Raw genomic sequence first — 112,527 nt, forward strand, 5'->3', positions numbered from 1 at the left:
ACGGAGTCGTCTGGCGGTACCCCTGTCTGTTCCACGAAACCTGGTTAAATTTCTTCGTGGCCGGGCACCTGCGGTACATGGGTGTCGCTGCCGCGGTGGACATGGCCACACGCGGCATCGCGACTCTCGAAGAATACTTCGGGCTTGAGGCAGCGCCTGACTACCTCTAGTTCTACCTAGACGGCCATCTCGCTGGAAGCGCCCAAGCGCTCCTTGACCACGGCTGCGAGTTCCGTGCAGATGCGCTCGGCGGTTTCCATGTCTGCGGCTTCCACCATCACGCGGACCAGTGCTTCCGTGCCCGAGGGGCGGAGCAGCACCCTGCCGGTCTCGCCGAGTTCCAGCTCAGCCGCGGCAACAGCGGCCGCCACGCCCTCGTCAGTTGCGGCGCGGGCCTTGTCGACACCCTTGACGTTGATCATGAGCTGCGGGAGCTTGGTCATCACGCCGGCAAGGTCCTGAAGGGAGCGCCCGGTAAGTGCCACCTGCGCTGCAAGCTGCAGGCCGGTCAGGACTCCGTCGCCCGTGGTGGCGTAATCGGAGAAGATCACGTGACCGGACTGTTCGCCGCCCAGGTTGTAACCGCCGTCGCGCATTTCCTCCAGTACGTAACGGTCACCAACACCGGTTTCACGGATGGTGATGCCTGCGTCGCGGAGGGCGATCTTGAGGCCGAGGTTGCTCATGACCGTGGCAACCAGGATGTCGTCCTTGAGTTTGCCGGCATTCTTGAGGGCCAGCGCCAGGATCGCCATGATCTGGTCGCCGTCCACTTCGTTGCCTTCATGGTCGACAGCCAGGCAGCGGTCAGCATCGCCGTCGTGTGCTACGCCAAGGTCCGCGCCGTGCTTGACGACGGCTTCCTTCAGCGGACCAAGGTGGGTTGAACCCACGCCCTCGTTGATGTTCAGGCCGTCAGGCTCGGCACCGATCACCACAACGTCCGCGCCGGCGTCCTTGAACACCTGGGGCGAGCAACCACTTGCGGCGCCGTGCGCGCAGTCCAGCACCACTTTGAGGCCGTCCAGGCGCTTCGGGAGTGTGCGGAGCAGGTGCACGATGTAGCGGTCCTCGGCGTCCGAGAAGCGTTGGATGCGTCCGACGTCGGCGCCAACGGGCCGCTGCGGCTCTTTGCCCAGCTGCGCCTCGATAGCGTCCTCGACGTCGTCGGGCAGCTTCTGGCCGCCCCGTGCGAAGAACTTGATTCCGTTGTCCGGCGCAGGATTGTGGGAGGCGGACAGCATGACGCCGAAGTCGGCGTCGAGGTCTGCCACCAGGTACGCCGCGGCCGGGGTGGGAAGGACACCGGCGTCGTAGACGTCGATACCGGAGCTGGAAAGCCCGGCCTCCACGGCGGCGGCGAGGAATTCACCACTGGCCCTGGGGTCCCTGGCGACTACCGCCCGGGGCCGTTTTCCATCCGTCGCACGGTCATGGCCGAGTACGACGGCGGCCGCCTGCGCGAGCTGCATAGCCAGTTCGGCGGTGAGTAATCCGTTCGCGAGACCGCGCACGCCATCTGTTCCAAATAATCTAGACATCGGGTCAAGTTTAGACGACGCCACGGCACCAGCTGTTCATGGGGTCGTTGACGCGCCCGTCCTGGCTCACCGCCAAGGGTTGGTTAAACGACGGAAGCCCGCTCCACCAAAACGGTGGAACGGGCTTCCGATACCCCACAAATGATGGGGCGAAGCGAATTAACGCTTGGAGTACTGCTGAGCCTTGCGTGCCTTCTTGAGACCGGCCTTCTTACGCTCGATGACGCGGGCGTCACGAGTCAGGAAGCCAGCCTTCTTGAGGGTGGCGCGGTTGTTCTCGACGTCGATCTCGTTCAGCGAACGGGCGATGCCGAGGCGCAGTGCACCAGCCTGGCCGGAGGGGCCACCGCCGTGGATGCGGGCGATGACGTCGTAAGCACCTTCGAGGTCAAGAACGCGGAACGGTTCGTTGACATCCTGCTGGTGCAGCTTGTTCGGGAAGTAGTTGGCCAGCTCGCGGCCGTTGATGATCCACTTGCCGGAACCCGGAACAACGCGAACGCGTGCGACGGCTTCCTTGCGGCGGCCAACAGCTGCACCGGCAACGGTCAGTGCCGGGCGCTCCTTCTTGGGAGCATCTTCAGCAGCGGCGCTGCTTTCAGAGGTGTAGCTGGTGAGGTTTTCCTCAGCCTCGACGGCTTCGGCGGTCAGTTCTTCGTTCTGAGCCACGGTTCTCCTTGTAATGAAAAGTTGGTTGGTGGCCAGGACTACTGGGCGACCTGGGTGATTTCGAAAGTCTTCGGCTGCTGTGCAGCGTGGGGGTGCTCGGAGCCTGCGTAGACCTTGAGCTTGCCCAGCTGCTGAGCTGCCAGGGAGTTCTTGGGGAGCATGCCCTTGATGGCCTTCTCAACAGCGCGAACCGGGTTGGATTCCAGCAGCTCGGCGTAGTTGACGGAGGTCAGGCCGCCCGGGTAACCGGAGTGGCGGTAAGCGCGCTTCTGCTCCAGCTTGGCGCCGGTGAGGGCAACCTTTTCAGCGTTGATGATGATGACGAAGTCGCCCATGTCCATGTGGGACGCATAGGTCGGCTTGTGCTTTCCGCGCAGCAGTGTTGCGGTCTGGCTGGCAAGACGACCAAGGACAACGTCGGTGGCGTCAATGACGTGCCACTGGCGGTTGATATCGCCGGGCTTCGGGGTGTACGTACGCACGGTTTTGCCTCGTTCTTGTTCTGGCGTTCATGTTTTAGGCGACACGCAGTGAGTCGTGTACCTACTATGTATGCGCTACCGGAGCAGAGGTGAGGGCTCTATGTACCAGTTGTCCCAAGATCTCGAAATGCCTCCGGAGTTAGCGATCCTGCAACTGGATCCCCCTGAAGGCATGTGTCATCGAGATAGGACACGCACAACGACTCTAAACAATACCGGTAACGGGCCTCCCGGGTCAAAATGGGGTTACCGCACCTGGGGGTACCTGTGTTAATGAGGGAGAGCACGTGACTGACGGACTTGCCATGCCGCTCCTGCTGGCGCTTGCCGGCTTGCTGCTCAGCCCCTTGTGCGAGTTGCTCATCGCCCGCTCGCTGCCGCGGCTCGGCGGCCTCCCTCCCCTTAAGGTACGGATTACGACGGCGGCGCTCACCGCATTGCTCTTCGCTTTGCTTGGGTGGCGGTTTGGAATGGCGGCGGAATTGCCGGCCTTTCTTTTATTGGCACTTTTAGGCGTTCAACTTTCCCGCATTGATTTCACGCTTCATTTGCTCCCAAACCCCCTTGTCCTGGTCCTTCTTGCCGGCGCCTTGGGACTCCTGGCGCTGTCTTCCGTGCTCGATCCGGGCTGGGTTGACCTGCTCCGGGCACTCGCCGGAGGCTTCATACTCTTCGTTGGCTACCTGATTTTGGGACTTATTTCGCCGGGAGCCCTCGGAATGGGCGATGTGAAGCTCGCCGCACCACTTGGAATGTACTTGGGCTACTTGGGATGGCAGCAAGTACTCTTCGGAGGATTGCTGGGATTCGTGGTGGGCGGGGTGCTGACGGTGCTGATGTTACGGCTGGGATCCGCGGAAAAGCGCGTCGAAACCGCCCACGGCCCCGCAATGGTCCTCGCGGCCTTTGGCGTAATTCTCGCCCTGCACTGAGCCCGGCCAAGTACGTGCTTTGCTCCCTTCAAGGGCGCCTTCAGAATAGTAAGCCTCCTGCTGAAACCAGGTAGTTCCCCCTTGTTCAGCCACCAAAACTGAGTACTTCACTCCCCCGCGCTTGCGGGGCAAGTAATGCGTGCCCGAATAAATCGAGTACGGCTACGCATTGTGGCTTTTGACGTGGCTGCGCAATTCTTATGTCATCGAATTCCGAACGGGCAAGCGATAACAGCCCTTCGAGCTCCGATAAATCTACACTCTCGCAATAACCATTCATTACCCTCAAACAAATTCATTATCTGGGAAGGATTTTCCAATGTCTGCTTTCATGATCAACACCATCGCTTTCATCGCCGGCGTCAAGGACCGCTTCACCAAGGAAGAGAAGGGCGCGACGATGGTTGAATACGGCCTGATCGTCGCCGCCATTGCAGTGGTCGTAGGTGTCGCAGCCGTAGCACTCGGCGGCAGGGTCAGCCTTCTGTTCGGCGGCATCCTCCCGTAGTTCCGGCCTGCGACGTGGTTGGTCGCGGCTGCCGCTTGGCAACCACGACCAACCCGTTGCTTTAAAGACACACTCTGTTGGGATCTGGGACCGGGAGATGGACGTGAAATCCACAACGAATGAGCGTGGCGCTGCGGCCGTGGAATTGGCCCTCATACTGCCACTCTTGCTGCTAATCCTGTTCGGAATCATGGAATTTGGACGTGCCTTCAACGTCCAGGTTTCCCTTACGCAGGCTGCCCGCGAGGGTGCCCGCTATGCCGCGGTGCACTATCAGGACGGTGGACTAAACGTCTCCGGAGCGGCGTTGAATGCAGCGCCGGCCTTGGATGGACTCGGGGTCACCGTCACTGACAACGCTTCGAGTTGCGCTCCAGGATCCAACGTGAACGTAACAACCAGCGTGTCGCTGCCGTCGATGACCGGCTTCCTTGATGGCATCGGCATCTTTCCCCTCAACCTTTCCGGAGTGGCGGTGATGAGATGCGGCGGCTGACCAGGGTCTTTAAGCGGGCCTGCGGGTCCTCTGACGAACGCGGCGCATCCACTGTCATCGTTGCCGTGCTCATGGTGGCGCTTCTCGGATTTGCCGCCTTGGCTGTAGACGTGGGAGCTGTTTATGCCGAAAAAGCGCAACTCCAGAATGGCGCGGACGCCGCCGCGCTGGCCATCGCAACCGACTGTGCCAAGGGCAGCTGCGGAAGCACGACGTCCACGGGCAATCAGTTTGCCAACAGCAACGCAAATGACAACAGCAGCGGCGCTTCAGTCTCGTTTCCCGCTGCAACTACCGTCCGGGTGGTAACCAACGCGCGGGACACGAGTGGGCAGAACAGTTTGTCACTGTACTTCGCCCAGGTCCTCGGATTTGAAACAGCTTCAGTGGGCGCCTCTGCGGAAGCTTCCTGGGGAGCTCCGTCCAGTGCCACCACCCTGCCGTGGACTGTCAGCGAATGTGTTTTCAAGAAATATCTATCTCCGGCCCAGCTGGCCTCGCTGAACTCCACAGGTAACTTTTCCGGAGATCCCATCCCAACCCACGTGACGCTTCGCTATGACACGAATGCTCCCACAGTAGGTGGATGCGCCGCACAGAACGGCTACCAACCCGGTGGCTTCGGCTGGCTGCAAACCACGTCTGCGTGTTCAACAGATATCAACGTCGGCGCGGTAGTCCAGGGACAACCCGGCAACCATTTTCCCAATGGCCCCACCTGCAATACGGTGCTGGCCCACATCATGGACGAACCCGCATTGATTCCGCTTTTCAAGACAGCGGCTCAAAACGGAAACAAAACAAAGTACACGCTCGTCGGATTCGCAGCATTCCAGGTGACCGGGTACAAGTTCGACGGGGGCCAGAAGCTGGACCCCGCAGCGCCCAACTGCACCGGTAATTGCAGGGCACTACAGGGGTATTTCTCCCGTTTCGTGTCGCTCGAAGAGGGTTCCCAAGTTTCGGGTGGCATTCCCAACTATGGAGCGTCGGTGGTAACGCTCACCGAATAGGCGCTCCCTGAGCGCCTGCCACCAATCTCACGAGAACTCGAAGGGAGTTACCAAGTGAAAACACGCCTACTGGGAGGCATTGCCGCACTGCTGTTGGCAGTCATAGGCACCGTATTGCTGGTCACCTATGTACAGGGAGCAGACAAGCGGGCGCAGCAAGGGCTTGATCCCGTAAACGTACTTATCGTCAAAGAACATATTGCAGCCGGCACCAAGGCCGAGGACTTAGGGTCCAAGGTCAAGATTGAGACGTTGCCGCAATCCGCTGTCGCACCCGGAACCGTGAGCGCCTTGGCCGATCAAAAGGGCAAGGTCACATCCGCGGATCTTCAGCCAGGCGAACAACTGTTGGAACTGAAAATGGTGAGCCCAAAGGATCTGGTTCCAGGAACCGTCCCAGTCCCGGAGGGTCTGCAGGAAACAACCTTCGTACTGGCCCCGGAACGCATGCTCGGCGGCAGAATAGAGGCCGGCGACACGGTGACGGTTTTTGCTTCGTTCAAGCTGGACGATCCCGTACCTGCAGGCGCGAATCTTCCCGCGAACCTGACAGGTTGGAAGAACTTCACAGAATTGCTGTACCACGATGTCTTGGTGACGGCCGTTCAGCAGGCCGCTCCAGACACCGAAAAATCAGGTGGAACGGACAAAGCAGTTGCCCTTCCCAATGGCTCAGCCTATGTAACTGTGGCACTAAGCGACGCCAATGCAACGAAGATGGTCTTCGGCTCGGAATTCGGCACTTTGTGGCTCTCCAAGCAGACGGACAAGACGGCGAAGAGCGACCCGCCGACGACAACTTTCGGAGGGCTGGTCCAATGAGCCGCTTCGTAGCCATCACTGCTGTTCGCGAATTTGAAGGCCGCGTCCGCCAAGCAATCACAGGGGCCCTGCACGGTGACCTGCAGACCTTGTCTCCATCAGCCCTCCAATCAGGCACTGATGAAATCTTCAGTCAGCTGACGGGGGCGCCGCCCGAGGTGATGATCCTGGGTCCCGGAGTCAATCCTGACGATGCCTTCAAGCTGGCAACGGTGATGGACCTTCAATACCCGGAAATAAGTCTCTTGATGGTTGCCGATCCCACTGCTGAGGTTGTGCTGAAAGCCATGCACGCAGGGGTCAGGGATGTCGTGGCACCTGAAGCGGAGGTGAATGAGCTTCGGGTACTTCTGGAGCGCGCGTGCTTGGCTGCGGCCAGCCGGCGACGTGGCATGCAGCCCGCCGCTGATTCCGGGCAGGAGCGGGGTCGGGTCATTGCCGTCATGTCGCCCAAGGGCGGCGTGGGGAAAACCACCGTAGCCACGAATCTCGCCATTGGGCTGGGAACCCTCGCACCGATGAGCGTGGTAATAGTCGATCTCGACCTGCAGTTCGGTGACGTCGCTTCCGGTCTGATGCTGGAACCGGAACACTCCATCACTGAGGCTGTGCATGGAGCTGCGGCCCAAGACTCCATGGTCCTCAAGGCGTTTCTGACCGTCCACCCGGCCGGAATCTATGCCCTGTGCGCACCCCGGAAGCCATCCGACTCGGATTACATCACTGCAGATCACGTCACCCGGCTCCTCACCCAACTGGCCACGGAATTCAAGTACGTGGTGGTGGACACCGCACCTGGACTTGGCGAGCACTGCCTTGCCACCCTGGAATTGGCCACCGACGGCGTGTGGGTTTGTGGGATGGACGTACCAAGCATCAGGGGTCTCCGAAAGAGTTTCAGCGTCCTGAAAGAGCTCCAACTTCTGCCACAGGGCCGACATACTGTGTTGAATTTTGCGGATCGAAAGAGCGGTCTGTCTGTGCAGGACGTCGAGGCAACAATCGGAGTGCCCGTCGATACTGTGATACCGCGTTCAAGGACGCTCCCCTACTCCACCAACCGCGGCATTCCCGTGTTGCAAGGCACAGCCAGGGATACAGCTATTAAGGGCTTACGGAAGCTGGTTCAGCGCTTCGACCCAAGGCTGGAGTCGGCGCCGCACAACAAGTTGCACCGAAGGGTGGTCGTCTCATGAAACTGTCCGAAAGGCTTTCGAAGAACAATCCGCTTTCCCTCGCTTCCGCCGAAGAATCACCTTCTCCAAGGGTACTCACCGAAGGCGAATGGGCCACTCCGCCTTCGCCAACGACTCCCATGCTGGGTGGTGCGCCGACAGCTCCCGCTGTGGATGCACTGGCAGGGCTTAAGAAGCGGGCTGCGGACTCCCTCTTTGAGCGCATTGGAAGCAGAATCGCAGATGCCTCGTCGTCTGAAGAGGACCTCCGCTCCTTCGCCGTGGAAGAGCTTTCGGCGGTGATCGACGATGAGCAGGTTCCTCTTTCTCCGGAGGAACGACGCCGGCTCATCCGTGAGATCTCCGACGAAGTGATGGGCTACGGTCCTTTGCAAAGGTTGCTGGAGGATCCCTCCGTCACGGAAGTCATGGTGAACCGCTTCGACCAGATCTACGTGGAGCGTCACGGTCAGTTGGCCCTGACGGAACTCCAATTCAGCTCGGATGACCACCTGCGGAAGGTGATCGAACGAATCGTTTCCAAGGTCGGACGCCGCATCGACGAATCTTCTCCGTTGGTGGATGCCCGCTTGGAAGACGGTTCCCGTGTCAACGCGATCATTCCTCCCCTGGCAGTCAACGGCCCCTCGCTCACCATCAGGAAATTCAGCCATGTTCCTTTGACTGTTCGAAACCTGATCGAATGGGGCTCGATGAGCCAGGAGATGGCGGAGCTGCTGAGTGCGTGCGTTCGGGCCCGTCTCAATGTCATCGTCTCCGGCGGCACAGGCACGGGCAAGACGACGTTGCTGAATGTCCTGTCATCATTCATTCCGGAATCAGACCGCATCGTAACCATCGAAGATGCCGTGGAGCTCCAGTTGCAACAACGCCACGTCGTCCGGCTGGAGAGCCGCCCACCCAACATCGAAGGCAAGGGCGCCATCAGCATTCGCGATCTGGTCCGCAACTCGCTGCGTATGCGTCCCGATCGGATCATCGTCGGCGAGGTGCGCGGCGGCGAGTCCCTGGACATGCTTCAAGCCATGAACACCGGCCACGATGGATCGCTGTCCACCGTGCACGCAAACTCTCCCCGGGATGCGATTGCCCGCTTGGAAACGCTTGTGCTCATGGCCGGGATGGACCTTCCGCTCCGGGCGATCCGTGAACAAGTGTCTTCGGCAGTCGATCTGATTGTTCAGGTCACCCGCTTACGTGACGGAAGCCGACGCATAACCCACGTTACTGAGGTCCAAGGGATGGAAGGGGACGTAGTAACACTGCAGGACGCGTTCCTCTTCGACTATTCGGCGGGGCTGGATGCCCAAGGAAGGTTTTTGGGCCGGGCTGTTCCCACCGGGATGCGTCCTCGTTTCCTGGACCGGTTCGCCGAGCTGGGCATTCAGGTTTCGCCTGCGGCCTTCGGTGTCGCCACAGTGCCCGTGGGGAGGCGATAACCGTGGATTCTCCAAGCGCGTTTATCCTGGCCATCGCCCTCTGCATAGGTGCTCTCGTCATCCTGGTTGTGGTTGTCCTTAAACCGCAACGCAGCAGTATTCCCATCGAACGGCGCCGGCTTGAAGCCCCCACTGATACCTCAGCCGTGGGCATGGTCTCCGAGACAGCCGTCAGGTTCATGGACACCGCGCTCGGACGCTCAGGGGGACCATTCAACCGGGAGGTTCTCTATCAAGCCGGTGTCAAACAAGCACCGGCCGATTTCATGGTGCTTGTGGCCGCCAGCGCACTCGTCACAGCAGTAGTCAGTTCCCTGGTTTTCGGTGTCTTTGCCGGCATCTTTTTGGCCGTGCTGGTCCCTCTCCTGGCCAAACTGGTCCTGGTCCTCAAGACACAGAAACGTCGTGCAAAATTCGAGCTGCAGCTGACGGACACTATCCAAATGCTGATAGGTGGCCTCCGTGTGGGGCATGGAATCATGAGGTCTTTGCAGGCTGCGGCACAAGAGTCGCAAGCCCCGACGTCCGAAGAGTTGAGCCGCATCGTCAACGAGGTAAGAGTCGGCAAAGACCCACGCCAGGCAATCGAGGACTGCGCAACACGAATGGACAGCGAAGATTTCCAGTGGATAGGCCAAGCTATCCAAATCAACCGCGAAGTAGGCGGCGACCTGGCCGAGGTTCTGGAGCAGGTCGAGGGAACCATCCGGGAGCGGAGCGAAATCAAGGGCCATGTACGTGCCCTCAGCGCTGAAGGCAAGATGTCTGCGGTGGTTCTCATGGTTCTCCCCCTGGCTGCAGGGATGTTCATGTCGGTGCTGAACCCTGGCTACTTGAAACTGTTTACGGGCCATCCTTTGGGGATCGCCATGATCGTCATCAGCGTGATCCTGTTCGCCGTCGGCGGCTTCTGGATGAGCCGCACCGTGAAGATCAAGTTCTAGGAAGAGGCAACACTCATGACTCCCATTGCATGGCTCATCGTCGCCATTATCGTGCTGCCGCTGGCGTATTTTGCCTGGTCCCTGATCAGCATCGACCGTAAGGGCATCGTTGCCATCCAGACCAATCTCGGTTCCGGCTTCACGCAAGGTGGTGGAGTGAATCTCCAACGCCCACCGCTCCTGCTGGGCGTCGCCCGGAAGCTGACCCCTGGAAGCTACGAAGCCAAGCTCGACCACTGGCTTGCCCTCGCTGGGCGTCCGATGTCGATGCCACTCCCCAGACTCTTGTCCCTGAAACCGGCACTGGCGCTGACTGGGGCAGCCAGCGGTGCCCTCCTGTTTGTACTTAGCCCGGGGGCGGGAATATTGGGACTGGCCTTGATTCTGACAGTCTTCCTTTATTTCCTTCCTGATCTCCTGATCTACAACACAGGCATCAAACGGCAGGAAGCCATAAAGCTGGAGTTTCCGAATACCTTGGATCAAATGCTGATCTCGGTGGAGGCTGGACTGGGATTCGAAGCCGCGATGGAACGAACCGCAGCACAGGGGTCCGGGCCGCTGCCCCAGGAGCTCATACGCACGCTGCAGGACATCCAAGTGGGTCGTCCCCGGCAAGAGTCTTATGAAGCCCTTGCCGAGCGCTGCGCTGTACCGGACATCCGCAGCTTCGTCCTGGCAGTCATCCAGGCCGATAAATACGGGATCGGTATCGCCAACGTGCTTCGGGCCCAGGCCAAGAAGGCACGCGTCAGGCGGCGGCAGAGCGCGGAAGAAAGGGCGATGAAGCTGCCGGTCAAGGTGCTCTTCCCGTTGCTGTTCTGCATCTTCCCGGTGCTCTTCATAGTCCTTCTGGGTCCCGCGGCCATCAGGATCATTCAGGCCTTCGCCTGATCCTGTCTACGGGATATAAGACCGGCACTTCGCGGATCCCAGACCACGGAGTGCCACAACGGCCCCCTTCCGGTACCCAGAGCCGGGAGGGGGTCCTCCCACAACCCACAGGAAGGAACCGACGCGTTCGAGGACAGCAATTCACTCAGTAGCCGGCCCCGAGGAAGGCAAGTACCGGCCGCTATACCCGAGTAGCGACCCCTGGGAGAAGTCGAGTACGCAGTACTGATGCCCGGGACAAACAGCTTCACTTACACTCCACGTACAACGTGGGAATCTCCCCAATCCTGCGAACGAAACATGTGAGGGAACCACCATGAAGACGTCCATGATCATCCGGAAACCCGAGCACGGAGGTACAGCACCCTTTGCTGTTGCCGCACTGCTCTCGGCTCCCTTCCTCGCCGCGGCACCGACTGCTGTCGAGATCGATTCGAACGCTATTGATAAGTCGATCGTCTGGGTTGACACCACTTGGTCGGCAACAGTGCAGGTTCCCTTTAAGGACGGAACCACCGAAACCTTCAGAACGACATTGGTGGGCTACTGCACTGGTTGGTTCGTCAGCGATACAGGCCACGTAGCCACCGCGGGCCACTGCGTTGATGCCGACGATGCCCTCTACACCAACATCTACGCAAAGATCATCGACGAACAGGACCTCACCGGCGTCAAGGCCGCCGACGTCAACTGGCCCATGACTCTGGGCGATCCCGTGATCAAGATCGACCAACCATCGGGGATCGACGGCGGAGTCCTCAGCGGCAAGACTGCAATCACCGCCCAACTCATCGCCAAGCAGGGCTTCGAAAAGGGCGACAACGCCCTGCTACGGATCGCGGACATGAAGGACACCCCCGCTCTGGCCATCGGTGCCCAGGCGCCGAAGGTCCGCGAAAAGGTAACCTCGATTGGCTTTCCTGACCTGGTGGGTTCAACATCGGATGTTGAACGCCAGAAACCTTCGTACCGGTCCGGCGCGGTCAGTTCGCGGAGCTATTCAACCCAGGGAGTTCCCCGAACTGAGATTGACACCGACATCACGCCTGGCATGTCCGGTGGGCCTTCCATCAACGAGGCCGGTCAAGTCATCGGCATCAACTCGGCCTACGTCTACCAAGGCGCGGGCCAGGCAAACTACATCACCGACACCCAGACATTGCGTGACTTCCTGACCTCCAACGGCGTCAAGCTGTCAGCCGCGCCATCCAGCGCCACCCCTGCGGCTGCTGCCGACGTTCCAAGCGGTCCCACGCAGACGGCGTTTGAAGTTCCAGCGTGGCTGATCGGCATCATCGCCGTCTTGGTACTGGGGTTGGCGGCCATGGGAGTCCTTCTGGCCAGGAGTATGCGGAAGCAGCCCAAGCCCCTGCCCTACGCCCCCGCGCCTTCCGGTGGACCTGTACCTCCGACCGGGCCCGTTCCCCAAAGCGGCCCCGTCCCTCCGGGCGGAGCGACGCCATGGACACATGATCCAGATGGACACAACAACCCCTACCGGGCTCCTTAGGGCCTAAAAAACCACCTGGGACGCCGAGGAAGTTGCGCGGGTGCCGAGGAACTCCACACCAGTTGAAAACCAGGACCGTGGTTCGCTTCGGGCCCGACATGGCACCGCGGACGGACGCCGGCCTGCTCGGGCACGCCGCGCGTCGCCTGGCTTACTCGCGCCGGGCCCGCGTCAACTCAGCCCGCGCCAGCAGCTCACTATCGGACGGGTAGGCCACTTCTTCCAGGACCAGCGGATGAGGCGCGGCCAGCGCGGACTTCGCATCCCTCTTACGCTCGAGCAGACGCTCGTGAAGCCACACTGGAGGCTCCAGCCCCTCCCCCACTCGCAGGGTTGAGCCAACCAACGAACGCACCATGTTGTGGCAGAACGCGTCAGCCTGCACCGTGGCCACAATGACGCCATCGCTCCCCCGTGCAAACGAGAACTTCTGCAGCTCACGGATGGTGGTGGCACCCTCCCGGGGCTTGCAGTACGAGCGGAAATCCTGGAGCCCCAGCAAGGACTGTGCGCCCTCATTCATCAAGGAAACGTCCAGGGACGCCTTATGCCAGAGTGTGATGCTGCGGAGCAACGGATCCCAATGCCCTGGACCATCGGCAACCCGGTAGCTGTACCTGCGCCACAACGCCGAAAAACGCGCGTCGAAACCCTCCGGTGCCAGACCGGCGTCGTGCACTTCCACTGCCCCGGTAAGGTCCCCAAGGATGCGGCTCAAAGCGCCGCGGAGGCGCCGCAAAAGTGCGACGGCGGGATCAAGTTCGTGTCCTCGCGGCAGTGACAGCCACTCAGCTTCGGTGACATCGAAGTGCACCACTTGGCCGCGGGCGTGGACACCGGCGTCGGTCCGGCCAGCGACGGTTACACGAACGCTGCGCTGCAGGAGCAACGCCAAGGCTTCTTCAAGGGAGCCTTGCACGGTCCGCAGGCCCGGCTGCAATGCCCACCCGCTGAAAGGGCCGCCGTCGTAGGAAAGATCAAGCCGGATACGCAAAAACCCGCCGCCCCCCAAAACGGGGGCAGCGGGTTTTTGTTCGTTCATAGACTCAAGTCTACTGTGAAGAATTCAGTGAATTACTTCTTGTCCTCAGCGGCCGGAGCCTCTTCGGTCTCAGCAACTTCAGCGTCAGCAGCTTCGGCTTCAGCGGCCGGAGCCCCTTCGGTTTCAGCGGCTTCGGTCTCTACGGCTTCGGTCTCAACGACCTCTTCCTCGGCAGCCGGAGCAGCCTTGGCAGCGGCAGCGGTTGCTTCAGCAACAACGGCCTGCTTCGGGGAAACCGGCTCGAGGACGAGCTCGATGACAGCCATGGGAGCGTTGTCGCCCTTGCGGTTGCCGATCTTGGTGATGCGGGTGTAGCCACCATCGCGGTTGGCAACGGCGCCGGCGATGTCGGTGAACAGCTCGTGGACAACGCCCTTGTCGCTGATCAGGCCGAGAACGCGGCGGCGGGAAGCGAGGTCGCCACGCTTGGCGAAGGTGACCAGACGCTCTGCGTACGGCTTGAGGCGCTTGGCCTTGGTGACCGTGGTGGTGATGCGCTTGTGCTCAAAAAGAGCAGCTGCCAGGTTCGCGAGCATCAGGCGCTCGTGAGCCGGGCCGCCTCCGAGGCGCGGACCCTTAGTGGGGGTAGGCATAGTTATTTCTCCTGTTATGTGAGCCGGTCAGGTCCATTGCTGGACCCGGCGGCCAAGATCTGCTGTTTAGAGCTCGTCGTCGCTGAACGCGGCGTCGTCCTCTTCGATGGCTGCGGCGCGGGCTGCGAGATCGAAACCGGGAGGGGAGTCCTTGAGGGACAGACCCAGTTCGACGAGCTTTGCCTTGACCTCGTCGATGGACTTCGCACCGAAGTTACGGATGTCCATCAGGTCAGCCTCGGAGCGGGCAACGAGTTCACCCACGGTGTGGATGCCCTCACGCTTGAGGCAGTTGTAGGAACGGACCGTGAGGTCCAGATCCTCGATCGGCAGAGCCATGTCCGCTGCCAGGGCAGCGTCCGTCGGCGACGGGCCAATCTCGATACCTTCAGCTGCGGTGTTCAGCTCACGGGCCAGACCGAACAGTTCCACCAGGGTGGTGCCTGCGGAAGCAACAGCATCGCGCGGAGCGATTGCCTGCTTGGTCTCGACGTCGACAATGAGCTTGTCGAAGTCGGTGCGCTGCTCAACACGGGTAGCTTCCACGCGGAAAGTTACCTTCATGACCGGCGAGTAGATCGAGTCGACCGGGATACGGCCGATCTCGGAGTCGCCGGACTTGTTCTGAGCTGCCGAAACGTAGCCACGGCCGCGCTCGATGGTCAGTTCGAGTTCGAACTTGCCCTTCGAGTTCAGAGTGGCAATGTGCAGATCCGGGTTGTGGAATTCGACGCCGGCCGGCGGAGCGATGTCCGCGGCGGTGACGACTCCGGGGCCCTGCTTGCGCAGGTAAGCAACAACCGGCTCATCGTGCTCGGAGGAAACCGAAAGGTTCTTGATGTTCAGGATGATCTCGGTGACATCTTCCTTGACACCCGGAACCGTGGTGAACTCGTGCAGCACGCCATCGATCCGGATGCTGGTTACAGCAGCACCGGGGATGGAGGAGAGCAGGGTACGGCGGAGGGAGTTTCCGAGGGTGTAACCGAAGCCCGGCTCCAGCGGTTCAATGATGAAACGGGAGCGGTTCTCGGATACAACTTCTTCAGACAGGGTGGGGCGCTGTGCAATGAGCACTTAGGTTTCCTTTCGGCGAGCATCCGCTATATGACGCAACACAGGTGGTGGAAATCGGCTTCGGTTTCCAGCCTGACCAGCCGGGCCATGCTTGTGGACGGTCAAACCATTCACAGCAGGCCCGGCCAGTCAGGCAGGTTGAACCTAATTAGACGCGGCGGCGCTTCGGCGGGCGGCAACCGTTGTGGGCGCTGGGGGTGACGTCCTGGATGGAGCCAACCTCGAGGCCAGCAGCCTGAAGCGAACGGATTGCGGTTTCGCGTCCCGAACCCGGTCCCTTGACGAAAACGTCAACCTTGCGCAGACCGTGCTCCTGAGCGCGCTTTGCAGCAGCTTCGGCAGCCATCTGGGCAGCGAACGGGGTGGACTTACGGGAGCCCTTGAAGCCAACCTCACCGGCGGAAGCCCAGGAGATCACAGCGCCAGTCGGGTCCGTGATGGACACGATGGTGTTGTTAAAGGTGCTCTTGATGTGCGCCTGTCCAAGCGCAATATTCTTCTTATCCTTGCGACGCGGCTTACGAACCGCTCCACGAGTCTTCGGGGGCATTGTTTCTCCTACAGAAAGTTATCGGGGGAAAACCAGGTCAATCCCGAGGGATTAACGTCCGGCCTTCTTCTTGCCGGCGACGGTGCGCTTCGGGCCCTTGCGGGTACGAGCGTTGGTCTTCGTACGCTGTCCGCGTACGGGCAGGCCCTTGCGGTGGCGCAGGCCTTCGTAGCTGCCGATCTCAACCTTGCGGCGGATGTCAGCGGCTACCTCGCGGCGAAGGTCACCCTCAACCTTGTAGTTGCCTTCAATGTAGTCACGCAGCTGAACCAGCTCGGCGTCAGTCAGGTCCTTGACGCGAACGTCAGCGCTGATGCCGGTGGCAGCCAGGGTTTCGTGTGCACGGGTCTTGCCCACGCCGTAGATGTAAGTAAGCGCAATTTCCAACCGCTTTTCGCGGGGAATGTCTACGCCAGCGAGACGAGCCATAGTGGCGGTACTCCTTGAATAAACCGGAGGTCGTAGGCAGTACACCCGCACTTTCAGTGCGGCCCCAGCCTCCGACCGGGGGTTCGCTGACCAGGCTCTGTAAAGCAGTCCTGGCACAGCTTGTGCTGCCTTTATTTACTTGCGTGGGCTAGCAACCCAGGTTTGCCCTTGCGGGCGCTGATTCCCGGAAGGGGAATTAGCCCTGGCGCTGCTTGTGGCGCGGGTTCTCGCAGATCACCATGACCCGGCCGTTACGGCGGATCACTTTGCACTTGTCGCAGATCTGCTTGACGCTCGGCTTGACCTTCATGGCGTTCCTTTGCGTGTTTTGCAGTTGATCTGCTGGAGCGGCTTGGCACTATTGCCTGCCGCCCAGCAATTTACTTGTAGCGGTAGACGATACGACCACGTGTGAGGTCGTATGGGCTCAGCTCCACCACTACCCGGTCCTCTGGGAGAATCCTGATGTAGTGCTGACGCATCTTCCCAGAGATGTGTGCGAGAACGACGTGCTTGTTGGTGAGCTCAACGCGAAACATCGCATTGGGCAGCGCCTCAGTCACAACGCCCTCGATCTCAATGACCCCGTCCTTCTTGGCCATATCCTCCGCTAACTGTTGTTTGCCGCCGTCCTTCGATGAGGCACCGAAGATCCAACGGACGTTTTTTGTTTGCTTGACCGTCCTGGAACCACGACACCAAAAAGGGCGCGGCTGCACAGACAACCAACAAATAACTCTACGCCACTCAGGCTGGAAAGTTAAATCCGACCATGGTAGCGCACGTATCCCCGGTCGTCACTCCCCCGCAGCTCGATAGGCAGGGAAGCTGCCCGCCGCCGTCGTAATGCTTTTGGCCGACTCAACGCCGTCCAGGATGGCCAAGCGGACCGCTTCGGCAGCCGCGCTTTGCAGGGTAATCAGGGATACCTGCCGCGCTTGTTCGCTGCTTCGGTCAATGGCGACGGCGCCAGTCGCCAGGGCGAAAACGGTGTCGCCGTCCGCCAAAGTGTGGGACGGATCAAGCGCCCGCGCCAGTCCCGCATGTCCGGATGACGCGGTCCTCTTGCACTCAGCCACATCCAAAACCGCATTCGTCGCGATCACGACGAGCGTCGTGTTCAGGCCCTGCGGTTTCGGCCGTGGGTCTGCGACCCTCTGCGCGCTCGGTCGTTCCTCCCCCACGGCCCCCTCGCCTCGCAAGCTCGGCCAGGGAACCCCGCCGTCGTGGCCCCACCTTAGACGCGCGCTGCCGGGTCCCAGCCCCACCGGCGAACCCAGAGCATTGACTATGGCGATGGCTCCAACAATAACGCCGCTTCCAAGCTCGATCGAGGACGTTCCCACACCACCCTTGTGCTGCCCGCGCGCAATGACGGCACCGGTTCCGGCACCAACGTTTCCGCGTTCGACGGCGGCACGGTCACCTGAGGCGAAGGCCGCGGCGGCTGCCTGGTAGCCCATCTCCTGGTCGGGTCGGGCGTGTACGTCGCCACCGCGTCCGAGGTCGAAGATGGCAGCGGCCGGAACAATCGGAACCACGGCTCCGGGGACAGAGAATCCCCGCCCTTGTTCTTCGCACCACCGCTGGGCGCCGTGGGCCGACACCAAGCCGAACGCGCTCCCGCCGGTCAACACCACAGCGTCCACCGTGGAAACCAAGGTGGTGGGGTCGAGGGCGTCGGTCTCATGTGTTCCCGGGCCTCCACCGCGCACGTCAACGGATCCAACCGTTCCGGGCGGCGGAAGGACCACGGTCACACCACTGAGCCACCCGTCGTCGTTCTTCTGCACGTGCCCAATCCGGATGCCGTCAACGTCGGTGATCGAATTCATGGCTCCATTCTCCACCCCGGCACCATCGCCCGCCCGTTACAAAACGGGAGTCGAGCCTCGAATACGAATGCGCGGGTAACGCCCGGTAAACGATCCCGGAAGTGTAAGACAACTCTCGCTACGGAGGCGGCTTTTGGCCGTGGACGGCACCGCCAATGTGGTGAGCTAGGCCTGTCTTCGCCGCCCCTGGGAGGGAGCAGGCGCCCCACATTCGCCGAAACCGTGAGTACTACATGACTGCCCCTTTGATAAACAACCGCAGTGCCGAGCCCATCAAGGCACGGCCGCGCTGGTCCGGCCGGAGCCGCAAGGATTTTGTGGTGTTCCTGGCCATGGCCCTGCCGAACCTGGTATTGATCGGAACCTTCACGTATTGGCCCCTGATCAACAACATCTACTACTCCACGCTGGACTGGACCCTTGGCTCGGCAAAGGCCACTGTGGTGGGGCTGCAGAACTACGTCACGTTCTTCACCAGCGAGGATGCTCCCAAGGTCCTGGGAACCACGGCAACCTTCACCGTGCTGACCGTAGGGGGCTCCATGGTTCTGGGTTTGCTGGTGGCCCTGGCCTTGAACTCGAAAGTCCGGGGCACCACGTTCGCCCGCTCTGCGGTGTTCGCGCCCTATGTCCTCTCCGGAGTCGGCGTCGGCTTGGTGTGGTTGTTCATCTTCGATCCCGGGTACGGAGTCCTCGCCTGGATTCTCCGGGGCCTGGGCCAACAGAGCCCGCAGTGGATCAACGATCCCCAGCTTTCCCTGGTGATGGTCATCATCGTGTACGTGTGGAAGAACCTGGGCTACTGCGCCGTGGTATTCCTGGCCGGGCTGCAGTCCCTTCCCCGCGACGTGATGGAGGCTGCCGCGCTGGACGGGGCCAACAGTGTCCGGCGGTTCTTCAACATCTCACTGCCGCTGCTTTCCCCCACCACGTTCTTCCTTCTGATCACCACCATGCTCAGCTCCCTGCAGGCCTTCGACCTCATCCGGATCATGACACCGCTGGGCAACGGCACCAGCACCCTGATTTACGAGGCCTACCTGCAGGCCTTCGGCGCGTACAACAGGGCCGGCTACTCGGCCGCGATTTCGGTGATCCTCTTCGCCATCCTGCTGATCATCACCGTCCTCCAACTGCGGTTCGTAGAGCGAAAGGTCCACTACTCATGAGCGCCCCGGCACCCGTTCTGGTTCGTGAAGAAACCGAACAAGCCGCTCCTCCCGAACGTCCCCTGTCCAGGTCCAATCTCCTCCAGACAGTGGCAACGGGGTATGTCCCGCTGATCATCGCCACCCTGGTGGTGTTCCTGCCCTTGTTGTGGATGCTCCTGAGCTCCTTCAAGCAGCCCGGCGAGATCGTCACCATGGATCTCAAGATCCTTCCGGAGACGCTGAACCTGCAGAACTACGTCACGGCCATGACCACTGTCCCGTTCGCACAGTTCTTCGCCAACAGCCTGATCGTCACCGCGGTGGAATCGTCCATCAAGGTGGTCCTGGCAATCCTCACCGCCTACGCCCTGGTATTCGTGCGTTTTCCGTTCAAGAACGTCATCTTCGTGTTGATCTTGGTCGCTCTCATGGTCCCGGCCCAGGTCTCGATCCTGCCCAACTACATCCTGATCGCCGGTATGGGCGGCAAGAACACCCTCTGGGGCATCATCCTGCCGGGGCTTGGCACAGCGTTCGGGACCTTCCTCCTGCGCCAACACTTCCTGACCTTGCCGCCGTCGATCCTTGAGGCCGCGGAAATTGATGGAGCAGGCCACTGGCGCAGGCTGTGGCAGATCATCGTCCCTGTGTCCGTACCGTCCATCGCCACCGTGGCCCTGGTGACCGTGGTCAGTGAATGGAACGACTACATCTGGCCCCTGATCATCACCGACAGGCCCGAAACCATGACCTTGCCCGTTGGCCTGACTTTGCTCCAGAACTCTGAAGGCAACGGGGCAGGCTGGGGAATCCTCATGGCCGGAGCGGTACTGGTGATCGTCCCCATCCTGCTGGTGTTCGCCGCACTCCAGCGCTACATCGTTGCCGGCCTGACCCAAGGCAGTGTCACCGGTTGATTCTCCACCGCACTATTCGCATCAACGTCAGTTATTGAGAGGAAGCACCATGAGCACCACCCTTGACCGCCGCCATTTCCTGGGTCTGGCGGGCCTCGGAGCCGGAGCTGCGGCCCTCGCCGCTTGCGGCGGACCGTCGACGGCGGGTACGGCAGACGCCGTCGACACCGGAACCATCGACTTCAGCGGCGTAAAGCCCGCGGCCTCCATCGACTTCTGGACCAACCACCCCGGCAAGTCGCAGGACGTGGAAAAGGCCATTATCGATAAGTTCCACGCCAAGTACCCGGACATCAAGGTCAACCTGGTCACAGCAGGCGCCAACTACGAGGAAATCGCCCAGAAGTTCCAGACTTCCCAAGCGGCCAAGACCGGATTGCCGGCCCTGGTGGTCCTTTCCGACGTCTGGTGGTTCCGCTACTTCTCCAACGGCAGCATCATCCCCCTTGATGGCCTGGTCAAGCAGCTGGACATCAAGATCGACGACTTCCAGAAATCACTGGTGGACGACTACAAGTACGACGACAAGCAGTGGGCACTGCCGTACGGCCGTTCCACCCCGTTGTTCTACTACAACAAGGATCACTTCAAGGCAGCGGGCCTCCCCGACCGCGCACCGGCAACGTGGCAGGAATTCGCGGAGTGGGCCCCCAAGCTCAAGGCCACCTCAGGGGCCCAGTACGCCTACATCTACCCCGCCCTCGCTGGCTACGCCGGGTGGACGCTTCAAAACAACCTGTGGGGTTGGGGCGGCGGCTGGTCCAAGGGCTGGGACATTACCTGCGACTCCAAGGAATCCGTGGCAGCGCTTCAATGGGCCCAGGACTCCATCTACAAGGATGGCTGGGCAGGTGTTTCCTCCAAGGAAGCAGCTGACGACTTCGCCGCCGGCATCACGTCCTCCACCATTTCCTCGACCGGCTCACTTCTGGGCGTCCTGAAGGCAGCGAAGTTCAATGTCGGCGTCGGATTCCTGCCCGGCGGTCCCGAGGCCCCCAGCGGTGTCTGCCCCACCGGCGGTGCCGGTTTGGGCATTCCCAGCGGCATCACCAAGGAAGAGCAGCTGGCCGCTGCGACGTTCCTCAAGTTCATGACCGAGCCGGAGAACACCGCTGCCTTCTCCGCCGCCACCGGTTACATGCCCACCCGGCTCTCGGCTGACATGTCCTCCGTCCTCGCGGCCACCCCGCAGATCAAAACCGCCATGGACCAGCTCGCGGCCACCAAGGTCCAGGACAACGCACGCGTGTTCCTGCCGGGCGCGGACCAGGAAATGGCCAAGTCGGCAGCCAAGATCCTCACCCAGCAGGGCGACGTGCAGGCCACCATGACCGAACTGAAGAAGACGCTTGAAGGCATCTACACCAAGGACGTCAAGCCGAAGCTGAAGTCCTGACTTTTCGCGGCAAAAGAAGAGCGCGGCTACTTCGGTAGCCGCGCTCTTCTTGTGCAGGTGTTACGGGATGCCTGTGCAGGTCTTACGGAATCGGGACAGGAACGACGCCGAGGGGAGCCAATTGTGCGGCGCCTCCATCGGGGGCGGACAGTACCCAGATGCCCTTTTCGTGGACAGCTACCGAATGCTCCCACTGGCAGGAACGCTTGCCGTCAGTGGTGACGACTGTCCAGTCGTCGTCCAGAGTGGCGGTTTCGATGTCACCGCGAACCAGCATTGGCTCAATGGCAAGGCAAAGCCCGGGACGGATCTTGGGACCGCGGTGGCTGGTCCTGTAGTTCAGGACATCCGGGGCCATGTGCATCTCGGAACCGATGCCATGGCCAACGTAGTCCTCCAGGATGCCGAGGGGCCTGCCGGGGACAGAGGAGACGTAGTCATCGATCGCGTTCCCGATGTCGCCTACGAACTTACCCTTGGCCAGCGCCGCGATACCACGCCACATGGCTGCTTCGGTGACGTCCGAGAGGCGCTGGTCTTCAGGGTCCGCGGTGCCCACGATGACCGTCCGTGCCGAGTCGGAGTGCCAGCCATCAACGATGCAGCCACCGTCGATGGAGATGATGTCGCCGTCCTGGAGAACGCGTCCACCGGGGATGCCGTGGACCACTTCCTCGTTCACGGAGGTGCAGATCGTGGCCGGGAAGCCGTGGTAGCCGAGGAAGTTGGACTTGGCACCGGCGTCGTTGAGCACGGCGGCAAAGACGTCATCCAGGTCCTTGGTGGTGACACCGGGCTTGGCAGCGGCAACGGCAGCATCCAGTGCCCTGCTCAGGACAAGCCCGGCCTGGTGCATGGTGCGCATCTGCTCGTTGCTCTTGTATTCAATGCGGGGCTGACCGAACGCCATGTTCTCCTCTGGAAGGTTTGCGGTTGGGACCGATCAGGCCCCGTGCTCCAACCATTTTCCCGCATCGGAGACTGACGTCGAAATTGGCTCGATTCCCAGCTCGTGGCGCAGCCGGTCCAGACGATAGGTTCGCTGCTTCCCCACCTGGCTGACAGCGTAGCGGGTGACCTTCGGAGCGCGGCCGCTGACCCGGGAAACTGCCTCCGAAACCGCTGCGAGCGCCATCGCCGCAGGCTCGGGTAGGTAGGTGACGGGGACACCGGAATGGCCTGAGACGTCCAGGACCTGCCGCAGGACGTTCCCCAGTTCCACGGGTTCGGCATCTCCGACATTAACGGCGCCCTGGACAGTGGACTGGCAAGCGGCGAGAACAGCACGGACGAGGTTGTCCACATGCGTCAGCTGGTGTTTCACCAGCGGGCTTCCCACGCTGATCAGCCGTCCTGCGGTGATGTTGCCAACCAGGCGCGGAAGGAGCGTTCGATCCCCCGGACCGTACACACCATGCGGGCGAAGGGCCACTGCGTTGCCGTGTTTCCTCGCTTCCACATCGGCGAGCGCCTTGCTGCGGCCGTAAGCATTCAGGTGCCGGGAAGCCACCTCGTCCTCGGCACGGTCCACGCATGGTTGCCACCAGGGATAGACGCTGGAACTTGAGATGTGGACCAGTCGCGTGTCGGCGAAGGCCTCCGCAACTGCCTTGGTTCCCAACACGTTTGTCCGGTGAAAGAGTGCCGCATCTCCCCAATCAGCTACGTGGGCGCCGGCGTGGACCACCGCATCCACGGCCGGAACCCGGGCAGGCGGCAGCCCGGCCAAATCCCAATAGCGCAATCCCTCCCCCGGTCGGCGGGCATAGCGCACCACCTCCCATCCACGGGCTTCGGCAGCACTGGCCACCGCTCCACCGATGAACCCCGTTGCACCGGTGACTGCGATTCTCACGCCTCCGCCCTTGGGACGTGGCGGGCAGCGAACATCTCCCGCAACGCCACCCGGTCAGGTTTGCGGTGCCTTCCCGATACAGGAAGAGCTTCAAGGACTTCGATGTGGTCCGGCAGCGCGGACTCGTCGATGATCTTGGGAAGTTCTCTGGCCAAGCGGGTCTTGAGGGCATCACCGGGCTCATCAGGACCGCCGACGACGGCCAGCCAAACGGCCTCGTCGCCGATGTTGTCCGGAACACCCACCATCACGGCCTGCCGCACACCGCGTAGCGCCGCGATCAATGGCTCGTACAACGCCGGATAAATGTTGGTCTTGCCCCTGATGATCATGTCCTTCTTGCGTCCGATCATGACCAAGCGAGGCGCCCCCGTTCCGCCATGGTCCAGCCGCACGAGGTCGCCGGTGGCGTGTTCCACCATTCGGTCCTGGCCGAGGTAGCCGTGGCACATGTTCGGACCGCTGGCGAACAGCTCATGGTCTGCGGCTACCCGGATTCCGACGGCGGGCAGCGGCTCGCCCAGGAAGTCCCCTTCTCCACTGCCGTCGGGAGCCCTGAACTCGGCCTCGGTCCCGGAGGCGAAGGCCAACTTCTCCCGGCCGTCTGCGATGGCGATGGGTAACACCTCTGTCATTCCGTAGATCAGTTTGAACTCCACATCCGGCAGGAGCTTGACCGCCCTTTCCAGGAATGGTGCAAGAATTGGCGCGGCCCCGAGCATTATTGTCCGCAGTGTTCCGGGAAGCTGCACGGAACCCTCTTCGACGGCGTCCAGGATGGGCGCCAGCTGTGAGGGAACCAGGAAGAGGTGCGTGGCGGCGTCGTAAGTTGTGCCGTGACCGGACGCCGGACCCAACTCTGCTGCCAGCCTCAGCGGATCGATATGCGCCGAGAAGCCATAACCGGGCATGGTCCAGTGTGCCCCGGCGATCAAGGCCGGCAAGCCCATCATGAGCTGCTCGGAGTGGATGCGGTCGCCCTCCCCGAAGGTGCACCGGGTGGACAACTGCTCGAAACCCGCCGCGAGCGAACCCCGGGTGTGGACCACGCCTTTCGGTGAGCCGGTGGTGCCCGAGGTGAAGATGATGACCGCCTCCTGTTCGGTCACCGGCCCTTCGGCGGCGTCGTTCCTGACGTCCCGATGGGCCGGGGCCGCAAGCGCCCTGACCGGCGAAGCACCGCGGGGCACGCCCGGCAGCCACGGTCCGGAGTAGTAGTGCCGGACGTCCATCGCTCCGTAGTCGGGGAGGAGGAGCCCCCGTCTGCGTGCGATCGGGCGGAGGGGGCCCTTGGCACTGAGGGCATACAGGAGGGACTCGGAGGCAGCCCAGCGCGGCGCGGTAAGCTCCGCCCGGTCCCGGAAGAGCGCGGGGCCAATTCCGGGGTCGATAAAGACCACGGAACCACCGGCCCGTACTGCCCCAAGGGCCAGAATGAAGGCTTCCGGGCTGGGTCGGACGGAAAAGAGCATCCGCTCCCCTGTGCCGAATCCATCGTCCTGCAGTCGTCGTGCGGTGGCCTCAATGCCATCCACCAACCCGCGGTATGTAATGGTGCTGCCGGGCCGTACGTCGTCGTTTCTTCCTCTGGCCCACCGCGGCCGTCTCTTTCCGGGCGCCGTGATCGCGGGGTGCTCGGGAACGCGGTCGGCCGCGGCGTAGACGGCGCTGATCAGATCCGGGGTGACGATCGATGGGGCCAGCATTTCCTCAGGCATGGGCCAGCTCCAAGCTCCGGTATCCGGGTATCAGCACTCCCCTGCTCACATGGCGGGCAGCAATGGTCCACGGCCGCTCCGCGTACATGTCCAGCAGCAGCTCCAGGGTTGTATTGATTTCGGCCATCGCGAGCGGCATGCCGATGCAAAAGTGCGGACCGGCACCAAACCACAGTTGGCGTGCCTGCTGGGGAGTTGGCCGGGAGGGATCGAAGTCCCCAATGCTTTTGGCGGCATGGATCGTGGAGAGCAGGATCCTGTCTCCAGCGGCCACCTTCGTGTCTCCAATGGTCCCGTCTCTCGCAGCATCCCGCAGCATCATGGGCGAGGGAACCGTGAAGCGCAACGCCTCATTCACTGCTGCGGGAACGGCGGAGCGGTCCTGGGACAGTTCGCCGAGCTGTCCGCTGTCGGCTATCAGCGCCACCAATCTCGGCACGAACGACACCAACGTCTCCGTACCCACCATCACGAACGCGCTGATGATGCCCATGGCCTCGTCCTCCGACATGCCAAGTTCACGGAGTCTGCCGGGGAAGGTCTCCGGGTCGCTCTCCCTGTAGGCCACCCGGACCGGTCCGGCCAAGACCTCGACGGCGGCCCGTCCCTTGGCCACCTGGCCAGCTGTAAGCGTCGGGCGGCCAAGGCGAACAAGCGACGAGATGGAGGAACCGAGGTCGAAGAGTTCCCTGTCCGCCAGTCGGCCCGGAGCATCCGCGGGGATACCCAGCAGCCGGGAGATGACACCACCGGCCAATTCCTTCACGCAGTCCACCAGATCCACCCGGCATTGTGTGTCCAATCCGCCGCGGACGCGTGCCTCCAACGCAAGGGCCGCCGGTTCCACGATGCCCGCAACGGAACGGGGAGTGAAAAGATCCGCCAGACGCCGGCGCAGGAGCCTGTGCTCCTCGCCGTCCATGTTCACAAGGGCCTTTGGCCCCACCACGGGAGTCCACAACGCCCCGGAGCCTGACGGGCCGTTCTTCACAAAGAGTTCTTGGTTCATCAATACTTCGCGGACCAGGCCGGCTTCGCTGACCAGCACTCCCAGGCCCGGAAGCCTCAGCACGGGACGCAATCCGCCAAGCCCACGGATCACCGGATACAACACCGGGTGCGCTCCAAGGTGGATACGGCGCTCCCATTGTTCAGCCGTGATCTGCCGGATGCCCTGCTGGCCCTCCACCCGGGATCCGCCAATCACCGGATGTCCACGTGTTCGGGGCGGTACCGGTGGTCCGCATACCAAGCCAGCGTATTCTTCAGCCCCCACGCCTTCACTCGACGCGAGGACCCGTAGACCACCACGTCACGCCGCAAGGCATAGTTCCGTGTCAGCTTCCGTACCCGGTTGGACAACGCCCTGTCCTCGTGAAGATCTTCGATCCTGGTCCTGGGAAAACCACCCGAACGGTGGTACATGTCCGCCGTGATGGCCATATTGCATCCGGGAAGCATCTGGTACGGACCCAGGTATCCCTCCCCCTTGTTGCCGGGACGGATCTTTCCGAAAAAGGAAGCCACCTCAACGGCGAACAACATCATGAACCTTTCCCGCCGCGTAATACCCTCGTCTTCCCGGGGAACCAATTGGCCGGCCACCAGCTCCAGCCCGTCATTGAAAGCGGCCATGATCCGCGCCGTCCAGTCCGGCGCGGCCAGGCAATCGGCATCTGTCCGCGCCAACCACCGCGCCCCGTGCTCGACGCCAAAACGCATGCCGGTGTCAGCTGCGGCACCCGTGCCCTTTTCGGCGTCGTGCACCAACCTGATGTCCATGTCCGGGTGCTCCGCGGCAAACTCCGCCACAATGGCACAGCTGCGGTCAGTTGAACCGTTATCCGCTATCACCAGAGTGAAGTCCCGGAATGTCTGTGCGGCCAGGGATTCCAGCGCTGGCCGCACAAGCTTCTCCTCATTGAGCATCGGCATGGCAATGCACAGGGGCCGCGTAGGTCCTGTGCTCGTCAGCCCCGAAACCGGCTCCAACGGGTTCACAGCCTCACCACAGCCATCCCCAAGCTAACGCCGCCACCCAGGCCAACCAGCGCGACGAGATCGCCGGGTCCGGCCCGGCCACTGTCTACGGCAAGCTTCAGCTGCAAGGGAAGGCTCACAGAGGCGAGGTTGCCAAAGTCCTCAACGGAATGGACCAGCAGTTCCGGTGGCACACCGGCGCCTTCAGCAAAGATCTGCCGGTACGGAGCACTGACTTGATGCACGCACACCACGGCGAAATCCGTCCAGCTAAGGCCCAATCCCTCGAGGGTCTCATCAAGCATCCCGGAGCCCAGGTCCAGGAAGGCGTCCTTGAGCTTTTCACCGTCCATGGCGAAATAGCTTGCCTCCGGGTCACGGGGAAAGGCCGACCCACCCGCCGCCAAGGTCCCCACGGACCAGTGGCTGCTTCTGGCAGTGAAAGCCATAGCGAGAATCCCTGCTGCACCGTCGGCAGCCTCCCCTGGCTCTTCCGCGGCCTCCAGCAACACCGCAGCGCCGCCGTCGCTCATGGTGTAGCCGGGAAAGCTCGAAGCGAACGTCGGAAAATCCGGGACTGTCCACCGCACAGCCCTGGAGGGCGACTCCCCCGTGGCAACCAGGACCCGGGCGTAACCTCCGCTGGCGATCAGGGCATCTGCAACTTCCACGCCGTTCAGGAAGCTGTTGCAGGCGTTCTTGACGTCCATCACAGGGCAGGACAGCCCCAACTTGGCGGCCACCATATGGCCCGTCGCGGGCTCGACCATGTCCTGGCTGGCGGAGGCGAATATGAGCAGGTCAACGTCCGGCGCCTGGAGCCCGCATTCTGCGAGAACCTTGGCGGCGGCGTTGGCGGCCAGGTCCGAGGCCTGCTCCGTGTCAGCCATGACGCTCCTGGACCGGATACCGGTGACCCTGCTGATGAGGCCTTTCGGGACCCGGAACCCGGGACTGGACCCGGCAATGCGGCGTTCGACGGCGGCCGTATCCAGGCGCGTCGGTGGCAGGTAGACCTCAAGCCCCGAAATCCGGCTGCGTCCCACCAGAGCTGTCTGCATGCGCTTCCCCCAAGAATGTGCCGCGTCATAAGAAAAGGGTGTGTCCCGCACCTATGGTACGGGACACACCCCTTACACAAACTCCGGTCGCCCGGCTATGTGGACAACCTCAGACGGCCTTGGCCGCCTCGATGGCCGTGAGCACGCGGTCGGTAACTTCATCGATACCGCCGATGCCATCCACCTGTGTGAGGATGCCGCGTTCGGCATACTTCGCCACCACGGCTTCGGTCTGCTCGTGGTAGAGGTCAAGACGGTGACGGATCACGGTCTCGTTGTCGTCCGAGCGGCCGGTTTCCTTGGCGCGGCCAAGCAGCCGTGCAACCAGTTCTTCGTCATCAGCGGTCAGCTGGAGCACGACGTCGAGCTCCTGCTCACCCTCAGCGAGGATCTGGTCGAGGTAGTCAACCTGCGCGGTGGTGCGCGGGTAACCATCCAGGAGGAAGCCGTTCTCGACGTCGCTCTGGCTCAGGCGGTCGCGAACCATGTTGTTCGTGACGCTGTCCGGAACGAAGTCGCCGGCATCCATGTACTTCTTTGCTTCAATGCCCAAAGGGGTTTCGCCCTTTACGTTGGCACGGAAGATGTCGCCCGTGGAGATGGCGACTACGCCGAGGCGCTCGGAAATCCGCTCAGCCTGTGTACCCTTGCCCGAACCGGGAGGTCCAATGATCAGCATTCTCGTCATCGCAAAAGCCCTTCGTAGTGACGTTGTTGTAGCTGCGCATCAATCTGCTTGACGGTCTCCAGGCCAACACCCACCATGATCAGGATTGACGTGCCACCGAACGGGAAGTTCTGGTTGGCATTGATCAGGACGAGTGCCACCAGCGGAATCAACGCCACGAAGCCCAGGTATAGGGCTCCAGGCAAAGTAATCCTGGAGAGCACGTACTGCAGGTAGTCCGCGGTCGGTTTACCCGCCCGGATGCCCGGAATGAACCCGCCGTACTTCTTCATGTTGTCCGACACTTCTTCAGGGTTGAAGGTGATGGCTACGTAGAAGTAGGTGAAGAACACAATCATGGCGAAGTAAAGCGCCATGTAGATGGGATGGTCGCCACGGGTGAGGTTGTTGTTGATCCACTCAACCCACGGCGCCATTTGCTCACCCGGCGCCGGCTGGTTGAACTGCGCAATCAGGCCGGGCAGGTAGAGCATGGAGGAAGCGAAGATGACAGGCACAACGCCGGCCATGTTCACCTTGATGGGGATATAGGTACTGGTACCGCCCACAGTGCGGCGCCCGATCATGCGCTTGGCATACTGCACCGGAACGCGACGCTGCGACTGCTCGACGAAGACCACCAAGGCCACTGTGAGCAGGCCGACGGCCAGAACGGTGAAGAAGGTTCCGGGACCCTTTGACTCCCAGATGGATCCGAGGGAACCGGGGAAGCTCGCTGCGATTGAGGTGAAGATGAGCAGCGACATGCCATTGCCCACACCCTTTTCGGTGACCAGCTCGCCCATCCACATGATCAGGCCGGTACCTGCCGTCAGCGTAATGATGATCAGGAGGGTGGCGATGATGCTCTCATCCGGAATGATCGGCAGGTTACAGCCGGGAAGCAGCTGTCCGGACCGGGCCAGGGACACCAAGGTGGTGGCGTTCAGCAGACCCAGGGCGATGGTGAGGTACCGGGTGTACTGCGTCAGCTTGGACTGTCCCGAGGAACCCTCTTCGTAGAGCTGCTGGAACCGGGGAATAACCACCCGGAGCAACTGCACGATGATGCTCGCCGTAATGTAGGGCATGATGCCCAGGGCAAAGATCGAGACCTGCAGCAACGCGCCGCCGCTGAACAAGTTCACCAACTGGTAAATGCCCTGCGAGGTGTCACCGTTGTTCAAGCATTGCTGGACATTCTGGTAGTTCACACCAGGCGAGGGGATGAAAGCTCCCAAGCGGAAGATTGTGATGATTCCCAGCGTGAACAACAACTTGCGTCGCAAATCAGGCGTCCGAAACGCCCGGCCGAATGCGCTTAGCAAGCGTCCTCCTGAGTAGAAAGTACAAGGATGTGGTCGGGCTCAATGAAACCCAACAACCGAGTCTAACTGCTTGTGACGCCGTCGTAATAATCGGGAGTCCACAACCACGAAAAAAATCCCGGTATCCGGGGCCGAAGCCCCGCATACCGGGATTCTTTATGACAGCGGGCTGATGCCCCACAAACCCTTAGAGGGCGGTGGTGGATCCGCCTGCTGCAGCGATCTTTTCCGAAGCGCTGGAAGAGAAGGCGTGGGCGGTGACGTCGACCTTGACGGTGATGTCGCCGGTGCCGAGCACCTTCACGGGCTGGTTCTTGCGAACGGCGCCCTTTTCAACCAGGGATTCAACGGTGACGGTGCCACCTTCCGGGAAGAGCTCGTTGAGCTTCTCCAGGTTAACAACCTGGAACTCAACCCGGAACGGGTTCTTGAAGCCGCGCAGCTTCGGCAGGCGCATGTGCAGCGGCAGCTGGCCGCCGGCAAAGCCAGCCTTTACCTGGTAACGGGCCTTCGTACCCTTGGTACCGCGACCAGCGGTCTTACCCTTGGAGCCTTCACCACGACCAACACGGGTCTTGGCGGTCTTGGCACCCGGGGCGGGACGCAGGTGGTGGACCTTCAGAGCGTTCTGCTTCTCAGCAGCCTCTGCGGCGGTCTGGTTCTCTGCCATTACTTCGCCTCCTCTACATTCACGAGGTGCGGAACCGTGTTCAGGTAACCGACGGTTACAGCGTCAGCGGTACGGACAACGGTGTGTCCGATGCGCTTGAGGCCGAGGGACCGAAGGGTAGCGATCTGGTTCTGCTTGGCGCCGATGACGCCCTTGATCTGGGTGATCTCCAACTTGGCGTCGGAGGGAGTCAGGTTCTTAGCCATGACTAAACACCTGCCTTCTGGTTCTGGAGCGCGCGCACCAGAGCAGCAGGAGCAACCTCGTCCAGCGGCAGGCCACGGCGGGCAGCCACGGAAGCGGGCTCTTCGAGCTGCTTCAGAGCGTCAACGGTCGCGTGAACGATGTTGATCGCGTTGGAAGAACCGAGCGACTTGGAGAGGATGTCGTGGATACCCACGCACTCCAATACCGCGCGGACCGGACCACCGGCGATAACACCGGTACCGGCGGAAGCCGGACGCAGCAGGACAACGCCTGCAGCAGCCTCACCCTGCACGCGGTGCGGGATGGTGTTGCCAACGCGGGGAACGCGGAAGAAGGACTTCTTGGCCTCTTCTACGCCCTTTGCGATAGCAGCGGGAACTTCCTTGGCCTTGCCGTAGCCAACGCCGACCAGACCGTTGCCGTCACCGACGACGACCAGAGCGGTGAAGCTGAAGCGACGACCACCCTTGACCACCTTGGCAACGCGGTTGATGGTGACAACGCGCTCTACGAACTGGCTCTTCTCGGCTTCACGACCGCCGTCGCGGCCTCCACGGCCACCACGGTCGCCGCGGCCCTGGCCACGGTCGCCACGCTCGCCACGACGTCCGCCGCGGCGGTCATCGGTAGCGGGTGCGGTCTCAGTTGCTTCAGCAGCTACAGCTTCAGTCACCTGAATGTCCTTTTCGTTATTTTCAACGGTCACAGTGCCAGCCCACCTTCGCGAGCACCGTCAGCGACGGCGGCGATGCGGCCGTGGTACTTGTTACCGCCACGGTCGAAGACAACAGCCTCGATGCCTGCAGCCTTTGCGCGCTCTGCAACGAGCTCGCCAACGCGCTTGGCCTTGGCAGTCTTGTCTCCGTCAAGTGCGCGAAGGTCAGCTTCCAAAGTGGAAGCGTAAGCCACGGTTACACCCTTGCTGTCATCGACAACCTGGACGAAGATGTGGCGTGCCGAACGGTTGACGACCAGACGAGGACGTACAGCCGTGCCGCTGATGCGCTTGCGGATACGAAGCTGGCGACGGTTGCGTGCAGCCGACTTGCTCTTGTTCGTACGCTTCTTGTTAATTGCGATGGCCATGGTTTACTTACCAGCCTTTCCGACCTTGCGGCGGATGACTTCGCCGGCGTAACGGACACCCTTGCCCTTGTAGGGGTCGGGCTTGCGCAGCTTGCGAATGTTGGCAGCAACCTCGCCGACCTGCTGCTTGTTGATACCCGCAACAGAGAGCTTGGTCGGACCCTCTACTACGAAGGTGATGCCTTCGGGTGCAGAGACGTTGACCGGGTGGCTGAAGCCCAGAGCGAACTCCAGGTCAGAACCCTTGGCCTGAACGCGGTAACCGGTACCAACGATTTCAAGCTTCTTCTCGTAGCCCTCGGTAACGCCCTGGATCATGTTGGCGATCAGGGTCCGGGTCAGGCCGTGCAGCGAACGCGAGTTGCGCTCGTCGTTCGGGCGGGTGACCGTGAGAGTGTTCTCTTCCAGGGAGACCTCGATCGGGCTGGCAACAGTGTGGCTCAGCTCGCCCTTGGAACCCTTGACGCTGATGACGGAGCCATCGAGCTTGACCTCAACTCCGGCAGGAACGGTGATGGGGAGACGTCCAATACGTGACATTATTCTCTTCCTTTCCCGTTACCAGACGTACGCGAGGACTTCGCCGCCCACGCCCTTCTTACCGGCCTGCTTGTCAGTCAGGAGGCCGGAAGAGGTGGACAGGATTGCGATACCCAGGCCACCCAGCACGTGAGGCAGGTTGGTGGACTTCGCGTAAACGCGGAGACCCGGCTTGGAGATGCGGCGGACGCCAGCGATGGAACGCTCGCGGTTCGGACCGAACTTCAGGTCGATGGTCAGCTTCTTGCCAACCTCAGCGTCCTCTTCCTTCCAGCCGGCAATGAAGCCTTCAGCCTTGAGGATGTCGGCAACGCGTGCCTTCAGTTTGCTGTACGGCATGGACACGGAGTCGTGGTATGCCGAGTTTGCATTGCGCAGACGCGTGAGCATGTCTGCGACAGGATCTGTCATAGTCATTTGGGCTATAGCCCTTCCTCGTACCGGTTTCCGCTGCGCGTGTTCTTACGAACCTGCGCGGACGGACCTGTCACGTAGTTAGTTTTCGGTCTTGAACGGGAAACCAAGCGCCTTGAGCAGCGCGCGGCCTTCGTCGTCGGTCTTGGCGGTAGTTACAACCGTGATGTCCATACCGCGAACGCGGTCGATGGAGTCCTGGTCGATTTCGTGGAACATAACCTGCTCGGTCAGACCGAAGGTGTAGTTGCCGTTACCGTCGAACTGCTTGCCATTGAGGCCGCGGAAGTCACGGATACGCGGCAGGGCCAGCGAAACCAGACGATCCACGAATTCCCACATGCGGTCGCCACGCAGAGTTGCGTGTGCACCGATCGGCATGCCTTCGCGCAGCTTGAACTGTGCGATCGACTTGCGGGCCTTGGTTACCTGCGGCTTCTGGCCGGTGATCAGGGTGAGGTCGCGGACAGCGCCGTCGATCAGCTTGGAGTCCTTGGCGGCATCTCCAACACCCATGTTCACAACAACCTTCACCAGGCGGGGAACCTGGTTCACGTTCGCGTAGTTGAATTCGTCCTGCAGTGACTTCTTGATGGTCTCTGCGTACTTCGTCTTCAGACGCGGAACGATCTTCACTGGAGTCTCGAGAGTCTCAGTCATTAGATGTCCTTCCCGGTGGCCTTGGACACGCGGATGCGAACGGTCTTGGTACGGCCGTCCTTCTCAACGGTGTCGAGACGGAAACCAACGCGGGTCGGCTTCTTGGTCGACGGGTCTACCAGAGCAACGTTGGAGACGTGGATCGGGGCTTCAACAACCTCGATGCCGCCGGTCTTGGTGCCGCGCTGCGACTGTCCAACCTTGGTGTGCTTGGTGACGCGGTTGATTCCCTCTACCAGCACGCGGTTGGTGTCAGGGAATACGCGCAGGACCTTGCCCTGCTTGCCGCGGTCGCCGCCGCGTTCCTGCTTGGCGCCGGTGATGACCTGAACGAGGTCACCCTTCTTGATCTTAGCCATGGACTAGAGCACCTCCGGGGCCAGCGAAACGATCTTCATGAACTTCTTGTCGCGAAGTTCACGACCAACCGGGCCGAAGATACGGGTACCGCGGGGGTCACCGTCGTTCTTCAGGATCACAGCTGCGTTCTCGTCAAACTTGATGTAGGAACCATCCGCACGGCGGCGTTCCTTCTTGGTACGAACGATGACGGCCTTGACGACGTCACCCTTCTTTACGTTTCCGCCAGGGATAGCGTCCTTGACGGTGGCGACGATTACGTCACCGATGCCTGCGTAGCGACGGCCGGATCCACCGAGAACGCGAATGGTAAGGATTTCCTTAGCACCCGTGTTGTCGGCGACCTTCAGTCGCGACTCCTGCTGAATCAATTTCTACTCCTTGCGTCGCGCCGGTTCTCAGACCGAAATCATGCATACGGAATGAGCCTTGCGGAACGGTTGATCGGGGTGTCTCTTGACCTGCCTGGATTTTGCCAGAACAGGCCTAAACGCCCGTGCCACGAGCATCAGCTTCCCTTGCAGAAAACTCTGCGCGGGGCAGTATGCAGCGGCACGATTGTTTACGAGGTAGTGGACGACGCACAAGTGGCGCCATACAAACTCAATATCCTAGCACGTTTCCAGCCTTCGACCGAAACGGGCAGGAAAGCGGAAAGGTCCGCATTCCGTTGGGAATGCGGACCTTTCCAGTGAATCCATGCCGGGCGGGCCCGGCGTCGGATTTACTTGGCCTTTTCGAGGATCTCCACCAGGCGGAACCGCTTGGTAGCGGACAGCGGGCGGGTCTCGGCGATCAGAACGAGGTCGCCGATGCCGGCGGTGTTCTGCTCGTCGTGAGCCTTGATCTTCGAGGTGCGGCGAATAACCTTGCCGTACAGAGCGTGCTTCACGCGGTCTTCAACCTCGACAACGATGGTCTTTTCCATCTTGTCGGAGACAACGTAGCCGCGACGCGTCTTACGGTAACCGCGCTGTTCAGCGCTGGCTGCTGCTTCCGTCACGTTTTCCTTCTCGCTCACTTGGCGTCCTCTCCAGCTTCAACCTCGGCCTTTTCAGCCTTGGCAGCCTTCTTGGACTTCTCTTCTTCCTTGGCTTCCACAACCGGTGCGGCAACCTCGGCACGAATGCCCAGCTCGCGCTCACGGAGAACGGTGTAGATGCGTGCGATGTCCTTCTTTACCGCGCGCAGGCGACCGTGGTTCTCCAGCTGTCCGGTGGCGGACTGGAAACGCAGGTTGAACAGCTCTTCCTTGGACTTGCGGAGTTCTTCAACGAGACGCTCGTTGTCGAAACCGTCCAGCTGTGCGGGTGCGAGATCCTTCGACCCTACTGCCATTTCTATTCACCACCTTCGCGACGCACAATGCGTGCCTTCAACGGCAGCTTGTGGATTGCCAGGCGCAGGGCCTCGCGAGCTACCTCTTCATTGACACCGGAGAGTTCGAAGAGAACCCGGCCCGGCTTGACGTTTGCGACCCACCATTCCGGAGAACCCTTACCGGAACCCATGCGGGTTTCAGCAGGCTTCTTCGTCAGCGGACGGTCCGGGTAGATGTTGATCCAGACCTTACCGCCACGCTTGATGTGGCGGGTCATCGCGATACGAGCGGACTCGATCTGACGGTTCGTAACGTATGCCGGGCTCAGGGCCTGGATACCGTACTCACCGAAGCTGACCTTGGTGCCGCCCGTAGCAGCGCCGGAACGACCCGGGTGGTGCTGCTTACGGTGCTTGACTCGACGTGGGATAAGCATTTAAGCCTGTCCTCCTTCTGCTGCAGGAGCAGCAGCTTCAGCGGCCGGTGCTTCAACGGCAGCAGGTGCTGCCTCAGCTGCCGGACGGTCGTTACGACGACGGCGGTCGCCACCCGGGCGGCCCGGACGGTCTCCTGCACGGCCACGGGACGGAGCAGCAGCTGCCTGCTGGGCCAGTTCCTTGGCGGTTACGTCACCCTTGTAGATCCAAACCTTCACACCGATGCGGCCGAAGGTGGTCTTGGCTTCGTAGAAGCCGTAGTCGATGTTCGCACGGAGGGTGTGCAGGGGCACACGGCCTTCGCGGTAGAACTCCGAGCGGGACATTTCTGCGCCACCCAGACGGCCCGAGCAAGCAACACGGATGCCCTTGGCACCTGCACGCTGTGCGGACTGCATTGCCTTCTTCATCGCACGGCGGAAAGCCACGCGGGAAGTCAGCTGCTCAGCGATGCCCTGGGCAACAAGCTGTGCTTCCATCTCGGGGTTCTTGACCTCGAGGATGTTCAGCTGGACCTGCTTGCCGGTGAGCTTTTCGAGCTCGCCGCGGATGCGGTCTGCTTCGGCGCCGCGGCGGCCGATAACGATACCCGGGCGTGCCGTGTGGATATCCACGCGGACACGGTCACGGGTGCGCTCGATCTCGACCTTGGCGATGCCGGCGCGCTCCATGCCGGTGGACATGAGCTGACGGATCTTGATGTCCTCGCGGACGAAGTCCTTGTAGCGCTGTCCGGGCTTGGTGCTGTCAGCGAACCAGTGCGAAACGTGGTCGGTGGTGATGCCGAGTCGGAACCCGTGCGGGTTTACTTTCTGTCCCACTTAGCGAGCCTCCTCTTTCTCCGGGGTTGCCACGACCAAAGTGATGTGGCTGGTCCGCTTCCTGATGCGGTAGGCGCGGCCCTGGGCACGCGGCTGGAACCGCTTCATGGTCGGGCCTTCGTCAACGAATGCTTCGCTGATGAACAGGTCGCTGTCGTCGAATGCAACGCCGTCACGGTCCGCGAGGACGCGTGCGTTGGCCATTGCCGACTGAAGTACCTTGAATACCGGCTCCGAAGCTGCCTGCGGGGCAAACTTCAGAATTGCCAGAGCCTCATTCGCTTGCTTACCACGAACAAGGTTGACGACGCGCCGGGCCTTCATAGGCGTTACGCGGATGTGACGCGCAATAGCCTTGGCTTCCATTGCTTTCCTTCTCTCGTCTAAGACGTAAAGTCAGGCGCCTTAGCGGCGCTTGCCCTTACGGTCGTCCTTAACATGGCCGCGGAATGTCCGCGTGGGAGCGAATTCGCCGAGCTTGTGCCCGACCATCGACTCAGTGACAAACACCGGGATGTGCTTGCGTCCGTCGTGTACGGCGATCGTGTGCCCGAGCATGTCGGGGATGATCATCGAACGACGGGACCAGGTCTTGATGACGTTCTTGGTGCCCTTATCGTTTTCCCGTGCGACCTTCACAAAGAGGTGCTGGTCAACGAAAGGACCTTTTTTCAGGCTGCGTGGCATGTGTCCAGGCTCCTATCGCTTGTTCTTGCCAGTACGGCGGCGACGAACAATAAGCTTGTCGCTCTCTTTGTTCGGACGGCGGGTACGGCCCTCAGGCTTGCCGTTCGGGTTAACCGGGTGACGTCCACCGGAAGTCTTACCTTCACCACCACCGTGCGGGTGGTCAACCGGGTTCATGGCTACACCACGGACGGTCGGGCGAACGCCCTTCCAGCGCATACGGCCGGCCTTGCCCCAGTTGATGTTCGACTGCTCGGCGTTGCCGACCTCGCCGACGGTTGCGCGGCAGCGCACGTCAACGTTGCGGATTTCACCGGAGGGCAGACGCAGCTGGGCGAAACGGCCTTCCTTTGCGACGAGCTGTACCGAAGCACCTGCGGAACGGGCCATCTTGGCGCCGCCACCCGGACGCAGTTCAACTGCGTGGATTACGGTACCAACCGGGATGTTGCGCAGCGGCAGGTTGTTGCCCGGCTTGATGTCAGCGTCGGGACCAGCCTCGACGAAGTCACCCTGGGACAGCTTGTTGGGGGCGATGATGTAACGCTTGGTGCCATCAACGTAGTGCAGGAGAGCGATACGTGCCGTACGGTTCGGATCGTACTCAATTTCGGCTACGCGGGCGTTGATGCCGTCCTTGTCGTGACGACGGAAGTCGATCAGACGGTACTGGCGCTTGTGCCCACCACCCTTGTGACGGGTGGTGATCTTACCGGTGTTGTTACGGCCGCCGGTCTTGTGCAGCGGACGCAGCAACGACTTTTCCGGAGTCGATCGCGTGATTTCAGCAAAGTCGGCTACGCTCGAGCCGCGACGGCCCGGGGTAGTCGGCTTGTATTTACGGATTCCCATAATTTATTTCCTCGTTAAAGTGGTCTCCGCTACGCGAGCGGACCGCCGAAGATGTCGATTGTGCCTTCTTTGAGGGTGACAATCGCACGCTTGGTGCTCTTGCGCTGTCCCCAGCCGAATTTGGTGCGCTTGCGCTTACCGGCACGGTTGATGGTGTTGATCGAGTCAACTTTGACCGAGAAGATCTTCTCAACGGCCAGCTTGATCTCGGTCTTGTTCGAGCGAGGGTCCACCAGGAAGGTGTACTTGCCTTCGTCGATCAGACCGTAGCTCTTTTCCGAAACGACGGGTGCAAGCACGACGTCGCGCGGATCCTTGATGGTGGTTACGCTCACTTGGAGGCCTCCTCGTTCTTTGCCTTGTCAGCGACGAACGCCTCGAAAGCAGCCTTGGTGAAGACCACGTCGTCGGAGATGAGCACGTCGTAGGTGTTCAGCTGGTCTGCGTACAGAACGTGAACATCCTGGAGGTTGCGCACGGACAGTGCAGCAACATCGTTGGCGCGCTCGATAACGACGAGCAGGTTCTTGCGCTCGGTGACGGAGCGCAGCGAAGCCAGTGCGTCCTTGGCGGACGGCTTGGTGCCGGCGACCAGTTCAGCGATGACGTGGATGCGGCCGTTGCGGGCGCGGTCAGACAGGGCACCGCGCAGAGCAGCAGCCTTCATCTTCTTGGGGGTGCGCTGGCTGTAGTCACGAGGTGTCGGACCGTGGACAACGCCACCGCCGGTCATGTGAGGAGCACGGATGGAACCCTGACGGGCGCGGCCGGTGCCCTTCTGCTTGAACGGCTTGCGACCTGCACCGGAAACCTCGGCGCGGGTCTTCGTCTTGTGGGTACCCTGGCGTGCAGCAGCGAGCTGTGCGACGACGACCTGGTGCAGCAGCGGCACGTTGGTCTGGACGTCGAAGATCTCTGCAGGCAGGTCAACCTTGACAGTGCTAGTCATTGAACTAGGCTCCCTTCACGGCGGAACGTACGAGTACGACCTGGCCGCGGGCGCCGGGGACGGCACCCTTGATAAGGAGCAGCGACTTCTCAACGTCAACAGCGTGAACCGTGAGGTTCAGCGTGGTGTGACGCTCGGCGCCCATGCGGCCGGCCATTTTCAGGCCCTTGAAGACGCGGCTCGGGGTGGATGCGCCACCGATGGAGCCAGGCTTACGGTGGTTCTTGTGGGCACCGTGGGAAGCGCCAACACCGGAGAAGCCGTGACGCTTCATAACACCGGCGAAGCCCTTACCCTTGGAGGTGCCGACGACGTCGATCTTCTGGCCGGCTTCGAAGATCTCAACAGAGAGCTCCTGGCCCAGCTCGTAGGATGCGGCGTCTGCGGTACGCAGTTCGACGACGTGGCGGCGAGGGGTGACGCCAGCCTTTTCAAAGTGACCAGCCAGCGGCTTGGTGACCTTGCGGGGGTCGATCTGGCCGTAGCCGATCTGGACGGCGACATAGCCATCGACGTCTGCGTTGCGCAGCTGCGTGATGACGTTGGAGTCAGCCTGGACGACAGTTACCGGGATGAGCTTGTTGTTCTCGTCCCAGACCTGGGTCATGCCGAGCTTCGTGCCCAGCAGGCCCTTTACGTTACGGGTTGCGGTCATAGTCTCTCAGCACCTCCCTAGAGCTTGATTTCGATGTTCACGTCTGCAGGCAGGTCGAGACGCATAAGCGAGTCAACGGCCTTCGGCGTGGGGTCGATGATGTCGATCAGACGCTTGTGAGTACGCATTTCGAAGTGCTCACGGCTGTCCTTGTACTTGTGAGGAGAGCGAATAACGCAGTAAACGTTCTTCTCCGTGGGCAGCGGCACCGGGCCGACTACCGTTGCGCCTGCGCGCGTGACCGTCTCAACGATCTTCCGCGCTGAAACATCAATGACCTCGTGGTCATATGACTTCAGCCGGATGCGGATTTTTTGTCCCGCCATGTCGCCTGACTCTCTTTCAGCTAGTGCTGCTCTAGTTAGGGCTGCTCTGTTTACTTACCTGTTGATGTGGCCGCCGAGGCGTTTGAGGTAATACCACCACACGCCGCACAAGCTGAATCCGGATATTCCGGGTTCCTCAACCTGCCGGCGCACCGACCCCCGCGGTCGGGCGTGTCGCGATTTCCACGCAGACTCGACCGCATTCCATGGGGTTCAGGGTTATGTTTGGGCTTCAACCTGGACCCTGGCACCCGGCATTATCCGGATCGGGACACGAAGAAGCGCTTGAACAACTCATCCAGTATGGCGGAAATCCGAAGCAAAGGCCAATCGAGCCGGGAATGGCCATTGCCCGGCCCCTGCCGACTGTGGATGATGGTGGCATGTCCGTCCAGGATTCAGGCTCAGTGGAAGATCTCGCTGCTCGCTTGCGGCCTGGTTTCACTCTGGGAGTCGCAGCCGCTGCCTTCCAGATAGAGGGCGCCCTCACTGCTGACGGACGCGGCCCCTCCGGTTGGGACGCGTTCGCGGAAAAGCCGGGGGCAATAGTCGACGGCGGCTCCCCCGCCATCGCATGCGACCACTACAACCGCGCGGATGAGGATATAGCCCTCATGCAGGAGCTCGGTATCGACTCCTACCGCCTCTCGCTCTCCTGGCCCAGGATCCAGCCGGACGGCCAGGGTGCCCTCAACCAGCGCGGCCTGGACTTCTACGACCGCCTCCTGGACAAGCTCCTGGCGGCTGGCATCTCCCCCATGGTCACCCTTTATCACTGGGATACCCCGCTTCCCTTGGAGCATGCGGGCGGCTGGATGAACCGGGACACTTCCCAGAGGCTTGCAGAGTATGCCGCAATCGCGGCCCGTCGCTTCGGAGACCGCGTGGACCGCTGGGTCACGGTGAACGAACCTGTTTCCGTGACCCTGCAGGGCTACGCGCTTGGGGCGCACGCTCCTGGCCGTCAACTGCTGTTCGACTGCCTCCCTGCCGCACATCACCAGTTGCTGGGCCATGGGCTGGCGGTCAAAGCGCTCCGGGCAGAAGGGGTAAAAGGAGAGATCGGACTGTCCAACATGCATTCCCCGGTGCGGCCGGCGAGCAACCGCTTGTCGGACCGGCTGATGGCTGAGGCACTGGACCTGATACTGAACCGTATCTACGCCGACGCAGTCCTCCTTGGCCAATACCCCAAGCCGTCGCTTCCCCTGTGGCCTTGGTTCCGCTCCCTGGGCCCGGTCCTCGACGGCGACCTCGAGACCATCAGCCAGCCCCTGGATTTCTATGGCCTGAACTACTACTACCCCATCAAAGTAGCCTCCGGACGGGGGCCCGCCGAGATACCGACGGGGCAGGCCGAAGAAATGGGAAATGTTCCGTTCCATCTGGCCGCCTACCAGGAATACGAAACCACCGGCTTTGGCTGGCCCGAGGCACCTGAGCAGCTCGCCACGGTGCTCCACGAAATGAAGGAGCGGTATGGCCCTGCCTTGCCGCCTGTCTACATTACGGAGGGAGGCGCCAGCTTCCCTGAGCCGGCCCGCGTGGACGGGGCCATCAAGGACACCAACCGCATCACGTATCTGGCCGAGCACCTGGGACACGCCGTGACGGCGGCCGGCCCGGGGGGCGTGGCTGAAGGGGTTGATCTGCGCGGCTACTACGTGTGGACCCTGCTGGACAATTTTGAGTGGGCGGCTGGCTACTCGCAACGCTTCGGCCTGGTCCATGTGGACTTTGACACGTTGGAACGGACACCGAAGGAATCGTTCTACTGGCTGCGTTCATTGGCGCACGCGCGCAGGCGGGAGATGTAACCCAGGCCGGTTAAGTCCCTCCGCGGTCAGCCAGGCAACCTCAGGACCGGAAGCTACTGGTTCTTGTTGGCGCGGCGGATTCGCTTGGCCCTGTCGATCTCCTGCCGGAAATTCTTGCGTCCCCACAGGACCGCACCACCGATGGCAGCTATGACTGCCAGGAAAATCAGGAATTCCATCCCACGCTCCTCTTCTTGAACTGTAAGCCTATCGGATGCCGCCGGAGCCCTGGGAGGGCTCCGTCTGATCCGTACCCTGGCCTTCCGGCTGGGCTTCGGAACCCGCGGTCGGCTTGCGGTTCAAGCGCCACACTGCGAGGACGATGAGCCCAACGGCCACCAGCGCCAACATGGCGAAAGCGTACGTGCGTAGCGCCCACATGACGCTCAACACCACGCCGATGGCGCCCCAAACCACCGGCATGCGGTCGGCCACGACGAGTCCCGCAACAAGCAGCACCACGTGCGCCACCAGGACGTACAGTTGCTGGGCCGAGGTGCCGGCAAAGATGGTTGCCACCGATGTCAACGACAGGATCCCTGCCCCCGCGCACAGTCGCCACAAGCCATCTTGGCGCTGGCCCTTGATATAGCGCAGCCCTGCCATAACGGCAGCTGCCGCGACGTACCACTGCACTGTCCAGAACCAGTCCGGCCTGGCTCCGTCAGTAAACAGGACCGCCCGCTGCAGTGCGGCCACGGATGCCAATGCCGCCACTTCGCCGGCAAGCCATTTGCCCTGCGGGACCTCGACCACCACAAGCGCACCCAGCGCGAGCACCAGTCCGAAGGCCACCAAGGACGTTTCATCGCGCCCCATTCCGACGACGGCCGACGATGCGAGAGCCAGGGCAGCCGTGGCAGCCAGGGCCCGATGCCTCCAGGGTTCGCTACTGATAGCAGGCCCCCCAAAGACCTTGAAGGCGTAAAGGAGCACAGCAGAACCGACCGCACCAATCAGCCAGGCCGCGTAGTCAGTCCAGACACCGGCTGGCAGGCCCTCCAGCAAACCCCCGACGGCGGGTACCGCACCAACCAGCACGGACGGCGCGGCCGCTGCGTAGAGGGAAGGTATCCGTTCAAGATGCGAGGCGGCAAACAGGACAAGAGCCAAGACAAGTACTGACAATCCGCTGAGTCCAGCAGAAACAGTGAGAGCCAACAGTCCGCCCGTGAAAACCATGGCCAGGGATGACGCCAGCCAGAACCAACGCCAGGCGGTGCCAACCCCCGCAGCGCCGCGTGGTCGCGGCGCGGTCAGGGCCCGGGTAGCAACGGGCACCAGAGCCAGTCCCAGCAAAACCACGGGCACCTGTGACCCATCCATCAGTGGTTGATAAAGCCACGTAGCAGACGGAAAGCTCAGTGCCGGACCCGCCGCGAGCACTCCTCCGATGACTGCAACGACGCTCAGGTATGCCGCAACAATCCGCTGGGGACCGGGCACTGGTCGGCTTCCCTGTGTACCCATCAAGCGCCACGCCAAGGCAGCGGACGCCGGGACGAAGGCCAAGCCGAGCAGAACCACCCAACGGCCACCGTCGTCGTAATCCCTTGCCGCAAGGTACGCCAAAGGCAGCAGGAGCTGGGCAACCAACGTTGGCACGACTGTGCCACCCTGGAACGCGATGTCCGCCCTGAAAGAGCGCAAGAGCAACGTCACGCTGTGCTGCACCAACAGAACCAAAGCCAGAGCGATGGTCACAGCCGCCGAGGAAGACGTGGCGTCGGCAACCACGACTGCCACGAAAGCCGTGAACAGTACGCGGGCCCCGATCAGGTATCCACCACGAAGCGCCCGGTCCGGAACGGTCCACGCCATGAAAGCGCTGTAGGCGGCAAAAAGTCCCAACAGGATCTCGACGTCGCGGACGTCACCCGCCCGGACCACCAGAAGAAGAGCACACGCTACTGGGGCGAAGAGCCACGAGCCAGGGTGGCGGCGCAGGGTCACGCCGCACAGTATGGCGGCAAGGGCAGTGGCCAACGCCGCGACACCGGGCTGCCAGCCATCGTGCAGGAAACGGTACACCACTCGCCCGTCCACAGTGAGGACAATCGTGGCAACAGCCATCACTCCAAGCAGCACGGCAGCGTCGATCATCGAAGCCGTCGGGGCCCGACGCCGGCTGGATCTGCTCAGGGGAAGGGCCAGTTGTAGTGCGGCCACGACCACTACCACCAAGGGGACTGTTGGGATCTCGCCCGCAAGGACGACACGCCAGCCGTGGTCCGTGGCATCGACATAGACTAATGCCGCCAGGAGCGTGCCGCCTGCCCGCGCCAACCACCAGTACACCTGCCGATGGAATGGGCGGCTGATCCGCAGGGCAGTTGTGCAGAAGTAAGCCACGGCGACCAGGAGAACCACGTTTCCCACGGTCAACGAAACGGTGGCAACCGCAAGAATTCCTGTCAGCAAAGCAGTTGCCGGGGCGAGAATTTCACCAACGGTCGGGACCCATGAAGCGGGCCCGGTCCGGGCACTTCGGGAACCTTGGAACAACAAGAACCCGGACACCACCCCGGCACCGAGGACCCACAGAAGCGCCACGGCGACGAAGGCGCGACCTGGGCTGTGGTCGAATGCCGGCAGCGCCAGCAGCCCCACGATTGCAGCTGTACCGAACCCCACAATGGAAGACTGCGGCGCCAGAACTTTGGTTCCGTTGGCTGCAAGGACCCCATTCACCAACTGCTGCAAAGCTGACGCGGCCACGAATGCCACCAGCGAGAAAGTGAGCCTGTCCGGACTGTTTTCGAACATGGCGGCCACCGCGGCCGGCGCAGCGGCAGTCAAGGCAATCCGCCCGGCAAAGACGAGCTGCCGGCGGTAGTCGGTGGTGGCAATCGTCAACAGGAACCAGAAAATCGCGGCGGAGATCAGGAGAATCGTGACCGGCCAGGCACCCAGCCACGGACTGAACGCCAAGGCCGCTACAAGGACACCCGCGGGGGCAAACTCAACACCATGACGCAGCTTCCAGCCCAGGCACATGGCCGTCAGCATGGTCACGGCCAACGGAAGGTGTACAGGCAAGTCAAATGCGCCAAGCCCCAGCACAACCGTCAGCACGGTGGACGAAAGCAACTGCAGGGCCAAACAGGATAATGAATCGGACCACCAGAGACGGGGAGCAAACCTCGCGCCTCCGAAGGCCATCCCAAGGGCCTGGACACCCAGGCAGAGAACCGCAGCAAACAGCACTGTGCTGATGTCGGAAGAGACATCCCAGACCAGCCCCGTAATTGCCAGCGTCAAGGCGAGCCGCGAGGCATAGACATGCTGGACCCTGAACCGCGCCCGTGGTACGGCGGCCATCACGGCGAAGTAAGTACCGCACATCAGCATGACCAGTGCGTACTCCCCCTTTGCCAGAAGGTGCGGGGTCAGCGTCACGGCCAACGCAACCAGTGGAACCACGTAAGGGTGCAGCATCATCAACGGGCGGACGTACAAGGGAGGCAGCCAGCGCGGCCTCAGCAATGCTGCCACTGTGAGGACTATGGCCACGCCAATCAAGGCCGTGAAGTACCAGACCAGCGCCCCACCAAGGACGGAGACGCCAGACCACGCGGTGGAAATCATGAAGCTGAGTGACAAGTAGGCCAGGACCTTGTTGTCCAGCCTTAGCGCTGTATAGGCATAAAGAGCGGTTCCAAACAGGGATGTGACCAACCAAGCGGCGGGCCCGCTGTGGAGCACAAAGTTGTACATGGCCAGCCCGGTGACCGGGATGAGCGCGAGCCCCGTTCCCACGAATGCTGTAGCGGCAGGTCGCAAGCGCGGGACCCTGGCGTGAATGACCAGTCCGGACACGTAGAACAGCGTGGTGATGAAACAGATTCCAGCAAAACGGAACAACTCGGGAAGGCTGGTTCCTACGAAGAGTGCACCTGCGGCCACCAACAACAGGCTGGCGACGTAGAGGGTGATGTTAATGTTCTGCTGGTCCCGCTTTGCCTTGCGCGCTGCAACCTCGGCGGGCGTTTCCCGTCCAGGTCTTCCGCCGCCCACGGCCGGCCCCTGAAAGGGAACGCCGACTGAAGCGGGTGGGACTGGAACAGGAGCAGTGAAGAGCGGCGGGGCCGACTGGACGCGCCCTGGCGGCGTGGGCTGCGCGAACGCCGGCTGCGCGAGCGCCGGCTGCGCGGACTGGGGCTGCGGCTGCGATTGCGCGGGCCGGGGCTGAGGTTGTGGTTTTGGCGGTGGTGTACTCCCCCGCCGTTTGGCCTCTGCGTCCCGCCATCCAGCGATATGCCCTGCCAGGAAACCCGCCCGGTAGGACTGCGGATCCGTGGTACTGGATGGGGTGCCGTCCCGAAGGGCCGCCTTACGGCCTTGCTTCCGGCCGACGGCGTTACTGATCACTGCAGTTATGGCAAGCAGCATCACAATCAGCAGGGCGTTCACGGCAACTCCTCGGTCTCACTGGCCGAGAGTCAGCCAGCTTTTATCCATTCGATAGATAAATGATAGCAAAGAAGAACCCCACCGCAGAAGCGATGGGGTTCTTCCGAGCAATCTACCGGCAGTGCCGGGAAATCACCGATCTACAAGCAATGACTACTTGATGATCTTGGTGACACGTCCCGAACCAACGGTGCGGCCGCCTTCGCGGATAGCGAAGCCGAGGCCCTCTTCCATAGCGATCGGCTGGATGAGCGCAACGGTCATCTCAGTGTTGTCGCCAGGCATAACCATTTCCGTGCCTTCCGGCAGGGTGATAACGCCGGTTACGTCCGTGGTACGGAAGTAGAACTGCGGGCGGTAGTTGGAGTAGAACGGGTTGTGACGTCCGCCTTCGTCCTTGGACAGGATGTAGACGTTGGCCTCGAAGTCGGTGTGCGGGGTGATGGAACCCGGCTTGACGACAACCTGGCCACGCTCGACATCGTCGCGCTTCAGACCGCGGAGCAGGAGGCCACAGTTCTCGCCGGCCCATGCTTCGTCGAGCTGCTTGTGGAACATCTCGATACCGGTAACCGTGGTCTTCTGGACCGGGCGGATGCCGACGATCTCGACCTCGGAGTTGATGGCGAGGGTTCCACGCTCGGCGCGGCCCGTAACAACGGTGCCACGACCGGTGATCGTGAAGACGTCTTCGATCGGCATCAGGAACGGCTTGTCGCGGTCACGTACGGGGTCCGGAACGGACTCGTCGACAGCTGCCATCAGGTCCTGTACGGACTTGACCCAAACCGGGTCGCCTTCCAGAGCCTTGAGGCCGGAAACGCGAACAACCGGAGCCTCATCGCCATCGAAGCCCTGCGAGCTCAGGAGCTCACGAACTTCCATTTCGACGAGGTCGAGGAGTTCTTCGTCATCAACCATGTCGGACTTGTTCAGTGCGACCAGCAGGTAGGGAACACCAACCTGGCGGGCGAGCAGAACGTGCTCACGGGTCTGAGCCATCGGACCATCGGTTGCGGCAACCACGAGGATTGCGCCGTCCATCTGGGCAGCACCGGTGATCATGTTCTTGATGTAGTCAGCGTGACCCGGGGCGTCTACGTGTGCGTAGTGGCGCTTCTCGGTCTGGTACTCCACGTGGGAGATGTTGATGGTAATACCACGCTGGCGCTCTTCCGGAGCGGAGTCGATCGACGCGAAGTCGCGCTGCTCGTTGAGATCCGGGTACTGGTCGTACAGCACCTTGGAAATGGCGGCAGTCAGCGTCGTCTTACCGTGGTCAACGTGACCAATGGTGCCGATGTTGACGTGCGGCTTAGTCCGCTCGAACTTTGCCTTTGCCACAGGTTCCTCCTAGAACGATTTCAAGTGAAGTGCTCCTCGGCCGCGCTTTTCGCGGCAGAAACTTTAGCAAGTCTACTTGGGGGCTTGGTTTTGATGAAATTGCAGATTCAGGAACCAATAATAGTTCCTCGAGTCTGTTTGCGCAGGGGCCGGGCTGCGGCTCTCGCCACAGCCCCGCCTCATGCGCTTAGATGCCTTCCCGATACCGGAATTGCATCCGTTACCGGGAGATTACTCGCCGCGGGTTTTCTGGATGATCTCGTCGGCTACTGCCTTCGGGACCTCCGCGTAGCTGTTGAACGTCATGGAGTACACAGCGCGACCCTGGGTCTTGGACCGCAGGTCACCGATGTAACCGAACATGCCGGACAGCGGAACGTGTGCACGGATAACCTTCACACCTGCTGCGTCTTCCATGGACTGCATCTGGCCACGGCGGGCGTTCAGGTCACCAATAACATCACCCATGTATTCCTCAGGTGTGCGGACCTCAACATCCATCAGCGGTTCAAGCAGAACAGGGTTCGCCTTGCGTGCAGCTTCCTTGAAAGCCATACGTCCGGCGATCTTGAACGCCATTTCCGAGGAGTCAACATCGTGGGACGCGCCGTCGATCAGCGTGGCCTTGATGCCGACAACCGGGTAACCGGCCAGGACGCCGTCGTTCAGTGCATCCTGGATACCGGCGTCGACAGACGGGATGTATTCGCGCGGAACGCGGCCACCAGTGACCTTGTTCTCGAACTCGTACAGTTCGCCCGAAGCGGTGTCCATCGGTTCGATCGCAATCTGGATCTTTGCGAACTGACCAGAACCACCGGTCTGCTTCTTGTGCGTGTAGTCATGACGCTCGACTGCGCGCTTGATGGTTTCGCGGTAAGCAACCTGCGGCTTGCCGACGTTTGCCTCGACCTTGAATTCGCGGCGCATGCGGTCCACCAGGATGTCCAGGTGGAGCTCGCCCATGCCGGCGATGATGGTCTGGCCCGTGTCTTCGTTGAGGGAGACCTGGAAGGTCGGGTCCTCAGCGGAGAGCTTCTGGATAGCCGTGGAGAGCTTCTCCTGGTCACCCTTGGTGTTGGGCTCGATGGCAACCGAGATCACGGGCTCCGGGAAGCTCATGGACTCAAGGACGATCTGGTTGTTGGCATCGCACAGGGTGTCGCCCGTGGTGGTGTCCTTCAGACCGATGGCTGCGTAGATGTGGCCGGCGGTAGCGCCCTCGACGGGCATTTCCTTGTTGGCGTGCATCTGGAACAGCTTGCCGATACGTTCCTTCTTGCCCTTGGTGGAGTTGACCACCTGGGCGCCGGCCTCAACGTGACCGGAGTACACGCGGACGAAGGTCAGCTGACCGAAGAACGGGTGAGCCGCAATCTTGAAGGCGAGGGCCGAGAACGGCTCGTCGGCAGAAGGCTTGCGGGTGAGTTCCTTCTCTTCGTCGCGAGGATCGTGACCGATCATCGGCGGGACGTCGAGCGGGTTCGGCAGGAAGTCGACAACAGCGTCAAGCATCGGCTGGACACCGCGGTTCTTGAAGGCAGAGCCACAGAACACGGGGTACAGCTCGGAGTTGATGGTCATCTTGCGGATGCCGGCCTTGAGCTCCTCAAGGGTGAGTTCTTCACCTTCGAGGTACTTCTCCATGAGTTCTTCGGAAGCCTCGGCCACAGTCTCAACGAGCTGTGCGCGGTACTCTTCGGCCTTGGCCTGGAGATCCGCCGGGATTTCCTGCACTTCGTAGGAAGCACCCATGGTGACGTCACCCTTTGCGTCGCCAGGCCAAACCAAGGCGCGCATTTCGAGGAGGTCAACCACACCAATGAAGTCGTTCTCGGCACCGATCGGCAGCTGCATGACCAGCGGCTTGGCACCAAGGCGGGAGATGATGGTGTCTACGGTGAAGTAGAAGTCGGCACCGAGCTTGTCCATCTTGTTGACGAAGCAGATACGCGGAACGTTGTACTTGTCAGCCTGGCGCCAAACAGTCTCGGACTGCGGCTCCACGCCTTCCTTGCCGTCGAACACTGCGACTGCGCCGTCGAGGACGCGCAGGGAGCGCTCAACCTCGACCGTGAAGTCCACGTGGCCCGGGGTGTCGATGATGTTGATCTGGTTCTGGTTCCAGAAGCAAGTCACGGCGGCAGACGTGATGGTGATGCCGCGTTCCTTTTCCTGTTCCATCCAGTCAGTCGTCGAGGCGCCGTCGTGCGTCTCGCCGATCTTGTGGTTCACACCCGTGTAGAACAGGATGCGCTCGGTAGTGGTGGTCTTGCCGGCATCGATGTGGGCCATGATGCCGATATTGCGGACCTTGTTAAGGTCGGTAAGCACGTCCTGTGCCACGGGGTCTCCCTTTCGGATGGACTACACGTCCGCCGCCGGCTCGGTGGAGCCGGCGGCGTTCGGGAAGTTTTACCAGCGGTAGTGTGCGAAGGCCTTGTTCGACTCGGCCATCTTGTGGGTGTCTTCGCGACGCTTGACAGCGGCACCGAGACCGTTCGAGGCATCCAGGATTTCGTTCTGGAGGCGCTCGGTCATGGTCTTCTCCCGGCGGGCCTTGGAGTAGCCCACGAGCCAACGCAGAGCGAGGGCGGTGGAGCGGCCCGGCTTGACCTCAACCGGAACCTGGTAGGTGGCGCCACCAACGCGGCGTGAACGCACCTCGAGGGAAGGCTTGACGTTGTCCATGGCCTTCTTGAGAGCGGCAACGGGGTCGCCGCCGGACTTGGCACGTGCACCTTCGAGGGCACCGTAAACGATGCGCTCTGCGGTGGACTTCTTGCCGTCAACCAGAACCTTGTTGATCAGCTGCGTGACCAACGGGGAGCCGTAAACGGGATCGGAAACTAGCGGCCGCTTCGGGGCCGGACCCTTGCGAGGCATATTACTTCTTCTCCATCTTTGCGCCGTAACGGCTGCGGGCCTGCTTGCGGTTCTTGACACCCTGGGTGTCGAGTGCGCCACGGACAATCTTGTAGCGGACACCCGGGAGGTCCTTCACACGACCACCACGAACGAGCACGATGGAGTGCTCCTGGAGGTTGTGGCCAACACCGGGGATGTAAGCGGTAACTTCCACGCCACCGTTGAGGCGCACACGTGCCACCTTACGAAGAGCCGAGTTCGGCTTCTTGGGGGTGGTGGTGTAAACGCGGGTGCAAACACCGCGACGCATCGGGCTGCCCTTCAGCGCGGGAGCCTTGGTCTTGGAGACCTTCGGCGTGCGGCCCTTGCGGACCAGCTGGTTAATCGTAGGCACTTTCGTGTTCTCCGTTGTTTGATCTCTGCCCCCACACACGGGCGCCAGCCTGTGTAAACGTGGGAACTTTGGCGTTGCTCGTGCAGCCGGCCGAAACCTCCGGTAGGCGTGCAAAAGTGCGGCATTCGTTGCGCATGTTGCCCGCAACCCGGAAACAGGCTCCACCCAGCACCATGAGAACAAAACCAAAATGATGCTGCGGCGGCCTTCATCCACTGCCACACAGAACAATTACCAAAAGTCTAGCACGGCTTGATCTGGAGCCTTAATCGGGTGTATGGAGGACGACGGCGGAACGCAGCTGCCGCCGTCGTCCTCCTCTCCCCCGGCGAGCCGGGCGGCATACTGCCGTAAACGGGACAGGCCCCGCACTCGAAAGTGCGGGGCCTGTCCTTTACAGCATCAAAGCAACGGATCAGCGGAAGTCGTTGCCGAGATCGTAGTCATCCAGCGGGATGGCGTGGAACTCGGGAGCGCCGTCGCCACCCAGGGCGTCATAGGAGAAGTCGGTGAAAGCGCTGGGGCCCGTGAACAGGCTTGCCTTCGCTTCTTCCGTCGGCTCCACAGTGACCTCTGTGTAGCGGGGCAGACCCGTACCGGCCGGGATGAGCTTACCGATGATGACGTTTTCCTTCAGGCCGAGCAGAGGATCGCTCTTGCCCTCCATGGCCGCCTGCGTCAGGACGCGGGTGGTCTCCTGGAAGGAAGCGGCCGACAGCCAGGACTCGGTAGCCAAGGAAGCCTTGGTGATACCCATGAGTTCCGGACGACCCGAAGCCGGGGACTTGCCCTCGGACACGACGCGGCGGTTCTCGTCCTCGAAGCGGGCGCGCTCTGCAAGCTCACCGGGGAGCAGGTCGGAGTCGCCGGATTCGATGACGGTCACGCGGCGCAGCATCTGGCGCACGATAACCTCGACGTGCTTGTCGTGGATACCAATACCCTGGCTGCGGTACACGCCCTGCACTTCGTCCACGAGGAACTTCTGTGCCGCACGCGGACCCATGATGCGCAGAACCTGCTTCGGGTCCACGGGACCGTTGATCAGCTTCTGGCCGACACTGACGTGCTCGCCATCTTCGATGAGGAGGCGTGAACGGCGCAGTACCGGGTAGGCGATCTCTTCGGAACCGTCGTCCGGAGTGATCACCAGGCGCATCTGGCGCTCGGACTCTTCGATGGTGATGCGGCCGGCTGCTTCAGCAATCGGTGCGACACCCTTCGGAGTACGGGCTTCGAAGAGCTCCTGGATACGGGGCAGACCCTGGGTGATGTCGTCGCCACCACCGGCGGAAACAGCACCACCGGTGTGGAACGTACGCATGGTCAGCTGGGTACCGGGCTCACCGATGGACTGTGCGGCGATGATGCCCACGGCCTCTCCGATGTCCACGGTCTTGCCGGTGGCCAGCGAACGGCCGTAGCAAAGTGCACAGGTACCGACCTTGGACTCACAGGTGAGTACGGAGCGGACCTTGACCTCGGTGATGCCTGCAGCCAGCAGCTGGTCGATGACGACGTCGCCGCAGTCGGTACCGGCCGGAGCCAGGACGTTGCCCTGGGCATCGACGACGTCGACAGCCAGCGTACGTGCGTAGGCGCTGTTCTCGACGTTCTCGTCCAGGACGAGCTCACCGTTGGAATCCGGCACGGCGATCGGGGTGACCAGACCGCGCTCGGTGCCACAGTCCTCTTCACGGACGATGACGTCCTGCGAAACGTCCACCAGACGACGGGTCAGGTAACCCGAGTTGGCGGTACGCAGAGCGGTATCGGCCAGACCCTTACGGGCACCGTGCGTGGCGATGAAGTATTCCAGCACCGACAGGCCCTCGCGGTAGGAGGACTTGATCGGACGCGGGATGATCTCACCCTTCGGGTTGGCCACAAGACCACGGATACCCGCGATCTGGCGGACCTGCATCCAGTTACCACGTGCACCGGAGGACACCATGCGGTTGATGGTGTTCATCGGGGACAGGCTGTCGCGCATCGCCTGGGCGATCTCGTTGGTTGCCTTGTTCCAGATCTCGATCAGTTCCTGGCGACGCTCGTCGTCGTCGATCAGGCCCTTGTCGTACTGGCCCTGGATCTTGGCGGCCATGCCCTCGTAACCTGCGAGGATGCCCGGCTTGGAAGCCGGAACCTCGATGTCAGAGATAGCAACCGTGACACCCGAACGGGTGGCCCAGTAGAAGCCTGCGTCCTTCAGGTTGTCCAGCGTTGCCGCCGTAACAACCTTCGGGTAGCGCTCTGCGAGGTCGTTGACGATCCGGGACAGTTCGCCCTTGTCCGCAACAGCCTCAACCCAGGGGTAGTCCTCAGGCAGGGTCTGGTTGAAGATGACCTGGCCGAGGGAGGTTTCAACGAGAGCCGGCTGACCGGGCTCCCAACCTTCCGGAGCTTCCCAGCCAGCGAACGGCACGAAGTCGTCCAGGCGGATCTTGACCTGGGAGTTCAGGTGCAGCTCACGGGCGTCGTACGCCATGATTGCTTCCGAAACCGAGGAGAAGATGCGGCCTTCGCCGGCGGAACCGACGCGCTTGGTGGTCAGGTGGTACAGACCGATGATCATATCCTGCGAAGGCAGGGTCACCGGACGGCCATCGGAGGGCTTCAGGATGTTGTTCGAGGACAGCATCAGGATGCGGGCTTCGGCCTGGGCTTCCGGGCTCAGCGGCAGGTGTACTGCCATCTGGTCGCCGTCGAAGTCAGCGTTGAAGGCGCCACAAACCAGCGGGTGAAGCTGGATTGCCTTGCCCTCCACAAGCTGCGGTTCGAAGGCCTGGATGCCGAGGCGGTGCAGGGTAGGTGCACGGTTGAGCAGCACCGGGTGTTCGGTGATGATCTCTTCGAGCACGTCCCAGACCTGCGGACGGTAACGCTCGACCATGCGCTTTGCCGACTTGATGTTCTGGGCGTGGTTGAGGTCAACCAGGCGCTTCATCACGAACGGCTTGAAGAGCTCCAGGGCCATCTGCTTGGGCAGACCACACTGGTGCAGCTTCAGCTGCGGGCCAACAACGATGACCGAACGGCCGGAGTAGTCAACACGCTTGCCGAGCAGGTTCTGGCGGAAACGACCCTGCTTGCCCTTGAGCATGTCGCTCAGGGACTTCAGCGGACGGTTGCCCGGACCCGTGACGGGGCGGCCACGACGACCGTTGTCGAAGAGGCTGTCAACAGCTTCCTGAAGCATGCGCTTCTCGTTGTTGACGATGATCTCCGGAGCGCCGAGGTCAAGCAGGCGCTTGAGGCGGTTGTTGCGGTTGATCACACGACGGTAGAGGTCGTTGAGGTCGGAGGTCGCGAAGCGGCCACCATCGAGCTGGACCATCGGGCGCAGTTCCGGCGGGATCACCGGGACGGCGTCGAGGACCATGCCAAGCGGGCTGTTGTTGGTGGTCAGGAATGCGTTGACAACCTTCAGGCGCTTCAGGGCACGCGTCTTGCGCTGGCCCTTGCCGTTCTGGATGGTGTCGCGCAGTGACTCAGCCTCAGCCTGCATGTCGAAGGTTTCCAGGCGCTTCTTGATGGCCTCGGCACCCATGGAGCCCTCGAAGTACAGACCGTAGCGGTCGCGCAGTTCGCGGTAGAGGCCTTCGTCGCCTTCAAGGTCAGCAACCTTGAGGTTCTTGAAGCGGTCCCAGACCTGCTCAAGGCGCTCGATGTCGGCGTCGGCACGCTTGCGGACGTTCGCCATCTGGCGGTCCGCGGAGTCGCGGGCCTTCTTCTTGTCGGCAGCCTTGGCGCCTTCGCCTTCAAGACGGGCAAGCTCGTCTTCAAGGTCGCGGGCGATCGTGGCGATGTCGCTGTCGCGGTTGTCGATCATCTGCTTCTTCTCGAGGTCGTGCTCAACCTGGAGGTTCGGCAGTTCGGCGTGACGGCTCTCGGTGTCAACGCTGGTGATCATGTAGGCAGCGAAGTAGATGACCTTCTCAAGGTCCTTCGGTGCCAGGTCCAAAAGGTAGCCCAAGCGCGAGGGAACGCCCTTGAAGTACCAGATGTGGGTTACAGGCGCAGCCAGTTCGATGTGGCCCATGCGCTCACGGCGCACCTTGGCGCGGGTGACTTCAACGCCACAACGCTCGCAAATGATGCCCTTGAAGCGGACGCGCTTGTACTTGCCGCAGTAGCATTCCCAGTCGCGGGACGGGCCGAAGATCTTCTCGCAGAAGAGGCCGTCCTTCTCGGGCTTGAGCGTGCGGTAGTTGATGGTTTCCGGCTTCTTGACCTCACCGTAAGACCAGCCACGGATGTCTTCCGCGGTGGCGAGGCCGATCTGCATGAGGCCGAAGGAGGATTCGCTGGACATATGGTCCCTGTTCTCTCTTGTTCTCTAAATTCTGAAGTCTTGGTTACGGGAAGAGGGAGCTGATCCGGCGGACAGTGGTTGAACACCGCCCGCCGGAACGGCTGCTAGACCTCTTCTACGGAACTGGGCTCTGCGCGGGACAGATCGATACCCAGTTCTTCCGCAGCCGTGAAGACTGCGTCATCAGAGTCACGCATCTCGATAGTGGTTCCGTCCGTGGAAAGAACTTCCACGTTCAGGCACAACGACTGCATTTCCTTGATCAAGACCTTGAAGGACTCGGGAACGCCAGGCTCAGGGATGTTTTCGCCCTTGACAATGGCTTCGTAGACCTTCACACGACCATGGATGTCATCGGACTTGATCGTGAGGAGTTCCTGAAGCGTGTAGGCGGCACCGTAAGCTTCGAGCGCCCACACTTCCATTTCACCGAAGCGCTGGCCACCGAACTGTGCCTTACCACCCAGCGGCTGCTGCGTGATCATGGAGTACGGGCCGGTGGAGCGCGCGTGGATCTTGTCGTCCACCAGGTGGTGGAGCTTCAGGATGTACATGTAACCGACGGAGATCGGGTCCGGGAACGGCTCGCCGGAGCGGCCGTCGAACAGACGGGTCTTGCCGGAGGAGTCGATCAGGCGGTCGCCATCGCGGGTCACGTTGGTGGAGTCAAGCAGGCCGGTGATTTCTTCTTCACGGGCGCCATCGAACACCGGGGTGGCAACGGTGGTCTGGCCGGTTTCACGGGGCAGGTTCGGGAGGTTCTTGACCCACTCCGGCTCGCCTTCGATCTTCCAACCGGTCTTGGCAACCCAACCGAGGTGGGTTTCCAGGACCTGGCCAACGTTCATTCGACCCGGAACACCAAGCGGGTTCAGGACGATGTCCACCGGGGTACCGTCTGCAAGGAAGGGCATGTCCTCGACCGGAAGGATCTTGGAGATAACACCCTTGTTGCCGTGACGGCCGGCGAGCTTGTCGCCGTCGGTGATCTTGCGCTTGGCTGCAACGTAGACGCGGACCAGCTGGTTCACGCCCGGGGGCAGTTCGTCGTCGTTGTCGCGGTCGAAGACACGCACGCCGATGACCGTACCGGACTCGCCGTGGGGCACCTTCAGGGAGGTGTCGCGGACTTCGCGGGACTTCTCACCGAAGATTGCGCGCAGAAGGCGCTCTTCCGGGGTCAGCTCGGTTTCACCCTTGGGGGTGACCTTGCCTACCAGGATGTCGCCTGCTTCAACCTCGGCACCGATGTGGATGATGCCGCGCTCGTCCAGGCCGGCCAGGACTTCCTCGGACACGTTGGGGATGTCACGGGTGATTTCCTCGGCACCAAGCTTGGTGTCGCGGGCATCGATTTCGTGCTCCTCGATGTGGATGGAGGAAAGGACGTCCTCGGCAACAATGCGCTGCGAAAGGATGATGGCGTCCTCGAAGTTGTGGCCTTCCCATGACATGAATGCCACGAGCAGGTTCTTGCCGAGGGCGAGCTCACCCTGGTCCGTTGCCGGACCGTCAGCGATGATGCCGCCAACCTCCAGGCGCTGGCCTTCGTTGACCAGGACACGGTGGTTGTAGCAGTTGCCCTGGTTGGAACGGGCGAACTTGTTGATGCGGTAGTTGGTCTCGGTACCGTCGTCGTTGATCATGACAACGAGCTCGGCGGAAACCTCGGTGACCACACCTGCCTTCTTCGCGATGACAACGTCACCGGCGTCCACGGCTGCTGCGCGCTCCATGCCGGTGCCCACGAAAGGAGCCTCGGAACGGACCAGCGGCACGGCCTGGCGCTGCATGTTGGCACCCATGAGTGCACGGTTGGCATCGTCATGCTCGAGGAACGGGATCAGTGCAGTTGCAACGGACACCATCTGGCGCGGGGAAACGTCCATGAACTGGACATCTGCAGCGGGAACCAGAACGGGCTCGCCTCCACCACCACGGGCACGGACAAGGACGGTCTCTTCGGAGAACTTCTTGTCTGCATCCAGCGGAGCGTTGGCCTGTGCGATCAGGACCTCTGCTTCGTCATCTGCCGTGAGGTATTCGACGTCGTCGGAGACAACACCGTTGGACACCTTGCGGTACGGGGTCTCGATGAAGCCGAACGGGTTGATGCGGCCGTAGGATGCCAGCGAACCGATCAGACCAATGTTCGGGCCTTCAGGGGTTTCGATGGGGCACATACGTCCGTAGTGGGACGGGTGAACGTCTCGGACTTCCATGCCTGCGCGGTCGCGGGACAGACCACCCGGGCCAAGTGCCGACAGGCGGCGCTTGTGGGTCAGACCCGAGAGCGGGTTGTTCTGGTCCATGAACTGGGACAGCTGGGACGTTCCGAAGAACTCCTTGATGGCTGCCACAACGGGACGGATGTTGATCAGCGTCTGCGGCGTGATGGCCTCGACGTCCTGCGTGGTCATGCGTTCGCGGACGACGCGTTCCATACGGGACAGACCGGTGCGGACCTGGTTCTCGATCAGTTCGCCGACGGCGCGGATGCGACGGTTGCCGAAGTGGTCGATGTCATCGATGTCGACGCGGAGCTCGTGGTCTTCGCCGTCGCGCTTGCCCATGATGGTCTTCTCGCCGGCGTGCAGCGCAACGAGGAACTTGATCATGGCAACGATGTCTTCAACGTGCAGGACCGATGCTTCCTTGTCACCAAGGGAGCGGTCGATGCCAAGCTTGCGGTTGATCTTGTAACGGCCAACCTTGGCCAGATCGTAGCGCTTGGGGTTGAAGTACAGGTTGTCCAGCAGGGACTGGGCAGCCTCGACTGTGGGCGGCTCGCCCGGACGCAGCTTGCGGTAGATGTCCAGAAGCGCGTCTTCGCGGGTCTCGGTGGCGTCCTTCTCCAGCGTTGCGCGCATGGAGTCGTACTGGCCGAACTCTTCCAGGATCTGGCCTTCGGTCCAGCCGAGGGCCTTCAGGAGAACCGTGACCGACTGCTTGCGCTTGCGGTCAAGGCGGACACCGACCTGGTCGCGCTTGTCGATTTCGAGTTCGAACCAGGCACCACGGGACGGGATGATCTTCGCGGTGAAGATGTCCTTGTCACTGGTCTTGTCAGCGGCACGCTCGAAGTAGGCGCCCGGCGAACGGACCAGCTGGGAGACGACGACACGCTCGGTGCCGTTGACGACGAACGTTCCCTTCTCAGTCATGAGGGGGAAGTCGCCCATGAACACGGTCTGCTGCTTGATTTCGCCCGTGTTGTTGTTCATGAACTCGGCCTTGACGTACAGCGGGGCCGAGTAGGTGGCGTCACGGTCTTTGCATTCGGCCATGGTGTACTTCGGATCAGCGAACTCCGGCTCCGAGAAGCTCAGGGACATGGTGCCCTGGAAGTCCTCGATCGGGGAGATCTCTTCGAAGATGTCGGCAAGTCCGGAGGTGGTGGCGACGCTGAGGTCGCCCTCCTCGACAGCCTTCGCTACCCGCGCCTGCCAGCGTTCGTTTCCGACGAGCCAGTCAAAGCTGTCCGTCTGCAGGGCGAGAAGATTCGGAACATCAAGGGGTTCGTGAATCTTTGCGAATGAGAGGCGACGGGTGGCACCATCGGTGCTTGCCGTGTTAGCGGTTTCGTTATTAGAGGTGCTCGAGGCGACCAAGAGGGATCCTTCCACAGACCTTCAGGCGTTTTCAGATCTCCCCCGTTTGCATTCCGCAGAGTGCTCTGCAGGATACTTAATCCGGTTCCGCTATATGACCCGGACCCAGTCTGCCCATGGTTGTGCACGTTGTGGAACGGCACGTCAATGACGCAGCTGAGAGGTAAAGCCCACCGCTATATGAAGGCTGAAGGTTAACAGGGAAGACGCAAATATCTACAATACGGCAAAGCAGCCTTCCTGTCTACCCCAGATTGTCCGTGATTGCAAGCACCGTTGCCACAGGCACCCAAAGCAAGGAACCCTGCACCTGACGGAATGAGCGGAGCTCCCCCGCCGTTTAATGGTTAGGCTGGCGCACACACCGCGATAGCCTTGCTACACCACTCCCGGACCGGAAGAGAGACCATGAGCAACTCCGCCGACGACAATGACGTTGTCATCCTCGCCGCCTCCCGCACCCCACAGGGTCGGTTGAACGGACAACTGGCGGGACTGACCGCCGTCGAACTCGGTGCGCACGCCATTGGCGCCGCACTTGCCGCAAGCGGCGTCAAGGCCGAACAGGTTGATGCCGTCATCATGGGCCAGGTCCTCCAGGCCGGCGCCGGACAGAACCCCGCCCGCCAGAGTGCGATTGCCGCCGGCGTGGGCTGGAACATTCCCGCCGTGACCATCAACAAGGTGTGCTTGTCGGGCCTGACGGCGGTTATTGATGCTGCCCGCCTGATCCGCAGCGGGGACGCCACCGTGGTGGTTGCCGGTGGCCAGGAATCCATGACCCGGGCTCCCCACCTTCTCCCGGGCTCACGTCAGGGCTGGACCTACGGTTCCATCCAGGCCTTGGACGTAGCCGCCCATGACGGCCTCACGGATGCCTTCGACGGTCAGTCCATGGGGCTGTCCACCGAAACCAAGAACGTCACCCTCGGCATAGACCGCAAGGCCCAGGATGAAGTAGCGGCGGCATCGCACCAGCGCGCCGCTGCCGCGATCGCCGACGGAATCTTCGACGTCGAAATCGCCCCCGTGCAGGTCAAGCAGCGCAAGGGTGATCCGCTGGTGCTCACTACGGACGAAGGGGTCCGCCCCAACACCACGGTGGAGACCCTCGCACCGCTGAAGGCTGCGTTCGCCACGGACGGCACCATCACTGCGGGCAACTCCTCTCCCCTGTCCGACGGCGCCTCCGCACTGGTGCTGACCAGTCGCCGTTTCGCCCGGGACAACGGGTTGACGTACCTGGCCGTGGTGGGAAAGCCGGGCCAGGTTGCCGGACCGGACAACTCGCTGCACTCCCAACCGTCCAACGCGATTGCGCAGGCGTTGAAGCGTGCCGGATGGACTGCCGAGGATCTGGACTTCATCGAGATCAACGAAGCCTTTGGCTCCGTTGCCGTGCAGTCGCTCAAGGACCTGAACTATCCGCTGGAGAAGTGCAATGTCCACGGCGGTGCCATCGCCTTGGGCCATCCCATTGGGGCATCCGGCGCCCGGCTCGCGCTGCACGCCGCCCACGAGCTGAACCGCCGGGGAACGGGCAAGGCCGCGGTTTCCCTGTGCGGTGGTGGCGGCCAGGGTGAAGCCCTGCTGCTGTACCGCGACTGATGGCGGGCAATGTGGCTGACGGGGCCGAGCGTTTCCTTGCTGACGCAGCCGCGCGCGGACTGGACGTCGACGTCGTCGAGCGTCCGGCCGCGCGCAGCCTCGAAGAGGCGGCAGGCATCCTGGGTATTTCGCCCGCGGACATTGTGAAGTCCTTGGTGGTCAAGCACCGTGACGGGACATTCCTGTTCGCCCTGATTCCGGGGGACCGCCAGATCTCCTGGCCAAAACTGCGCGCTCTGGTGGGGGTCAACAAGCTGTCCCTCCCGCCCGCAGAGGTGGCCCTGGATGCCACCGGCTACGAGCGTGGGACCATCACTCCCCTGGGCAGCACCACAGCCTGGCCTGTGTACGCCGATGCCACCATTGCCGGCCGCCGCATCTCCATGGGCGCCGGGGCACACGGGCGCAGCGCCTTCGTCGACGCCGACGCGCTGACGGCAGCCCTGGGAGCCGTGGTGGCGGACATCAGCGAACCCAACTAGGTAACAGCACCTGTCGTATTGAGCGCTCATTGCGACATTTGCTGTTACCCAGTTGGGAAGATTAAAAGCAGGAAGCCCCGCCCGGCGAACCGGACGGGGCTTCCACAAGCAAAACGAGTTACTTGAGGGTAACCGTTGCGCCAGCTTCTTCGAGCTGAGCCTTTGCCTTCTCGGCAGCTTCCTTGTTGGCGCCTTCGAGAACAGCCTTCGGTGCGCTGTCAACCAGGTCCTTGGCTTCCTTGAGGCCGAGGGAGGTGATGGCGCGAACTTCCTTGATCACTGCGATCTTCTTGTCGCCAGCGGATTCGAGGATGACGTCGAAGTCGGTCTTCTCTTCAGCAGCTTCAGCGGCACCGCCGGCAGCGGGGCCAGCAACTGCAACAGCAGCAGCCGTAACTTCGAAGGTCTCTTCGAAGAGCTTGACGAACTCGGAGAGCTCGATGATGGTCAGTTCCTTGAAAGCTTCAATGAGCTCTTCGTTGCTGAGCTTCGCCATGGTGGCGTCCTTCCATTAGTTGGCGCAGGCCCGGATCGTACCGCTCCGTGCACCAGAGTTTGTTTGGGGGGAGAACTTAGTTCTCTTCGGTTGCAGCTTCGGCAGCGGCCGGTGCTTCTTCAGCAGCCGGAGCTTCCTCTGTTGCAGCCTCTTCAGCCGGGGCTTCATCAGCGGCCGGTGCAGGTGCGCCGCCCTCTTCTTCAAGCTTGAGGCGCAGAGCATCGATGATGCGTGCAGCAGCAGATGCGGGAGCCTTGAGGACACCAGCAACGCGTGCGAGCTGCAGTTCGCGGGACTCGAGGGCTGCCAGTGCGGCAACTCCTGCTGCGTCCAATGCCTTGCCTTCGAAGACGCCGGTCTTGATAACCAGCTGCTTGTTGGCCTTGGCAAAGTCCGTCAGGCTCTTGGCAGCAGCAACAGCGTCACCCTTGATGAAGGCGATTGCAGTAGGGCCGGCGAGCTGATCGTTGAATGCTTCAACTCCAGCTTCCTTGGCTGCAATGGCGCTCAGGGTGTTCTTGACGACCGAGAACTTGGTGTCCTGGCCGAGCGCAACACGCAGTTCCTTGAGCTGTGCAACAGTGAGCCCGCGGTATTCGGTCAGGACAGCCGCGTTCGATTCCTTGAAATCGTTGGTGATCTCCGCAACGGCGGAAACCTTGCTAGGCGTTGTCATAACCCTCCTTCCGGGGAATAAAGCCGGTCTTCCGGGTCCCCGCTCACGAGAGCTAAAACTAAAAACGCCCCGCGCAGATGCACGGGGCTTGGCTCAACACAGATGTATCCGTGGAGACTTGCTTCGTTCACCTGCGCCGGCCGCCCTATGTTCAGGGTCCTTCGTCAAGGAATTCACTTGGTTCTCAGGGGCGTAGCTGCAGAATTGAGCTGTGCTCGAAAGAGTGGATTCCCATCAACCGACGGTCTTTGGTACTTCAAGCCTACGGGAGAGCGTTCAGCAAACCAAATCGAGGCTGCCTACTCAGAGACCGTTGGCCCTTTGTCCCGCCCCGGAAGCTCCTTTTGCCACAGTCCGGTGACGCCCGCCGTCGTAAATCCCAACTGCTTGTTCACTGTGAGGAGGTAGCGGTTCTCCGGTGCGTTCCAGGTGTAGATCACCCGGGCGTCGGGGAACTGCTCGCTGAGCCTTTCCATGTTGGCCACCTTGATGAGCAAGCCCAGCTTGTTGCCGCGATGCTCCTGGAGGACCAGGGTGTCGTCCTGGAACACCACGTCCTGACGGTGCGCGAGGACGCTGATGGTGGTCAGGCCCACCAGCTTGCCGCTGTCCACATGCTCGACGGCGGTGACCACCGTGCGTCGTCCCTGCGCCAATGCGGCGTCTTCGGTTTCCCTCAGAACCGCGGTGTCGAAAACCATCCCGCTTGCTTCAACCTCGGGAGCGTCTTCCTCGGCGTCGTCGCGGACAACTTCGCCGGCTGCGTTTTCCAGCGCGGCAACAGCTTCCAGCCAAGGTTCCGGGCAGCGATCGGTCCAGTGGTGGAGGACGTACCGTCCGCCGTTGGCTTCCTCCGCCTCGAGCTGGAGGTCGGCCACGAGCTGGGAATCCAAGGGCAGGATGCAGGAACTGAACTGTTCAATGTGCTGGAGCGTGTAGCCGGCCTTCTTGGCGAAATCTGTCTCACGGCTGCTGACGGGAACAAAACCTGCCCCGCTCCCGGGGATCATTTGATCCTCGGGTACCTCCGTCAGTGACGTTGCAGGATGGTTTGTGTCCACCAGGACCATGGTGCGGCCCTCTGCGCGGGCGAGCTGCTCGGCAGCCTCCAGCAGTTGCCTTCCGACTCCCTGTCCTTGGAACTCAGGAAGGATGTCCAAGGTGAACTCGGCCAGGTCCATGTTGTCGGCCAGGGGCAGGGCGATGTCCACCACTCCCACGATGACGCCATCGACTTTGGCTACCAGGATGATCTGGCGTTCATAGGGATCCGAGAATTCCAGCAGCTTTTCCAAGGGTGTGTAGGCGAGGTCATCGCTCCCCCACGTTTCCATGCGAACCCTGCGCCCGACTTCCACTGCGTCCAGGAAATCGGTGGCCTCGGGACTATCCAGGGTGTCGGGCACCCACAGCTGCTCGACCTGAACGGTACCCGCCTCGTCTACAGTCATCCCAGCCGTTTCTGCCATTCGCCTTCAAAGCCGGTCGGCTTGAATCCAAGGGCGATATTTATGGCCAGCATATGCTGGTTTTCCACGGCGTTCCATGTCATCACCGACGTGGCGTCCGGCCAGAGTTCATTCGCACGGCGCAAATTGTCCACTTTCACGAGCATCCCCAAGCGGTGTCCACGGTGGCCCGGCGCCACCAGGGTGTCTTCCTGGTAGATCACTGCCGGCGCCTCTGTCCGGTGGGTCAGGACCGTATAGGCAGCCAGTTCGCCAGTGTCATCCCGGCGGGCAACGCACACTGCGGTGTCAATGCCGCTTGAGGCGTACGTGGCTTCCTCTTTGCGGACGCGTGCGACGTCCCACTCCTCGCCTTCCCATCCCAAACCCGCAATGGGAACCTCGGTGCTCATGAGGCTTTTGAGGCGGGCGAAGGCCACCACGAGGTCGTCCGGACAGTCATTCCGCCAGCCGAGGACGCTATAGCCCTCCGAACTCTCCAACGCGTCCGCTCTAAGCCCGCGGAGAAAGGCTTCCGGCACCGGGAAGGCCAGCGTGCTGTTCGTTTCCACCTGTTCCAGCGAATATCCGTGGTGAAGCGCGAAGCTGGTCGACGCAGCCGCCAACGGCACGCCTCCCGAACCGGACTTTGCCTGCAACAACTCAACACCGGCTTCGAGGGGAGCAATCGGCTCGCCACAATAGGCATCGAAGGAAACCCTCCCCCGCTCAACCGCCAGTTCCTCCACAACGGCCAGTATCCGCGAACCAAAGCCGCGCCGCCGGAATCCGGCGTGGACCAGCACGTCCACACCCGCCGTCGTCGTATTTTCGCTCAGGGGCAGCGTCAGCGTGCCGCTGCCAATTACGGTACCGTCCAGGCGGGCAAGAAACACCTGGCGTTCTTCGTACTCATTGCCCTGCCAGAAGTGCACGGCCTCAGCGAACGTGGCACAGCGGTCCAGGTTGCCCCACAGTTCAAGTGCATGGGCTTCCCGCAGCTGCTGGAAGGCCTGAAAGTCGGCGGCGTCGGCCGCGTCAGGACTTGCGGGGACAGGGATTCGCTCCACGCTCAGCCCGGCAGCCGCGGAAGTGTTCGACGACGTCACGCACCACAGCCTACGGCCCGCCCCGGCCTCCGAACAGCCCGGCAACGCAAAAGGACCGCCCGGCAAAGCCGGACGGTCCTTTTCAGAGCAAGAGCTCCCGAAGCTTACGCGTCGGTGAGAACCTTGGTGACGTTCGGGTCAACGGTGATGCCCGGGCCGAACGTGGTGGCGACAGTAGCCTTCTGGATGTAGCGGCCCTTGGAAGCGGACGGCTTCAAACGAAGCACCTCTTCCAGTGCTGCTGCGTAGTTCTCAGCCAGCTTGGTGGCGTCGAAGGACACCTTGCCGATGATGAAGTGAAGGTTGGAGTGCTTGTCGACGCGGAAGTCGATCTTGCCACCCTTGATGTCGTTGACAGCCTTGGTGACGTCCGGGGTAACCGTGCCGGTCTTCGGGTTCGGCATGAGGTTACGCGGGCCGAGGACCTTACCGAGGCGGCCAACCTTGCCCATGAGGTCAGGGGTGGCGACGGCTGCGTCGAAGTCGGTCCAGCCGGCTGCGATCTTTTCGATCAGGTCATCGGAACCAACGAAGTCGGCGCCGGCTGCGATAGCTGCCTCAGCCTTGTCACCGGTTGCGAAAACGAGGACGCGGGCGGTCTTACCGGTGCCGTGGGGCAGGTTGACGGTGCCACGAACCATCTGGTCGGCCTTGCGAGGGTCAACGCCCAGGCGGAAGGCGACCTCAACGGTTGCGTCGAACTTGGAAGGGTTGGTGTCCTTCGCGAGGTTGATGGCCTCGAACGGGGCGTAGACCTTGTCTGCCTCGATCTTGGCTACGGCTGCCTCATATGCTTTGCTGCGCTTTGCCATGCTGCTTGTTTCTCCTTGTGCAGTTGTGGTCTGCGGACCGCGCTGGGCCCTGCCACAGTCGTGGATCCGGCAAGGATCCTGCGACATTTCAATGTTTCAGGTGCCGGTTACCCGGCGGGTGAGGGCAACAATAGGCCCTCAGGGGTTCTAGCCTTCGACCGTGATGCCCATGGAGCGGGCGGTGCCGGCGATGATCAGGGCAGCAGCCTTGATGTCGTTGGCGTTGAGGTCTTCCATCTTGGTGGAAGCAATTTCCTCAACCTGTGCCTGGGTCAGCTTGGCAACCTTGACGGTGTGCGGGGTAGCCGAACCCTTGGCAACGCCTGCAGCCTTCTTGATGAGCTCTGCAGCCGGCGGGGTCTTGGTGATGAAGGTGAAGGAACGGTCCTCGTAGACCGTGATTTCGACCGGGATAACGTTTCCGCGCTGGGATTCCGTTGCAGCGTTGTACGCCTTGCAGAATTCCATGATGTTGACACCGTGCTGGCCAAGCGCAGGACCGATCGGCGGGGCCGGATTAGCGGCACCTGCCTGGATCTGCAGCTTGATGAGGCCGGTGACCTTCTTCTTGGGAGCCAATGTAGGGTCCTTCTCTCAATAGCTTCCTGGGACACAGGAGCGCGTCCCAGGTTGGTGGCCGCCATGGCGAGGCGGCCGGCCGCTTCCGTACCGCTAAGCAGGCGGCAGGGAGCGAAATTTTGGAATCAACTAGATCTTGGTGACCTGGTTGAAGGCGAGCGTCACCGGGGTTTCGCGCTCGAAGATCGAGACCAGGACCACCAGGGTCTGGGACTCGGGCTTGATCTCGGAGATCGTTGCCGGCAGGGTCTCGAACGGACCTTCCTTGACGATGACCGACTCGCCGACCTCGAAGTCGACGGCCACGGGAGCCTGGTTCTGCTTGTTGACCGGCTTGCCCTGCTCTGCCTGCTCTTCTTCGAAGACCGGGGCGAGCATGGAGAAGACCTCGTCAAGGCGCAGCGGAACCGGGTTGTGGGCGTTGCCCACGAAGCCGGTAACACCGGGAGTGTGACGGACGGCGCCCCAGGAGGCGTCGGTCAGGTCCATGCGGACCAGCACGTAACCGGGAATGCGAACGCGGTTGATGACCTTGCGCTGCGCGTTCTTGATCTCGACGACCTCTTCCATCGGCACCTGGATCTCGAAGATGTAATCTTCCATGTCCAGGGTCTGGATGCGGGTCTCAAGGTTGGCCTTGACGCGGTTTTCGTATCCGGCGTAGGAGTGGATGACGTACCAGTCACCCTCCTGGCGGCGCAGCTTGGCCTTGAATTCCTCGGCAGGATCAGCCGGCGCTGCAGCAGCAGCGGCCGCGAGCTGGTCGCCGTCGGCCTCTTCATCAGACTCTTCGTCCACGTCGGCCTCGAAGTCCTCTTCGGATTCCTCGGCGTCGACGTCGGCAGATTCGGGCGCAGCGGAATCAACCTCGGACTCTTCCACAGCCTCAGCTGCGGTGCCCTCGGATTCTTCCAGCTCAGTCTCGTTTACCTCGAGCTCCTGCTCAGACACTTGGTCTCCTGCTTCCTCATTGCCTAACATGCCTATTTAAATGGCTCAATTCCGCAAACCCCACAAAATTCCAGGCGTACCGGAAAATTTCGCACAGTTTGCGGACAGATCCGCTTAGCGGTCCGTGGCGCCTGACCCACCGAAGACCCAGCTGACTCCCGTGCCGAAGGCGAGGTCCAGCAGGGTGACAATGACCATCATGATGACCACGAACACCAGCACCACGAGCGTGTAATTGATCAGTTCCTTGCGGGTGGGTGCAACAACCTTCTTCAGTTCGCCGATGATCTGGCGTACGAAGAGTGCAATACGGGCGAAGAAGCCGCGTTCGGCTTTCTTGGCGGGACGGCCCTTCGAGCTGCTGGCAGCTGTTTCGGTCACCTGGTCCTCACTCACCTTGCAAAGTCGTTGACCCGACTCTGATCAGAGCCATGGTTGCTGCGCGTGTTCCGGCGTTTCCGCCGGAACAGCTTGCGCAGGGCAGACAGGACTCGAACCTGCAACCTGCGGTTTTGGAGACCGCTGCGCTACCAATTGCGCCACTACCCTATGGATCGAATCCATGTTTCAGGCCGCACTTCAGCCTGCGATGCTTTTCAACACCGGTGAACCAGTCTACGCAAGAAATTCGCGATAGTCGAACCGGCTCGATTCCGGGGCTCCCAGTCCGCTTTTACGCCTGTGACCAGCACCATCAGTCACAAAGTAAGGCGGTCACGCGGGAGCTCCGCAGAACAGCATAAGGTAGTTTACGTCGAATCCCATCATCCAGCCCACGAGCTGCCTGCGAAGAACGGTACATAGATGTCTGCCGGAACAACTGCCGCCCGCATTTCACAGCGAATCTCAGCCATTGCCGAGTCCGCCACCCTTGCCGTTGACGCCAAGGCCAAGGCACTGAAGGCCGCGGGTCGTCCCGTGATTGGTTTCGGTGCCGGCGAACCCGACTTCCCCACCCCCGACTACATCGTCCAGGCCGCTATCGAGGCAGCCGGCCAGCCCAAGTACCACCGCTATTCCCCCGCAGGCGGTCTCCCCGAGCTGAAGAAGGCCATCGCGGACAAGACCCTCCGGGATTCGGGCTACAAGGTTGATCCTTCCCAAGTCCTGGTCACCAACGGCGGCAAGCAGGCCGTGTACAACACCTTCGCCACGCTGGTTGATCCGGGCGACGAGGTCATCATTCCCACTCCGTTCTGGACCACCTACCCGGAGGCCATCCGCCTCGCCGGCGGCGTTCCCGTTGAGGTTTTCGCCGGCCCGGAGCAGGGCTATCTGGTCACCGTGGAGCAGCTTGAAGCAGCAGTAACGGACAAGACCAAGATCCTGCTGTTCGTCTCCCCCTCCAACCCCACCGGCGCCGTTTACAGCCCGGAGCAGGTCGCGGAGATTGGCAAGTGGGCCGCCGCCAAGGGCCTGTGGGTCGTCACCGACGAGATCTACGAGCACCTGACCTACGACGGCGTCGAGTTCACCTCCATCGCTACGGCAGCCCCGGAGCTTGGCGACCGCGTTGTGATCCTCAACGGTGTAGCCAAGACGTACGCCATGACCGGATGGCGCGTGGGTTGGATGATCGGCCCGGCCGACGTCATCAAGGCCGCCACCAACCTGCAGTCGCACGCGACGTCGAACGTCTCCAACATCATGCAGGTCGCTGCCGCCGCTGCCCTCACGGGCCCGCTCACCGCCGTCGACGAAATGAAGCTTGCCTTCGACCGCCGCCGCAAGGCGATTGTCGCCGGACTCAACGCGATTGACGGCGTTGAATGCCCGACGCCGACAGGCGCCTTCTACGTGTACGCGGACGTCCGCGGACTGCTGGGCAAGGAATTCGAGACCTCCAATGGTCCCGTCCGCCCGAGCACTTCGGCTGAACTCGCGGCCCTGATCCTCGACGAAGTCGAAGTAGCCATTGTTCCGGGCGAGGCGTTCGGACCCTCCGGCTATGTGCGGCTCTCCTACGCGCTCGGCGACGACGACCTCGCCGAAGGTGTCCGCCGGATCCAGGAATTCCTGGGCAAGGCCAAGTAACAGCTTCACTTTGATGGCAGTCAGCCCCCAGGCAACCGAAACAGGTTGGCTGGGGGCTGATTTGTTTTTTGACGGGGGACCGGTAGCCGCCGCCGTGTACCGCCACGACCTGCTTTGCCTGGATTCGATGCCCGGCACGCCCAACCCACGGCGGGTCGAGGCACCTTGGCTGTTCAAAGTCAGTGGCAGGGGTACGCCCGCTGGTGTGTCGTGCCCCTTTGAACAGCAACCAGCCTCCAGGCCACCGGAATGGGTTGGCCGGGGGCTGACTTGTCGTCGAACCCGTGAGCAATCCTCACCCGGAAGCGACGCCGTCAGTCTCGTGCCGCCGTCGAGCGTCCGCCCAAACACCCGGAACGTGAGCGAGCGTGCCGCCCAAGCACGCGGGACGTGAGCGAGCGACCCGCTCAACCACGGGGGACGTGAGCGAGGGTTAGAGGAGGCGGCGCTCGGCTGCCCACTTGGTGAGCTCGTGCCGGCTGGAGAGCTGGAGTTTCCGCAGCACGGCCGACACATGGGTCTCCACGGTCTTGATGGAGATGAAGAGCTCCTTGGCGACTTCTTTGTAGCTGTAGCCCCGGGCAATAAGCCGCATGACCTCGAGCTCCCTGGCGGACAGCTTGTCCAGTTCGTCGTCCGCGATGTCCGCGGGAGCGGTTCCGAAAGCATCCAGGACGAACCCTGCGAGCCGGGGTGAAAACACGGCATCGCCATCGGCAACGCGGATGACGGCGTCGGAAATTTCCTTGCCGGATATGGTCTTGGTGACGTAACCACGGGCACCGGCACGAATCACGGAGACCACGTCCTCAGCGGCGTCGGAAACACTCAGGGCCAGGAAGCTGGTGCTCCCCAGCAGAGCCGCGGACCCGGCGATGACCTCGCGGCCGCCGCCACCCAGCCCGCCGGGAAGGTGAACGTCGAGGAGCACTACCTCCGGCCGGGTCTCGGCGATCACGGCGATGGCTTGCTCCACCGTTCCTGCTTCACCCACCACGTGCATGCGACCGTCCAGATCGGCTTTCAGGCCGGAGCGGAAAATGGTGTGGTCATCCACGATCACCACCCGCACGCTGCGCGCTGTACCGCCTTCAGGATTTCTAGTCATTGTTTCGTGTCTCCATTCCGGACTTCAGTAACCCGGGCCTCGCCGTTCCGGCCTTCGCCCATCTCTGGATTTGCTGATGGCAGGGCCAAACGCACTTCGGTTCCATCGCTGCTGCTGTTGATCACTGCTGTTCCGCCGTGCCTCTTCATGCGTCCGATGATCGATTCCTTCACACCCAGCCTGTCATCGGGGATGGCCTCGATCGCGAAGCCAGGCCCCCGGTCCTTGATGAAGATCTCCGATCCGGCCTCGGCGCTCTCCAAGTAGACCGAAACAGTGCCACCGCCGTGCCGGGCAGCGTTGAGCATGGCTTCCCTGGCAGCCTGGACCAAGGCCTCATGCCTGTCCGTCATATCGGAATCGCCCACTGTTACTACTTCCACGGCCTGGCCGTGGGCGTCCTCCACTTCTGCGGCAACGGCCTTGATGCGTTCTGCCAGCAGGCCGGATTCCTTGGCGGGATCGCTGAAGAGCCACGCCCGCAGTTCCCGTTCCTGGGCCCTTGCCAGGCGAAGGACATCCTGTTCGGAGCCGGCTCGCCGCTGGATGAGCGCCAACGTCTGGAGAACGGAGTCGTGCAAGTGCGCGGCGATCTCGGCCCGCTCGGTTTCCCGGACGCGGCCGGCGCGTTCTGTTTCCAGGTCCTTCCAGAACTTCAGGCCCCATGGCAGCAGCACCAGGGCAACACCGCCAAGGACTGCAATGGAGGCCAACAGCGCCAGCCAGGTTTGCTCCCACGATCCGGAGCCGGACACCATGACCAGGACGCCGGCCACCACCAGCGCCAGGCCCGCCGCCAAGCGCACCCAACCGCCGGCCTGGTCCGCCTTCGTCTTGTCAACGAGACCGGCCCGGCGCGTTTCATCGAGCTGCATCCAGGCAATCGCGGCACCACCGAGGATTGCAGCTGCGGGAATCAGCGTGCCCAGCGGGACGTCCACGCCGAACTGGCGGGCAATCAGGATCGCAGCCACCAGGAGCAGTGCCGCGCCAAGCAGGATTTCCTTGCCGTACTGGATTTTGCGGAAATTGAACCACGAGGCCAAAGAGCTGCCATCCCACCATTGGCTGGACGGGTCCGAGGAGTCAGCCACCCCGGCGGCGGTGCCATCGCTGCCAACCCAACTGCCGGCTGCCTGGCCGTTCACCGCCGGTTCGGCCACAGCCGTCGGTGCCGCTCCGGCGTCGTAAGTTTGTTGCCGGCGCACCGTCACGACGCCGGCAGTCGGCACGGGCGGCAGGCTTACGGCAGGAGCAATGGGCGACGCCGGTCGGCGGGCATTGCGCTTGGCGGCCTCATCCGCGGTGGGGACCATGGTCCACAACCACGCGTAGAAAGCCACACCCGCCCCGCCCGCGAAACTGGCCAGCACCATCGCGAGCCGCACGTACTTCACCGGCCACCCCAAGTGATCGGCCAGGCCGCTGCAGACGCCCGCGATCATGCGGTCGCTGCCGCGGACCAGCTGGGGACGTTCGATGGCGGTTGTCATGTACCAATCCAAGCACGGATCAGGGTTCCCCGAACCGGATTCCGGCCGGGTCAGGGGCTCTCTCAGGGATCATTCAGGGTATCCCCCAGTAGAGGTCCGGCAGGGTTGGACGGCAGGATCGAAGTATGAACGCGAACAGCATGAACCCAGAGGAACCCGGAACGCCTGGCACCGCCGGCACATCCGGCTCCAGCGCTACACATGGTGCCTCCACGGGAGCTCCCGGCACTTCTTCGGACCAGCCTTCTGCCGGAGCCTCCGCCGGGACAGGTCCGGCAGCCGGCAAGTATGCGCCAACAGGTGAAGCATCCCAAGGTTCCGAGCAGAACTTCTTCGACTGGATCCGCAACCTGGGTGTCCGGCGCGGACCTGATCGCTGGATCGGTGGGGTCGCCAGTGGAGTTGCCCACCGGTTCGGCATCGATCCGTTGATCGTCCGCGGCGTCTTCATTGTGCTTGCACTATTTGCCGGTATCGGGGTTCTGCTGTACGGCATCGCATGGGCACTCCTGCCCGAGCCTGATGGACGCATCCACGTCCAGGAGGCAGCAGCCGGACGCTGGTCGGGTGGCATGACAGGTGCTTTGATCACCACCATCATCGGCTTTCCGAGCCTGGGCCGCGGATTCTGGGGTTGGGGCTGGAACGGACTTCCCGGCCTGTTCTGGACCGTGTTCTGGATAGGCGGCGTGAGCTACCTCGTCTACTTCCTGGTTCAGCGGAACAAGGGCGCGAAAGCATCCGCGTCCGCCGGTTCGCAGAACTACACCGCCGCCTACTCAACCACTCCTACGGCGGGCACCAACACCGGAGTTCCGGTCTACGGCGCTTCCGCTCCGGCGGGCCCACGCAGCGGGGTTTACGGTTCAAGCGGCTACGGCGCGCCGGGCTACGGCGCGCCGGGCTACGGTGCGGCCGGCCACGGTGCGGGGCCGGTCCCGCCATCCGGTCCGGTCCCGCCGTCGGGGTCCGTCCCGCCGTCGGGCCCCCGTCCCCCGTACGGCTCCACTCCCCCACAGGGGTGGGCTCCGAAGCCGCCCGCCCCCAAACGCAAGGGACCTGGCGCGGCCATGGTCGCGGTCTCCGCGGGTGCAGCGCTGTTGGCCGGAGGCACGCTGAAAGCGCTCGACGTCGGACACGTCATTGATTTGGGCAACTCGGCAAACGCCGTGGTGTGGGCAACCGGCGCTGCCGTCCTGGGCCTGGGCATCCTGGTTGCGGGACTCCGCGGGCGGACCTCGGGCTTCCTCGGCTTCCTGGCCATAGTTGCCTTGGTCATTGGGGGCATCTTCAATGTAGTTCCCCGCAACGGTGAGCGGTTCACGTTCCATGACGTCAACTGGGCACCCACCAGCGTTGAACAAGCGCGACAAGGCATCGACATCACAGGAGCCCAAGGCACTGTGGACCTCAGCGACATCACAACCACACCCCCCTTGATCTCGGAGGTTCTTGTACCCGTAGACGCCACCGCGAGCAACGTCACTGTCTTCATCCCCGACAACGTCCCAGTGGAGGTAAGGGCTGACATGACCTTCGGCAACCTGAACGAACGTGGAAGCGACCGTGGAGGTCGGTTGAAGGACGACCGTACCATCTACAACACCGGGAAACCCGGTGCCAACCTGGTGGTCCAGATCGACGGAACCTTCAGCAACGTGACCATCAAGGAAGGAAACTGACATGAGCACCAACGAGCCAGCCAAGGAATCCGCATCCTCTCCCACCGAGCCGTTGCCCAAGGGCGCCCGGCCCACCGAAGCCCTCCCAAAGCCCACGCTCCAGGAGATCCCGCTTACACCGCAGTTGGAGCCAAGCTTCCGGGTGGAACACCCGGAAGAGGATGAACCCCGGCAGGCCCGCATCGGCACAGTGGTATGGGGGCTGATCGTGGTGGCGCTGGCAACACTGATCATTATTTCCACTCTCGGCTGGGTGACGCTGAACGGCACGTACGTGCTCATCGGCCTGATGATCGGAGCCGGTGCCGCCTTGGTGGTGGGCGGACTCCTTTCAACGCGCAAGGGTTCCTCGAAATCCAAGAAGCCCGCCGCGTGACCCGCCCGATCCACGTGACAAAGCAACCGCGACAGGGAAGTGTGTAGACATGGACAAGTTCTTCAGCATCGTCAGGGGCCTCGGCCTGAAGCGCGGACCACAACGCTGGCTGGGCGGCATTTGCGGAGGCATCGCCGCCAAACTCAGGGTGGATGTGGCTTACGTCCGGGTAGCATTCCTGCTTTTCTGCCTGCTTCCCGGGCCGGCTGTGGTGGTGTACATCCTCGGTTGGCTCATCCTGCCGGACCAGAACAACAAAATCGCCCTGGAATCCTTCCTCAGTCAACGCTCCCGGTAACCACCCGGGAGCAGAAGCGCCCCGCTGGCCGGCGGGGCGCTTCTGCTGGTTTCGACCATGTTTCCACTACCGCACACGCGGGCTAAAAAGTAACCATTTGTGTCCCACCCCACATGCCTGTCTACAATCATGGGGAGCTCAGCGTGGCGCTCTTGCACGTATTCCTCCAAGCCATGAGTGAGCAAACATGAAAATTGGCATTCTTACCAGCGGTGGCGACTGCCCCGGACTCAACGCAGTGATCCGCGGATCGGTCCTCAAAGGCATCGCCATCCACGGCCAGGAATTCGTGGGTTTCCGTGACGGATGGCGCGGCGTGGTGGAGGGCGACATCATCGACATCCCCCGCACCATGGTCCGCGGTATCGCCAAGCAGGGTGGAACCATCCTGGGAACTTCCCGGACCAACCCCTTCGAAAACGGCGGCGGCCCGGACGTCATCAAGGCCCACATGGAGCGCCTTGGCATCGATGCCATCATCGCCATCGGCGGTGAAGGAACCCTGGCCGCAGCCAAGCGCCTCACGGATGCCGGCTTGAAAATCGTTGGCGTACCCAAGACCGTGGACAACGACCTCGACGCCACTGACTACACCTTCGGCTTCGACACCGCCGTCCAGATCGCCACCGAGGCCATCGACCGCCTGCGGACCACGGGCGAATCCCACCACCGCTGCATGATCGCTGAGGTCATGGGCCGCCACGTCGGATGGATCGCCCTCCACGCAGGCATGGCAGCCGGTGCCCACGCCATCCTGATCCCGGAGCAGAAAGCCAGCATCGAACAGATCACCGAATGGGTGCAGGAGGCCCACGACCGCGGACGTGCGCCGCTGGTGGTTGTTGCAGAAGGCTTCGTCCCCGACCACATGGAATCCCCGCACTCCGAGCGCGGCCTGGATACCTTCGGCCGGCCCCGCCTCGGTGGAATCGCAGACCAGCTGGCCCCCGAAATCGAGGCCCGCACAGGGATTGAAACCCGCGCCACGATCCTCGGACACATCCAGCGAGGTGGCGTACCCACGGCCTACGACCGCGTCCTCGCGACCCGCCTTGGCATGGCCGCCATCGACTCCGTGGTGGAAGGCCGTTGGGGAACCATGGTGGCCCTCAAGGGCACGGACATCTCGCACGTCGGCTTCGAGGAAGCCCTGGGCAAGCTCAAGACCGTGCCGCAGCACCGTTACGACGAAGCGTCCGTATTGTTCGGCTAGGCTGAATCCATGACTCTGGAGCCCACGTCCGCTGCAATCATCCAGCTGGCGTGGGCCCGCCGTTTGGGTTTCGACGACGACGCTTTCGCCGGCGCCGCTGCCGCCCTCACCTCTGGTGGGACTGCTCCGGGCTCCCCCATCCGCAGGATGACCCGCGTTGATGACTCAGCGCGGGCAGTGGTGTTCCTGCGGTTGTTTGGCGTTTCGGCCTTGGTCGGCCCCCAGTGGGCGTTGGACGCAGCCGAGGATATCCCCGATACCGAGCTCGCCCAGCATGTGACCTTGTTGACCCTCACCCGTTCCCACGGCGGGCACGGACTTGGATCATCTGCGTTGTTTTTCGCCGATGACCTGCCCTTGCAGCAGCCCTCCGAGGACCTGACAGTCTCGCACGGCAACCCCGAAGCCATCACTCTGGAAGGACTGTGCCCGCCGGACGACGTGAATGAAGTGGGGCTACAGGGTCTGGAACACCGCTTCACCATCATGCATCCGGAAGAGGAACAGCCCACTCCAGTGGCGTGCGGAGCCTACGGCGAGTGGGAGGGCATCCTGGCCAACATGGGAGTGCTGGTCGCTCCCCCGTGGCGCAGACGCGGAATAGGAACGTTGGCTGCCTCCATCGCCGCCCACGAAGCACTCGCTGCCGGGCTGACCCTTCAATGGAAGGCCGACGTCAGCAACACCGGAGCACTCGCGATGGCACGCAGCCTTGGCTTCGCCACGGGCGGGCTCCACGCGAGCGTGCTCCTGGGCTGACTCCCCCGGGTCCGCCGTTCCCCCCGTTCTCCCGCGAGTTTTTGTACAGCTAATGCCCTTTAGAAGGCTTCTTAAGGGCATTAGCTGTACAAAAACTCCATAGGCTAGTGCTGGACTTGGGGGTTAGTTTCCTTGGCTTCGGCTACTTCGGCCTGCGGCGGCTTGGCGCCCCAGCCGGATACCGCCTTTGGCTTACCGAAGAACAAAGCGACGACGGCGGCCAGCAGGATCGCGCAGGCGGGCAGCAGGATGGACTGGCTCATCGCCGTCGAGAATCCCGCGTGCAGGAACTCCGGCAGGGTGCCGTCCATCGATGCCTCGCCGACAGGTGCTCCGGACGGTGCCGCCGGGAGCTCAGCTGCCAGACGCGACTGAATCAACGCAGCGATTGCGGCGGACCCGAGCACTGCACCGATCTGGCGCGTGGTGTTGAAGACGCCGGATCCAGCACCAGCCTGGCGCGGTTCCAGGTTGCGGGTGGTCGCATTGGACACCGGTCCCCAAATGAAGGCGTTGGCGATACCCTGCAGCGCGCTGGGCAACAGGAACATCCAGATGGGCGTGTCCGGGCCAAGCAACGAAGCAGTCCAGAAGAGGGCTCCGGACAGGCAGACCAGTCCGAATGCGGCGAACCAGCGGGGGTTGGCGCGGTCGATCAGCTTTCCCACGAACGGGGCCAGTGCGCCGGAGATGACTGCCATTGGAATCATGAGCATTGCCGACTGGGTGGGCGTCAGGCCCCGGACTGTCTGGTAATAGAAGATGGTGGGCAACGGGAAAGCCGTCACCGTGAAACCAACGGCCATGATGGTGGTGTTGCCCAGGGAGAAGTTCCGGTCCTTGAACAGGCCCAGGGGAAGCAGCGGTTCGCCGCCACGACGCTCCAGTATCCACTGCCAGAGAACAAAGACCACAAGGACTGCAAGGCCGGTGATGATCAGGCCCCAGACCGAGATGAATCCGTTGACCGTGCCCCACTTGTAGGTCTGGCCTTCCTGGATTCCGAAGACCAGCAGGAACATGCCCACGGCCGAAAGGACTACGCCAAGAATGTCGAACGAGTGGCTGTGCGTGGTCAGCTTGGGAACGAACCGGGTCACCAGGATGAAAGCCACGACGCCGATTGGAACGTTCACGAAGAAGATCCACTCCCAGCCGAGGCTGTCCACCAAAACGCCGCCCAGGATCGGGCCGACAAGCACTGCCATGCCTGCGGTTGCGCCCCACAGGCCCATGGCTGCACCGCGGCGGTCCGGGGGGAAGATACGCGTAATGACTGCCATGGTTTGCGGAGTCATCATGGCAGCACCGAAGCCCTGGACTGCCCTTGCAGCGATCAACATGGTCACGTCGCCGGAAAGGCCGCACCAGAGGGACGCCAATGTAAAGACGACCAGGCCCATCAGGTACAGGTTCTTGGGGCCGAAACGGTCACCCAGCCTGCCGGTAATGAGAAGTGGCACTGCGTAGGCCAGCAAGTAGGCGCTGGTTACCCAGATGACGGCGTTGATATCAGTGTTCAGGCCCTCCATGATCCGCGGATTCGCGACCGACACAATGGTGGTGTCGATAAGGATCATGAAGAAGCCAACCACGAGTGACCACAGCGCGGGCCAGGGTTTAGCTATGTTTTCCAAGGGGTTCCTTTGGCTTGTTTGAAAGTTCGGTAAGGGCAGGGCGGGGTTCGTCCCAAGGCAGCTGCCCCGTGCCCAACTCCTCCAGGAGACCGCGGATCCACGCGATCTCGGTTCGAAGCATGGCTTGTTGATAGGTGATGTCGATCCAGTACTTGCGGTCGAGCCCCTTGGCTGTGACGGCCTCCTCCGCGTGGAGCAGGAAGTCGAGCTCGGCGTTCAAGGCAACCACGCGCTCCTCCAGGAGGCCGGCCACCACATCCGCCGGAAGGTGATGGGCTTCGGCTATGGCATGGGGAAAGACGGGGTACTCGTTGATGGGCGTGGCCAGCATTGCCTGAAGCCGCGCGTCCAAGGCCGCGTGTCCCGCCTGGGTGATCCGGTAGGTGGTGCGTTCCGGACGCTTTCCTTCCCGGCCGGTCCCTGTTGCCTCCACGAGTCCGTTCTCCTCGAGCCGGCCCACTGCGTGATACAGCGTGCCCGGACGGACTTTGACCAGCCGGTCCTCATGGCGGGCCATGAGGACCTGGTACATCTCGTAGGGATGCATTGGCTGTTCGGCTAGAAGTGCCAACGACGCTACGCCAAGCGGCGTCAACCCAGCACTTTTGGCCATGGCCATCCCTTTCGTTGTGGTGTTATTCCACAACAACTATTCCACGTGGAATAGTTGGGTGCAAATAACCCCGGCTGTATCGACAACCGGGGTTACATGACGGGACTACTCAAGCCGGACAGATCAGCCGAGCAGTGCCAGGATTTCGGTCCGGGCAAACATCGTGGCGGCGTCGCGGGCGCTGGGCGTCCCGGCGTCGGGATCCGCTCCCGCGTCCAACAACACCCTGGCCACACCCACATATCCCTTGAAAACGGCACCGGCAAGCGGTGTCTGGCCACGATCATTGGGGGCGTTGACGTCGGCACCATGGTGGATGATCAGCTGCACGGCGTCCTCGTGCCCATGGTAGGCGGCAAGCATCAGGAGGGAGTCCCCGGCGGCGTTGGTGAGGGTAGCGGGGGCTCCCGCGTTCAAATAGCTCCTCAGCAATTCGGCATTGCCTTCGCGCGCGGCATCGAACAAAGCGTGCGCGAGGGCCAACGCCTCTTCGTCGGGGCCGGCGTCGGTGCTTGCGGCGTCGGTGCCATCAGTCTGGCTCATCGGTGGGGTCCCTTCAGGAATCCGGTCTGTCGCCCGACAACCTGACCGGCGTCGGGGGCAACGATCACTTCCTGGGCTGCGACGTACGGCTCCTCGCCGTCCATGACCGTCAAGGTTTCCTCCGCCGAAACGGACCGCTTGATCACGGCCAAGGCCACAGGTCCCATCTCGAAGTGCTGCGCCACCGATGTCAGAGTACCCACCTTGCGTTCCCCGGCAAAGACAACACTGCCGACCGCCGGCAAGGTGTGCTGGGAACCATCGAGTTGCAGGAACACCAGACGGCGCGGCGGGTGTCCAAGGTTGTGCACACGCGCAATGGTTTCCTGCCCCTTGTAGCAGCCCTTGTTGAGGTGGACAGATGTCCGGATCAGGTCCAGTTCATGCGGAATGGTCTTGTCGTCGGTTTCCGCCCCGAGGCGCGGACGCCATGCCGCAATCCGGAGGGCGTCGGCTGCCATCGCGCCGGCCAGCGGCAGGCCTTCGACGGCGGCCTCAAGTTCCGCTGCCGGGACCAGGTATTCGAACCATGGACGGTCAAGACCCGGATGCGACTCTTCCGGGACCAGGCTGTACGAGTATCCGCCCGGAGACACCCGCGGCCACGGGTCTTCCCACACGAGGCGGCCGGCACAGCGGTCCACCGGCTTGGTCGACCCAACCACGGCCCATTCCCCGGAGACATCGGCGATCTCCACGCGGAGCATGAACTTCATCTTGTTCAGCCATTCGGCCAAGGGCTCCGCTTCAGCGGCTTCGACGATCAGCCAGGTTGTGCCGCCGTCGTCAATGACACGCGCATCAAACTCGATGCGGCCCTGGACGCTGAGCAGCAGCAGCTCGCTGGCGACGTTGGGCTGCAGGTTTGTCAGCTGCTGCGAGGACAGGGTGTTGAGCCAGCTGAGCCTGTCGGGACCGGACACCGTGACCACGCCACGGTGCGAAAGATCCACGACGGCGGTGCCTGCCGCCAAGGCGCGCTGCTCGCGCAACGGTTCGCCGTAGTGGGCAGCGACGCCGGCATCCAGGCCGGTATCTTCGACCGCGCCAGGGCGCGACAACAGAGGGCTCTTGTAAGTCATATGTAGTAGAAGTCCTAGGGGCTTTGAGGTATTCCAGACCGGGACAATCCGGGTCAGCGGTATTCGGGATTTTCGAAATCGAACCGGGTTCCGGCTTTCCATTCCTGCGGCAGGTTGCCGTAGGCGGGAATGCCCCCGGCATCGCGCAGGAGCTTGGCCATATGCAGCAGGTTCCAGGTCATGAAGGTGGTGTTCCTGTTAGTAAAATCACTTTCCGGCCCGCCTGATCCTTCATCGAGGTAGCTGGGTCCAGGGCCTACGGGGCCGATCCAGCCGGCATCCGCCTGCGGCGGGATGGTGAATCCGATGTGCTGGAGGCTGTAGAGGACGTTCATGGAACAGTGCTTGATGCCGTCCTCGTTGCCCGTGATCAGGCAACCGCCAACCTTCGGATAGAACGCCCACTGGCCCTTGCTGTTGAGCTCGCCGGAATGGGCGTAGAGGCGCTCGATCAGTTTCTTGGTTTGGGATGAGTTATCGCCCAGCCAGATGGGACCGGCGACCACCACGATGTCCGCCTCCCGGACAGCGGGATACAGCTCAGGCCACTCGTCCGTCTTCCACCCATGCTCACGCATGTCCGGGTGGACACCGCTGGCGATGTCATGATCCACAGTGCGGATGAGGCGGGTGGTGACGCCTTGTTTCTCCATGATGTCCCGGCTGATCCGGATCAGCCCGTCAGTGTTGCTGAGCTGCGGGGAGGGCTTCAGGGTGCCGTTGAAAAAGAGCGCCTTGAGGCCCTCGTAACCCTGCGGTTTGTCGGTCACTGCCTGCTCCTTCTGCCGTTGCTGCATGGAACGTTTGGCGAACCCCGAGGGCCAGGAAACCTGGGTTATCAGACCTGGGTCAGGAGACCTTATGCAGGAACGCCGATGCGTGGGCTTCGAGGGTCTTGCCGTTGGCTGCGACATCCCAACGCCACAGGAGGTTGCCGTCCACCAAACCGAAGATCCGGGTGGCTGCAGTGTATTCCTTGGAATGACTTCCGCGCATCACCATGTCAGTGCTCAGTTGGATCTGGGGTCCCTTGATCTGACCGTAGTAAAGCTCGGTGATCCCGCCGGGGTGGGCTATCGATACTGAGATATCGAAGCCGCCATCCTTGTTGCGGCGTGCTTCGACTTCGTCGGCCGTCTTGAGCACGGGGACGATGTCGGCCGGAATCAGCCCGGGGCCGCAGTCGCCTTCCTCAAGCTTCCGTTCCAGCGCCCAGAAACCGGTCTCCACCGTCAACGGGCGCAACTTTGCGCCGGCGTCGTCGCTGATCCAGGTTTCAGCCCGGTACTGCAAGTACGGCAGGCCGTTGTGGGTGAAGGAAACGTGCTGGACGAAGTGTTCCGAATCCTCGTCGCCGCTGCCAAGCCGGCCGCGGCCCTCCCACTCACCAATGAGCCAGGAAAGGGGAACGAGTTCGGGCGTCAGATCTGTGGGGATCTCAATAGGCACGACAGTTACCTCGGTTGGGCTGCAGGGTCAGAAGGTTTACTTCTGGCCCTTGAAAAGGCGGTAGACAACGAATCCTGCAAACCACGCCATGGCGACGCTGGCAAGGCCAAGGAGAACGAGGAAGAAGATTTCATATGCGAGTACAGACATGATGCCATCCTAACCGTTAGTAGATGAGTAGTTTGTCTATGAAGTACGCCAAGGCACCCACGGCCCAGACCGGGGCGACTCCCATGCCCACAGCTGCTGCGATGTTGAGCCGACCACGCCGCAGAGTAGTCATGCGCCGGAAACACACCAGCACCGAACCCACGACCACGCCTACCAAGGCAGCGGGCAGGACGGCGATGTCGGAGAAAACAAGGCCAGCCAGCGGACCCATGAGGCCCGCCATTACCACACCAAGCGGCGCTACTATGCGGTCCGGCCAACGGATGATGCCTACCAGGAGCGCAACTGCCGCGCTCAGGCCTGCCACCAGGACCATTTCCTTGACGCCGTTGAACCTTGCGCTGGCTATCCAGCCGGCACCGAGACAGTTCAGCAGCACACCGGCGCTGCAACCGAGCGTGGACTCCAGGCGCTGCGCCTGGCCTGTACCGCGGACCAGCTGGACAACGAAAACGGCCATCACGCCGAGGGCAACAAAAGCCGGCGTCCCCTCAAGGAAGCCCGGGGCCGGAAGGTACGCAGCTGCTACTGCCGAGCCCGCGCCGGACAGTCCGATGACAGCTGCCAGCGTCTTCTTGGCCGGAACTCCAAGAAAGTGGGGCCAACCGATGCCCACCGCTGCCGAGGCTGCGATGCCCACCCCCACCATGACTTCCCGGGAAACAAAGGTGCCGGCCACGATGGCCGTGAGCGCCACGAGTCCGAATACCCCGATGCTCCAAGACTTCACTATGTCCCCGACCTCACTCCGATGCGCCCTCTACGGCCTCCCGACAATCCTGCCCTATACCGGACCAATATGTCGTAATTGCCCTGCCCGCCCGTCACGAATCCCTGTGTCGCAGGGCACTGATGGGTATACTCAGACATCAACAGCGCACTGCGCCGGCCACGATCCCGTCACAACGGGAAAGGGCCGGAAGGCGCTGGGACCGGCCGGTGAAACTCCGGCTTCGACGCCCGATGATGCGCGTACAGCCCATTGGAGGAACTATGTCGCACATCCTGCTCCTGACGAACAGCACCGGCTCATCGGTGGACATTCTGCCTGCCTTGGAGTTGTTGAACCACCGTGTGCACATCCTCCCGGCAGAACCGACCGCCTTGCTCGAAACCGACCCCACGGACATCGTTTTCCTGGATGCCCGCAAGGACCTGGTGGGAGCCCGCTCGTTGACGCAACTGCTCAAGGCAACAGGACTGAGCGCCCCCTTGATGCTGATCTTGACGGAAGGCGGCATGGCTGCCGTTTCTTCGGCTTGGGCCGTGGACGACATCGTGCTCGACTCCGCCGGACCGGCCGAGGTGGAAGCCCGTATCAGGCTCGCCATGGCGCGTGCTGTACCCGGCGAAGAGGAGACCCAAACGGAGATCCGGGCCGCCGGCGTCGTAATCGACGAAGCCAGCTATACCGCCCGTGTCAGCGGCCAGCCGCTGAACCTGACATTCAAGGAGTTCGAGCTCCTCAAGTACCTGGCGCAGCATCCTGGCCGGGTCTTTACCCGCCAACAGTTGCTGACCGAAGTCTGGGGTTACGACTACTACGGCGGCACGCGCACGGTGGATGTCCACATCCGTCGACTTCGGGCCAAGCTGGGCGTGGACCACGAAAACCTCATCAGCACGGTCCGCAACGTCGGATACAGGCTTACGCTGGTGCGGTTGCCCGACGACGAACTCTCCGAAGCCTGAGACGCAGCTTCAACAGAAAAGGCCGGGATCCCTACGGACCCCGGCCTTTTCTTTGCTGCATTGGTGGAGGACATACGGGTCGAACGTATCGAGGCCACCCCACTGGTGGATCCCCCCTGTACCCGGCCAAAGCCGAATGAGATAACGACACTACAGCCGTTGCGCCGGGACTTCAAATCACGGGGATTGCCCGGGGCGTATAGCCTTGCATCATGAGTCACGCGCACCCGGAGAACTGGCCCGTACTGATCATCAAAGGCGCTGTGGACGGCGAACTCCTCAAGGACTTCAAGAGCCTCACCGCCGCGGCCGAGGAGTCGGACGGAAATCCGCCCCTGTCCGAGCAGACCTTGGTCATGCTGCGGGGAGCCGACGCAGGTGACCATTCGGTACTGTCCTTCGCGCTATACGCCCCGGATGAGGACTCCGATCCGGCGACGGCAGAAGACCTGGCGGGAATCGCCGTCGTCGTTGAAGCTCCGGACGGAAGCGGCGTGTTGGAGCTGGCCGTCCACCCCAGCTACCGCAACCAGGGGGTGGCCGGGCGGCTTCTGGACGCTCTTCAACAGCAACGCAGCCTTAAAGGCCTGAGCGCATGGTCGCACGGCAACCACGAGGCCGCCGCCCAACTGGCCACCCGGTACGGTTATGGTCCGGTGCGGGAGCTGCGGAAGATGCGGTTGATGTCCTCGACCTCCGCGCTGCCCGACGCCGGCCTCCCGCAGGGGGTTTCGATTCGCACCTTCGTGCTGGGCCAGGATGAGCAGGCCTGGCTGGCGGCCAACCGGGCAGCCTTTGCGCACCACCCGGAGCAGGGAGCACTGACCCTCGCAGACCTTGAGGCACGCAAGGCCGAGGACTGGTTCGATCCCGAAGGTTTCCTCCTGGCGGTCAATGACGCCGGTGAACTCCTTGGATTTCACTGGACGAAAATCCACCCCCGGCAGGGTACACACCCGGAAATCGGCGAAGTCTACGTGGTAGGCGTGACCCCGGCTGCGCAGGGTTTGGGGCTTGGCAAGGCCCTTACCGTAGCCGGAATCCGGCATCTCCAGGACAAGGGCCTCCATGCGGTGATGCTGTACGTCGATGCCGATAACGAAGCTGCCGTGGCCCTATACCAGAAACTCGGCTTCGTCCGCTGGGACACCGATGTGATGTACGGTCCTCTGACGAAAAACTAGCCTGGCTGGATCGCCTGGGGGAAAGGCTGCGACTTCAGGGATTCGGATACCGCGATTGCTTGTAATGTGGGAGACAAACCCAGTCCTGAGCTTAGGAGAGCCCCATGCAGCCGGACCCCGTCGGCATCGCCGGATCCACCTCTAAGGGGGCCACGCTGCCCTCACGCTTCGGATCGTCGGAAGTACCGGCCTCGCGTGCCACCCAGGACCGCATAGACATCCCCGAATTCGCGCCGAGCCTGCAGCCCGAAGGCGACATCTCACCGGACCGTTTCCTTGACCGCGAGCTCAGTTGGCTTGCCTTCAACTCCCGTGTCCTGGAACTGGCCGAGGATCCCGATCTGTTCCTGCTTGAGCGGGTCAACTTCCTCTCGATCTTCGCTTCCAACCTGGACGAGTTCTTCATGGTCCGGGTGGCCGGCCTCAAACGGCGCATCGCCACGGGCCTGGCAGTGCCTTCCCCTGCCGGACTCAGCCCCATCGAGGTGCTGGAACAGATCGGTGAAGAGGCCCACAAGCTGCAGGAACGCCACGCCCGCGTCTTTGCCGAGCAGATCAGGCCGGCCCTGGCCTACGAACACATCCACCTCATGCACTGGGATGAGCTCGATGACGACGCCCGCCACCGGATCAGCGCCATGTTCCAGGAGAAGGTCTTCCCCATCCTGACTCCCCTGGCGGTGGACCCGGCACACCCCTTCCCCTACATCTCAGGGCTTTCGTTGAACCTGGCTGTGATTGTCAGCAACCCCATCAGCGACAAGGAACTCTTTGCCCGCGTCAAGGTTCCGGACCAGCTGCCGCGCCTCATCTCCGTGGACGGACCCCGCGCAGGCGCCATTCCCGGCCGTGTTGCCCGCTTCATCGCGCTGGAAGAAGTCATTGCTGTCCACCTGGACAAGCTCTTCCCGGGCATGGAAGTCCTGGAGCACCACACCTTCCGTGTGACCCGCAACGAGGACCTGGAAGTTGAAGAGGACGACGCCGAGAATCTGCTGCAGGCTTTGGAGAAGGAACTGCTGCGCCGCCGTTTCGGTCCTCCCGTGCGCCTGGAAGTGACCACGGACATCAACCCGAACATCAAGGCCCTCCTCATCCGGGAACTCGGCGTCGAAGAGTCCGAGGTCTACTCCGTGCCCGCGCCACTGGATCTTCGTGGGTTGTCCGCGATCAGCAGCATTGACCGCGCCGATCTCCACTACCCGAAGCACGTTCCGCACACCTCGCGTTACCTCAACGAGTCCGAGACCTCCAAGGCCGCGAACGTCTTCGCGGCGATGCGGCGCAGGGACATCCTTCTCCACCACCCCTATGACTCCTTTTCGACCTCGGTGCAGGCGTTCCTGGAGCAGGCCGCGGCGGATCCCAAGGTCCAGGCCATCAAGCAGACGCTTTACCGGACGTCCGGCGACTCCCCGATCGTGGACGCGTTGATCGACGCCGCCGAGGCCGGCAAGCAGGTTCTGGCACTGGTGGAGATCAAGGCCCGCTTCGACGAGCAAGCCAACATCTCCTGGGCCCGAAAGTTGGAACAGGCCGGCGTCCACGTGGTGTACGGGATCGTTGGCCTGAAGACCCACTGCAAGTTGTCACTTGTTGTCCGCCAGGAAGTCGATGGCCTGCGCCGCTACTGCCACATCGGTACGGGCAACTACCACCCCCGCACCGCCCGTTACTACGAAGACCTTGGCTTGTTGACGGCCAACGAACAGGTGGGCGAGGACCTCTCCAAGCTCTTCAACCAGTTGTCCGGCTATGCACCGAAGTCCACATTCAAGAGACTGCTGGTGGCGCCCCGCTCCGTCCGTGCAGGCCTGGTGGACCGGATTGAAACCGAGATCCGCAACGCCCGTGCCGGCATCCCCGGCCTGGTGCAGATCAAGGTCAACTCCATGGTCGACGAGGCCATCATCGACGCCCTTTACCGCGCCTCGCAGGCGGGCGTAAAGGTCGACGTTGTGGTGCGTGGCATCTGCTCCCTCCGCCCGGGCGTTCCCGGCCTGAGCGAGAACATCACCGTCAGGTCGATCCTGGGCCGCTTCCTTGAACACTCCCGCGTGTTCGCCTTCGGCAATGGCGGTGACCCCGTGGTGTACATCGGTTCGGCCGACATGATGCACCGCAACCTGGATCGCCGTGTGGAGGCCCTGGTGCAGCTTGCCAGCAAGGAGGACATCACGACGGTCATGGACCTGATGCGCCGCTACGTAGACGACGGAACGGCCAGCTGGCACTTGGACAACCAAGGACACTGGACCAGGCACCACCTGGATGAGAACGGCAAGCCGCTGCTGGACATGCAGTCCTGGTTGCTGGAGTCGCGCTCCCGCCAGCGCGCGTCGGCTCGTAGATAAGGACTGAATTGAACAGCGATACTCCCGTGGAGGATCAGACAGACCACCCCGGCGAGCCGGTGGCCGTTGTGGCTGCCGGCGCCATTCCCTGGCGCGTGAACAAGGGCGCCTTGGAGGTTTTGTTGATCCACCGGCCCCGCTACGACGATTGGTCGTGGCCCAAAGGAAAGCTCGACGCCGGGGAAACAGTTCCCGAGTGCGCCGCGCGTGAAGTGTGGGAAGAGATAGGTCTCCGCGCACCGCTGGGTATTCCCCTGCCTGCCATTCACTACCACGTATCCGCCGGCCTGAAAGTGGTCCAGTACTGGGCTGCGAAGGTCAACGGCGAACCACTGCGTCCCGACGGCAAGGAAGTAGACAGCGTGATGTGGTGCAGCCCTGACCGGGCAGCGTCCTTCCTCAGCAACCCCACTGATGTGAAGCCCCTGGAGTATCTGGAGAAGGCCCACGTCCGCGGCGAGTTGGACACCTGGCCCCTGATTTTGATCCGTCACGCGAAAGCCAAGCCGAGGTCCTCGTGGACCAAGGCAGAGGGTGACCGTCCATTGGCGGCCACGGGTCAACGACAGGCAGTTGCCGTGCAGCGCCTCCTGAACGTCTGGAAGCCCCAACGGCTGGTCTCCAGCCCGTGGGCACGCTGCGTGGCAACCATCGCGCCCTATGCCAAGGCTTCGGGGGCCAAGGTCAAGTTGGTGGAGGCCCTGACCGAGCACAACCACCAGCGCTCCCCCAAAAAGACTGCAGCGGCCGTCGAGGCGTTGTTCGACAAGCAGCTTCCCGTCGCGGTGTGTACGCACCGGCCAGCCCTGCCCACTGCGTTGAAGCAATTGGCCCAGCACATGCCACAAAACCTGCGCGCCCTCCTGCCCATTGCGGACCCTTTCCTGACCCCAGGCGAGGTCATCGTGTGCCAGGTGGCGCGGGGATCAGAGCGGAAGATCGTCTCCGTGGAGCAGGTCAAGCCTTTCGACGACTAAGGCGCGCCGTGGTTGACCCCCCGGGCTTTGTATCAAATACTTGACACATTGATTCGAAGACTTTGGGGGGTCTTTACGTTGTCTTTCTACCTGCCACCGCTCCTGCTCCTTGGACCCTTGGTTGGCGCCGTGCTCGTCTACCTTTTCCTCAGGGTCCAGGTCTGGTCCAAGCCCGATGCCAAGTCCATCGAATCCCATGGGTTGTGGGTCGGCATTATCGGCTGGATGGCCAGTTCCCTCCAGGGAGCCATGAGCACGGGCATCCTCAAGGCGAACCCGTCGACATCGAACATACCCACTGCTGCGGATCAGATATTCACGGCCCTCGCTTGGCCCGTCCTCGCGGCATTGACCGTTCACGCCTTGGGCCAGTGGAGCTATCCGGCACCGAAGGCACCCCGCAGGTTTGCAGAGTTGAGGGTCAGGAGAATCCGTGACTTCCTGCCGCGAAAACTCACTTTCTGGACGGCCGGCATCTTCGTCTACGCCGCCATCGCCATCGCCTCGATCTCAACAATGCCCGCCTACGCTCCTGTATTTCCCGACACGACACCCCGGCAGTTCCCGGAATACAACACCGGCTACGTTGGGCAGGGACAGGACGGCAGGATCGCGGGTTCGGAACTGGCCGGGTGGCTTGGTGGCGCCCTGCTGGTACTCGCAGTGGGTACGTGGCTGGTTCTGGTACTCATCGCACGGCGCCGCCAACTTGAAACCCTCAGCAGCGAGGACAACCTCACGCTCCGGGCCATCGCGGCCAACCGCCTGCTGCGAACCGTATCCACCATTGCTGCGGGATTGGCGTCCATCGCCGGCAACTACGCCGCCCTTCCAGCGCCGGGTGCCACGTGGCAGTCGTCATGGTTCAACGCCCTCGGAGCAGTAAACATGGCTGTGCTGCTGGTCATGTGGTGGTGGAAGGTGCCCGTTCTTCCCTCCCTCCAGGCAGCCAAGAGATCCATCAGCGGCACCGCTCTTCGCGCCGATCCCCGCACGCACGGCGCAGCGAAACTCAGTGTGTCCCTTGGTGCGGCGCTGGGAATCGCCGGCGTCTTGCCGCTTCTGACCTTGGTGCTGTGGTTCGGTTTCATACCGGCATATGGCCAGGGACCCATCACCCCAGTCATCGTCGTCTCGGTCACCGCGGCATTGGTCCTACTCACCATTGCCGCAGGCGAGCTGTTGATTGCCCGCAACTACGGGGATCCCGACGCACCCTTGGCTTGGCCGCGGCAGGCAGTATCGAGGGGACTGCTCACCTTCACCATCGTTTCGGCCGCCGTTTTTGCCATAACCATGGTCATGACCTCCATTGCCCAGGCACTCCTGGTCGGGCCACCTACCTGGCCGGCCTACCTCGCCCTCACGTTTGGGGTTGGGCTGGTGGGTGCCGCCGCGATCCTGGCCACGCGCCGACGTCGTGGGCTTCCCGAACCCGAGGACAGCGGCGGACTTGATGCCGCGCTGCGCGCCATCACGATGTTCAGGATCGTCCGGACCCTCGCGGCCTTCCTCCTTGCACAGTCCGCGGTGATGCTGCTGGGCAACGCCGACGCGTGGGGAACCTTGTTCCCGGCGTTCAGTCGACTGGGACCGAGTCCTGTCTACATGGCAGGAGTCGTCCTTGCCGTTGCGGCCATCGCCGCCGCGGTCACGCCCGTCCGGAGCCTTTTCCGGAACGTTCCCCGCAGTGAGCACGCACCGAGCGCGGAACGCGCCCAATGACCGCCGGGATCACGATCGACCTCGCGGACCCCGTCCCGCCCTATGAGCAGATCCGCAGGCAACTCAGTTCGTTGATCGCCGTCGGGGTGCTGGAGCCTGGTAGCCGCCTGCCCACCGTGCGCAGCCTTGCCGCGGACCTCGGGATCGCAGCCGGGACGGTAGCGCGGGCCTATAAAGAACTCGAGCAGTCCGGACTGATTGAATCACGACGCCGGAACGGGACTGTCGTCCTCGGCCCGCCTGCTGTCTCGGACGGCTCGGCTGGCGCAGACGCGGCGGTGATTGCCGCCGTCGACGGCTTGATCCGGACGGCGCGGCGCGCGGGACTGGGTGACGAATCGCTCATCGATCTCCTGCGAGGACGGCTAGCGTTTAACCGGCGTGGTACAAGTAAGCTTGAACCGTGATCCCCACCCCTTATGAAGACCTCCTGCGCGATGTCATGGCCAACGGCACGCACAAATCCGACCGCACCGGCACGGGAACGCGCAGCGTTTTTGGCCGTCAGCTGAGGTTCGATCTTGCCGAGAGCTTTCCGCTGATCACCACCAAGCGGGTCCATTTCAAGTCTGTCGCAGTGGAACTCCTGTGGTTCCTGCGGGGAGACTCGAACGTGAAGTGGATGCAGGATCAGGGCGTGTCCATCTGGGACGAATGGGCGGACGCCGACGGCGAGCTCGGTCCCGTTTACGGTGTCCAGTGGCGCAGCTGGCCCACCCCGGATGGCGGCCACGTCGACCAGATCTCCGAGGTCATGAAGAGCCTCGCCGCGAACCCGGATTCCCGGCGGCACATTGTCTCCGCATGGAACGTTTCCGAGCTCAAGGACATGGCGCTGCATCCGTGCCACGCGTTCTTCCAGTTCTACGTGGCGGACGGCAAGTTGTCCTGCCAGCTGTACCAGCGCTCCGCCGACACCTTCCTGGGCGTCCCGTTCAACATCGCGTCCTACGCACTCCTGACGCTCATGGTGGCCCAGCAGCTGGGCCTGGAACCCGGCGAATTCGTGTGGACCGGCGGCGATGTGCACGTCTACGACAACCACGTGGAGCAGGTGACCGAGCAGCTCAGTCGCGAGCCGTACGAATACCCGCAGCTGAAGATCCTCCGCAAGCCGGACTCCATCTTCGACTACACCCTTGATGACTTCGAGGTAGTGGGCTACCAGCACCACCCAACCATCAAGGCGCCGATCGCGGTATGAGCGACTCTTCCTCCGCCCCGGACCAGCTCCCCGGCGTCATCTTCACCCAGGAAACCGCTGCCAACATGACTGGCATCGGCATGATCTGGGCCCAGACCACGTCCGGCGTCATCGGGAAGGACGGCACCATGCCGTGGCAGCTGCCCGAGGACATGAAGCACTTCAGCCAGGTCACCACCGGACACCCCGTCATCATGGGCCGCCGGACCTGGGAATCGTTTCCCCCGAAATACCGCCCCCTCCCGGGCCGCACCAACATCGTGGTGACCCGCAACGAAAAGTGGGCGTCCTCGCCCGAGGCCCAGGGCGCCGTCGTTGTTTCTTCACTGGACGAGGCACTGCTGGAATCCCAGTTTGCGCCGGGCGGCCAAAAGGTGTGGATCGTCGGCGGCGGGGAGATCTACCGCCAGTCCATGGGCATCGCCAACATTGCAGTCATCACCATCATCGACACCGATGTGGAAGGTGACACCTATGCACCCGAACTCGGCGATGACTGGACCTTCGACACCGTTGCGCCCGCCGAAGGCTGGCTCACCTCCAAGAACGGCACCAACTACCGGTTCACCACGTGGCGCCGGAACGAAAGCTAGGAAAGCCCACATGCTGAAAAAACCCGAAACCCTCTTCGTGCTGGGCTACATGCTGCTGCCGCTCTTCGCACTGCTCTCGGCCATTGTCGGGCTCACCATGATTCTTGGGGGCAACAAGATCGTGGGCATCATCGTCCTTGTCGTTGTCACGCAGGTGTTCACCTTTGGGGCGTTCTTTGCCCTGCGCAAGCGCAAGGCCGCTTTGCTGCAGGAGCACGACGCACTGCAAGGGCCCGACGCCGGGCTCTAGGCTTGCGCTTGCGGCTTGCGGCTTGCGCGGGGCGGGGTACTTGTCCCCATCGCGGGCTCTTGCTTGGCCACGTAGGGTGGGCTGGACCGCAGAAGCGGCGTTTTAGACAGACTTGGGGGCTGTAGTGGCAGGAAGCTTTTGGGGCGCAGATGTGGCGCAGTTGCGCACCCTCGCGCAGCAGTTCAGCTCGGCGTCGGAGCAATTACTCCAGCAATCGTCGCTGTTGACCAACCAGATCAATAACAACCCAACGTGGAAGGGCAACGACGCAAGCGCCTTCCGTTCCGATTGGAACGGGAACCACCGGGCGCAGTTGATGCAGTCGGCTTCCTTCCTGAAGAAGGCGTCCAAGGATCTCCTGGCCAACGCCACCGAGCAAGAGCGCTCCAGCGATGCCGCACCCGGCTCCGGTGGTGGGCCGCTGCCGGTGGGCCCAGGCCCAGGGTCCAAAGACAACCCCTGGGGACCCGACTGGTTGGCAAAGGGTTCGCCGTTCCGCGATGCGTGGGGGCTCAGAGGCCAGATCAAGGCCGGCTTCGACCTGCCGAAGAATGTCTTTGGGTTGGCCGCCATGAGCGCCAAGGGCCTGGATGCTTTTAAGAACGCAGCTGAATGGAGCAAACTTCCCTCGCGCAGCGTCACCTATAACCTCTTCGACTCCGCTACCGACCTGCTGGGATTGAAGAATCTCCAGAAGTACGTTCCTGCCCTCAACAAGTTTGGCGGCGTGTTCGAGGAAAGCAAATGGCTTTTCAAAGGCCAAGGATCCGTCATGGAGAGTCTTGGCAAAGGCGGCCTGGGTCGGGGCTTGGGATGGTTGGGCGTTGGTCTCAACGCCTTCGACACCGTGAAGTATGCTGCGGAGGGAAAGACCGGCGACGCCGTATGGTCTGGCGCTAAAACAGCGCTGGCCGTGGGGAGCTTCCTTCCCCCTCCGGCTGGGACCGTTTGCGCAGTGGTCAGTGCCGGGATTGCCATTTACGAAATTCCTGCAGTCAAGGAGTTCGTCAATGGAGCGGCAAAGAACATTGCCGATGGTGTGACCAGCGCGGTCAAGGACCCCGGAAAATTTGTGGCAGACACGGCTAAGAATCTTGCCGACCTTGGTAAGGGCGCGGCATCGTTCCTGGGAATCGGTTAGTGGACAGAGGAGCTGAAGGATGACAATCACATCGCCCGAGGAAACGGATTCCGCCATAGGCTTCGGTTTCGCAGAAATTGCTTTCATGCTCAGGATGTTCGACACCGCCGCAGCAAGGAAATCCGCAGAAGTATTTCGCCTCGAAGCCGAAGTGGCCACAGAACGGCTATGCGTTGCCGGTGGCTCCTCGCTGCTGGCCAAGGGTTTCGCCAGCGTCCAGGAAGACCTGGAGTTGCAAGGACCCGCAGTTGCGGTGGCCTACGCCTTGGCCAAGGCGCACCGGTGGACTGAAATCAGCCTGAACACCTCCGAATCCACTGACACCGTGGTTCATCTGGAGTCCGATGACGTCTCTCTGCTCCTCCAGCCACGGACCCTGGAAACTTGGTTCGTGTTTGCCCAGGACCCCGCCGTGCCCGGGGCAGCGGCCGAGCTCTCGATCATCGAAGAACACGTGCGCAACAACCCCGGAGGAACTGCCTTCCTCCGGGCCAGGACCATCGACGGCGAGGACCACCTGCTCATCAGGCCCGATGCCGGCGGCTGGGCCGTAGGCAAGGTACCGGATCCCACCAAAGATGTTGTGGAAACTCCAGGCCTGGACACCAGCGGACTCTTGGACTCGATCCTGGCGACACGAGGCGAAGCAAGCAAATGAATCAACCAGACAGTCGTCGCGGACGCCGGAAGGGATACTACGCGCGGCAGATCGAGGCCGAGGCTGAACGCCAAGGCCTCACAGTTGAAGAATACGGAGTCTACAAAGGGGACGTCGGCAGTGCCGTCAAACCCATCAACTCAGCGGGCGGACTTCTATTTCTCAGCATCCTGATCTCGCTGATCATGGCGTTTGTAGGCGTACTGATGGTGAAGCTTTTTGTCGATGGCACCGAAGAAATCAATTGGGTACAGGTTGTCTTCACCATTGTCCTCGGCCTCTGGCTCGTCCCCACGGCCTGGTTCCTCTACTTCAAGGAACGCAAAGCTTCGCGCCTTAGGAAGCAGAACGGTAAAACCATCGAACTGCCAACCCGCCGCAACACTCCCCGCGACTGAGTCCGCTCAATCGCTGCGGCGGGAGCCGGCGTCGTGCTTTGCGTGCGTGACGTAACCAACAGCGGCTCTCTGCTCCAAAAGTTTAGACTTGGGGAATGACTACAGCAGCTAATCCGTCCGTAGGACTGGTCGGTTGGCGTGGCATGGTTGGTTCCGTCCTGATGCACCGCATGCAGGAAGAGAACGACTTCGCCAACATCAACCCGGTATTTTTCTCCACCTCGAACGCAGGAGGTGCCGCCCCGTCCTTCGCTGATGGGGCCGGCAAGCTCGAGGATGCGTTCGATATTGAGACGCTTGCCAAGCTGCCGATTATCGTCACCGCCCAGGGCGGCGATTACACCAAGCAGGTTCACGGCGAACTCCGCAGTCGCGGCTGGGACGGCCTCTGGATCGACGCTGCTTCCACCTTGCGCATGAACGATGACTCGATCATCGTGCTGGACCCCATCAACCGCGACGTGATCGACGCCGGGCTGTCCGGCGGCGTGAAGGACTTCATCGGCGGAAACTGTACGGTTTCCTGCATGCTGATGGGCCTCGGCGGCCTCTTCAAGAACAACCTCGTGGAGTGGGGTACGTCCATGACGTACCAGGCCGCCTCCGGCGGCGGCGCACGCCACATGCGCGAACTCCTGAACCAGTTCGGCACCCTCAACAACGAGGTCAGCAGCGAACTCGAGGATCCGGCGTCGGCCATTCTTGAGATCGACCGCAAGGTCCTCGCCACCCAGCGCACCGGCGTCGACGCCACCCAGTTCGGCGTCCCGTTGGCCGGTTCGCTGATTCCGTGGATCGACGCGGACCTCGGCAACGGCCAGTCCAAGGAAGAGTGGAAGGCCGGTGTTGAGACCAACAAGATCCTCGGCACATCCAAGGGCGCCGCGGGCAAGGAACACATCGCCATGGACGGGCTCTGTGTCCGCATCGGTGCCATGCGTTCGCACTCGCAGGCCCTGACGCTGAAGCTGCGGGAAGACCTGTCCGTCACGGAGATCGAGAACCTCCTGGCCAAGGACAACGAGTGGGCCAAGGTGGTGCCCAACACCAAGGAAGCCTCCATGGCGGACCTGACCCCGGTTGCCGCTTCGGGCACCCTGGACATCCCGGTTGGCCGTATCCGCAAGCTCGAAATGGGTCCGGAGTACATTAGTGCCTTCACCGTGGGCGACCAGCTCCTGTGGGGTGCAGCCGAACCCCTGCGCCGCATGCTCAACATTGTGACGGGCAAGCTCTAAGCTTCGCGTCCATCGTCCCTAACCCGCTGTTCCGTTGCTGCCCTGCAACGGAACAGCGGGTTTTCGACGTTCTGGCCGCGACAAGGCAGTCTTCACTCGCCGCTCCACTTCCCACGGCCTGCCGAGGTCCTGCCACTCGATTCGGATAACGTCCCAGCCCAAGGCTTTGAGTGCTTTCTCGCGTCTGCGTTCCTGAAAGACCACCTCGTCAGTGGGCGCATAGTCGAAGTACTTGGTGCGGCCGTCGAACTCGAGAATGACTTTGCTGTCCGGCCATCCGAAGTCTCCGCGGTAGCGACCGATGGGAGTCTCGACTTCGAGCTGAAGCACGAATCCCGGAATTCCCAGCCTCTCCAAAAGAGCACGCGTCCGCGTCTCGCCCACAGATTCGGAACGGCCATCCATCGCGTCCAGCACCCGCCGCAAGCGTCGAGCGCCCCTCGTGATCCGGCCCCCGTCCACATAAGCCTGGATTAAAGCCGGATCCGCCCCTCTGCAGAGGGCTTGGTCTGCGACCACCAGTGCCCGTTCGAATTCCAGGGTCCGGGCACAATCGACGACAGTCCGCTCCAAGCTCGTCACTCTGGCGCGTCGCCCCCAAGGAGTCAGGATCTCAACAATCTCGGCAGTTTCCAGCACCCCACCATGTGCGCGTACATCCTCCCCGGAACTTGCCTGGGCCGGCGAGAAGGGCGTAGTGACGTGCACCAGCGGCCCACCATCCCACGGTGCGCAGCCATGCAGGCGCGCGGCACTGGCATGGCTGTAGAGACTGGCCGAGCGCGAACCAAGCTGGTGTGCTTGGATTCTCAGCAGGTCCTGCTCCCACGGAGGTCGGCGACGCCAGTCTGAGCTGCGGGCGTATGCGCCCCGTCTTACCCGAATGAGCCTTCCAGCGCGCACACCCGCCGTCAGCACGCGGTCGCCCAAGCCTTTTCCTGCGAGGTCCGACGTAACAGCAATGGTGCTGTCAGGCCAATTTGTGGCTATTAGTGCATCCAGTTTTCGCGATTGCATGCATTCATCGTGAATTGGTCCGGGGATGTCAGGACATCCCGTTTCCCCCGTATGTGGACAAGTGTTGCATCAAACCAGGCCAGAGCGGAGCCGGACCTTGGCGCGCAGCCCGTAATAACGTCGCGGACCCGCACCAACGTCGTTGGGCTTCGACGTAAAAGCGGGCCGACAACGACTTTGAGACACACCGGGCGGGTCAGCCGGCCATGAACTTCAGATACGCACGGCCCTGGGCCTGGAAGGACCGCTCCGCGGCCGGGCCAAGCTCCCCCGCGAACGGCTCAGGCTCGACTCCGACGCTCTTGCCACTCACGGTCCTGCTCCACGTACCGATCACCTCGCCCCCGGAGACGATGATCCGTTTAAACACCCCGTTCTTTCCAGGCACCACGAGCTCGGCGAATCCAGGGTCCAGCACCAGGCTCCTGTCCTGGTAACCCAGCAAGTACTCGTCGAAGCCCGGGAGGGCAAGCAACGAGCGCGAGCCGGGGACGCCGTCGTCGAGTATTGCCGCCGCCTCGGGCGAGAGCCAATAGCTGGTGCCGCCAAAATCCAGCTCAACCAAGCGGTCCTGCACCTGCTTCAGCGCGGCGCGGGCCTCCGTCAAAGGGATCTGGCTCCACCAGGAGAAATCCTTCACGGTCGCCGGCCCCCGGCTCCTGAAGTAGCGGACGAGCAATTCGGCGATGCCTTCCTCCCGGCCAAGATCCCGGGACTCCGGGATCCAAGCATCAAACGGCGCGAAGAGCTGCTGCACACCGACTTTGCCGTTGGAAATCGCCATCGGCCCCTGAACCAGCCACGCACGTTGGCAGAGGCTCCCCAGCAGATGAATGCCGCGCTGGGCCTTGGTGGGCTGCCCGGCTTCCTCGAAAGCCTGGAAGAGCTGCTCCCGGGTCGCGCCCGATGCACCTTCTGCCTTGAGGACTTCGGTGGTCTTGAATGCGATGTCCCGGCAGTGGGCGATGTCGTCGGCGGTGATGGAGAGCTCGCGGTGGCGCCCTGCCACCGAGTTCATTAGCCGTCCGCTGGTGATGCCCAAAATCCAGCGAAGGTCCTCAGGCGCCACCAGATGCAGGGTGCCGCGCATCGGCCATGAACGGACCACCGTCCCGGCGTCGAGCGCGGCGCGCACATCCGAGGCAGCGGTCCCGGGCACCCGTTGGCCTACCGCCCACAGTGCTGAGCCTAGGTCCTGCGCCTGCATCGCGGCCATCCAGCGGACGGCGTCCGGGACAGCAGTAAAACCTCCGCCCAATAAGCCTTGGCTGGCGAGCCGCAAACGGCCCAGAACGCGCGGAGTTAGGGCTGCAGGCATGCTTCATCCTAAAAGCAGCAACAAGCACAGGGAACCTTGCCGCGCCTCCCAGCCGCCACCCAGCCGCGAATCCTAGGATGATTGCATGCTTTTTGGTGATCTTGCTCCGCTTGTGCGGCCGCTGAGCAGGTGGCTGGCTACCGCCGGCTGGTTCTGCACGCTGGTCGGGCTTGGCGCCGGGCTGATAGTAGCGGTGGGAACCGGAGTAAGCCTCTCTCCCTCCATGCAAGCCATACAGACCATAAGCTTGGTGGCGACTGCGACTGCGGCCTTGTTGATCGGGACCGCAGCGGCCAGCCAGCCCCTCTCGGATCGCCACGACGACCCCGAGCCTTGGTACTACCCCGCCGCTGCAGCACAGGTCCGCAGCTTCCTGTTGGGCGCCATCGTGCTGCTCCTTGGGCTGGTCGGTTTTGCCACGGCCGGGCTGTTCATGCCCAGTGGACCTTCGCCGCAGAGCATCGCGTTCAGCCAGATCTTCCTGTTGGGCTCGGTCAGCTGCGGGCTCACCTTCCTGCTGCTGAACAAAGTGCTCCCGATCGCCGAACGCCGCACCCGCTAAGCGCAGGCACTGCTGGCTAGAGGCTCACGCCGATCAGCAGGGGCTCCGGGGGCAGCTCAATACCAAAACGTTCGACGACGCCGGCCCTCACCTCGCGTGCGATGGCCACCATATCCGCAGCCGATGCCGTGCCCCTGTTGGTGATGGCAAGGGTGTGCTTGGTGGACAGGGAGGCCCGGCCGCCTGAAACGCTGGACTCCTCCAGGCCGAAGCCCTTTCCGAAGCCGGCCTGGTCGATCAGCCAAGCAGCAGAGAGTTTCACCAGCCCGTCCGATCCCGCAGGGTACTTGGGGGCATTCTCCGGGAGTTCGGCTGCTTGGTCGGCGGGCACGATGGGATTGGTGAAGAAGGATCCCGTGGAGAAAGTGTCGCGGTCGGCGGCATCCAGGACCATGCCTTTGGAGGCCCGGAGCCGGAGGACTTCCTTGCGGACATCGTTGGAGTAGGCACGCTTTCCGGCCTCGACACCCAGCGACCTGGCCAACTCGGCGTAGCGGATCGGTGCACTCATTCGGCCCAGCGGCAGCTGGAATTCCACTGTCAGCACCACATAACGCGGGGACCCCTCAACGGTGGTTTGCTTCAGGATCGAGTCGCGGTAGCCGAACTTCAACTCCGAGTTGGTGAAGGTCTGGACGGCGTTGCGCTCCCGGTCCCAGGTCCGCACGGCGGCAATGGTTTGTGAAACGTCTGCCCCGTAGGCTCCTACGTTTTGCACCGGGGTTGCTCCCGTGGCGCCCGGGATGCCGGAGAGGGCTTCCAGTCCGGACCACGCGTGCAGTACGGAGTACTCCACCAGCGCATCCCAGTTGTGGCCTGCCTGGACCACCACGGAGACACCTCCGCAGCTGTCCTCGGAGTTCACGGCGAAACCTTCGGATGCAATCTTCAGGACAGTGCCCGGATAGCCGTCATCGGAAATCAGCAGGTTGGACCCTCCGCCGATGATCAGGAGTTTCTCTCCCGCAGAGTCGGCCGAGCGGACGGCGTCGATGATTTCTGCTTCGGTGCGGGCTTCAACATAGTTCCCTGCGGGGCCGCCGACGGCAGCTGTGGTCAATTCTGAAAGAAGCATCTGGGTCACTGATCAAGCCTAACGGGATTCGCTGGACTGCATGGACTCGGCCTTCTGCTTGCCGGCCAGCGGTGCCAGGAAGAAGCTGACCACCAGCAGGACCAAGGGCGCCAGCAGTGAATGGAGGATGCCGAAATGCTCTGCCAGCAGCCCGAGTAGCGGGGGGCCGCAGAGGAACGCGCCATATCCAATGGTGGACACCACGGACACGCGGGCTGCGGCGTGGACGGGATCATCGGCCGCGGCGGACATACCAACGGGGAAGCCCAGCGAGGCACCCAGTCCCCACACCGCCAACGCCACGAATGCCAGCCAGGGAACCGGTGCAAACACGAAAAGCGCAAGACCCACGACGGCGGTCGCCGAGCACCAGCGCATGACCAGTACGCGTCCGAAACGGTCGAGGATGACCGTCCCCGTGAACCGCCCAATGGTCATGAACGTGACGAACACGCCGTAGCCGACAGCGCCCGCCGCGTCGCTCTGTCCGTGCCCATCGGCCAGCGCCAGGGCCACCCAGTCTCCGGCGGCCCCCTCGGCCAACGCCAAACCAAGGACCAGGACCCCGATCAGGAGGGTCCGGCGGTCGCGCCAGGCGAGGGCGACCAGCCGTTTATTGTCCAGGGGCGTATTGTCCAGGGGTGGGGCGGCCTGGTCCTTGGCCCCGGATCCGGAGGGCTGGCCCGTGACAACAGGCAGGGCGCCCGTGACAACAGGCAGGGCGCCCGTGACAACAGGCAGCGGTCCCGTAGACGGATCCCGGAAGGTGTCCGTCTCCCGGGGCTTGAAAGGTGCGGCAGCTTGGGCAGTCTTCTCGGCACGGAACCAGAAGCTGGCTGTCACCACCGAGGACGCGACCACCACGCCCACCACAAGGAAGTGCCAGAAGACCGGCATGTCCACTGCGGCGGCCCATGCCCCGAATCCTGCGGCTGCTACGGTTCCCAGACTGAATGCCCCGTGCAAGTGCGGCATGATGTGCCGCTCCAGCCCGCGTTCAAGCGCCGCGCCTTCCACGTTGGATGCCGTATTCCAGCTCGCAGTTCCAAGGCCAAGCACCACCAGCCCCGCGGCAACAACGAGCGGGTTGCCGGCGATCGAGGTTCCAATGCCCACAATGACCAGGCCCGCCCCCACCATGCAACTGCCGATCCTCGTGGTCAGTTTGGGACCGAGCCGCAGCACGATGAGCCCTGACGCCGAGATCGAGATGAAGGAAGCAACGGTCATGCACATCAGTAACAGGCCGATGCCGCCCGGGGTCAGGTCCAGGCCATCACGGATCGCCGGCAGTCGGGACACCCATGTGGCAAACGCGACCCCGCTAGCGGCATAGGAAGCAAGAACAGCGACGCGCCACCGCAACATTTCTGTCGCAGTGGCACGCCGCTGTGCGTCGTTTGCCTGGCTCAAGAGAGTTTCACAACCGCCTGCGACTTCATGAGGACTTTCTGTTCGGCAGCCATCACGGTGAGGTCGATACGGGCGGTGCGGGCATCTGCGTCGAGCGCTCCCACTACGCCGGTGACATCGATAACAGCGCCGGCTTCATCGGTGCCGGTGGTGTCGGTGACTACCACGGGCTTGGTGAAGCGGGTCTGGTAATCGACGACGGCGGCGGGGTCGCCTGCCCAGTCGCTCACCAGCTGCACGGCCGCACCCATGGTGAACATGCCGTGGGCGATAACACCCGGAAGTTCCACGGACGTTGCGAAGGCCTCGTTCCAGTGGATGGGGTTGAAGTCGCCGGAAGCTCCTGCATACTTCACCAGATCCTGGCGGGTCACCTCAATGCTGCGCGTGCCAACTTCCTGGCCCACGCTCAGTTCTTCAAATGAGTGGCTCATGGTTACTGTCCCTCTCCGCGGACCAGGATGGACGAGGTCGTAGTGGCGACTCTTTCGCCTGCCTCCGTGGAAATCTCGGAGCGCGTGGTGATCATCGCTCCCCCGCCCATGGCCCGGACGCCGTCGACGTGGAGCTCGGCCACCAGGCGGTCCCCGGCAACGATGGCGCGGTGGTGCGTGAAGCGCTGATCGGCGTGGACCACGCGGGAAAAGTCGATGCCCGACTCGGGGTCCTCCACCAGCTGGGCATCAGCGCGCTGGGCAACGATGATGGCGAACGTTGGCGGTGCCACGAGGTCGCTGTGGCCGAGGGCCTTGGCTGCCTCGACATCAAAGTGCGCAGGGTTGCTGGCCTTCACGGCCTTGGCGAACTCGCGGATTTTTTCACGACCGACGTCGTATACCTCTGCGGCAGGGTAGCTTCGGCCCTGCAGGTCCGGATTGATACTCATGCTCCAACCCTATCGGGCACCGGCCGTGCGGGAAGAGCGGAGCGTGCGGGCCGACTACTTCTTGTAGCTCTTGCGGATCTTCTGGCCCCGAACCACCAGTCCCGTGACGTGAAGGATCAGTCCGACGCCGATCACGGGCAAGGAAGCGACCGCCAGCGCCTGGTTGCCGGTGGTGTTCCCAAGGATGGAGAGGATGAGTCCGACGGCGATCAGCCCCATGGCGCTGAAGACCAGCACTTTGTAGGCGGTTGAGGCGGTGGCCCAGAATTGTTCAAGCACCGTACAAGTCTACCGGGGCCGGTTGCGAGGCCCGGTAGACGTCCTTTGCACCCGAAATGGCACGTTCAGCGGGCCTCGCAATCCGGGGGGCCTAGAACAACGAATCCTGGAGGGCCGGGATCTCCGTGGTGTGGGGTCCGAATTCGATACGTCGTCCTTTCAACGCACCAAGGTCCGCCACGAACGTACCTTCAACCTCATTGCCCTCGGCGTCCGGCAATCCCGCCAAGGCGATGGCCCCCGACAGGGAGTGGACCCGCAGACCGTGCCCGCCGCCGTCGAACGCTGCCGGGTACGGATGGCGGATGGCGCCGGACGGCCGTGCGCTGCACAGCTGGTGGGCCAGCGCCGGCCGCTCCCACTCTTCCTCAACAACCGTGTAGCCCGCCATGGCCAGACCGGACAGCAATTCACGCACCTCTGCGGCACGCTTGCGGTTAATGGCCCGGAGTTCGACGCCGGTACGCGGCTCCACGAGCGATGCCGCCTTGGCGGCGGAACGGACCTGCTGGACGAGCCCAAGCTCGCGCGTTACGAGGTCCTCGAGGATGCGGACCACGCGGCCATCTTCAGCGCGTGAAACATAGGAAGCGTGCACGGCGCCCTGTTCGGCCAGGCGGTTCCATTTGCGTCGGGCGGACGCTGTGCCAACTTTGCTTGCACCGTTGGCGAAGGTGGCCACGTACAGCCAGTGTGGCTGCATGAGGTAGGACCGGAGCCCTGCAGGCACCGAGCCGCCGCGGTGGAAGTCGTGCATGAGCCGGGAGTCGTCCCGTGCGAAGCAGCTACCGCATTGCTTGCCACGCTCCGCCAGAGAACTGCCGGGACAGGGAACATGCGTCCTGTCGCCAAGACCATGCACCTTCACGTGGCCAAGGCACCACAAACCGGGCATAACACGCAGGCCCAGGGATGAACCCTGGGCCAACGCAACATCAGTAAATTCCCCAACCGGGGTGTGGAGGCGCAGCGCCGGGGATGATGAGTCCCAGACGACTCCGTGGACCAGCACGGGGTCCCTTACAGCGAGGGCTGGACCCCGAAGGCCACGGCGAGCTTCATGATCTTCTCTGCGCGACCCAGACGCGGGAGGTCGGAGCCGTCACGGATCACGCGGCCGTTGGCTTCGAAGTCGTTCATGAAGTCGGTAGCCCAGGCGACGTCGGAAGGCGTGGGGCTGATGACCTCGTTGATAACCGTGGTCTGGTCGATGGCCAGGCACAGCTTGCCGGTCATGCCCATGGTCACGGTGATGCCGGTCTGCTCGCGCAGGATCGGGTGGTTGGTGCCGACGGTGGGTCCATCGATGGGTCCGGGCAGGTTGCCGACGCGGGACGCGACAACCAGCTTTGCGCGCGGGTACGCCATGGCTTCGGGAGTGGCCGCCATGCCGGTGTCGCGGCGGAAGTCACCGGAACCAAACGCGAGCCGGAAGGCACCCTGGGCGCGGGCGATGTGGTTGGCTTCCTCGATGCCGAGGGCCGATTCCACCAGGGCAACCACGGGAGTCTTGCCGTCCATACGGTGGTACGACTCGGTGACCTGGTCCGCGGACTCGGTCTTTGCGAGCATGACGCCGAGCAGCCCCGGCGTGCCGCGCAGGCCCGCGAGGTCATCGGCCCAGAAATCGCTGGTGGCGTCGTTGATACGAACCCAGGCCTGGCCGCCGCCGGCCAGCCAGTTCACGACGTTTTCGCGGGCAGCGTCCTTCTGGGACGGGTCCACGGCGTCTTCGATGTCAAGGATGATGGCGTCCGCACGCGAAGCCGCAGATTCGTCAAAAAGTTCCGTCTTCATGGCGTTCACAAGGAGCCAGGAACGGGCGATATCGGCGGGAATATTGCGGGTGGGCCGAATGGATTCGGCGGCGATGCTAGACGTCATGTATCTACCGTATCTGCCCTGCCGCCCGCAAGGCCAAGAATTCACCTTCCTTGTGAGGATCAATACGAACTAAACGCCATATGACTGTTGGGTCCCGCAGTATGAAGGCCCGACGTCGGTACGCGCCAGTCATGAACGGCCCATCTGACGCTGTTGTTCACGGGACTCAACACGGCGTCTTTGAGTCTTCCGGTTGCCGGGCGTGGCTCAGGATTTCTTCCCGTTTCGGGCTGTTTCGCAGCGTTTCCGGGCGTTACCGCCGCACTTCCCAGCCGCCGTCGTCATGGGCTTTCATCGTTCCCAAGCCGTTGCACAAGTCACCACATACTTGCTGCGGCCGGCCACCCCAACCCACTCCAATCCATCGAAAGTAGCTCCCATGAAACTGCATCTGCCCCTCCTGAGCGTCGCGGCCGCCGTCGTACTAGCGCTGACGGTGAGCGGCTGCGGCGGTGCAGCCGAAGCCGGACAAAGCGGCCAGCCCGGCAACGAGGTCAAAGAACTTCGGTACCAGGGCTCAGCCAACAACGTGACTTTCCCCGAGCTGGCAGCAGACCTCGGATACCTGGGCGACCTGAAGCTCAACTGGGTGGGCAACACCACCAGCGGCCCGCAGGACATCCAGTCGGCCGCCACCAACCAGACAGACTTCGGCGGCGCCTTCTCCGGCGCGGTAGTGAAGCTGATCGAGGCCGGTGCCCCCGTCAAAGCCGTGGTCAACTACTACGGCTCCGATGAAAAGACCTTCAGCGGTTACTACGTCAAGGCGGACAGCGACATCAAGGGTCCCAAGGACCTGATCGGCAAGAAGATCGCGGTCAACACCTTGGGCGCCCACCACGAGGCTGTGATCAACACCTGGCTGACCAAGAACGGACTCAGCCAGGACGAGATCAAGCAGGTCCAGCTGGTTCCGCTGGCGCCCAACGACACCGAGGAAGCCATCCGCCGCGGCCAGGTGGATGCGGGAACGCTCGGCGGGGTCCTGCAGGACCGTGCCGTTGAAGCAGGCGGACTGCGTTCCTTGTTCAGCGATGTCCAGCTGTTCGGCAACTTCGCCGGTGGGCAGATCGTGCTCCGCAACGACTTCATCGAGAAAAACCCGAACACCACCCGCACCTTCACCACCGGCGTTGCCAAAGCGATCAAGTGGGCGGCTGAAACACCGCGTGATGAGGTGATTGCCCGCTTCACCAAGATCATCGAAAGCCGCGGCCGCAACGAGAGCACGGCGAACCTGAAGTTCTGGAAGAGCCCTGGCGTGCCGGACGCCGGGGTGATCCAGGACAAGGACTTCACGCGGTGGGAGGCCTGGCTGAACTCGGCCGGAATCGTCAAGGACAAGCTGACCGCGTCCAAGTACTACACCAACGACTTCAACGATCTCGCGAAGAAGGGATAACCATGACAGCGAAGATCAGCCTCAGGAATGTCACCAAACAGTTCACGGTCCGGGCTACCAAGTCCACCCCTGCCACGACGCTGACTGCGATCGACTCCCTCAGCCTGGATGTCCGCGACGGCGAATTCCTCACCTTGGTGGGGCCAAGTGGTTCGGGCAAGACAACGCTTCTGGACCTGCTCGCCGGGCTTTCCACGCCCACCTCCGGAGAGGTATTGGTGGACGGCAAGCCGGTAACAGGACCTGGCAAAGACCGGGCCGTGGTTTTTCAGCAATATGCCCTATTCCCCTGGCGGACGGCCTCGGCCAACGTCTCCATAGGGCTCGAGGGCGTGGGCCCGGATGGCAGGAAGCTGAACCGGCGCGAGCGCGCAGCGAAGGCCAAGGAGTACTTGGCACTGGTGGGCCTTGCCGGCTTCGAGGACCGTTACCCGCATGAGCTCTCCGGCGGCATGAAGCAGCGCGTAGCCATCGCCCGGAGCCTGGCGTACGAGCCCGATGTGCTGCTCATGGATGAGCCGTTCGCAGCATTGGACGCGCAGACCCGCGAGCAGCTGCAGGACGAACTGCTGCGGATCTGGAAGGCCACCGGCAAGACCATCGTCTTCATCACCCACGGCATCGACGAGGCCGTGTACCTGGGCCAACGTGTTGCGGTCCTGAGTGCCCGCCCGGGCCGGCTCAAGGAAATCGTGGACATCGATATCCCGGATCGTGAAGGCGAAGAGGACATTCGCTCCAACCCCGCTTTCGTGGAGCACCGTCACCAGGTGTGGACCCTGCTCCACGACGAAGTCCGTCGGGCACAGGACGCCGGACACCGCAAGATCCTGCCCGACGGCAGTGCCCCCGACGAACCAGCAACCACCCCTGAAAGGAGCGCAGCCTGATGACGACCACCCTTGCACAAGCAGAAACTGCCACTTCGGCACCCCGGCAGACAACCGCCGTCGAGCCTTCCGTTTCACAAGTACCCACGACGGAACGTACGACGCCGGCGCCTGGCCTGGCACGCAGGGTCACCTCGGCTGTGGGTTCAGGTGTGTGGAAGTCCGCTGCGATCCTTGCGTTCCTGCTGCTGTGGGAGCTCGGGCCAACCTACCTGGCCAGCCCGTCCACCCGGGTGTTCCTTCCGCCGCTGCACGAAGTGCTCCTGGCATGGGGCAAGCTCTTCGAAGCCGGGACCATCCAAGGCCACATCGCCGCCAGCCTGACCCGCTCGGTGGCCGGTTTTGGCGCGGCCCTTGTAGCTGGCGTGTCGCTGGGCCTGTTGATTGCCTGGTACGGGCGCCTCAACTCCGTCCTGAACCCGTTGCTGGAACTCTTCCGCAACACGGCCGCCCTTGCCCTGCTTCCGGTGTTCACACTGTTGCTGGGTATCGGTGAGGAATCCAAGATCAGCATCGTGGCGTACGCTGCGTTCTTCCCGGTGCTGCTCAACACGATCGCCGGTGTGAAGACCGTGGATCCGTTGCTGATCCGGGCCGCACGTTCGCTGGGCCTGAACAGCTTCCGGCTGTTCCAGAAGGTCATCCTGCCCTCGGCGGTTCCGACGATTTTCACCGGTATCCGCATGGCGGGCACGGCGTCGATCCTGGTACTCATCGCGGCGGAAATGGTGGGCGCCAAGGCCGGCCTCGGCTACCTCATCGTGAACGCACAGAGCAGCTTCCTCATCCCGGACATGTATGCGGGCATCCTCACGGTCTCCCTGCTGGGACTCGGAGTGAACTTCCTGCTGGTGGGTCTTGAGCGGCACTTCTCCCGCTGGCGGACCGCCGTCGGTTCTGCCGCTTCCTAAGTTTTACCCGTGGCGACCCAGCCACAACCAACACCGAAAGAAAAGGAAAACAATGACTGTCATTACCGAAACCAAGCTCGAATTCGCCAAGCTGGGCTCCCGCATCGGCGCCGAGATCCGCGGACTGGACATCAGCGGGGACCTGAGCGAGGACACGGTTGCCCAGATCCGTGCCGCCCTCAACGAGCACAAGGCACTGGTGTTCCGTGAGGCCAACATCCTCACGGACGAAGCCCAGGTGAAGTTCGCTTCGCACTTCGGCCCGTTGACCAAGGCGCACCCCACCGTCGCATCGGTGGAGGGCGAGGAGAATGTCCTGCCCGTGGACAGTGAGAACGGCTCGGCCAACAACTGGCACACGGATGTCACCTTCGTGGTGAACCCGCCGCAGGCTTCGACCCTGCGCAGCATCGACCTGCCGGCTTACGGTGGAGAGACCCTGATCGCTTCTTCGGCCGGCGCCTACCAGGACCTCCCGAAGGAGCTGCGGAACTTCGCGGACACTCTGTGGGCCATCCACACCAACGACTACGACTACTCAGTTCCCAAGAACCTTGAGCACGCCAACGCCGAGGAACGCCGCAAGGAGTTCACCCGCTTGAAGTTCGAGACCGCCCACCCGGTGGTCCGCGTCCACCCGCTGACCGGCGAGCGCGGACTGTTCATCGGCGGCTTTGCGCAGCGGCTGCGGATTGTGGGGCTTTCCAACACCGAGTCGAAGGACATCATCCGCCTGCTGCAGGCCTACGTGACCCGTCCGGAGAACGTGGTCCGCGTGAACTGGGAACCCAACCAGGTTGTGCTGTTCGACAACCGCATTACCCAGCACTACGCTCCGGACAACTACGACGGCCAGCCCCGCAAACTGAACCGGGTGACCATCGCCGGCGACATCCCCGTGGGCGTGGAGGGGAAGCCCAGCCAGGCTATCCAGGGTGATTCCAGCACCTACTCCGTGGTGGCTGAACTGTCGTAGGGGGTCTTATGTGTTGCTGTTGTAACCCAACTGAGTCGCAGTAAATGTCGTTTTGAGCGTTCATAACGACACGAACTGCGACTCAGTTTGGGTTTAAGGGATGTTGCTTCCCCGGGCTGCCATCCACAGGCCGTACCACTCGGCGCGGGACATCTGCGCAGCCACGTCTGCAGCGTCCGCACAGGCACCGATCCGTGAAAGGTTGGTTGTGCCGACCACCGGCGATATCCGGGCCGGATGCTTCATGAGCCAGCCCAGCAGGACAGCTTCCGGCGTCGTGTGCTTCTCCGCCGCCAGGCGCTCGAGCATCGCAACAACAGCTTCATCAGCCGATGACAGCGCCCCGGCCCCGGTGTACCGCCCTTGGGCCAGGGAGCCGTACGCCTGAAGCTCAATCCCCTTGTCCATGCAGTACTCAAGCGTCCCGTGGGGAAAGCTGGTTGCGGCGCCCTCGGCATGGTTGACCAGCACAGTGCTCTCCAGCCAATCGCGCTTGAGCAGGCTCATCTCCAGCTGGTTCGCGACAACGGGCGTTTCCAGGCGGTCCTGGAGGTACGCGATCTGGGCCCCGGACATGTTGGACACACCCAGTTGCCGCACTTTGCCTTCGGCCATCAACTGCCCGACGGCGTCAGCCACCTCGCGCGCGTCCATCAAGGGATCAGGACGGTGCAGGAGCAGAAGGTCGACGTACTCCGTTTGGAGCCGTTTCAGGCTGTCATTGACCCGTTCAAGGATGGCTTCCCGGCTGAGGTCGTAGTGGGTCTGCAACCCCCGCTCCCCCAGCCTGATCCCGCACTTGGTCTGCAGCTGGATCTTCTCCCGCAGGCCTTGCGAACGGACGAGGACCTCCCCAAAAACGGCCTCTGATTTACCTCCCCGGTAGATATCGGCGTGGTCGAAAAGACCTATCCCGATCCCCCGCGCCGATTCAATCACGGCAGCGGCCTGGTCGATCTCAGCGGCCCCGTAGGAGGCGCCTTCCCAGGATCCGCCCAGTCCCATGCAGCCGTAGATGAGGCGTCCGCGCCCGTTCGCAATGTTCACTTGTTGTTTTTCCTGTGCGCTTAGGCTTCGCGGACAATCCAGGCGGTGGTATCGGCCGGAAGCTTGCCGTCCTCCAAGGGACCGCTGCTCACGACGACGGTCCCCGCCGGGAGCTCGAACGCTTCAGCGCCGAAGTTGGTCACCGTTTCCCAGCCGCCCGGGCGGCTGAAGTGCAGCACCTCGGGGCGGCCCGTTTCCACCCACTCGAGTTCCTCCTCGGTCTGCAGCTCACTGCGCAGGCGCAGGGCCTTGCGGTAGAGCTCGAGGGTGGAGCCTTCAACACCTTCCTGGGTGGACACGGCGTAGTCCTTGAACCAGGCAGGCTGGGGCAGGTGTGCAGTACCTGCCCCGAAGCCGAAGGACGAGCCCTCGGGCGTCCACGGCAGCGGTACCCGGCAGCCGTCGCGGCCGATTTCCACGCCCTTGTTGCGGAAGAAGGAGGGGTCCTGGCGTTCGGAGTCGGGAATCTCTGTGACTTCGCGCAGCCCGAGCTCTTCACCCTGGTACAGGTAGGCCGAGCCGGGGAGCGCGAGCAGCAGCAAGGAAGCCGCCCGTGCCCGCTTGAGGCCAAGTTCGATGTCCAGCTCTTCAGCCGGGGCACCAGCAAGCAACCAGCCCTTGCCGTCCTGGCCCTTGGGTTCGGCACCGGTGATGTCCTGGGCTGCGTTGGTCCCCTGTGCGACGGAACCACCCTTCGGCAGCCCGTAGCGGGTGGCGTGCCGGACGACGTCGTGGTTGGAAAAGACCCAGGTGGAGGAAGCGCCGGACTCCTTGGCGTGCACCAGGTTGTCGGTGATGATCTTCTTGAAGGATGCGGCGTCAAAGTCCGACTGCAGCAGGTCGAAGTTGAAGGCCTGGCCCAGGCCCTCGGGGCTGGCGTAACGCGCACGGCGTGACTCGTGGACCCAGGCTTCGGCGACGGCGGTCCGGGGCGGGTTGTATTCATTGAAGAGTTTGCGCCACTCCGCGTAGACCTCGTGGACTTCGTCCCGGTCCCAGAAGGGGTGGGAGCCGTCGATGAAGCCGTCAGTTCCGTGGGCCTTCTTCAGGAGGTCTTCCTTCATGGGCATCGGCTCGGACAAGTCCTTTGCCATACCGTGGGCCACGTCGATGCGGAAGCCGTCCACGCCGCGGTCGGACCAGAAGCGCAGGGTCTTCAGGAAGTCTTCGCGGATCTCCGGGTTCTCCCAATTAAAGTCCGGCTGCTCCTTGGCGAAGATGTGCATGTACCACTGGCCCGGGGTGCCGTCCGGTTCCGTGATGCGCTCCCAGATGGGTCCGCCGAATACGGAGTCCCAGTCCGACGGCGGCACTTCGCCGTTTTCGCCCTTGCCGTCACGGAAGATGTAGCGCTCACGTGCGGCAGAGCCCTTCGGCGACGCGAGGGCTTCCTTGAACCACTCGTGCCGGTCTGAGGAGTGGTTGGGGACAATGTCCACTACCAGCTTGATGCCGGCGGCGTGCAGGGCTGCGGCCATCTCGTCAAAGTCCTCAAGCGTTCCGAGCTTGGGGTCCACGTTCCGGTAGTCATCCACGTCATAGCCGCCGTCGGCGAGCGCGGAAGGATAGAACGGGCTCAGCCACACAGCATCGACGCCAAGTTCCTGCAGGTAGGGAACCTTGGCCGTGATGCCCTTGATGTCACCCAGGCCATCACCGTTGGCGTCGTAGAAGCTGCGGGGGTAGATCTGGTACACCGCTGCCTGGCGCCACCAGTTGGGGTCGGCCATGCGGTCGGAGTGGGACAGGTTTGCCTTGGTGGCGGAGGTGCTCACGAAACTCCTTTGATTTAGATTCTAAATTTAGTTCCCGAACCAGTATGTGACGGCTGGCGCGGGAGGTCAACAGCCCTCTGGCGTCAGCCTTTGACAGCGCCCTGCGTGACGCCCGCCATGACCCACCTCTGGGTGAAGAGGTAAGCGACGATCGCAGGCGCCATGGCCATCAGGTAAGAGGCGAAGGAGACGTGGTAGTTGTTGCTGAACTGCGTCTGGAACAAGCTCTGCCGCACGGGGAGGGTCTGAAGTGCCGGATCGGAAATGATCAATGAAGGCATCATGAAGTCGTTCCACGCATAGAGGAAAGCGAAGATGCCCACTGTTGCACTCATCGGAGCCAGCAAGGGAAAGATCAGCTTCCAGAACGTCTGCCATGTGGTGGCTCCGTCGATCCTGGCGCTTTCTTCCAACTCCATGGGAATGGAGCGCAGGAACGCGGTGAAGAGAAGCACACTGAAACTCAGTTGGAACATCGTGGCCAGGAGGATCACACCGAACGGGTTGTCCAGACCGAGCCGCCCGGTCAGTTGGATCTGCGGCAACGCCACCACTGGGAAAGGGATGAACATCGCCGCGAGCAGGTAGAAGAACGAATACCGGAACAAGCGCCGGTCCCAGTTGCGGACAATCGCATAGGAGGCGAACGCTGCAAGGACGATCGTGGCGACCACGGTCCCGGCAGTAACCAGGAGGGACATCGCCGCACCCACGGGGAAGTTGGTCAGTGTCCACGCCTGGATGAAACCGTCGAGGCTGAAGGGAGACGGCAAGGAAAAGGCATTGCCGTCCACGGCCTGCCCCTGTGTCTTGAAGGCCATGGACACGGTGACATACAGGGGCAGAAGGACAGTCACTGCGCACAGGACAAGCACGGTGGTGGCGGACCAGTTGATCCGCTCCGGCTTCTCGGGTGAGCGCCGGGCACTTACAGAAGTGGCCTTGGTGGCGTGTTCAGGGTCGAGGGTGGTTTGTGTGCTCATCAGAGTGCATTCCGTCCGCGGGTGAGGGATAGCTGTACAAGGGAAATGGCGATGGCTACCAGGAAGAAAATGGTCGCATTGGCCATCTGGTAGGCGTAGTCACCACCGTTGAAGCCAGTGATGACTGTCATGGCGATGCTTCGCGTGGAGGTGCCCGGTCCTCCATTGGTCAGACCCACGATGATGTCGTAGGCATTGAGGAAACCCTTGAACCCGAGGATGACATTGATGACCACATAGCCGGCAACCAGCGGCAGCGTGATTTTGAGCAGCTGCTGTGTTTTGCTCGCACCGTCGAGGTCTGCTGCCTCATAGACATCTCCCGGAACGGCGACGAGGCCCGCGATGTAGATGAGCAGTGATCCGGGAACTGCCTGCCAGGCCGTGACCAGCACGATCGCAATCCAGGCAAGGTCAGGGTTGGCCAACAGGCTCTCCTCCAACCATGGGATTCCGGCGGAAACGCCGAACGCCGGCAGGGAATTGGAAAAGAGGAAGTTGAACACGTAGGCGATGATGATGCCGGAAACAACCATCGGAATCACGAAGACGGTCCGCAGCGCAGACTTCATCCGGATGCGGGAGGTCAAGCCGACTGCCAGCAGGAAAGCGATCACATTCACCGCGATGACTGTGACAATCGAGAAACCGAACGTGAACAGGTAGCTCTGCAGGATTGCGGGGTCGCTGAAGAGTGCGATGTAGTTGGTCAGCCCAACGAACTCCCAGTCTCCGATGCCAATGGAGTCCGTAAAGCTGAAGAAGATACCGATGACGCCCGGGACTGTGATGGCCAAAGTGAAAAGGACAAGGCTCGGCAGCAGGAAAAGGTAGAAGATCGGCTCAACCCGCTTCCCCTTGCGCTTTTTCGGCACCGGGCCCCGCCCGATGGTCCGGGACTCCCCTGGGCTCTCTGATGATTTTGAAGTTGCGATGATGGACATTTTTCTGGCTCCCTGTCTGTGCTACTGGCGGAAGGCCAGGCGTGCCCAGTCTGCGTCGAGTGTGCGGAGGGTGGAGGTGGCGTCGGCTCCAAACACGAGCGCCTGCGTGTAGTTCATGATGGGGATCGTCTTGGGAACCAGCACGGACGGCCCCTGGTACACCTGGGCGTTGTTGTAGTACTTGGCCATTCCCTCGACCCTGGGATCGGGGGCTCCGCTTGCGTCCTTGGTGGGGGTGAATCCCAGCTGCGATGCGTTGTAGGCCTCGATCACTTCGGGCCTGTAGAGGTATTCGAGGAATTCATGGGCCGCGTCCTTATGCTTGGACGCCTCCGGAATC

At 62.3% G+C, this 112,527-nt stretch carries 118 protein-coding genes and 1 tRNA gene (1 of these 119 only partly in view); 40 read left to right on the forward strand and 79 right to left on the reverse strand.

Features of this window, described 5'->3' with window-relative positions; translation table 11 throughout:
* Positions 1-176: 176 nt before the first annotated feature.
* The 3 genes from glmM to rplM all read right to left on the reverse strand — a co-directional run bounded on the left by glmM (position 177) and on the right by rplM (position 2,692).
* The gene (gene glmM, locus ACFUOZ_RS11760) at positions 177-1,541 is read right to left on the reverse strand and encodes a phosphoglucosamine mutase (protein WP_377548207.1); all 1,365 of its coding nucleotides are present in this window, start codon (positions 1,539-1,541) and stop codon (positions 177-179) included.
* Positions 1,542-1,700: 159 nt separating this feature from the next.
* On the reverse strand, positions 1,701-2,210 hold the full coding sequence (gene rpsI / locus ACFUOZ_RS11765) for a 30S ribosomal protein S9 (RefSeq protein ID WP_262275591.1): 510 nt from the start codon (positions 2,208-2,210) through the stop codon (positions 1,701-1,703).
* 38 nt (positions 2,211-2,248) lie between these two features.
* Positions 2,249-2,692 (reverse strand): 50S ribosomal protein L13, encoded by a 444-nt coding sequence (rplM, locus tag ACFUOZ_RS11770; RefSeq protein ID WP_144659444.1) that lies wholly within the window; start codon positions 2,690-2,692, stop codon positions 2,249-2,251.
* Positions 2,693-2,997: 305 nt separating this feature from the next.
* On the opposite strand from rplM, the gene ACFUOZ_RS11775 reads away from it, so the two are divergent.
* From ACFUOZ_RS11775 to ACFUOZ_RS11820, 10 genes are all read left to right on the forward strand, one after another.
* A complete protein-coding gene (locus tag ACFUOZ_RS11775) occupies positions 2,998-3,624 on the forward strand; it encodes a prepilin peptidase (RefSeq protein WP_377548454.1) in 627 nt (208 codons plus the stop codon).
* A 319-nt stretch (positions 3,625-3,943) separates the two neighbouring features.
* Positions 3,944-4,132, forward strand: coding sequence for a Flp family type IVb pilin (locus ACFUOZ_RS11780; protein WP_377548210.1), 189 nt, complete (start codon positions 3,944-3,946; stop codon positions 4,130-4,132).
* 97 nt (positions 4,133-4,229) lie between these two features.
* Positions 4,230-4,628: a TadE/TadG family type IV pilus assembly protein gene (locus ACFUOZ_RS11785; RefSeq protein ID WP_377548213.1), complete on the forward strand. Its 399-nt coding sequence runs from the start codon at positions 4,230-4,232 to the stop codon at positions 4,626-4,628.
* Complete coding sequence (locus ACFUOZ_RS11790) at positions 4,616-5,641, forward strand: pilus assembly protein TadG-related protein (RefSeq protein WP_377548215.1); 1,026 nt, start codon at positions 4,616-4,618, stop codon at positions 5,639-5,641. Before ACFUOZ_RS11785 ends, ACFUOZ_RS11790 begins: the two co-directional genes overlap by 13 nt.
* 54 nt (positions 5,642-5,695) lie before the next feature.
* Positions 5,696-6,463, forward strand: coding sequence for a Flp pilus assembly protein CpaB (locus ACFUOZ_RS11795; protein WP_377548217.1), 768 nt, complete (start codon positions 5,696-5,698; stop codon positions 6,461-6,463).
* Positions 6,460-7,659, forward strand: a complete 1,200-nt coding sequence (locus ACFUOZ_RS11800; protein ID WP_377548219.1) for a CpaE family protein — start codon at positions 6,460-6,462, stop codon at positions 7,657-7,659. Before ACFUOZ_RS11795 ends, ACFUOZ_RS11800 begins: the two co-directional genes overlap by 4 nt.
* A 119-nt stretch (positions 7,660-7,778) precedes the next feature.
* Positions 7,779-9,098 (forward strand): CpaF family protein, encoded by a 1,320-nt coding sequence (locus ACFUOZ_RS11805; protein WP_377548456.1) that lies wholly within the window; start codon positions 7,779-7,781, stop codon positions 9,096-9,098.
* Between the two features lie 2 nt (positions 9,099-9,100).
* A complete protein-coding gene (locus ACFUOZ_RS11810) occupies positions 9,101-10,042 on the forward strand; it encodes a type II secretion system F family protein (RefSeq protein ID WP_377548221.1) in 942 nt (313 codons plus the stop codon).
* A gap of 15 nt (positions 10,043-10,057) precedes the next feature.
* Positions 10,058-10,936, forward strand: coding sequence for a type II secretion system F family protein (locus tag ACFUOZ_RS11815; RefSeq protein ID WP_377548224.1), 879 nt, complete (start codon positions 10,058-10,060; stop codon positions 10,934-10,936).
* 316 nt (positions 10,937-11,252) lie between these two features.
* Positions 11,253-12,446, forward strand: coding sequence for a trypsin-like peptidase domain-containing protein (locus tag ACFUOZ_RS11820; protein WP_377548226.1), 1,194 nt, complete (start codon positions 11,253-11,255; stop codon positions 12,444-12,446).
* 151 nt (positions 12,447-12,597) lie between these two features.
* On the opposite strand, the gene ACFUOZ_RS11825 is transcribed toward ACFUOZ_RS11820, so the two are convergent.
* From ACFUOZ_RS11825 to ACFUOZ_RS11860, 8 genes are all read right to left on the reverse strand, one after another.
* A complete protein-coding gene (locus ACFUOZ_RS11825) occupies positions 12,598-13,488 on the reverse strand; it encodes a tRNA pseudouridine synthase A (RefSeq protein ID WP_377548228.1) in 891 nt (296 codons plus the stop codon).
* 32 nt (positions 13,489-13,520) lie between these two features.
* A complete protein-coding gene (gene rplQ / locus ACFUOZ_RS11830) occupies positions 13,521-14,081 on the reverse strand; it encodes a 50S ribosomal protein L17 (protein ID WP_377548230.1) in 561 nt (186 codons plus the stop codon).
* A gap of 66 nt (positions 14,082-14,147) precedes the next feature.
* A complete protein-coding gene (locus tag ACFUOZ_RS11835) occupies positions 14,148-15,158 on the reverse strand; it encodes a DNA-directed RNA polymerase subunit alpha (protein ID WP_011775567.1) in 1,011 nt (336 codons plus the stop codon).
* Positions 15,159-15,306: 148 nt separating this feature from the next.
* A complete protein-coding gene (gene rpsK / locus ACFUOZ_RS11840) occupies positions 15,307-15,708 on the reverse strand; it encodes a 30S ribosomal protein S11 (protein ID WP_021472435.1) in 402 nt (133 codons plus the stop codon).
* A gap of 51 nt (positions 15,709-15,759) precedes the next feature.
* On the reverse strand, positions 15,760-16,137 hold the full coding sequence (rpsM, locus tag ACFUOZ_RS11845) for a 30S ribosomal protein S13 (protein ID WP_011775569.1): 378 nt from the start codon (positions 16,135-16,137) through the stop codon (positions 15,760-15,762).
* Between the two features lie 196 nt (positions 16,138-16,333).
* Positions 16,334-16,447 carry a 50S ribosomal protein L36 gene (rpmJ, locus tag ACFUOZ_RS11850; RefSeq protein ID WP_011775570.1) on the reverse strand — a complete coding sequence of 38 codons (114 nt, stop codon included), beginning with the start codon at positions 16,445-16,447 and terminating at the stop codon, positions 16,334-16,336.
* Between the two features lie 70 nt (positions 16,448-16,517).
* Positions 16,518-16,739, reverse strand: a complete 222-nt coding sequence (infA, locus tag ACFUOZ_RS11855) for a translation initiation factor IF-1 (RefSeq protein ID WP_011775571.1) — start codon at positions 16,737-16,739, stop codon at positions 16,518-16,520.
* 195 nt (positions 16,740-16,934) lie between these two features.
* On the reverse strand, positions 16,935-17,972 hold the full coding sequence (locus ACFUOZ_RS11860; RefSeq protein WP_377548232.1) for a P1 family peptidase: 1,038 nt from the start codon (positions 17,970-17,972) through the stop codon (positions 16,935-16,937).
* Positions 17,973-18,205: 233 nt separating this feature from the next.
* Between ACFUOZ_RS11860 and ACFUOZ_RS11865 the strand changes: the two genes are divergently transcribed.
* The 3 genes from ACFUOZ_RS11865 to ACFUOZ_RS11875 are packed head-to-tail and all read left to right on the forward strand — an operon-like array spanning position 18,206 to position 21,436.
* Complete coding sequence (locus ACFUOZ_RS11865; RefSeq protein ID WP_377548235.1) at positions 18,206-19,141, forward strand: carbohydrate ABC transporter permease; 936 nt, start codon at positions 18,206-18,208, stop codon at positions 19,139-19,141.
* Positions 19,138-20,040: a carbohydrate ABC transporter permease gene (locus ACFUOZ_RS11870; RefSeq protein WP_377548237.1), complete on the forward strand. Its 903-nt coding sequence runs from the start codon at positions 19,138-19,140 to the stop codon at positions 20,038-20,040. The genes ACFUOZ_RS11865 and ACFUOZ_RS11870 overlap by 4 nt, the downstream gene beginning before the upstream one ends.
* A gap of 49 nt (positions 20,041-20,089) precedes the next feature.
* Complete coding sequence (locus ACFUOZ_RS11875; protein WP_377548239.1) at positions 20,090-21,436, forward strand: ABC transporter substrate-binding protein; 1,347 nt, start codon at positions 20,090-20,092, stop codon at positions 21,434-21,436.
* A gap of 82 nt (positions 21,437-21,518) precedes the next feature.
* Here ACFUOZ_RS11875 and map read toward each other — a convergent pair whose 3' ends face one another.
* The 28 genes from map to rpsJ all read right to left on the reverse strand — a co-directional run bounded on the left by map (position 21,519) and on the right by rpsJ (position 40,030).
* Positions 21,519-22,346 (reverse strand): type I methionyl aminopeptidase, encoded by an 828-nt coding sequence (gene map, locus ACFUOZ_RS11880; RefSeq protein WP_377548241.1) that lies wholly within the window; start codon positions 22,344-22,346, stop codon positions 21,519-21,521.
* 33 nt (positions 22,347-22,379) lie between these two features.
* Positions 22,380-23,291 (reverse strand): NAD-dependent epimerase/dehydratase family protein, encoded by a 912-nt coding sequence (locus ACFUOZ_RS11885; RefSeq protein ID WP_377548243.1) that lies wholly within the window; start codon positions 23,289-23,291, stop codon positions 22,380-22,382.
* On the reverse strand, positions 23,288-25,009 hold the full coding sequence (locus ACFUOZ_RS11890; RefSeq protein WP_377548245.1) for a class I adenylate-forming enzyme family protein: 1,722 nt from the start codon (positions 25,007-25,009) through the stop codon (positions 23,288-23,290). Before ACFUOZ_RS11890 ends, ACFUOZ_RS11885 begins: the two co-directional genes overlap by 4 nt.
* A complete protein-coding gene (locus tag ACFUOZ_RS11895) occupies positions 25,002-26,216 on the reverse strand; it encodes a cytochrome P450 (protein ID WP_377548247.1) in 1,215 nt (404 codons plus the stop codon). The genes ACFUOZ_RS11890 and ACFUOZ_RS11895 overlap by 8 nt, the downstream gene beginning before the upstream one ends.
* On the reverse strand, positions 26,213-26,944 hold the full coding sequence (locus tag ACFUOZ_RS11900; protein ID WP_377548459.1) for a glycosyltransferase family 2 protein: 732 nt from the start codon (positions 26,942-26,944) through the stop codon (positions 26,213-26,215). The genes ACFUOZ_RS11895 and ACFUOZ_RS11900 overlap by 4 nt, the downstream gene beginning before the upstream one ends.
* A 62-nt stretch (positions 26,945-27,006) precedes the next feature.
* Positions 27,007-28,050 (reverse strand): 3-oxoacyl-ACP synthase III family protein, encoded by a 1,044-nt coding sequence (locus ACFUOZ_RS11905; RefSeq protein WP_377548249.1) that lies wholly within the window; start codon positions 28,048-28,050, stop codon positions 27,007-27,009.
* A 109-nt stretch (positions 28,051-28,159) separates the two neighbouring features.
* Positions 28,160-28,729: an adenylate kinase gene (locus ACFUOZ_RS11910; protein WP_377548462.1), complete on the reverse strand. Its 570-nt coding sequence runs from the start codon at positions 28,727-28,729 to the stop codon at positions 28,160-28,162.
* A 5-nt stretch (positions 28,730-28,734) separates the two neighbouring features.
* On the reverse strand, positions 28,735-30,045 hold the full coding sequence (gene secY / locus ACFUOZ_RS11915; protein WP_377548251.1) for a preprotein translocase subunit SecY: 1,311 nt from the start codon (positions 30,043-30,045) through the stop codon (positions 28,735-28,737).
* Positions 30,046-30,232: 187 nt separating this feature from the next.
* A complete protein-coding gene (gene rplO, locus ACFUOZ_RS11920; RefSeq protein WP_377548254.1) occupies positions 30,233-30,715 on the reverse strand; it encodes a 50S ribosomal protein L15 in 483 nt (160 codons plus the stop codon).
* Entirely contained in the window at positions 30,715-30,921 is a 207-nt protein-coding gene (gene rpmD, locus ACFUOZ_RS11925; protein ID WP_144659425.1) for a 50S ribosomal protein L30, read from the reverse strand. The genes rplO and rpmD overlap by 1 nt, the downstream gene beginning before the upstream one ends.
* A gap of 2 nt (positions 30,922-30,923) precedes the next feature.
* Positions 30,924-31,595 (reverse strand): 30S ribosomal protein S5, encoded by a 672-nt coding sequence (gene rpsE / locus ACFUOZ_RS11930; protein ID WP_186313505.1) that lies wholly within the window; start codon positions 31,593-31,595, stop codon positions 30,924-30,926.
* A gap of 29 nt (positions 31,596-31,624) precedes the next feature.
* Positions 31,625-32,008, reverse strand: a complete 384-nt coding sequence (gene rplR / locus ACFUOZ_RS11935; RefSeq protein WP_262275613.1) for a 50S ribosomal protein L18 — start codon at positions 32,006-32,008, stop codon at positions 31,625-31,627.
* A 3-nt stretch (positions 32,009-32,011) separates the two neighbouring features.
* A complete protein-coding gene (gene rplF, locus ACFUOZ_RS11940; RefSeq protein WP_144659422.1) occupies positions 32,012-32,548 on the reverse strand; it encodes a 50S ribosomal protein L6 in 537 nt (178 codons plus the stop codon).
* Positions 32,549-32,566: 18 nt separating this feature from the next.
* Positions 32,567-32,965 (reverse strand): 30S ribosomal protein S8, encoded by a 399-nt coding sequence (rpsH, locus tag ACFUOZ_RS11945; RefSeq protein WP_003803767.1) that lies wholly within the window; start codon positions 32,963-32,965, stop codon positions 32,567-32,569.
* 78 nt (positions 32,966-33,043) lie between these two features.
* On the reverse strand, positions 33,044-33,622 hold the full coding sequence (rplE, locus tag ACFUOZ_RS11950; RefSeq protein WP_144659421.1) for a 50S ribosomal protein L5: 579 nt from the start codon (positions 33,620-33,622) through the stop codon (positions 33,044-33,046).
* On the reverse strand, positions 33,622-33,981 hold the full coding sequence (gene rplX, locus ACFUOZ_RS11955) for a 50S ribosomal protein L24 (protein ID WP_144659420.1): 360 nt from the start codon (positions 33,979-33,981) through the stop codon (positions 33,622-33,624). The genes rplE and rplX overlap by 1 nt, the downstream gene beginning before the upstream one ends.
* 3 nt (positions 33,982-33,984) lie before the next feature.
* Positions 33,985-34,353, reverse strand: a complete 369-nt coding sequence (rplN, locus tag ACFUOZ_RS11960) for a 50S ribosomal protein L14 (protein ID WP_003803789.1) — start codon at positions 34,351-34,353, stop codon at positions 33,985-33,987.
* A 353-nt stretch (positions 34,354-34,706) separates the two neighbouring features.
* Positions 34,707-35,003, reverse strand: a complete 297-nt coding sequence (gene rpsQ / locus ACFUOZ_RS11965) for a 30S ribosomal protein S17 (protein ID WP_144659419.1) — start codon at positions 35,001-35,003, stop codon at positions 34,707-34,709.
* Entirely contained in the window at positions 35,000-35,320 is a 321-nt protein-coding gene (gene rpmC / locus ACFUOZ_RS11970) for a 50S ribosomal protein L29 (RefSeq protein WP_377548258.1), read from the reverse strand. Before rpmC ends, rpsQ begins: the two co-directional genes overlap by 4 nt.
* A gap of 2 nt (positions 35,321-35,322) precedes the next feature.
* Positions 35,323-35,739: a 50S ribosomal protein L16 gene (rplP, locus tag ACFUOZ_RS11975; RefSeq protein WP_003803795.1), complete on the reverse strand. Its 417-nt coding sequence runs from the start codon at positions 35,737-35,739 to the stop codon at positions 35,323-35,325.
* On the reverse strand, positions 35,740-36,561 hold the full coding sequence (gene rpsC / locus ACFUOZ_RS11980; protein WP_011775589.1) for a 30S ribosomal protein S3: 822 nt from the start codon (positions 36,559-36,561) through the stop codon (positions 35,740-35,742). It abuts the gene before it with no gap.
* Positions 36,562-36,927, reverse strand: coding sequence for a 50S ribosomal protein L22 (rplV, locus tag ACFUOZ_RS11985; protein WP_018776683.1), 366 nt, complete (start codon positions 36,925-36,927; stop codon positions 36,562-36,564).
* Between the two features lie 39 nt (positions 36,928-36,966).
* Positions 36,967-37,248 (reverse strand): 30S ribosomal protein S19, encoded by a 282-nt coding sequence (rpsS, locus tag ACFUOZ_RS11990; RefSeq protein ID WP_011775591.1) that lies wholly within the window; start codon positions 37,246-37,248, stop codon positions 36,967-36,969.
* A gap of 12 nt (positions 37,249-37,260) precedes the next feature.
* The gene (rplB, locus tag ACFUOZ_RS11995) at positions 37,261-38,100 is read right to left on the reverse strand and encodes a 50S ribosomal protein L2 (protein WP_021472409.1); all 840 of its coding nucleotides are present in this window, start codon (positions 38,098-38,100) and stop codon (positions 37,261-37,263) included.
* A gap of 29 nt (positions 38,101-38,129) precedes the next feature.
* A complete protein-coding gene (gene rplW, locus ACFUOZ_RS12000; RefSeq protein ID WP_011775593.1) occupies positions 38,130-38,435 on the reverse strand; it encodes a 50S ribosomal protein L23 in 306 nt (101 codons plus the stop codon).
* Positions 38,432-39,049 carry a 50S ribosomal protein L4 gene (rplD, locus tag ACFUOZ_RS12005; protein ID WP_018776684.1) on the reverse strand — a complete coding sequence of 206 codons (618 nt, stop codon included), beginning with the start codon at positions 39,047-39,049 and terminating at the stop codon, positions 38,432-38,434. The genes rplW and rplD overlap by 4 nt, the downstream gene beginning before the upstream one ends.
* Positions 39,050-39,053: 4 nt before the next feature.
* Positions 39,054-39,704 (reverse strand): 50S ribosomal protein L3, encoded by a 651-nt coding sequence (rplC, locus tag ACFUOZ_RS12010; protein WP_144659417.1) that lies wholly within the window; start codon positions 39,702-39,704, stop codon positions 39,054-39,056.
* Between the two features lie 17 nt (positions 39,705-39,721).
* A complete protein-coding gene (gene rpsJ, locus ACFUOZ_RS12015; protein WP_003803825.1) occupies positions 39,722-40,030 on the reverse strand; it encodes a 30S ribosomal protein S10 in 309 nt (102 codons plus the stop codon).
* A 383-nt stretch (positions 40,031-40,413) separates the two neighbouring features.
* Here rpsJ and ACFUOZ_RS12020 point away from each other — a divergent pair, with 383 nt between their 5' ends.
* The gene (locus ACFUOZ_RS12020) at positions 40,414-41,847 is read left to right on the forward strand and encodes a GH1 family beta-glucosidase (RefSeq protein ID WP_377548262.1); all 1,434 of its coding nucleotides are present in this window, start codon (positions 40,414-40,416) and stop codon (positions 41,845-41,847) included.
* A 53-nt stretch (positions 41,848-41,900) separates the two neighbouring features.
* Here ACFUOZ_RS12020 and ACFUOZ_RS12025 read toward each other — a convergent pair whose 3' ends face one another.
* The 8 genes from ACFUOZ_RS12025 to rpoB all read right to left on the reverse strand — a co-directional run bounded on the left by ACFUOZ_RS12025 (position 41,901) and on the right by rpoB (position 58,792).
* Positions 41,901-42,026 carry a hypothetical protein gene (locus ACFUOZ_RS12025; protein ID WP_281450706.1) on the reverse strand — a complete coding sequence of 42 codons (126 nt, stop codon included), beginning with the start codon at positions 42,024-42,026 and terminating at the stop codon, positions 41,901-41,903.
* Between the two features lie 28 nt (positions 42,027-42,054).
* A complete protein-coding gene (locus ACFUOZ_RS12030) occupies positions 42,055-45,864 on the reverse strand; it encodes a hypothetical protein (protein ID WP_377548265.1) in 3,810 nt (1,269 codons plus the stop codon).
* A gap of 549 nt (positions 45,865-46,413) precedes the next feature.
* Entirely contained in the window at positions 46,414-47,604 is a 1,191-nt protein-coding gene (gene tuf / locus ACFUOZ_RS12035) for an elongation factor Tu (protein ID WP_144659414.1), read from the reverse strand.
* 231 nt (positions 47,605-47,835) lie between these two features.
* The gene (gene fusA, locus ACFUOZ_RS12040) at positions 47,836-49,950 is read right to left on the reverse strand and encodes an elongation factor G (protein ID WP_144659413.1); all 2,115 of its coding nucleotides are present in this window, start codon (positions 49,948-49,950) and stop codon (positions 47,836-47,838) included.
* A gap of 69 nt (positions 49,951-50,019) precedes the next feature.
* Positions 50,020-50,490: a 30S ribosomal protein S7 gene (rpsG, locus tag ACFUOZ_RS12045; protein WP_003803829.1), complete on the reverse strand. Its 471-nt coding sequence runs from the start codon at positions 50,488-50,490 to the stop codon at positions 50,020-50,022.
* Between the two features lies 1 nt (position 50,491).
* Positions 50,492-50,866, reverse strand: coding sequence for a 30S ribosomal protein S12 (rpsL, locus tag ACFUOZ_RS12050; RefSeq protein ID WP_009358312.1), 375 nt, complete (start codon positions 50,864-50,866; stop codon positions 50,492-50,494).
* A gap of 415 nt (positions 50,867-51,281) precedes the next feature.
* Entirely contained in the window at positions 51,282-55,181 is a 3,900-nt protein-coding gene (locus ACFUOZ_RS12055) for a DNA-directed RNA polymerase subunit beta' (RefSeq protein WP_377548268.1), read from the reverse strand.
* 104 nt (positions 55,182-55,285) lie between these two features.
* Positions 55,286-58,792: a DNA-directed RNA polymerase subunit beta gene (gene rpoB / locus ACFUOZ_RS12060; RefSeq protein ID WP_144659411.1), complete on the reverse strand. Its 3,507-nt coding sequence runs from the start codon at positions 58,790-58,792 to the stop codon at positions 55,286-55,288.
* 408 nt (positions 58,793-59,200) lie between these two features.
* Here rpoB and ACFUOZ_RS12065 point away from each other — a divergent pair, with 408 nt between their 5' ends.
* Together ACFUOZ_RS12065 and ACFUOZ_RS12070 are read left to right on the forward strand one after the other, a co-directional pair.
* Complete coding sequence (locus ACFUOZ_RS12065; protein WP_377548271.1) at positions 59,201-60,400, forward strand: acetyl-CoA C-acetyltransferase; 1,200 nt, start codon at positions 59,201-59,203, stop codon at positions 60,398-60,400.
* An 11-nt stretch (positions 60,401-60,411) separates the two neighbouring features.
* Entirely contained in the window at positions 60,412-60,882 is a 471-nt protein-coding gene (locus ACFUOZ_RS12070) for an aminoacyl-tRNA deacylase (RefSeq protein ID WP_377548273.1), read from the forward strand.
* 118 nt (positions 60,883-61,000) lie between these two features.
* Here the strand turns inward: ACFUOZ_RS12070 and rplL are convergent, their stop codons facing one another.
* The 9 genes from rplL to ACFUOZ_RS12115 form a co-directional block, all read right to left on the reverse strand.
* Positions 61,001-61,378 (reverse strand): 50S ribosomal protein L7/L12, encoded by a 378-nt coding sequence (gene rplL, locus ACFUOZ_RS12075; protein WP_144659408.1) that lies wholly within the window; start codon positions 61,376-61,378, stop codon positions 61,001-61,003.
* A 76-nt stretch (positions 61,379-61,454) separates the two neighbouring features.
* Entirely contained in the window at positions 61,455-62,054 is a 600-nt protein-coding gene (rplJ, locus tag ACFUOZ_RS12080; RefSeq protein WP_377548275.1) for a 50S ribosomal protein L10, read from the reverse strand.
* Between the two features lie 299 nt (positions 62,055-62,353).
* Positions 62,354-63,523 (reverse strand): GNAT family N-acetyltransferase, encoded by a 1,170-nt coding sequence (locus ACFUOZ_RS12085; protein WP_377548278.1) that lies wholly within the window; start codon positions 63,521-63,523, stop codon positions 62,354-62,356.
* Positions 63,502-64,611, reverse strand: coding sequence for a GNAT family N-acetyltransferase (locus ACFUOZ_RS12090; protein WP_377548281.1), 1,110 nt, complete (start codon positions 64,609-64,611; stop codon positions 63,502-63,504). Before ACFUOZ_RS12090 ends, ACFUOZ_RS12085 begins: the two co-directional genes overlap by 22 nt.
* 104 nt (positions 64,612-64,715) lie before the next feature.
* Positions 64,716-65,423, reverse strand: a complete 708-nt coding sequence (gene rplA / locus ACFUOZ_RS12095) for a 50S ribosomal protein L1 (protein WP_377548284.1) — start codon at positions 65,421-65,423, stop codon at positions 64,716-64,718.
* A gap of 147 nt (positions 65,424-65,570) precedes the next feature.
* Positions 65,571-66,002: a 50S ribosomal protein L11 gene (gene rplK, locus ACFUOZ_RS12100; protein WP_011775609.1), complete on the reverse strand. Its 432-nt coding sequence runs from the start codon at positions 66,000-66,002 to the stop codon at positions 65,571-65,573.
* Positions 66,003-66,131: 129 nt separating this feature from the next.
* Entirely contained in the window at positions 66,132-66,953 is an 822-nt protein-coding gene (nusG, locus tag ACFUOZ_RS12105) for a transcription termination/antitermination protein NusG (RefSeq protein ID WP_377548286.1), read from the reverse strand.
* Between the two features lie 114 nt (positions 66,954-67,067).
* Positions 67,068-67,349, reverse strand: coding sequence for a preprotein translocase subunit SecE (gene secE / locus ACFUOZ_RS12110; RefSeq protein WP_144659401.1), 282 nt, complete (start codon positions 67,347-67,349; stop codon positions 67,068-67,070).
* Between the two features lie 80 nt (positions 67,350-67,429).
* Positions 67,430-67,502: transfer RNA gene (locus ACFUOZ_RS12115), tRNA-Trp, on the reverse strand.
* A gap of 255 nt (positions 67,503-67,757) precedes the next feature.
* On the opposite strand from ACFUOZ_RS12115, the gene ACFUOZ_RS12120 reads away from it, so the two are divergent.
* Positions 67,758-68,987, forward strand: coding sequence for a pyridoxal phosphate-dependent aminotransferase (locus ACFUOZ_RS12120; protein WP_377548289.1), 1,230 nt, complete (start codon positions 67,758-67,760; stop codon positions 68,985-68,987).
* A 433-nt stretch (positions 68,988-69,420) separates the two neighbouring features.
* On the opposite strand, the gene ACFUOZ_RS12125 is transcribed toward ACFUOZ_RS12120, so the two are convergent.
* Positions 69,421-70,095 carry a LuxR C-terminal-related transcriptional regulator gene (locus ACFUOZ_RS12125; protein WP_377548291.1) on the reverse strand — a complete coding sequence of 225 codons (675 nt, stop codon included), beginning with the start codon at positions 70,093-70,095 and terminating at the stop codon, positions 69,421-69,423.
* Complete coding sequence (locus ACFUOZ_RS12130; protein WP_377548293.1) at positions 70,092-71,588, reverse strand: PspC domain-containing protein; 1,497 nt, start codon at positions 71,586-71,588, stop codon at positions 70,092-70,094. Before ACFUOZ_RS12130 ends, ACFUOZ_RS12125 begins: the two co-directional genes overlap by 4 nt.
* Before the next feature lie 125 nt (positions 71,589-71,713).
* Between ACFUOZ_RS12130 and ACFUOZ_RS12135 the strand changes: the two genes are divergently transcribed.
* The 5 genes from ACFUOZ_RS12135 (at position 71,714) to ACFUOZ_RS12155 (ending at position 75,916) form a co-directional block, all read left to right on the forward strand.
* Positions 71,714-73,270, forward strand: a complete 1,557-nt coding sequence (locus ACFUOZ_RS12135; RefSeq protein WP_377548295.1) for a PspC domain-containing protein — start codon at positions 71,714-71,716, stop codon at positions 73,268-73,270.
* A gap of 1 nt (position 73,271) precedes the next feature.
* A complete protein-coding gene (locus ACFUOZ_RS12140; RefSeq protein WP_377548298.1) occupies positions 73,272-73,646 on the forward strand; it encodes a hypothetical protein in 375 nt (124 codons plus the stop codon).
* 49 nt (positions 73,647-73,695) lie between these two features.
* The gene (locus tag ACFUOZ_RS12145) at positions 73,696-73,944 is read left to right on the forward strand and encodes a PspC domain-containing protein (protein WP_377548300.1); all 249 of its coding nucleotides are present in this window, start codon (positions 73,696-73,698) and stop codon (positions 73,942-73,944) included.
* 187 nt (positions 73,945-74,131) lie between these two features.
* Positions 74,132-75,157: an ATP-dependent 6-phosphofructokinase gene (locus ACFUOZ_RS12150; protein ID WP_363933274.1), complete on the forward strand. Its 1,026-nt coding sequence runs from the start codon at positions 74,132-74,134 to the stop codon at positions 75,155-75,157.
* A 9-nt stretch (positions 75,158-75,166) separates the two neighbouring features.
* Positions 75,167-75,916, forward strand: coding sequence for a GNAT family N-acetyltransferase (locus ACFUOZ_RS12155; protein ID WP_377548302.1), 750 nt, complete (start codon positions 75,167-75,169; stop codon positions 75,914-75,916).
* Positions 75,917-76,020: 104 nt separating this feature from the next.
* Here ACFUOZ_RS12155 and ACFUOZ_RS12160 read toward each other — a convergent pair whose 3' ends face one another.
* From ACFUOZ_RS12160 to ACFUOZ_RS12190, 7 genes are all read right to left on the reverse strand, one after another.
* On the reverse strand, positions 76,021-77,553 hold the full coding sequence (locus ACFUOZ_RS12160; RefSeq protein ID WP_377548304.1) for a DHA2 family efflux MFS transporter permease subunit: 1,533 nt from the start codon (positions 77,551-77,553) through the stop codon (positions 76,021-76,023).
* Positions 77,537-78,166 carry a PadR family transcriptional regulator gene (locus tag ACFUOZ_RS12165; protein WP_377548306.1) on the reverse strand — a complete coding sequence of 210 codons (630 nt, stop codon included), beginning with the start codon at positions 78,164-78,166 and terminating at the stop codon, positions 77,537-77,539. Before ACFUOZ_RS12165 ends, ACFUOZ_RS12160 begins: the two co-directional genes overlap by 17 nt.
* Positions 78,167-78,289: 123 nt before the next feature.
* Positions 78,290-78,709, reverse strand: a complete 420-nt coding sequence (locus ACFUOZ_RS12170; RefSeq protein WP_377548309.1) for an ankyrin repeat domain-containing protein — start codon at positions 78,707-78,709, stop codon at positions 78,290-78,292.
* Complete coding sequence (locus ACFUOZ_RS12175) at positions 78,706-79,791, reverse strand: YgfZ/GcvT domain-containing protein (RefSeq protein WP_377548312.1); 1,086 nt, start codon at positions 79,789-79,791, stop codon at positions 78,706-78,708. The genes ACFUOZ_RS12170 and ACFUOZ_RS12175 overlap by 4 nt, the downstream gene beginning before the upstream one ends.
* Positions 79,792-79,844: 53 nt before the next feature.
* Positions 79,845-80,561: a flavodoxin family protein gene (locus tag ACFUOZ_RS12180; protein ID WP_377548314.1), complete on the reverse strand. Its 717-nt coding sequence runs from the start codon at positions 80,559-80,561 to the stop codon at positions 79,845-79,847.
* 79 nt (positions 80,562-80,640) lie between these two features.
* A complete protein-coding gene (locus tag ACFUOZ_RS12185) occupies positions 80,641-81,240 on the reverse strand; it encodes an FABP family protein (RefSeq protein WP_377548317.1) in 600 nt (199 codons plus the stop codon).
* 166 nt (positions 81,241-81,406) lie between these two features.
* Entirely contained in the window at positions 81,407-82,141 is a 735-nt protein-coding gene (locus ACFUOZ_RS12190) for a permease (RefSeq protein ID WP_377548320.1), read from the reverse strand.
* Positions 82,142-82,404: 263 nt separating this feature from the next.
* Between ACFUOZ_RS12190 and ACFUOZ_RS12195 the strand changes: the two genes are divergently transcribed.
* The 13 genes from ACFUOZ_RS12195 (at position 82,405) to asd (ending at position 94,825) form a co-directional block, all read left to right on the forward strand.
* Positions 82,405-83,103, forward strand: a complete 699-nt coding sequence (locus ACFUOZ_RS12195; RefSeq protein WP_018776718.1) for a response regulator transcription factor — start codon at positions 82,405-82,407, stop codon at positions 83,101-83,103.
* Positions 83,104-83,315: 212 nt separating this feature from the next.
* The gene (gene mshD / locus ACFUOZ_RS12200) at positions 83,316-84,287 is read left to right on the forward strand and encodes a mycothiol synthase (RefSeq protein ID WP_377548323.1); all 972 of its coding nucleotides are present in this window, start codon (positions 83,316-83,318) and stop codon (positions 84,285-84,287) included.
* A 104-nt stretch (positions 84,288-84,391) separates the two neighbouring features.
* Positions 84,392-86,641, forward strand: a complete 2,250-nt coding sequence (locus ACFUOZ_RS12205) for an RNA degradosome polyphosphate kinase (protein ID WP_377548326.1) — start codon at positions 84,392-84,394, stop codon at positions 86,639-86,641.
* A gap of 8 nt (positions 86,642-86,649) precedes the next feature.
* On the forward strand, positions 86,650-87,618 hold the full coding sequence (locus ACFUOZ_RS12210; RefSeq protein ID WP_377548328.1) for an NUDIX domain-containing protein: 969 nt from the start codon (positions 86,650-86,652) through the stop codon (positions 87,616-87,618).
* 48 nt (positions 87,619-87,666) lie between these two features.
* Positions 87,667-89,343, forward strand: coding sequence for a hypothetical protein (locus ACFUOZ_RS12215; protein ID WP_377548330.1), 1,677 nt, complete (start codon positions 87,667-87,669; stop codon positions 89,341-89,343).
* Entirely contained in the window at positions 89,340-89,750 is a 411-nt protein-coding gene (locus ACFUOZ_RS12220; protein WP_377548332.1) for a GntR family transcriptional regulator, read from the forward strand. The genes ACFUOZ_RS12215 and ACFUOZ_RS12220 overlap by 4 nt, the downstream gene beginning before the upstream one ends.
* Positions 89,751-89,785: 35 nt before the next feature.
* Complete coding sequence (locus tag ACFUOZ_RS12225) at positions 89,786-90,547, forward strand: thymidylate synthase (RefSeq protein WP_377548464.1); 762 nt, start codon at positions 89,786-89,788, stop codon at positions 90,545-90,547.
* Complete coding sequence (locus tag ACFUOZ_RS12230; RefSeq protein WP_377548335.1) at positions 90,544-91,140, forward strand: dihydrofolate reductase; 597 nt, start codon at positions 90,544-90,546, stop codon at positions 91,138-91,140. The genes ACFUOZ_RS12225 and ACFUOZ_RS12230 overlap by 4 nt, the downstream gene beginning before the upstream one ends.
* A gap of 10 nt (positions 91,141-91,150) precedes the next feature.
* Entirely contained in the window at positions 91,151-91,390 is a 240-nt protein-coding gene (locus ACFUOZ_RS12235) for an NF038396 family protein (protein WP_377548337.1), read from the forward strand.
* Positions 91,391-91,514: 124 nt separating this feature from the next.
* Positions 91,515-92,531, forward strand: a complete 1,017-nt coding sequence (locus ACFUOZ_RS12240; RefSeq protein ID WP_377548339.1) for a hypothetical protein — start codon at positions 91,515-91,517, stop codon at positions 92,529-92,531.
* Positions 92,532-92,550: 19 nt separating this feature from the next.
* The gene (locus ACFUOZ_RS12245; RefSeq protein WP_377548341.1) at positions 92,551-93,189 is read left to right on the forward strand and encodes a hypothetical protein; all 639 of its coding nucleotides are present in this window, start codon (positions 92,551-92,553) and stop codon (positions 93,187-93,189) included.
* Positions 93,186-93,587 (forward strand): hypothetical protein, encoded by a 402-nt coding sequence (locus tag ACFUOZ_RS12250; protein ID WP_377548344.1) that lies wholly within the window; start codon positions 93,186-93,188, stop codon positions 93,585-93,587. Before ACFUOZ_RS12245 ends, ACFUOZ_RS12250 begins: the two co-directional genes overlap by 4 nt.
* A 95-nt stretch (positions 93,588-93,682) precedes the next feature.
* On the forward strand, positions 93,683-94,825 hold the full coding sequence (gene asd, locus ACFUOZ_RS12255) for an aspartate-semialdehyde dehydrogenase (RefSeq protein ID WP_377548346.1): 1,143 nt from the start codon (positions 93,683-93,685) through the stop codon (positions 94,823-94,825).
* An 18-nt stretch (positions 94,826-94,843) separates the two neighbouring features.
* Here the strand turns inward: asd and ACFUOZ_RS12260 are convergent, their stop codons facing one another.
* Entirely contained in the window at positions 94,844-95,398 is a 555-nt protein-coding gene (locus ACFUOZ_RS12260; RefSeq protein ID WP_377548348.1) for a DUF559 domain-containing protein, read from the reverse strand.
* A 640-nt stretch (positions 95,399-96,038) separates the two neighbouring features.
* On the reverse strand, positions 96,039-97,160 hold the full coding sequence (locus ACFUOZ_RS12265; RefSeq protein ID WP_377548350.1) for a winged helix DNA-binding domain-containing protein: 1,122 nt from the start codon (positions 97,158-97,160) through the stop codon (positions 96,039-96,041).
* A gap of 85 nt (positions 97,161-97,245) precedes the next feature.
* Here ACFUOZ_RS12265 and ACFUOZ_RS12270 point away from each other — a divergent pair, with 85 nt between their 5' ends.
* Complete coding sequence (locus tag ACFUOZ_RS12270; protein ID WP_377548351.1) at positions 97,246-97,722, forward strand: hypothetical protein; 477 nt, start codon at positions 97,246-97,248, stop codon at positions 97,720-97,722.
* A 16-nt stretch (positions 97,723-97,738) separates the two neighbouring features.
* On the opposite strand, the gene ACFUOZ_RS12275 is transcribed toward ACFUOZ_RS12270, so the two are convergent.
* The 7 genes from ACFUOZ_RS12275 to ACFUOZ_RS12305 all read right to left on the reverse strand — a co-directional run bounded on the left by ACFUOZ_RS12275 (position 97,739) and on the right by ACFUOZ_RS12305 (position 103,259).
* Positions 97,739-98,806 carry a UDP-N-acetylmuramate dehydrogenase gene (locus tag ACFUOZ_RS12275; protein WP_377548353.1) on the reverse strand — a complete coding sequence of 356 codons (1,068 nt, stop codon included), beginning with the start codon at positions 98,804-98,806 and terminating at the stop codon, positions 97,739-97,741.
* A gap of 9 nt (positions 98,807-98,815) precedes the next feature.
* Positions 98,816-100,165, reverse strand: a complete 1,350-nt coding sequence (locus ACFUOZ_RS12280) for an MFS transporter (RefSeq protein WP_377548467.1) — start codon at positions 100,163-100,165, stop codon at positions 98,816-98,818.
* A 41-nt stretch (positions 100,166-100,206) separates the two neighbouring features.
* The gene (locus tag ACFUOZ_RS12285; protein ID WP_377548356.1) at positions 100,207-100,644 is read right to left on the reverse strand and encodes a MaoC family dehydratase; all 438 of its coding nucleotides are present in this window, start codon (positions 100,642-100,644) and stop codon (positions 100,207-100,209) included.
* 2 nt (positions 100,645-100,646) lie between these two features.
* Positions 100,647-101,096, reverse strand: coding sequence for a MaoC family dehydratase N-terminal domain-containing protein (locus ACFUOZ_RS12290; protein ID WP_377548358.1), 450 nt, complete (start codon positions 101,094-101,096; stop codon positions 100,647-100,649).
* 54 nt (positions 101,097-101,150) lie between these two features.
* A complete protein-coding gene (locus tag ACFUOZ_RS12295) occupies positions 101,151-101,375 on the reverse strand; it encodes a DUF3188 domain-containing protein (protein WP_144659371.1) in 225 nt (74 codons plus the stop codon).
* A 91-nt stretch (positions 101,376-101,466) separates the two neighbouring features.
* Positions 101,467-102,387 (reverse strand): DUF2797 domain-containing protein, encoded by a 921-nt coding sequence (locus tag ACFUOZ_RS12300; protein ID WP_377548362.1) that lies wholly within the window; start codon positions 102,385-102,387, stop codon positions 101,467-101,469.
* An 8-nt stretch (positions 102,388-102,395) separates the two neighbouring features.
* On the reverse strand, positions 102,396-103,259 hold the full coding sequence (locus ACFUOZ_RS12305) for a CoA ester lyase (RefSeq protein WP_144659369.1): 864 nt from the start codon (positions 103,257-103,259) through the stop codon (positions 102,396-102,398).
* Positions 103,260-103,638: 379 nt separating this feature from the next.
* Here ACFUOZ_RS12305 and ACFUOZ_RS12310 point away from each other — a divergent pair, with 379 nt between their 5' ends.
* Genes ACFUOZ_RS12310 through ACFUOZ_RS12325 form a run of 4 tightly spaced genes read left to right on the forward strand, consistent with a single transcriptional unit; the run spans position 103,639 to position 107,438 of the window.
* Positions 103,639-104,661 carry an ABC transporter substrate-binding protein gene (locus ACFUOZ_RS12310; protein ID WP_377548364.1) on the forward strand — a complete coding sequence of 341 codons (1,023 nt, stop codon included), beginning with the start codon at positions 103,639-103,641 and terminating at the stop codon, positions 104,659-104,661.
* Positions 104,662-104,663: 2 nt separating this feature from the next.
* Entirely contained in the window at positions 104,664-105,551 is an 888-nt protein-coding gene (locus tag ACFUOZ_RS12315; RefSeq protein ID WP_377548366.1) for an ABC transporter ATP-binding protein, read from the forward strand.
* Positions 105,551-106,462 (forward strand): ABC transporter permease, encoded by a 912-nt coding sequence (locus ACFUOZ_RS12320; protein ID WP_377548368.1) that lies wholly within the window; start codon positions 105,551-105,553, stop codon positions 106,460-106,462. Before ACFUOZ_RS12315 ends, ACFUOZ_RS12320 begins: the two co-directional genes overlap by 1 nt.
* A gap of 52 nt (positions 106,463-106,514) precedes the next feature.
* Positions 106,515-107,438 carry a TauD/TfdA dioxygenase family protein gene (locus tag ACFUOZ_RS12325; protein WP_377548371.1) on the forward strand — a complete coding sequence of 308 codons (924 nt, stop codon included), beginning with the start codon at positions 106,515-106,517 and terminating at the stop codon, positions 107,436-107,438.
* 93 nt (positions 107,439-107,531) lie between these two features.
* Here the strand turns inward: ACFUOZ_RS12325 and ACFUOZ_RS12330 are convergent, their stop codons facing one another.
* The 5 genes from ACFUOZ_RS12330 to ACFUOZ_RS12350 all read right to left on the reverse strand — a co-directional run.
* Positions 107,532-108,443: an aldo/keto reductase family oxidoreductase gene (locus tag ACFUOZ_RS12330; protein WP_377548470.1), complete on the reverse strand. Its 912-nt coding sequence runs from the start codon at positions 108,441-108,443 to the stop codon at positions 107,532-107,534.
* Positions 108,444-108,505: 62 nt separating this feature from the next.
* A complete protein-coding gene (locus tag ACFUOZ_RS12335; RefSeq protein ID WP_377548373.1) occupies positions 108,506-110,260 on the reverse strand; it encodes a glycoside hydrolase family 13 protein in 1,755 nt (584 codons plus the stop codon).
* An 83-nt stretch (positions 110,261-110,343) separates the two neighbouring features.
* Positions 110,344-111,243: a carbohydrate ABC transporter permease gene (locus ACFUOZ_RS12340; protein ID WP_377548375.1), complete on the reverse strand. Its 900-nt coding sequence runs from the start codon at positions 111,241-111,243 to the stop codon at positions 110,344-110,346.
* Positions 111,243-112,187, reverse strand: coding sequence for a carbohydrate ABC transporter permease (locus ACFUOZ_RS12345; protein ID WP_377548379.1), 945 nt, complete (start codon positions 112,185-112,187; stop codon positions 111,243-111,245). Before ACFUOZ_RS12345 ends, ACFUOZ_RS12340 begins: the two co-directional genes overlap by 1 nt.
* A gap of 21 nt (positions 112,188-112,208) precedes the next feature.
* Positions 112,209-112,527, reverse strand: the final stretch of a protein-coding gene (locus tag ACFUOZ_RS12350) for an ABC transporter substrate-binding protein (RefSeq protein ID WP_377548381.1). It continues 953 nt past the right edge of the window; the window shows 319 of its 1,272 coding nt (coding positions 954-1,272); the start codon falls outside the window, past its right edge; its stop codon occupies positions 112,209-112,211.

The organism is Paenarthrobacter sp. NPDC057355, assembly GCF_042667405.1.
Classification (GTDB): Bacteria; Actinomycetota; Actinomycetes; order Actinomycetales; family Micrococcaceae; genus Arthrobacter.

Excerpts from the sequence above, each read along its gene's own strand:
- rpmC (WP_377548258.1), bottom strand. The coding sequence starts at position 35,320 with ATGGCAGTAGGGTCGAAGGATCTCGCACCCGCACAGCTGGACGGTTTC.
- ACFUOZ_RS12345 (WP_377548379.1), bottom strand. The coding sequence starts at position 112,187 with ATGTCCATCATCGCAACTTCAAAATCATCAGAGAGCCCAGGGGAGTCC.
- ACFUOZ_RS12205 (WP_377548326.1), top strand. The coding sequence starts at position 84,392 with ATGCAGCCGGACCCCGTCGGCATCGCCGGATCCACCTCTAAGGGGGCC.
- ACFUOZ_RS11870 (WP_377548237.1), top strand. The coding sequence starts at position 19,138 with ATGAGCGCCCCGGCACCCGTTCTGGTTCGTGAAGAAACCGAACAAGCC.
- ACFUOZ_RS11780 (WP_377548210.1), top strand. The coding sequence starts at position 3,944 with ATGTCTGCTTTCATGATCAACACCATCGCTTTCATCGCCGGCGTCAAG.
- ACFUOZ_RS11890 (WP_377548245.1), bottom strand. The coding sequence starts at position 25,009 with ATGCCTGAGGAAATGCTGGCCCCATCGATCGTCACCCCGGATCTGATC.
- ACFUOZ_RS11790 (WP_377548215.1), top strand. The coding sequence starts at position 4,616 with ATGCGGCGGCTGACCAGGGTCTTTAAGCGGGCCTGCGGGTCCTCTGAC.
- ACFUOZ_RS11860 (WP_377548232.1), bottom strand. The coding sequence starts at position 17,972 with ATGAATTCGATCACCGACGTTGACGGCATCCGGATTGGGCACGTGCAG.
- rplE (WP_144659421.1), bottom strand. The coding sequence starts at position 33,622 with ATGACTGAGACTCTCGAGACTCCAGTGAAGATCGTTCCGCGTCTGAAG.
- rplP (WP_003803795.1), bottom strand. The coding sequence starts at position 35,739 with ATGCTTATCCCACGTCGAGTCAAGCACCGTAAGCAGCACCACCCGGGT.
- infA (WP_011775571.1), bottom strand. The coding sequence starts at position 16,739 with ATGGCCAAGAAGGACGGGGTCATTGAGATCGAGGGCGTTGTGACTGAG.
- ACFUOZ_RS12165 (WP_377548306.1), bottom strand. The coding sequence starts at position 78,166 with ATGGCCAAAAGTGCTGGGTTGACGCCGCTTGGCGTAGCGTCGTTGGCA.
- ACFUOZ_RS11775 (WP_377548454.1), top strand. The coding sequence starts at position 2,998 with ATGCCGCTCCTGCTGGCGCTTGCCGGCTTGCTGCTCAGCCCCTTGTGC.
- ACFUOZ_RS12025 (WP_281450706.1), bottom strand. The coding sequence starts at position 42,026 with ATGGAATTCCTGATTTTCCTGGCAGTCATAGCTGCCATCGGTGGTGCG.
- ACFUOZ_RS12225 (WP_377548464.1), top strand. The coding sequence starts at position 89,786 with ATGGCCAACGGCACGCACAAATCCGACCGCACCGGCACGGGAACGCGC.
- ACFUOZ_RS12245 (WP_377548341.1), top strand. The coding sequence starts at position 92,551 with ATGACAATCACATCGCCCGAGGAAACGGATTCCGCCATAGGCTTCGGT.
- ACFUOZ_RS11905 (WP_377548249.1), bottom strand. The coding sequence starts at position 28,050 with ATGCAGACAGCTCTGGTGGGACGCAGCCGGATTTCGGGGCTTGAGGTC.
- mshD (WP_377548323.1), top strand. The coding sequence starts at position 83,316 with ATGAGTCACGCGCACCCGGAGAACTGGCCCGTACTGATCATCAAAGGC.
- ACFUOZ_RS11820 (WP_377548226.1), top strand. The coding sequence starts at position 11,253 with ATGAAGACGTCCATGATCATCCGGAAACCCGAGCACGGAGGTACAGCA.
- ACFUOZ_RS12085 (WP_377548278.1), bottom strand. The coding sequence starts at position 63,523 with ATGGCAGAAACGGCTGGGATGACTGTAGACGAGGCGGGTACCGTTCAG.
- rplQ (WP_377548230.1), bottom strand. The coding sequence starts at position 14,081 with ATGCCTACCCCCACTAAGGGTCCGCGCCTCGGAGGCGGCCCGGCTCAC.
- ACFUOZ_RS12290 (WP_377548358.1), bottom strand. The coding sequence starts at position 101,096 with ATGAGTATCAATCCGGACCTGCAGGGCCGAAGCTACCCTGCCGCAGAG.
- ACFUOZ_RS11805 (WP_377548456.1), top strand. The coding sequence starts at position 7,779 with ATGCTGGGTGGTGCGCCGACAGCTCCCGCTGTGGATGCACTGGCAGGG.
- rplX (WP_144659420.1), bottom strand. The coding sequence starts at position 33,981 with ATGGCTAAGATCAAGAAGGGTGACCTCGTTCAGGTCATCACCGGCGCC.
- ACFUOZ_RS12270 (WP_377548351.1), top strand. The coding sequence starts at position 97,246 with ATGCTTTTTGGTGATCTTGCTCCGCTTGTGCGGCCGCTGAGCAGGTGG.
- ACFUOZ_RS12340 (WP_377548375.1), bottom strand. The coding sequence starts at position 111,243 with ATGAGCACACAAACCACCCTCGACCCTGAACACGCCACCAAGGCCACT.
- ACFUOZ_RS12265 (WP_377548350.1), bottom strand. The coding sequence starts at position 97,160 with ATGCCTGCAGCCCTAACTCCGCGCGTTCTGGGCCGTTTGCGGCTCGCC.
- ACFUOZ_RS12175 (WP_377548312.1), bottom strand. The coding sequence starts at position 79,791 with ATGACTTACAAGAGCCCTCTGTTGTCGCGCCCTGGCGCGGTCGAAGAT.
- ACFUOZ_RS11815 (WP_377548224.1), top strand. The coding sequence starts at position 10,058 with ATGACTCCCATTGCATGGCTCATCGTCGCCATTATCGTGCTGCCGCTG.
- ACFUOZ_RS12250 (WP_377548344.1), top strand. The coding sequence starts at position 93,186 with ATGAATCAACCAGACAGTCGTCGCGGACGCCGGAAGGGATACTACGCG.
- ACFUOZ_RS11800 (WP_377548219.1), top strand. The coding sequence starts at position 6,460 with ATGAGCCGCTTCGTAGCCATCACTGCTGTTCGCGAATTTGAAGGCCGC.
- ACFUOZ_RS12140 (WP_377548298.1), top strand. The coding sequence starts at position 73,272 with ATGAGCACCAACGAGCCAGCCAAGGAATCCGCATCCTCTCCCACCGAG.
- ACFUOZ_RS12055 (WP_377548268.1), bottom strand. The coding sequence starts at position 55,181 with ATGTCCAGCGAATCCTCCTTCGGCCTCATGCAGATCGGCCTCGCCACC.
- rplC (WP_144659417.1), bottom strand. The coding sequence starts at position 39,704 with ATGACCGCAACCCGTAACGTAAAGGGCCTGCTGGGCACGAAGCTCGGC.
- rpsJ (WP_003803825.1), bottom strand. The coding sequence starts at position 40,030 with ATGGCGGGACAAAAAATCCGCATCCGGCTGAAGTCATATGACCACGAG.
- ACFUOZ_RS12330 (WP_377548470.1), bottom strand. The coding sequence starts at position 108,443 with ATGGGACTGGGCGGATCCTGGGAAGGCGCCTCCTACGGGGCCGCTGAG.
- ACFUOZ_RS12230 (WP_377548335.1), top strand. The coding sequence starts at position 90,544 with ATGAGCGACTCTTCCTCCGCCCCGGACCAGCTCCCCGGCGTCATCTTC.
- ACFUOZ_RS12315 (WP_377548366.1), top strand. The coding sequence starts at position 104,664 with ATGACAGCGAAGATCAGCCTCAGGAATGTCACCAAACAGTTCACGGTC.
- ACFUOZ_RS12170 (WP_377548309.1), bottom strand. The coding sequence starts at position 78,709 with ATGAGCCAGACTGATGGCACCGACGCCGCAAGCACCGACGCCGGCCCC.
- rplR (WP_262275613.1), bottom strand. The coding sequence starts at position 32,008 with ATGGCCATCGCAATTAACAAGAAGCGTACGAACAAGAGCAAGTCGGCT.
- ACFUOZ_RS12305 (WP_144659369.1), bottom strand. The coding sequence starts at position 103,259 with ATGACGTCTAGCATCGCCGCCGAATCCATTCGGCCCACCCGCAATATT.
- ACFUOZ_RS11875 (WP_377548239.1), top strand. The coding sequence starts at position 20,090 with ATGAGCACCACCCTTGACCGCCGCCATTTCCTGGGTCTGGCGGGCCTC.
- ACFUOZ_RS11900 (WP_377548459.1), bottom strand. The coding sequence starts at position 26,944 with ATGCCGATGCTCAATGAGGAGAAGCTTGTGCGGCCAGCGCTGGAATCC.
- ACFUOZ_RS12145 (WP_377548300.1), top strand. The coding sequence starts at position 73,696 with ATGGACAAGTTCTTCAGCATCGTCAGGGGCCTCGGCCTGAAGCGCGGA.
- ACFUOZ_RS12320 (WP_377548368.1), top strand. The coding sequence starts at position 105,551 with ATGACGACCACCCTTGCACAAGCAGAAACTGCCACTTCGGCACCCCGG.
- ACFUOZ_RS11865 (WP_377548235.1), top strand. The coding sequence starts at position 18,206 with ATGACTGCCCCTTTGATAAACAACCGCAGTGCCGAGCCCATCAAGGCA.
- ACFUOZ_RS12285 (WP_377548356.1), bottom strand. The coding sequence starts at position 100,644 with ATGAGCCACTCATTTGAAGAACTGAGCGTGGGCCAGGAAGTTGGCACG.
- ACFUOZ_RS12220 (WP_377548332.1), top strand. The coding sequence starts at position 89,340 with ATGACCGCCGGGATCACGATCGACCTCGCGGACCCCGTCCCGCCCTAT.
- ACFUOZ_RS11785 (WP_377548213.1), top strand. The coding sequence starts at position 4,230 with ATGGACGTGAAATCCACAACGAATGAGCGTGGCGCTGCGGCCGTGGAA.
- rpsG (WP_003803829.1), bottom strand. The coding sequence starts at position 50,490 with ATGCCTCGCAAGGGTCCGGCCCCGAAGCGGCCGCTAGTTTCCGATCCC.
- rplL (WP_144659408.1), bottom strand. The coding sequence starts at position 61,378 with ATGGCGAAGCTCAGCAACGAAGAGCTCATTGAAGCTTTCAAGGAACTG.
- rpsK (WP_021472435.1), bottom strand. The coding sequence starts at position 15,708 with ATGCCCCCGAAGACTCGTGGAGCGGTTCGTAAGCCGCGTCGCAAGGAT.
- ACFUOZ_RS12120 (WP_377548289.1), top strand. The coding sequence starts at position 67,758 with ATGTCTGCCGGAACAACTGCCGCCCGCATTTCACAGCGAATCTCAGCC.
- ACFUOZ_RS12065 (WP_377548271.1), top strand. The coding sequence starts at position 59,201 with ATGAGCAACTCCGCCGACGACAATGACGTTGTCATCCTCGCCGCCTCC.
- ACFUOZ_RS12235 (WP_377548337.1), top strand. The coding sequence starts at position 91,151 with ATGCTGAAAAAACCCGAAACCCTCTTCGTGCTGGGCTACATGCTGCTG.
- rplJ (WP_377548275.1), bottom strand. The coding sequence starts at position 62,054 with ATGACAACGCCTAGCAAGGTTTCCGCCGTTGCGGAGATCACCAACGAT.
- rplB (WP_021472409.1), bottom strand. The coding sequence starts at position 38,100 with ATGGGAATCCGTAAATACAAGCCGACTACCCCGGGCCGTCGCGGCTCG.
- ACFUOZ_RS12125 (WP_377548291.1), bottom strand. The coding sequence starts at position 70,095 with ATGACTAGAAATCCTGAAGGCGGTACAGCGCGCAGCGTGCGGGTGGTG.
- glmM (WP_377548207.1), bottom strand. The coding sequence starts at position 1,541 with ATGTCTAGATTATTTGGAACAGATGGCGTGCGCGGTCTCGCGAACGGA.
- ACFUOZ_RS12310 (WP_377548364.1), top strand. The coding sequence starts at position 103,639 with ATGAAACTGCATCTGCCCCTCCTGAGCGTCGCGGCCGCCGTCGTACTA.
- ACFUOZ_RS12195 (WP_018776718.1), top strand. The coding sequence starts at position 82,405 with ATGTCGCACATCCTGCTCCTGACGAACAGCACCGGCTCATCGGTGGAC.
- ACFUOZ_RS12020 (WP_377548262.1), top strand. The coding sequence starts at position 40,414 with ATGTCCGTCCAGGATTCAGGCTCAGTGGAAGATCTCGCTGCTCGCTTG.
- ACFUOZ_RS12325 (WP_377548371.1), top strand. The coding sequence starts at position 106,515 with ATGACTGTCATTACCGAAACCAAGCTCGAATTCGCCAAGCTGGGCTCC.
- rpmD (WP_144659425.1), bottom strand. The coding sequence starts at position 30,921 with ATGGCTAAGAACCTGACTCCCTCCGACGCCAAGTTGGAGATCACCCAG.
- ACFUOZ_RS12280 (WP_377548467.1), bottom strand. The coding sequence starts at position 100,165 with ATGTTGCGGTGGCGCGTCGCTGTTCTTGCTTCCTATGCCGCTAGCGGG.
- rpmJ (WP_011775570.1), bottom strand. The coding sequence starts at position 16,447 with ATGAAGGTCAAGCCGAGCGTCAAGCAGATCTGCGACAAGTGCAAAGTG.
- rplO (WP_377548254.1), bottom strand. The coding sequence starts at position 30,715 with ATGGCAGAGAACCAGACCGCCGCAGAGGCTGCTGAGAAGCAGAACGCT.
- ACFUOZ_RS11910 (WP_377548462.1), bottom strand. The coding sequence starts at position 28,729 with ATGCTGATCATTGGACCTCCCGGTTCGGGCAAGGGTACACAGGCTGAG.
- rpsH (WP_003803767.1), bottom strand. The coding sequence starts at position 32,965 with ATGACTATGACAGATCCTGTCGCAGACATGCTCACGCGTCTGCGCAAT.
- ACFUOZ_RS12155 (WP_377548302.1), top strand. The coding sequence starts at position 75,167 with ATGACTCTGGAGCCCACGTCCGCTGCAATCATCCAGCTGGCGTGGGCC.
- rplV (WP_018776683.1), bottom strand. The coding sequence starts at position 36,927 with ATGGAAGCCAAGGCTATTGCGCGTCACATCCGCGTAACGCCTATGAAG.
- ACFUOZ_RS11825 (WP_377548228.1), bottom strand. The coding sequence starts at position 13,488 with ATGAACGAACAAAAACCCGCTGCCCCCGTTTTGGGGGGCGGCGGGTTT.
- ACFUOZ_RS12130 (WP_377548293.1), bottom strand. The coding sequence starts at position 71,588 with ATGACAACCGCCATCGAACGTCCCCAGCTGGTCCGCGGCAGCGACCGC.
- rplF (WP_144659422.1), bottom strand. The coding sequence starts at position 32,548 with ATGTCACGTATTGGACGTCTCCCCATCACCGTTCCTGCCGGAGTTGAG.
- asd (WP_377548346.1), top strand. The coding sequence starts at position 93,683 with ATGACTACAGCAGCTAATCCGTCCGTAGGACTGGTCGGTTGGCGTGGC.
- rplD (WP_018776684.1), bottom strand. The coding sequence starts at position 39,049 with ATGACTAGCACTGTCAAGGTTGACCTGCCTGCAGAGATCTTCGACGTC.
- rpsM (WP_011775569.1), bottom strand. The coding sequence starts at position 16,137 with ATGGCTCGTCTCGCTGGCGTAGACATTCCCCGCGAAAAGCGGTTGGAA.
- rplA (WP_377548284.1), bottom strand. The coding sequence starts at position 65,423 with ATGGCAAAGCGCAGCAAAGCATATGAGGCAGCCGTAGCCAAGATCGAG.
- rpsS (WP_011775591.1), bottom strand. The coding sequence starts at position 37,248 with ATGCCACGCAGCCTGAAAAAAGGTCCTTTCGTTGACCAGCACCTCTTT.
- map (WP_377548241.1), bottom strand. The coding sequence starts at position 22,346 with ATGGCGTTCGGTCAGCCCCGCATTGAATACAAGAGCAACGAGCAGATG.
- ACFUOZ_RS12150 (WP_363933274.1), top strand. The coding sequence starts at position 74,132 with ATGAAAATTGGCATTCTTACCAGCGGTGGCGACTGCCCCGGACTCAAC.
- ACFUOZ_RS12135 (WP_377548295.1), top strand. The coding sequence starts at position 71,714 with ATGAACGCGAACAGCATGAACCCAGAGGAACCCGGAACGCCTGGCACC.